This is a genomic window from Solitalea canadensis DSM 3403, from assembly GCF_000242635.2.
GTDB lineage: Bacteria > Bacteroidota > Bacteroidia > Sphingobacteriales > Sphingobacteriaceae > Solitalea > Solitalea canadensis.
On sequence record NC_017770.1, the window covers coordinates 1 to 115343 of the forward strand.

General features: G+C 39.4%; 76 protein-coding genes, 4 tRNA genes, 6 rRNA genes and 1 pseudogene (1 of these 87 running past the window's edge). 53 read left to right on the forward strand and 34 right to left on the reverse strand.

Annotated elements, in window-relative coordinates; translation table 11 throughout:
- Positions 1-241: 241 nt before the first annotated feature.
- Positions 242-1669, forward strand: coding sequence for a chromosomal replication initiator protein DnaA (gene dnaA / locus SOLCA_RS00005; RefSeq protein WP_014678399.1), 1428 nt, complete (start codon positions 242-244; stop codon positions 1667-1669).
- Between the two features lie 384 nt (positions 1670-2053).
- Here dnaA and SOLCA_RS00010 read toward each other — a convergent pair whose 3' ends face one another.
- The 3 genes from SOLCA_RS00010 to SOLCA_RS00020 form a co-directional block, all read right to left on the reverse strand.
- Positions 2054-2842: a TPM domain-containing protein gene (locus tag SOLCA_RS00010; RefSeq protein ID WP_052308693.1), complete on the reverse strand. Its 789-nt coding sequence runs from the start codon at positions 2840-2842 to the stop codon at positions 2054-2056.
- Positions 2835-3266: a TPM domain-containing protein gene (locus SOLCA_RS00015; RefSeq protein WP_014678401.1), complete on the reverse strand. Its 432-nt coding sequence runs from the start codon at positions 3264-3266 to the stop codon at positions 2835-2837. The genes SOLCA_RS00010 and SOLCA_RS00015 overlap by 8 nt, the downstream gene beginning before the upstream one ends.
- A gap of 68 nt (positions 3267-3334) precedes the next feature.
- Positions 3335-3919, reverse strand: a complete 585-nt coding sequence (locus SOLCA_RS00020; protein ID WP_014678402.1) for a LemA family protein — start codon at positions 3917-3919, stop codon at positions 3335-3337.
- Between the two features lie 110 nt (positions 3920-4029).
- Here SOLCA_RS00020 and SOLCA_RS00025 point away from each other — a divergent pair, with 110 nt between their 5' ends.
- The 9 genes from SOLCA_RS00025 (at position 4030) to rrf (SOLCA_RS00065) (ending at position 12714) form a co-directional block, all read left to right on the forward strand.
- Positions 4030-5574 carry an NAD(P)/FAD-dependent oxidoreductase gene (locus tag SOLCA_RS00025; protein WP_014678403.1) on the forward strand — a complete coding sequence of 515 codons (1545 nt, stop codon included), beginning with the start codon at positions 4030-4032 and terminating at the stop codon, positions 5572-5574.
- A gap of 59 nt (positions 5575-5633) precedes the next feature.
- Positions 5634-6122: a hypothetical protein gene (locus tag SOLCA_RS00030; RefSeq protein ID WP_014678404.1), complete on the forward strand. Its 489-nt coding sequence runs from the start codon at positions 5634-5636 to the stop codon at positions 6120-6122.
- Positions 6123-6602, forward strand: a complete 480-nt coding sequence (locus SOLCA_RS00035) for a DinB family protein (RefSeq protein WP_014678405.1) — start codon at positions 6123-6125, stop codon at positions 6600-6602. It begins immediately after the preceding gene.
- Between the two features lie 6 nt (positions 6603-6608).
- Positions 6609-6974, forward strand: coding sequence for a CoA-binding protein (locus SOLCA_RS00040; RefSeq protein WP_014678406.1), 366 nt, complete (start codon positions 6609-6611; stop codon positions 6972-6974).
- 725 nt (positions 6975-7699) lie between these two features.
- Positions 7700-9219, forward strand: a 16S ribosomal RNA gene (locus SOLCA_RS00045).
- Between the two features lie 140 nt (positions 9220-9359).
- Positions 9360-9434, forward strand: a tRNA-Ile gene (locus SOLCA_RS00050).
- A 12-nt stretch (positions 9435-9446) separates the two neighbouring features.
- Positions 9447-9523 (forward strand) — tRNA-Ala (locus tag SOLCA_RS00055).
- 133 nt (positions 9524-9656) lie between these two features.
- Positions 9657-12530 (forward strand): 23S ribosomal RNA (locus SOLCA_RS00060).
- A 72-nt stretch (positions 12531-12602) separates the two neighbouring features.
- Positions 12603-12714: ribosomal RNA gene (gene rrf / locus SOLCA_RS00065) — 5S ribosomal RNA — on the forward strand.
- Together the 16S, 23S and 5S rRNA genes with 2 tRNA genes alongside form the textbook arrangement of a ribosomal RNA operon.
- Before the next feature lie 43 nt (positions 12715-12757).
- On the opposite strand, the gene SOLCA_RS22980 is transcribed toward rrf (SOLCA_RS00065), so the two are convergent.
- Positions 12758-12934: a hypothetical protein gene (locus SOLCA_RS22980; protein WP_157604473.1), complete on the reverse strand. Its 177-nt coding sequence runs from the start codon at positions 12932-12934 to the stop codon at positions 12758-12760.
- 654 nt (positions 12935-13588) lie between these two features.
- Between SOLCA_RS22980 and SOLCA_RS00070 the strand changes: the two genes are divergently transcribed.
- Positions 13589-14566: an acyl-ACP desaturase gene (locus SOLCA_RS00070; RefSeq protein WP_014678407.1), complete on the forward strand. Its 978-nt coding sequence runs from the start codon at positions 13589-13591 to the stop codon at positions 14564-14566.
- A 52-nt stretch (positions 14567-14618) separates the two neighbouring features.
- Here SOLCA_RS00070 and SOLCA_RS00075 read toward each other — a convergent pair whose 3' ends face one another.
- Complete coding sequence (locus SOLCA_RS00075; protein ID WP_014678408.1) at positions 14619-16235, reverse strand: mechanosensitive ion channel family protein; 1617 nt, start codon at positions 16233-16235, stop codon at positions 14619-14621.
- A 438-nt stretch (positions 16236-16673) separates the two neighbouring features.
- Between SOLCA_RS00075 and SOLCA_RS00080 the strand changes: the two genes are divergently transcribed.
- The 3 genes from SOLCA_RS00080 to SOLCA_RS22020 all read left to right on the forward strand — a co-directional run bounded on the left by SOLCA_RS00080 (position 16674) and on the right by SOLCA_RS22020 (position 20204).
- Entirely contained in the window at positions 16674-18059 is a 1386-nt protein-coding gene (locus tag SOLCA_RS00080) for an ammonium transporter (RefSeq protein WP_014678409.1), read from the forward strand.
- 116 nt (positions 18060-18175) lie between these two features.
- On the forward strand, positions 18176-19267 hold the full coding sequence (locus SOLCA_RS00085; RefSeq protein WP_014678410.1) for an outer membrane beta-barrel protein: 1092 nt from the start codon (positions 18176-18178) through the stop codon (positions 19265-19267).
- Positions 19268-19427: 160 nt separating this feature from the next.
- A complete protein-coding gene (locus SOLCA_RS22020) occupies positions 19428-20204 on the forward strand; it encodes a GNAT family N-acetyltransferase (RefSeq protein WP_014678411.1) in 777 nt (258 codons plus the stop codon).
- Between the two features lie 48 nt (positions 20205-20252).
- Here SOLCA_RS22020 and SOLCA_RS00095 read toward each other — a convergent pair whose 3' ends face one another.
- A complete protein-coding gene (locus tag SOLCA_RS00095; protein WP_014678412.1) occupies positions 20253-21122 on the reverse strand; it encodes a pirin family protein in 870 nt (289 codons plus the stop codon).
- 139 nt (positions 21123-21261) lie between these two features.
- Entirely contained in the window at positions 21262-22941 is a 1680-nt protein-coding gene (gene ettA, locus SOLCA_RS00100; RefSeq protein WP_014678413.1) for an energy-dependent translational throttle protein EttA, read from the reverse strand.
- A 303-nt stretch (positions 22942-23244) separates the two neighbouring features.
- Between ettA and SOLCA_RS00105 the strand changes: the two genes are divergently transcribed.
- The gene (locus tag SOLCA_RS00105; RefSeq protein ID WP_014678414.1) at positions 23245-25782 is read left to right on the forward strand and encodes an ATP-dependent Clp protease ATP-binding subunit; all 2538 of its coding nucleotides are present in this window, start codon (positions 23245-23247) and stop codon (positions 25780-25782) included.
- Positions 25783-25985: 203 nt separating this feature from the next.
- Complete coding sequence (locus tag SOLCA_RS00110) at positions 25986-26498, forward strand: hypothetical protein (RefSeq protein ID WP_014678415.1); 513 nt, start codon at positions 25986-25988, stop codon at positions 26496-26498.
- A gap of 31 nt (positions 26499-26529) precedes the next feature.
- Here SOLCA_RS00110 and SOLCA_RS00115 read toward each other — a convergent pair whose 3' ends face one another.
- The gene (locus tag SOLCA_RS00115) at positions 26530-27117 is read right to left on the reverse strand and encodes a TlpA family protein disulfide reductase (RefSeq protein WP_157604474.1); all 588 of its coding nucleotides are present in this window, start codon (positions 27115-27117) and stop codon (positions 26530-26532) included.
- A 62-nt stretch (positions 27118-27179) separates the two neighbouring features.
- Here SOLCA_RS00115 and SOLCA_RS00120 point away from each other — a divergent pair, with 62 nt between their 5' ends.
- The gene (locus SOLCA_RS00120) at positions 27180-27830 is read left to right on the forward strand and encodes a DUF922 domain-containing protein (RefSeq protein ID WP_014678416.1); all 651 of its coding nucleotides are present in this window, start codon (positions 27180-27182) and stop codon (positions 27828-27830) included.
- Between the two features lie 66 nt (positions 27831-27896).
- Positions 27897-28541 (forward strand): DUF922 domain-containing protein, encoded by a 645-nt coding sequence (locus tag SOLCA_RS00125; protein ID WP_014678417.1) that lies wholly within the window; start codon positions 27897-27899, stop codon positions 28539-28541.
- Between the two features lie 65 nt (positions 28542-28606).
- Here SOLCA_RS00125 and SOLCA_RS00130 read toward each other — a convergent pair whose 3' ends face one another.
- Complete coding sequence (locus SOLCA_RS00130; RefSeq protein ID WP_014678418.1) at positions 28607-29425, reverse strand: enoyl-ACP reductase FabI; 819 nt, start codon at positions 29423-29425, stop codon at positions 28607-28609.
- 161 nt (positions 29426-29586) lie between these two features.
- On the opposite strand from SOLCA_RS00130, the gene SOLCA_RS00135 reads away from it, so the two are divergent.
- On the forward strand, positions 29587-30996 hold the full coding sequence (locus SOLCA_RS00135; protein WP_014678419.1) for a DUF4403 family protein: 1410 nt from the start codon (positions 29587-29589) through the stop codon (positions 30994-30996).
- 58 nt (positions 30997-31054) lie between these two features.
- Here SOLCA_RS00135 and fabV read toward each other — a convergent pair whose 3' ends face one another.
- The 6 genes from fabV to SOLCA_RS00165 form a co-directional block, all read right to left on the reverse strand.
- The gene (gene fabV, locus SOLCA_RS00140; protein ID WP_014678420.1) at positions 31055-32245 is read right to left on the reverse strand and encodes an enoyl-ACP reductase FabV; all 1191 of its coding nucleotides are present in this window, start codon (positions 32243-32245) and stop codon (positions 31055-31057) included.
- 56 nt (positions 32246-32301) lie between these two features.
- On the reverse strand, positions 32302-33969 hold the full coding sequence (gene recN / locus SOLCA_RS00145; RefSeq protein WP_014678421.1) for a DNA repair protein RecN: 1668 nt from the start codon (positions 33967-33969) through the stop codon (positions 32302-32304).
- A 46-nt stretch (positions 33970-34015) separates the two neighbouring features.
- Positions 34016-34918 carry a type IX secretion system protein PorD gene (gene porD, locus SOLCA_RS00150; RefSeq protein WP_014678422.1) on the reverse strand — a complete coding sequence of 301 codons (903 nt, stop codon included), beginning with the start codon at positions 34916-34918 and terminating at the stop codon, positions 34016-34018.
- On the reverse strand, positions 34911-36113 hold the full coding sequence (gene coaBC, locus SOLCA_RS00155) for a bifunctional phosphopantothenoylcysteine decarboxylase/phosphopantothenate--cysteine ligase CoaBC (RefSeq protein WP_014678423.1): 1203 nt from the start codon (positions 36111-36113) through the stop codon (positions 34911-34913). Before coaBC ends, porD begins: the two co-directional genes overlap by 8 nt.
- 117 nt (positions 36114-36230) lie before the next feature.
- Positions 36231-36551: a DNA-directed RNA polymerase subunit omega gene (locus tag SOLCA_RS00160; RefSeq protein ID WP_014678424.1), complete on the reverse strand. Its 321-nt coding sequence runs from the start codon at positions 36549-36551 to the stop codon at positions 36231-36233.
- Positions 36552-36566: 15 nt separating this feature from the next.
- Positions 36567-37469, reverse strand: a complete 903-nt coding sequence (locus SOLCA_RS00165) for an outer membrane protein assembly factor BamD (protein ID WP_014678425.1) — start codon at positions 37467-37469, stop codon at positions 36567-36569.
- 1146 nt (positions 37470-38615) lie between these two features.
- On the opposite strand from SOLCA_RS00165, the gene SOLCA_RS00175 reads away from it, so the two are divergent.
- From SOLCA_RS00175 to SOLCA_RS00205, 7 genes are all read left to right on the forward strand, one after another.
- A 16S ribosomal RNA gene (locus tag SOLCA_RS00175) occupies positions 38616-40135 on the forward strand.
- Between the two features lie 140 nt (positions 40136-40275).
- Positions 40276-40350, forward strand: a tRNA-Ile gene (locus SOLCA_RS00180).
- A 12-nt stretch (positions 40351-40362) separates the two neighbouring features.
- Positions 40363-40439 (forward strand) — tRNA-Ala (locus SOLCA_RS00185).
- Positions 40440-40572: 133 nt separating this feature from the next.
- Positions 40573-43446, forward strand: a 23S ribosomal RNA gene (locus SOLCA_RS00190).
- Between the two features lie 72 nt (positions 43447-43518).
- Positions 43519-43630, forward strand: a 5S ribosomal RNA gene (gene rrf / locus SOLCA_RS00195).
- Between the two features lie 149 nt (positions 43631-43779).
- Positions 43780-44145 carry an ISAon1 family transposase N-terminal region protein gene (locus tag SOLCA_RS23380; RefSeq protein ID WP_042479065.1) on the forward strand — a complete coding sequence of 122 codons (366 nt, stop codon included), beginning with the start codon at positions 43780-43782 and terminating at the stop codon, positions 44143-44145.
- Positions 44146-44173: 28 nt separating this feature from the next.
- Positions 44174-45109, forward strand: coding sequence for an ISAon1 family transposase (locus SOLCA_RS00205; protein ID WP_217166213.1), 936 nt, complete (start codon positions 44174-44176; stop codon positions 45107-45109).
- On the opposite strand, the gene SOLCA_RS22985 is transcribed toward SOLCA_RS00205, so the two are convergent.
- Positions 45093-45242, reverse strand: coding sequence for a hypothetical protein (locus tag SOLCA_RS22985; protein ID WP_157604475.1), 150 nt, complete (start codon positions 45240-45242; stop codon positions 45093-45095). The genes SOLCA_RS00205 and SOLCA_RS22985 overlap by 17 nt on opposite strands.
- Before the next feature lie 891 nt (positions 45243-46133).
- Between SOLCA_RS22985 and SOLCA_RS22990 the strand changes: the two genes are divergently transcribed.
- From SOLCA_RS22990 to SOLCA_RS00225, 6 genes are all read left to right on the forward strand, one after another.
- Positions 46134-46415 (forward strand): hypothetical protein, encoded by a 282-nt coding sequence (locus SOLCA_RS22990; protein ID WP_157604476.1) that lies wholly within the window; start codon positions 46134-46136, stop codon positions 46413-46415.
- Between the two features lie 98 nt (positions 46416-46513).
- Entirely contained in the window at positions 46514-47422 is a 909-nt protein-coding gene (locus SOLCA_RS00210; protein WP_042479070.1) for a pirin family protein, read from the forward strand.
- 27 nt (positions 47423-47449) lie between these two features.
- The gene (locus tag SOLCA_RS00215; RefSeq protein ID WP_014678428.1) at positions 47450-47758 is read left to right on the forward strand and encodes a GNAT family N-acetyltransferase; all 309 of its coding nucleotides are present in this window, start codon (positions 47450-47452) and stop codon (positions 47756-47758) included.
- Between the two features lie 257 nt (positions 47759-48015).
- Positions 48016-48348 carry an RNA polymerase sigma factor gene (locus SOLCA_RS00220; RefSeq protein WP_217166156.1) on the forward strand — a complete coding sequence of 111 codons (333 nt, stop codon included), beginning with the start codon at positions 48016-48018 and terminating at the stop codon, positions 48346-48348.
- 8 nt (positions 48349-48356) lie between these two features.
- The gene (locus SOLCA_RS23385; protein ID WP_281048059.1) at positions 48357-48524 is read left to right on the forward strand and encodes an RNA polymerase sigma factor; all 168 of its coding nucleotides are present in this window, start codon (positions 48357-48359) and stop codon (positions 48522-48524) included.
- 4 nt (positions 48525-48528) lie between these two features.
- Complete coding sequence (locus SOLCA_RS00225) at positions 48529-49146, forward strand: hypothetical protein (RefSeq protein WP_014678429.1); 618 nt, start codon at positions 48529-48531, stop codon at positions 49144-49146.
- Between the two features lie 95 nt (positions 49147-49241).
- Here the strand turns inward: SOLCA_RS00225 and SOLCA_RS00230 are convergent, their stop codons facing one another.
- A complete protein-coding gene (locus SOLCA_RS00230) occupies positions 49242-50372 on the reverse strand; it encodes a dipeptide epimerase (RefSeq protein WP_014678430.1) in 1131 nt (376 codons plus the stop codon).
- 4 nt (positions 50373-50376) lie between these two features.
- Positions 50377-51591: a C40 family peptidase gene (locus SOLCA_RS00235; protein WP_042480415.1), complete on the reverse strand. Its 1215-nt coding sequence runs from the start codon at positions 51589-51591 to the stop codon at positions 50377-50379.
- Between the two features lie 193 nt (positions 51592-51784).
- Between SOLCA_RS00235 and SOLCA_RS00240 the strand changes: the two genes are divergently transcribed.
- Entirely contained in the window at positions 51785-51949 is a 165-nt protein-coding gene (locus tag SOLCA_RS00240; protein ID WP_169313277.1) for a hypothetical protein, read from the forward strand.
- Positions 51950-51954: 5 nt separating this feature from the next.
- On the opposite strand, the gene SOLCA_RS00245 is transcribed toward SOLCA_RS00240, so the two are convergent.
- The 3 genes from SOLCA_RS00245 to SOLCA_RS00255 all read right to left on the reverse strand — a co-directional run bounded on the left by SOLCA_RS00245 (position 51955) and on the right by SOLCA_RS00255 (position 56427).
- A complete protein-coding gene (locus SOLCA_RS00245; RefSeq protein WP_014678433.1) occupies positions 51955-53766 on the reverse strand; it encodes a sensor histidine kinase in 1812 nt (603 codons plus the stop codon).
- An 86-nt stretch (positions 53767-53852) separates the two neighbouring features.
- Positions 53853-54455 (reverse strand): response regulator transcription factor, encoded by a 603-nt coding sequence (locus SOLCA_RS00250; RefSeq protein WP_014678434.1) that lies wholly within the window; start codon positions 54453-54455, stop codon positions 53853-53855.
- A 4-nt stretch (positions 54456-54459) separates the two neighbouring features.
- On the reverse strand, positions 54460-56427 hold the full coding sequence (locus SOLCA_RS00255) for a histidine kinase dimerization/phosphoacceptor domain -containing protein (protein ID WP_014678435.1): 1968 nt from the start codon (positions 56425-56427) through the stop codon (positions 54460-54462).
- 341 nt (positions 56428-56768) lie between these two features.
- On the opposite strand from SOLCA_RS00255, the gene SOLCA_RS22025 reads away from it, so the two are divergent.
- The 3 genes from SOLCA_RS22025 to SOLCA_RS00270 are packed head-to-tail and all read left to right on the forward strand — an operon-like array spanning position 56769 to position 69125.
- Complete coding sequence (locus SOLCA_RS22025; protein ID WP_014678436.1) at positions 56769-66110, forward strand: tandem-95 repeat protein; 9342 nt, start codon at positions 56769-56771, stop codon at positions 66108-66110.
- A 17-nt stretch (positions 66111-66127) separates the two neighbouring features.
- Positions 66128-67132: a PorP/SprF family type IX secretion system membrane protein gene (locus SOLCA_RS00265; RefSeq protein WP_014678437.1), complete on the forward strand. Its 1005-nt coding sequence runs from the start codon at positions 66128-66130 to the stop codon at positions 67130-67132.
- A 16-nt stretch (positions 67133-67148) separates the two neighbouring features.
- On the forward strand, positions 67149-69125 hold the full coding sequence (locus SOLCA_RS00270; protein WP_014678438.1) for an OmpA family protein: 1977 nt from the start codon (positions 67149-67151) through the stop codon (positions 69123-69125).
- Positions 69126-69375: 250 nt separating this feature from the next.
- Here the strand turns inward: SOLCA_RS00270 and SOLCA_RS00275 are convergent, their stop codons facing one another.
- From SOLCA_RS00275 to SOLCA_RS00295, 5 genes are all read right to left on the reverse strand, one after another.
- Entirely contained in the window at positions 69376-69804 is a 429-nt protein-coding gene (locus tag SOLCA_RS00275; protein ID WP_157604478.1) for a hypothetical protein, read from the reverse strand.
- A 22-nt stretch (positions 69805-69826) separates the two neighbouring features.
- The gene (locus SOLCA_RS00280; protein ID WP_014678440.1) at positions 69827-70918 is read right to left on the reverse strand and encodes an efflux RND transporter periplasmic adaptor subunit; all 1092 of its coding nucleotides are present in this window, start codon (positions 70916-70918) and stop codon (positions 69827-69829) included.
- A gap of 8 nt (positions 70919-70926) precedes the next feature.
- Positions 70927-74073, reverse strand: coding sequence for an efflux RND transporter permease subunit (locus SOLCA_RS00285; protein WP_014678441.1), 3147 nt, complete (start codon positions 74071-74073; stop codon positions 70927-70929).
- A gap of 5 nt (positions 74074-74078) precedes the next feature.
- Positions 74079-75470 carry a TolC family protein gene (locus SOLCA_RS00290; protein ID WP_014678442.1) on the reverse strand — a complete coding sequence of 464 codons (1392 nt, stop codon included), beginning with the start codon at positions 75468-75470 and terminating at the stop codon, positions 74079-74081.
- Between the two features lie 83 nt (positions 75471-75553).
- On the reverse strand, positions 75554-75964 hold the full coding sequence (locus SOLCA_RS00295) for an HYC_CC_PP family protein (RefSeq protein WP_014678443.1): 411 nt from the start codon (positions 75962-75964) through the stop codon (positions 75554-75556).
- 330 nt (positions 75965-76294) lie between these two features.
- Between SOLCA_RS00295 and SOLCA_RS00300 the strand changes: the two genes are divergently transcribed.
- The 8 genes from SOLCA_RS00300 (at position 76295) to SOLCA_RS00335 (ending at position 89697) form a co-directional block, all read left to right on the forward strand.
- The gene (locus SOLCA_RS00300) at positions 76295-77947 is read left to right on the forward strand and encodes a DUF6377 domain-containing protein (RefSeq protein WP_014678444.1); all 1653 of its coding nucleotides are present in this window, start codon (positions 76295-76297) and stop codon (positions 77945-77947) included.
- Positions 77948-78026: 79 nt separating this feature from the next.
- Entirely contained in the window at positions 78027-79187 is a 1161-nt protein-coding gene (dinB, locus tag SOLCA_RS00305) for a DNA polymerase IV (RefSeq protein ID WP_014678445.1), read from the forward strand.
- The gene (locus SOLCA_RS00310; protein ID WP_245536737.1) at positions 79162-82146 is read left to right on the forward strand and encodes a DNA polymerase III subunit alpha; all 2985 of its coding nucleotides are present in this window, start codon (positions 79162-79164) and stop codon (positions 82144-82146) included. Before dinB ends, SOLCA_RS00310 begins: the two co-directional genes overlap by 26 nt.
- Positions 82147-82533: 387 nt before the next feature.
- Positions 82534-84816, forward strand: coding sequence for a beta-glucosidase BglX (gene bglX / locus SOLCA_RS00315; protein WP_014678447.1), 2283 nt, complete (start codon positions 82534-82536; stop codon positions 84814-84816).
- Between the two features lie 25 nt (positions 84817-84841).
- The gene (locus SOLCA_RS00320) at positions 84842-87061 is read left to right on the forward strand and encodes a glycoside hydrolase family 3 C-terminal domain-containing protein (protein ID WP_014678448.1); all 2220 of its coding nucleotides are present in this window, start codon (positions 84842-84844) and stop codon (positions 87059-87061) included.
- 57 nt (positions 87062-87118) lie between these two features.
- Positions 87119-87769 carry a DUF1349 domain-containing protein gene (locus SOLCA_RS00325; protein ID WP_014678449.1) on the forward strand — a complete coding sequence of 217 codons (651 nt, stop codon included), beginning with the start codon at positions 87119-87121 and terminating at the stop codon, positions 87767-87769.
- Positions 87770-87814: 45 nt separating this feature from the next.
- Entirely contained in the window at positions 87815-88909 is a 1095-nt protein-coding gene (locus SOLCA_RS00330) for an acyltransferase family protein (protein WP_014678450.1), read from the forward strand.
- 149 nt (positions 88910-89058) lie between these two features.
- Positions 89059-89697, forward strand: a complete 639-nt coding sequence (locus SOLCA_RS00335; protein ID WP_014678451.1) for a peptidylprolyl isomerase — start codon at positions 89059-89061, stop codon at positions 89695-89697.
- A 2-nt stretch (positions 89698-89699) separates the two neighbouring features.
- Here the strand turns inward: SOLCA_RS00335 and SOLCA_RS00340 are convergent, their stop codons facing one another.
- Positions 89700-90161, reverse strand: a complete 462-nt coding sequence (locus tag SOLCA_RS00340) for an Lrp/AsnC family transcriptional regulator (RefSeq protein WP_014678452.1) — start codon at positions 90159-90161, stop codon at positions 89700-89702.
- Positions 90162-91013: 852 nt separating this feature from the next.
- On the opposite strand from SOLCA_RS00340, the gene SOLCA_RS22030 reads away from it, so the two are divergent.
- Positions 91014-96413 carry a family 10 glycosylhydrolase gene (locus SOLCA_RS22030; RefSeq protein WP_014678453.1) on the forward strand — a complete coding sequence of 1800 codons (5400 nt, stop codon included), beginning with the start codon at positions 91014-91016 and terminating at the stop codon, positions 96411-96413.
- 266 nt (positions 96414-96679) lie between these two features.
- Here the strand turns inward: SOLCA_RS22030 and SOLCA_RS22035 are convergent, their stop codons facing one another.
- A complete protein-coding gene (locus SOLCA_RS22035) occupies positions 96680-97660 on the reverse strand; it encodes a rhomboid family protein (RefSeq protein WP_014678454.1) in 981 nt (326 codons plus the stop codon).
- 428 nt (positions 97661-98088) lie between these two features.
- On the opposite strand from SOLCA_RS22035, the gene SOLCA_RS00355 reads away from it, so the two are divergent.
- The 8 genes and pseudogenes from SOLCA_RS00355 to SOLCA_RS00395 all read left to right on the forward strand — a co-directional run bounded on the left by SOLCA_RS00355 (position 98089) and on the right by SOLCA_RS00395 (position 106010).
- Entirely contained in the window at positions 98089-99174 is a 1086-nt protein-coding gene (locus SOLCA_RS00355; RefSeq protein ID WP_014678455.1) for an AI-2E family transporter, read from the forward strand.
- Positions 99175-99232: 58 nt separating this feature from the next.
- A complete protein-coding gene (locus SOLCA_RS00360; protein WP_014678456.1) occupies positions 99233-100582 on the forward strand; it encodes a TolC family protein in 1350 nt (449 codons plus the stop codon).
- Positions 100583-100588: 6 nt separating this feature from the next.
- Positions 100589-101653 carry an HlyD family secretion protein gene (locus tag SOLCA_RS00365; protein ID WP_014678457.1) on the forward strand — a complete coding sequence of 355 codons (1065 nt, stop codon included), beginning with the start codon at positions 100589-100591 and terminating at the stop codon, positions 101651-101653.
- Positions 101654-101657: 4 nt separating this feature from the next.
- Positions 101658-103223 (forward strand): MFS transporter, encoded by a 1566-nt coding sequence (locus SOLCA_RS00370; RefSeq protein WP_014678458.1) that lies wholly within the window; start codon positions 101658-101660, stop codon positions 103221-103223.
- A 524-nt stretch (positions 103224-103747) separates the two neighbouring features.
- Positions 103748-104110, forward strand: a pseudogene (locus tag SOLCA_RS00380) (alpha/beta hydrolase fold domain-containing protein); the annotation flags it as partial.
- 217 nt (positions 104111-104327) lie between these two features.
- Positions 104328-104816 (forward strand): RidA family protein, encoded by a 489-nt coding sequence (locus tag SOLCA_RS00385; RefSeq protein WP_014678460.1) that lies wholly within the window; start codon positions 104328-104330, stop codon positions 104814-104816.
- A 50-nt stretch (positions 104817-104866) separates the two neighbouring features.
- Positions 104867-105469: a Crp/Fnr family transcriptional regulator gene (locus SOLCA_RS00390; protein WP_014678461.1), complete on the forward strand. Its 603-nt coding sequence runs from the start codon at positions 104867-104869 to the stop codon at positions 105467-105469.
- 70 nt (positions 105470-105539) lie between these two features.
- Positions 105540-106010: a DoxX family protein gene (locus SOLCA_RS00395; protein WP_014678462.1), complete on the forward strand. Its 471-nt coding sequence runs from the start codon at positions 105540-105542 to the stop codon at positions 106008-106010.
- A 395-nt stretch (positions 106011-106405) separates the two neighbouring features.
- Here SOLCA_RS00395 and SOLCA_RS00400 read toward each other — a convergent pair whose 3' ends face one another.
- From SOLCA_RS00400 to SOLCA_RS00425, 6 genes are all read right to left on the reverse strand, one after another.
- The gene (locus tag SOLCA_RS00400) at positions 106406-107578 is read right to left on the reverse strand and encodes a TlpA disulfide reductase family protein (protein WP_014678463.1); all 1173 of its coding nucleotides are present in this window, start codon (positions 107576-107578) and stop codon (positions 106406-106408) included.
- Between the two features lie 12 nt (positions 107579-107590).
- Complete coding sequence (locus SOLCA_RS00405) at positions 107591-109003, reverse strand: RagB/SusD family nutrient uptake outer membrane protein (RefSeq protein ID WP_052308695.1); 1413 nt, start codon at positions 109001-109003, stop codon at positions 107591-107593.
- 43 nt (positions 109004-109046) lie between these two features.
- Positions 109047-112547 carry a SusC/RagA family TonB-linked outer membrane protein gene (locus tag SOLCA_RS00410; protein ID WP_157604479.1) on the reverse strand — a complete coding sequence of 1167 codons (3501 nt, stop codon included), beginning with the start codon at positions 112545-112547 and terminating at the stop codon, positions 109047-109049.
- Positions 112548-112809: 262 nt separating this feature from the next.
- Complete coding sequence (locus tag SOLCA_RS00415) at positions 112810-113952, reverse strand: FecR family protein (RefSeq protein ID WP_014678466.1); 1143 nt, start codon at positions 113950-113952, stop codon at positions 112810-112812.
- Between the two features lie 103 nt (positions 113953-114055).
- Positions 114056-114640, reverse strand: a complete 585-nt coding sequence (locus SOLCA_RS00420; RefSeq protein WP_014678467.1) for an RNA polymerase sigma factor — start codon at positions 114638-114640, stop codon at positions 114056-114058.
- Positions 114641-114982: 342 nt separating this feature from the next.
- Positions 114983-115343, reverse strand: partial view of a hypothetical protein gene (locus tag SOLCA_RS00425; protein WP_014678469.1) — the 3' portion only. It continues 170 nt past the right edge of the window; only the last 361 of its 531 coding nucleotides appear in the window; the start codon falls outside the window, past its right edge; its stop codon occupies positions 114983-114985.

The following is a 115343-nucleotide window of genomic DNA, read 5'->3' on the forward strand; positions in this document are numbered from 1 at the left end:
ACTTTACTTTAACTTCATATTTTAATTAACAAATAGAAAATATCAACATTCATTTCTGGGTTTTTAGTTAAAAAGCCACCAAAAACAGCCTTTTTGATATCAAAAAGGCTGTTTTTGTCTATTTTCAAAAAAACTTTTTTATCCACATTTTTTGTTCTATACTTGAAAAACGAAATGGGAAGTGTGCTCTGATTTCCCAGTCATTCAATATCAATCTTTTATACTGTTTTACCTAATGAATATGGATAGAACTTGTCATTCTGTGTGGGAGAACTGTCTCAAAATTATTAAGGACAACGTACCGGCCCAAAGTTTTAAAACCTGGTTCGAGCCAATAAAGGCTTTGAAATTGGATACTAACGTTCTCACCATACAAGTGCCTAGTGTTTTCTTCTACGAATGGTTAGAAGAACATTACGTTTCATTGTTACGTAAAACAATTAAACACCAGCTTGGTTCTGATGGCCGACTGGAATATAATATCGTGATGGATAAATCGTCGGGATCAAAAAATCCTTATACGGTTAATTATCCGACAAACAATAATGGTGAATTAAAGAACCAACCGGTTCCAATGCCTGTAAATATTAATGAATCGATCAAAAATCCTTTTGTTATCCCAGGCTTAAAGAAATTAAATATTGACCCTCAACTTAACGCAAAATATTCATTCGATAATTTTGTTGAAGGTGAGTGCAATCGATTGGCGCGTTCAGCTGGTTTTGCAGTAGCTCAAAAACCGGGAGGAACTTCTTTTAACCCTTTATTTATATACGGTGGAGCTGGTTTAGGAAAAACACACTTAGCACAGGCTATCGGTTCATCGGTTAAAACGATGTACCCAGATAAACTGGTGCTGTATGTGCAGGCTGAAAAATTTGGTCAACAGTTTGTTGATTCACTGAAGAATAATACAATCAATGATTTTGTTAACTTTTATCAATTGATTGATGTATTGGTTGTCGATGATGTTCAGTTTTTCTCTGGTAAAGAGAAAATGCAAGATATTTTCTTCACCATCTTTAATCACCTACATACAAGTGGTAAGCAAATTATCATGACTTGTGATAAAGCGCCTAAGGATTTAGTTGGGTTAGAAGAACGCTTACTTTCACGATTTAAATGGGGGTTATCAGCAGATTTACAAGTTCCGGATATCGAAACCCGTGTTTCAATTCTTCAAATGAAGATGAAGGCTGACGGTATTCAACTTCCTCAGGATGTAATCGAATACGTGGCTCACAACATTGATAATAATATTCGTGAGTTAGAAGGGGCCTTGATTTCGTTATTGGCACACTCAACATTGAACCGTAAGGAAATAGACCTTCCTTTAGCTAAGCAAATGCTTAAAAACTTTATTAAGCATTCTACCAAAGAAATTTCAATGGAGTATATTCAAAAATTTGTTTGTGAGTATTTTGAAATTCCATTGGAGATGGTGAAATCAAAAACCCGCAAGCGTGAGATTGTGCAGGCTCGTCAGATATCGATGTACCTCGCAAAAAACCACACCAAAGCGTCATTAAAAACAATCGGTCAGTTTTATGGAGGCCGTGATCACTCAACAGTTATTTATGCTTGCCAGACTGTAGAGGATTTGATTGACACAGATAAGAAATTTAAAAACTGGGTGCAAGACATTCAGAAAAAGCTCAAAATGAGCTAATAGCCAAAGATTATTACTTAATGAGTTTTATATGCAAAAGCCGTCCCGATGTTCGAGACGGCTTTGCTTTTAAATGCTCATTATGAAATAGCATAATCATAATAATCGGCTATAAACCAACAAGTCCATTAGAACTTGTTGAGTTCAAAATGATTACTATTTTCTAACAATCACTTTGATGATCAACTTCAATCTAACAGACTTGAAGGGAATCAAGAATAACATTTGAGTTTCTCCTTGGTTACTTGCCTCACCTACACCTCGGTTAAGCTTATGCTAATCCGGAATATTAAATTCCGTGGTGTTTTAGATATCTGATTCACATCAGATTTATAGTATAAATTTAATAAAATATTGATTATTAGTCAATTATTTTTTTGTTTTTTACCAGCTATCTCCGGCTCCACCTCCACCAAAATCTCCACCGCCAAAACCACCGAAGTCTCCTCCTCCGCCGTTAAAATCTCCCCAGTCATTGTCACTGCCTCTGTTTCCGCTATTACCAAGCATCGACATTAACATCCAGAACGGCAAGTCAGAATGACTGCCTCTGCCTGCAATATGCTGATAGCTTCTCCTGCGCAACAAAGAAAAAATAATAACAACACCAATAACCAAGAATATGATCCAGATGCCCGAACCTTTTCCCTGTTTCTTCGATATTACATCATTAGGGCCCACGGTATATTCTCCGGAAGCCAACTTTATTAGCGCATCCGTTCCGTCATCAATTCCTTTGAAGTAATTCCCGGCTTTAAACTCAGGTTTAACAATGGTAGAGGTAATCCGTTTGGCATAAGCATCCGGAATAGCACCCTCTAAACCATAACCAACAGCGATAAATACCTTTCGATCATTCATTGAAACAAGGAATACTACCCCGTTTCTTTTTTCTTTTTGTCCAACACCCCACTTTTGTCCTAACTTAATTGCATAATCAGAAGCTTCATAACCATTCAGAGATGGTATGATAACAACCGCGATTTGATTGGAAGTTGAGTCATTGTAAGCTTTTAGTTTTTGTTCCAGTTGCTCTTTTTGACTACCAGATAATGTATTGGTATAATCGTTCACAAGCCTTGGAGGATTAGGAGCATCCGGAATATCCTGACCTGATACTATTCCTGCAAGTAGAAGAAAGCTAAATAATAATAGAGATTTTAATTTATTCATTGCCGAAATAGATATCATCAGAAAGTTCATTGTTGTCTTTATCTGTTGGCGGGAAAAACTTTGCCAAAGCTTCACCTGCTTTGTTAATACCTTCAATAAGGCCTTGTGTAAGATGCCCTGATTTAAAATGCTGTAGCATGATATTTTTTGTTTCATGCCAAAAGCCATCTCCAACACGTGCATTAATTCCTGCATCGCCAATGATGGCAAACTTATGGTCTTCTGTTGCAATGTAGATCAGGACACCGTTTCGCTGACTGGTTTTGTGCATTTCAAGATGCTTAAAGTAGTAAGCTGCACGATCCAATACTTCTCCGGCACAATATTTTTCAGCACAAACGCGAATCTCTCCCGAAGTGATCGATTCAGCCCGTTTGATAGCTTCTTTTATAAGTTTTCGGTTATCTTCTTCTAGTAGAGGCATGTGAAAGGAATTTGGGAAATAAAAATTTGAGGATTTGCATAAGACAAATCCTCAAATTATAAATTAACTTAAAACTGTACAGTTGGTGCTTTTTCGCTGCCTGGAGTTGCTTGGAAGTAAGATTTTTCAGTAAACCCGAATATTCCGGCGAAAATGATGCTTGGAAAACTTTTTATTTGTTTATTATAGTTTCCTGTTACTTCATTGAACTTATTACGTTCAACGGCAATTCGGTTTTCGGTTCCTTCAAGCTGTGCCTGTAATTCCAAAAAGTTTTGATTGGCTTTCAGGTCCGGATATTTCTCTACTACAACCATCAAACGGCTTAAAGCAGAACTTAATCCATCCTGTGCCTGTTGAAACTTCTGAAATGTTTCAGGCGTCAACTTACTTGCATCAACATTTACAGCAGTTGCTTTTGAACGAGCTTCAATAACTTGGGTTAAAGTTTCTTTTTCAAAATTTGCATAACCCTTAACAGTGTTAACCAAGTTTGGAATCAGATCTGATCGACGTTGATAAACGTTTTCTACCTGTCCCCATTGTTGTTTAACATCTTGGTCAAGTGTAACCATTTTATTGTAACCGTTACATCCGCCCACTACAAAAATGATCACTAAAATGGCGATAACGCCTAAGACGATTTTTTTCATAAGAAATAGTAAAATTTTCCAATCAAATCTACAAAATTTATGCAAGGACGGTAATGCTGCTTAATTCTTTTAATTTTGTCCTGATTTCAGAATAACTATCTGACAAAACAATGATAAAAGAATTAGAACTGACAATTCTGCCGGATTTTATTGAGAACAATGAAAAGATCCGAACGCAGATCGCTGATGAATTAAGAATTTCTTCTAAAAGAATTTCGGGATTTGTAATCGAAAAACGATCGATTGATGCCCGATCGAAAATAACTGTATACCGTGTTAAGCTACATTGTTATATAGATGAGCCCACTCCTGCTCCTTTAGTTTACAACCACAATTATAAAAATATACAGGATGCTAAACCAGTAATTATTGTAGGAGCTGGTCCGGCAGGACTATTTGCTGCCCTTCGTTTAATTGAGTTGGGTTTAAAGCCAATTGTAATCGAACGTGGTAAAGATGTAAAAGCTCGTCGAAGGGATTTAGCAGCAATTAATAAAGAAGGGATAATTAATGCAGAAAGTAATTATTGTTTTGGAGAGGGTGGTGCCGGAACCTATTCTGATGGTAAGTTATATACACGTTCCACAAAAAGAGGAGATGTAAATAAAGTATTGGAGACTTTCGTGTCTCATGGAGCCTCTGATGATATCTTGGTAGATGCCCGTCCGCATATTGGTACGAATAAACTGCCTCATATTATTACCGCAATGCGCGAAAGTATATTAAATGCAGGAGGTGAAATACATTTTGATACTAAATTACTTGATATAGATATTGAATTTAATAAGGTATCTGGCATAACGACTAACAAAGGGAATTTCAAGGGTGATAATATCATATTGGCAACAGGGCATTCTGCTCGTGATATTTTTTACCTGCTTCATGAAAAGAACATCTTAATAGAAGCCAAACCTTTTGCATTAGGCGTTCGGATTGAGCATCCACAATCATTAATTGATAAAGCCCAATATCGATGTGACATTAGGCACGAAAATCTACCACCTGCTTATTATAGTTTGGTAGAACAGGTGAATGGCAGAGGTGCTTTCTCATTTTGTATGTGTCCAGGTGGAATTATAGCGCCATGTGCCACCGATCAAAATGAAATAGTTGTTAATGGTTGGTCTCCATCTAAACGTAATAATCCATATGCAAACTCTGGTACTGTGGTGCAAGTAAATCTAAGTGACATTAACAATGTCGAAAACGATCCTTTGGCCGCGTTACGTTTTCAGCAGGAAATAGAACAAAAAGCTTTTGGTGCAGGAGGAGGTTTCTTAAAAGCGCCTGCTCAACGTATGGTTGATTTTGTTAATAAAAAAATCTCTAAGGATTTACCTGAATGTTCCTATCTTCCAGGAATTGTAAGTTCAGATCTTTATAGTGTATTACCTGATTTTGTAGCTCAAAGTCTGAAAAATGCTTTACCGCTCTTTGATAAGAAAATGCGTGGCTATTTTACGAATGAAGCAGTGTTGGTAGGTGTCGAATCTCGCACGTCCTCACCCGTTCGTATACCCAGAGATAAGATCTCATTGGAGCATCCGCAAATAAAAGGTTTATATCCTTGTGCCGAAGGTGCTGGCTATGCTGGAGGTATAGTTTCTGCGGCGATAGACGGTATAAAATGTGCCGAAGCGATTGCAAGTCAATAGATTGGTGTGAAGAAGAAAACATCTTTAGCAGTAATTCGTTATCTTTAAAAATGATAGCTATGGAAAAACAAGTTAAATTGATAATTGCTTTACGCCAGGCTGCAGAAGAAATTAAATCCAACACTAAATATGAGTGGGGGCACATGGGAAGCTGCAACTGCGGGTTCCTGGCTCAAAAGCTTACAGGACTTAGCAGGGCTGAAATTCATAAAAATGCTATGGATAAGGTTGGCGACTGGACTGAACAATTGAATGACTATTGCCCGAATTCCGGTTATCCAATGGATAATTTGATTTTTGATTTATTGCAATATGGTCTTTCTATTGAAGAGTTGGCCTCACTAGAGCGTTTATCTGACCAACACGTAGTTGCAAGGGTTGACAAAAAGCATAAGCCATTGCGTTTTAATGTAGCTAGTGATGTATTTATATATATGAATGCTTGGGCTACACTGTTAGAAGAGGAATTCACAAAATCAGTAACGATCAACAGCCTCAAATCAATTTCGGAAATTAATACTCAACCACTAGCCTACATTGCTAAATAAATGTTTAGAAAGCAGACATTAATTGAAGAGTTAAATGCAGCTATAAGTGGAGATCCCTGGCACGGGTCTTCTCTTTACGATTTATTAAATAATATTACCTGGCAATCTGCAATTGCCCATCCCATTAAAAATGCTCATTCGATTGCTGAATTGGTTTTGCATATCATTGCATGGACAGAAGAGGTGACAAGTCGATTAAATGGTACTCCTCCCGGAATGCCACAAAGAGGAGACTGGCCCGACCCAGATGTTCAGGATGAAACAAATTGGCAGTTTATAATGGAACAATTGTTTAATGCGAATGAGGCTCTTGTTCAAAAACTGGAAACTATTCCTGAATCTTTTTTGTTAAATACGATAGGTTCCGATAGAGATGCTCCATTGGGAACAGGTATAACTTATGAAGCGATGCTTCATGGATTAGCCCAACACCATGCTTATCATGGCGGGCAGATTGCTCTTCTTTCAAAATTCTTTTAATAATATATGTCCTCAAAAAAAACGTTAGTTATAGGAGCTTCTCCTAATCCCGAAAGATATTCGTTTAAAGCAATTACTAGATTGGTACAGCACAATCATCCAGTTGTGGCAGTAGGCTTACGTGAAGGTGTTGTTGCTGGAATAAGTATTGAACCTCTCGGCGAAGTGTATTCAGATATTGATACAATCAGTTTATATGTAGGTCCTGCTCATCAATCCGTATATTATGACTATATATTAAGCACTCACCCCAGACGCTTAATATTTAACCCAGGAACAGAAAACCCGGAATTACAACATTTATTAGAGCAAGCCGGTATCGAATACGAAGAAGCCTGCACCTTGGTATTACTTTCTATAGGGCAATTCTAAGTATTAATAGAACATCATGCTCCTTTCAGCACTAATTCGCCTCATTCGCGGCCCTTCACCTCAAGGATCAGGGCTGTGGAATCGGTGGGATTAAACTTTTTAGTACAGTTTATCAGGCAGTTAGTAAAAGGTGGTAAAAATAGTTTAGAAATAGTTTGGCGGGCGGATGAATTTTTCTACTTTTGCACTCCCGAAACGGATGGTACGGGGCAAGGTTGAAAGGGTGTAAGGGGCGGAAGTTTCGCAAGAAACGGAGCCTGGACAAAGGGAAAGAGAGGGAGGAAAAAAAGTTAAAAAACTTTTTGGAGAAGTGAAAAAGAGTGTTACCTTTGCAGCCCGCTAGAGAGGGAGAGAAAACATTGAAAAGAGGGTAAAGGAGCTTGAAAAGGCAAAAAAAATAAAAAAAATATTTTTTTGAAAATTAAAAAAGATGTTTACCTTTGCAACCCCAAACAGACGGAAGGTCGGTTTGAAAACTGAAAAAAAGAAAGCGGGATAAAAGGAAAAGGTCGCAAGACTGGACAGGTTCGACTCCTGGGATATCCACGAAAGTTAACCAAAAGTGTTAACAACAAGTTCTTTGAAGAGATGAGAAATAGCGCAGCGCGAGCAGGTAGCAATACCTGGTCAAGCTAAGAATAACTGTCAATCCAAGAGACAATCCCGAAATTAAAAATCGGGACCTTTTCCGTAGCGATACGGAAATAGGAACAAACTTAAAGTATACAACGGAGAGTTTGATCCTGGCTCAGGATGAACGCTAGCGGCAGGCCTAATACATGCAAGTCGAACGAGATTAGAGACTTCGGTTTCTATGAAAGTGGCGCACGGGTGCGTAACACGTATGCAACCTACCTTCAATTGGGGGATAGCCTTCCGAAAGGGAGATTAATACCGCATAAGATATCAGAATGGCATCATTTAGATATTAAAACTTTGGTGATTGAAGATGGGCATGCGTTGCATTAGCTAGTTGGTAAGGTAACGGCTTACCAAGGCTACGATGCATAGGGGATCTGAGAGGATGGTCCCCCACACTGGTACTGAGATACGGACCAGACTCCTACGGGAGGCAGCAGTAAGGAATATTGGTCAATGGACGGAAGTCTGAACCAGCCATGCCGCGTGCAGGAAGACGGCCCTATGGGTTGTAAACTGCTTTTGTCGGGGAATAAACCTAGATACGTGTATTTAGTTGAAGGTACCCGAAGAATAAGGATCGGCTAACTCCGTGCCAGCAGCCGCGGTAATACGGAGGATCCAAGCGTTATCCGGATTTATTGGGTTTAAAGGGTGCGTAGGCGGTAAATTAAGTCAGAGGTGAAAGCCTGCAGCTCAACTGTAGAACTGCCTTTGATACTGGTTTACTTGAGTACAGATGAAGTGGGCGGAATGTGACAAGTAGCGGTGAAATGCATAGATATGTCACAGAACACCGATTGCGAAGGCAGCTCACTAAAGTGTAACTGACGCTGAGGCACGAAAGCGTGGGGATCAAACAGGATTAGATACCCTGGTAGTCCACGCCCTAAACGATGATTACTCGCTGTCGGCGATATACAGTCGGCGGCTAAGCGAAAGCGTTAAGTAATCCACCTGGGGAGTACGGTCGCAAGATTGAAACTCAAAGGAATTGACGGGGGCCCGCACAAGCGGAGGAGCATGTGGTTTAATTCGATGATACGCGAGGAACCTTACCCGGGCTTGAAAGTTAGTGAATGATTTAGAAATAGATCAGTCAGCAATGACACGAAACTAGGTGCTGCATGGCTGTCGTCAGCTCGTGCCGTGAGGTGTTGGGTTAAGTCCCGCAACGAGCGCAACCCCTATGATTAGTTGCCAGCATTAAGATGGGGACTCTAATCAGACTGCCTACGCAAGTAGAGAGGAAGGCGGGGACGACGTCAAGTCATCATGGCCCTTACGTCCGGGGCTACACACGTGCTACAATGGATGGTACAGAGGGCTGCGACCTAGTAATAGGAAGCCAATCTCAAAAAGCCATTCACAGTTCGGATTGAGGTCTGCAACTCGACCTCATGAAGTTGGATTCGCTAGTAATCGCGTATCAGCAATGACGCGGTGAATACGTTCCCGGGCCTTGTACACACCGCCCGTCAAGCCATGAAAGCCGGGGGTGCCTAAAGACTGTAGCCGCAAGGAGCGGTTTAGGGCAAAACTGGTAATTAGGGCTAAGTCGTAACAAGGTAGCCGTACCGGAAGGTGCGGCTGGAATACCTCCTTTCTAGAGAAGGATAGCAGTTAAAAAAATAGCTGCTGCGCTATGAAAATCTCATTTCAAAAATAATCACAAGAGAAAAACCCAAGTACCGGTAGGAAGGGTAGATTGATCAGCAAAGCCTACTGCCTACAGGAACAAGAAAGAGTCCCGTAGCTCAGTTTGGTTAGAGCACTACACTGATAATGTAGGGGTCAGCAGTTCAAGTCTGCTCGGGACTACAAAACGATCTTGGGGAATTAGCTCAGCTGGCTAGAGCACCTGCCTTGCACGCAGGGGGTCAACGGTTCGAATCCGTTATTCTCCACCAAGACCGTCATTCAAAGGAATGACAAACGGTCAAGAAGTTCTTTGACATATTGAAAGAAGTTACCTGTAAGAAGGTAAACGAGCAACAGATAGAATTAATTCTATAATGTAAGCATAAGACGCAAGTCTTAGTAAAGAAAGTTACTAAGGGCGCACGGGGGATGCCTTGGCTCTCAGAGGCGAAGAAGGACGTGATAAGCTGCGATAAGCATCGGGGATTGGCAAATACGAATTGATCCGGTGATTTCCGAATGGGGAAACCTGATTATCTGAAGGATAATCGTAAAAAACGCAAACGCGCTGAACTGAAACATCTAAGTAGGCGTAGGAAGAGAAAACAATAGTGATTTCGTAAGTAGTGGCGAGCGAACGCGAAAGAGCCCAAACCAGTAATGTTACGGCATTACTGGGGTTGTAGGACAGTGCTGTGGACTATAAGATTGAACTGGAATGCTTTGGGAAGAGCAACCATAGGACGTGACAGTCGTGTACAGGCAAGATCTTATTACCTAACTGTATCCTGAGTACCGCGAGGTCGGAGACGCCTTGTGGGAATCTGCCAGCACCATCTGGTAAGGCTAAATACTACTGAGAGACCGATAGTGAACAAGTACTGTGAAGGAAAGGTGAAAAGAACCCCGAACAGGGGAGTGCAATAGAACCTGAAACCGTGCGCTTACAAGCGGTCGGAGCATCGAAAGGTGTGACGGCGTGCCTTTTGCATAATGAGCCTACGAGTTACTTCTCACTGGCAAGGTTAAGTTATTAAGTAACGGAGCCGAAGCGAAAGCGAGTCTGAATAGGGCGCATAGTCAGTGGGAGTAGACGCGAAACCTTGTGATCTACCCTTGAGCAGGATGAAGTTGCAGTAACATGTAATGGAGGTCCGAACCGGTTTACGTTGAAAAGTATTCGGATGACTTGAGGGTAGGGGTGAAAGGCTAATCAAACTGGGAAATAGCTCGTACTCTCCGAAATGTTTTTAGGAACAGCCTGGCGGTTGAGTGTGCTAGAGGTAGAGCTACTAATTGGATGCGGGGGAGTCAAATCCTACCAAATCCAGATAAACTCCGAATGCTAGACACATATACGCTGGAGTGAGGCTTTGGGTGCTAAGGTCCAAGGCCGAGAGGGAAAGAACCCAGACCATCAGCTAAGGTCCCCAAATTTACACTAAGTTGAACTAACGGGGTCCGATTGCACAGACAGCTAGGATGTTGGCTTGGAAGCAGCCATTCATTTAAAGAGTGCGTAACAGCTCACTAGTCGAGCGATCGGGCATGGATAATAATCGGGCATCAAGTGTAATACCGAAGCTATGGATAATACTCTGTATTATGGTAGGAGAGCATTCTAACAACGGCGAAGGTGTACCGTAAGGTATGCTGGAGTGGTTAGAAAAGCAAATGTAGGCATAAGTAACGATAAAGCAGGCGAGAAACCTGCTCACCGAAAGACTAAGGTTTCCTGATCAACGCTAATCGGATCAGGGTTAGTCGGGGCCTAAGGTGTAGCCGAAAGGCGAAGCCGATGGACAATTGGTTAATATTCCAATACTATCTTGTATTGTGACGGGGAGACGCAGTGGTGAAAGATCCGCGAACTGACGGAATAGTTCGTTAAAGGGCGTAACTATAGGGCTGGTAGGCAAATCCGCCGGCTTTGGTGAAACCTGAAAGTACCGCAAGCCTACGGGTGCGTGGATAGTGATCCTAAAGGCTGCCGAGAAAATCCTCTAAACTTCAGATACAAGATACCCGTACCGTAAACCGACACAGGTAGTCGAGGAGAGAATCCTAAGGTGCTCGAGTGAATCATGGCTAAGGAACTCGGCAAAATGGCCCTGTAACTTCGGGAGAAGGGGCGCCCCTTAACGGGGGCCGCAGTGAAAAGGCCCAGGCGACTGTTTAACAAAAACACATGGCTTTGCAAAATCGCAAGATGAAGTATAAGGCCTGACACCTGCCCGGTGCTGGAAGGTTAAGAGGGGATGTTAGTCGCAAGGCGAAGCATTGAATCGAAGCCCCAGTAAACGGCGGCCGTAACTATAACGGTCCTAAGGTAGCGAAATTCCTTGTCGGGTAAGTTCCGACCTGCACGAATGGTGTAACGATCTGGGCGCTGTCTCAGCCATGAGCTCGGTGAAATTGTGGTATCGGTGAAGACGCCGGTTACCCGCAACGGGACGGAAAGACCCCATGCACCTTCACTACAACTTAACATTGATATCGGATACAGGATGTGTAGGATAGGTGGGAGACTGTGAGCCGGATTCGCTAGGATTCGGGGAGTCAACGTTGAAATACCACCCTTTCTGTATTTGGTGTCTAACCCTGCTGAAGCGGGGGACATTGTTTGGTGGGTAGTTTGACTGGGGTGGTCGCCTCCAAAAGAGTAACGGAGGCTTTCAAAGGTATGCTCAGTACGCTTGGTAACCGTACGTGGAGTGCAATAGCAAAAGCATGCTTGACTGTGAGGCCCACAAGCCGATCAGGTACGAAAGTAGGATATAGTGATCCGGTGGTTCTGCATGGAAGGGCCATCGCTCAAAGGATAAAAGGTACGCTGGGGATAACAGGCTGATCTCCCCCAAGAGCTCATATCGACGGGGAGGTTTGGCACCTCGATGTCGGCTCGTCACATCCTGGGGCTGGAGAAGGTCCCAAGGGTTCGGCTGTTCGCCGATTAAAGTGGCACGCGAGCTGGGTTCAGAACGTCGCGAGACAGTTCGGTCCCTATCTGTTGTGGGCGTAGGATATTTGAGTGGACCTGACCTTAGTACGAGAGGACCGGGTTGGACGAACCGCTAGTGAATCAGTTATGACGCCAGTTGTACAGCTGAGTAGCTACGTTCGGTCGAGATAAGCGCTGAAAGCATCTAAGTGCGAAACTCACCACAAGATGAGATATCCATACAGGATCGTGGAAGATGACCACGTTGATAGGCTACAGATGTAAAGGTGGTAACATCAAAGTCGAGTAGTACTAATCATCCGAAACTTTCTGCAAAGAAAGCCTCGTTTACTTTCTGCGGTAGTAACTTCTTTCAAAAATATGTCTAAAAGAGATTCAAAAGATATTCAGGTGCCTATATCGGCGGTGTCCACCTCTTCCCATTCCGAACAGAGAAGTTAAGCCCGCCAGAGCCGATGGTACTGCCGTAACAGGTGGGAGAGTAGGTCGGTGCCGATTTTTATACAAGCCCGTTGGTGAATAACCAATGGGCTTTGTTTGTTTACAGCCCAACCAATTGGTAGTAAACTACACGGTGGATCGGTTCCCTTTGGGTAGTTATTGGTTTTGTACCTAAAGGCACAACAAAGCTGAATAAATGACTATACCTACCGAGCTGTTGCACCTGATGGCGCAATGCCTGAATGGCTTTGTATTTCCCATTGCGAAACGATGTCATGCCATTAAGTACAAGGTAGTAACCTGTTCGGAAATGAACTGTCCAGCCATTCGCATTTAGTCAACAGATCCTTCGTGCCTCAGGATGACACACCGTTGGGCCCATTGTGCTAATTAAAATTTATGTAGAAGATTGCTCCAGCGGAGCAAACATCGGTAGCCATGACACATCCCAAAAACAATTGTGCTGTTAGGTACAAAACAGTAGCCGGTTCGGTAATGAACTGTCCAGCCATACGCATTTAGTCAACGGATCCTGTGTGCCTCAGGATGACACACGGTTGATCGATTGTGCTAGTTAAGTAGTTCCTTAGTTGATACTTTAACGTAAGGAAAGTTCCAGCGGAGCAAAACATCGGCAGCAATGACACGGAAGAAAAGCGATTATGCCCCTGTTGTTCAATTATGCTATTTAAGTGAACCATCTGCTTCTTTAAGTTGGAAAGTGCTATTCGATCTGGCTATTAAAACCAAACAAAATTAGGTTTCAGTGCCTGATTCTTATCAAAAATGAGGTTTTTATGCTTGCATACAGTTAAAATATTACACAGTTCTGGCATTCCTTTTTCTAATAAATGCTCAATACCAATATATTATTGTCTAACTTTAGGGCCTAAACTGTTTGCTTGGTACTTAATCTTTAAAATAATAATAGATGAATATATCGTTGTCGCGTTTTGAGGTAATGAAACATATTGAAAAATATATTCAGGAGGCTTATGATGAGTTTCTTACCCCAGTAGATAAAATTTGGCAACCTGCAGATTTACTGCCGGATGCCAGTTCTGAGAATTTCTTTGAGGAAGTAAAAGAATTACAAGATAGTGCACGTGAATTATCGTATGACCTTGTTGCTGTTTTGATCGGTGATACCATAACAGAGGAGGCATTACCTACTTATGAATCATGGTTGGCAGGAATTGAGCATGTGTCTCAGGACCGTAACGGCCCTTGGAGTAAATGGGTAAGGGCTTGGACTGCAGAAGAGAATAGACATGGTGATGTTTTAAATCGTTATTTATATTTATCAGGACGAGTTGATATGCGTAAAATGGAGATATCTACTCAATACCTGATTGCTGATGGATTTGACATTGGAACGGATAAAGATCCGTATCGTAATTTTATTTATACCAGTTTCCAGGAAACGGCAACTAATATTTCTCACCGTCGCGTTGCTCAGTTAGCAAAGAAAGAGGGAGATACATTGATGGCAAAACTATGTGGCCATGTTGCAGCAGATGAAGCTCGTCATGCAAAAGCGTATAAAGCATTTGTTGCTAGAATTTTAGAAGTTGATCCTAATGAAATGTTATTGGCTTTTGAAGATATGATGCGCAAAAAGATTGTAATGCCTGCTCACTTCTTAAGAGAAATGGGTCTTAAAATCGGTCAGACCTTCGGACACTTTACAGATGCGGCTCAACGTTTAGGTGTTTACACTGCTTTGGATTATACAGACATTCTTAAAGATCTGAATGTTGAATGGAAAATTGCAGATTTAAATGGATTAAATGAAGCAGGAGAGAAAGCTCGTGATTATTTAATGGCATTGCCAGACAGATTGAATCGTGTTGCAGAACGAATGAAAAACCCAACATTGGAATATAAGTTTTCATGGATTAATGCATAAACGATAAACAATAATATTATTAAGGCACTAAAACATAGTGCCTTTTTTTATGTCAAATTTTTCCTTCAATCGTAATGCCCGGTTTTTTATATCCTTCTGGTTTGTAGGAGTCCGGGATTTGTATAGAGTTTCCATCGCGAACAGCGAATACATGTGGAGACATAATTTCCAAACCTGCTTCGTTAAAAACATCCTGTAAGTTTTTGTGTAATTCAGAATAGGTAACGGCCATTTGTTGAGGGGCATTTGTATAAGCATTGATCTCATAACTAACATAAAAATCATTTAATGCCGTTTGTAATACAAATGGTTCAGGTGATTGGAGGATATTTGTCGTTTTTATCGCAGCATTAATCATCAATTTGTTAATTTGATGCCAAGGTGTATCGTATGTTAATGTAATGGTCGTATGCAAAATAAGACCTATATCTTTTGCTGATGAAGAATAATTTATTGAATAGTTAGATAAGATAGTGGAGTTTGGTACCGTGATATCTTCATTTTTGATTGTCCGGACTCTAGTAACCAATAAATTTTTTTCAATTACATCGCCCATTGCATCTCCTATTTTAACTCGATCTCCTATTTTGAAAGGTCTCATATAAGTTAATACCACCCCAGAAACTATATTGGCTATGGCAGAGGAAGAGCCAAGTGAAAATAAAACACCTAAAAAAACCGTAACTCCTTGAAATATTTTAGTGTCTGAGCCTGGCAGATATGGAAAGATCACTACAAACATAAATGCATACATTAAAAAACGAATAATGTTATAGGTAGGCATTGCCCAATCCGGATAGAATTGGTTAATTTTCAACGTTCCTGCCGCTATTTCTTCTGCAAAGAATCTTACTATTTTAATAAAGTACCTTGTAATGAGGTAAATTACTATTATGGTTAACAAGTTAGGTATGTATTTTATTAGGGCAGAAAGCACATTGCGTAGCGGAGTTAAAACATAACCTATTAATCGATCAGCAATAGGTTCTGTCCATGGAAAAATACTGAATAAGACAGGAAGTGCGAGATAGATTAAAATGATAATCAGTAATAGTCGTATTGCATTAAGAAATCCTGATATTAAAGGAAGAATACGTTTCGTATAGCTTACTGAAATTCCTTTTCTAATTCTTATGGTTTCTAATTTTTCTTCAAAAAGAGCTAACAATCGGTGTTTTAAGAACCTGAAGAGTTTATTTGTAAAGTAGATAAGTGCTCCTAAAATGAATATTACACCAAAAACTTCCAGTATCTGAACCCCCAAATTTGTTAGACTTCCCTGGAATGAAGAGTCATTAAAGGCTGATTTAAGGGTTTCGTAATACTGTGTAGCTAATTGAATTCTCTTACTTCCCACTTTTTGGGCGTCCGCATCACTTACCATTAATAATAATTGATTCTTATAGGTAATGCGAGAGATGTTGTTGCTTTCATCGAGTTTTAAAGAATCTGAGTTGAAATCAACTACATTACTTAGATTATTAATCCGCTCATTAATAATTGTTGCACGTTCACGAATACTAACACCTTCAAATCCATTATATATATAGAAGAGTGTATCTCCTTTTAATATTATTGGAGAGGCTGTACTATCAGCTTTTTGCGAGAATACAGATCCGGAAAATGTAAAAAATAATAATAGTAGGGTTGATATGAATTTTGTAGGCATAGTGATTCAATTATGTATTAAAATAATTAAATCCTAAGAGAAAATAGAGGAGATTTTTAAAGTTTGCTTTAAGATGACATGCTGGCTGGAGTTTTGTTTTTAAAAAAACTTTAGTTTTTACAATAATCATATTTTTTTTAGTTTGTTTTTCTTATTTGGTTTATATTTTTTATTGAGAAGTTTTAAAATAATTTAATTTTTATATCATTTTTACGATTTTTTCAAACTAATTAGAGTGATAATATAAATAGTGTAGATTTTACACTATTATCTATCCTAAAAATATAATATTTTCAAGCTATTTATATTTTTTATTGGGATAAATGGCTGTTTTTTAGTGCGTTTATTTTATTGTTATTTGTTTTTAAGAAATTTTATTTTGTATTTTAGTGTAAATACATGATAAAATTGTTTACAACTTGTTAAAATGATTAATTTATGAACACCTTTACATTGAATCGGTTAATTCCATTTGCAGTTTTAGCTCTAGCGGCTATAGTTGCAATGTTTATCCCCTCTCTTCCAAACTTTTCAGATACTTCCAAGTACAATGGAGCTGATATTGCTTGGGTTGCTGTTGGTGCTTCCCTAGTATTTTTAATGACTCCGGGCCTATCTTTCTTTTATGGGGGTATGGTAAATCGCAAGAATGTAATTAGTACGATGATTAAAAGCTTCGTTGCGACCGGAATTATTAGTTTACTATGGGTTGTTGTTGGATTCGGATTGTCTTTCGGTCCTTCGATTGGTGGGTTTATTGGGAACCCATCATCACATTTCTTTTTTAAAGATGTGAACAGCCCCGCACCATGGAGTTTAGCGCCAACTATTCCACTGTTACTATTTGCCCTGTTTCAGATGAAATTCGCAATTATTACACCTGCATTGGTAGTAGGTGCTGTCGCTGAAAGAATACGCTTTACTTCTTACCTTGTATTCATTGTCTTGTTCGGTCTACTGATTTATGCTCCGATTGCACATTGGACATGGCATCCAGATGGCTTATTATTTAAAATGGGAGTGTTGGATTTTGCAGGAGGAACGGTGGTACATATTTCTGCTGGATGTGCTGCATTAGCCGGTGCAATCGTTTTAAAGAAAAGAAAATCAAAGGAGGTACAACCTGCCAATATTCCATATGTAGTATTAGGAACGGGTTTACTATGGTTCGGCTGGTTTGGTTTTAATGCTGGTTCTGCGTTAGGAGCTAATGACCTTGCTGTTTCTGCTTTTGCTACTACCAACACAGCTTCAGCTGTTGCAGGTTTATCGTGGATGTTGTTTGATTATGCACGAGGTAAAAAACCAACCGTTTTAGGTTTTTGTATTGGAGCTGTTGTGGGTTTAGTTGCTATTACACCGGCTGCCGGATATGTGGCAATTCCTCAAAGCGCTTTCATTGGATTTATCGCTGCTATTATATCAAATGTGGCTGTTTATTGGAAAGAAAAATCTGGTATTGATGATACGTTAGATGTGTTCCCTTGTCATGGTTTGGGAGGTATGGTAGGTATGGTATTAACAGGTGTTTTCGCTACTAAAAATGTAAATCCTGCTGGAGGGATCGGACTTTGGTATGGTGAGTCTGCATTGTTTATTTCTCAGTTAAAAGGATTGGCTATCGTTGTTGCATATAGTTTTACGGTTTCATTAGTAATTTTTAAAGTGCTTGATCTTCTAAATCCAATCAGAGTTTCTCAAAAAGAAGAAGAACGAGGTTTAGATGAAACCCAGCATGGAGAAAAATACGTACAAGGTACGCTACTGGTTGATCATAATGGATCTCTGCTAGAAAAGGATCCTGTTGAGCCTCTTGCTATTTAAAAGAATGTTAAAACAGTTTTTGATGAAAAATAAATAAAATATGGTACGGTAAAGGAGAAACTATCTGACTCATAGTTCTTCCCTCCGTACCATTAACAAACAAAATTTGCAAAACAATGATACGAAATTTTTACGCTATTGCCATAGCTTGGGCTGGCATTGTTCCAGCAATGGCGCAAACTACCGCACCCGAAGACGAAGAAAAAAAGCCTTTTTTTAAATTTTCAGGTTCTGCAGATGTTTATATTAAATATGATATGCAGAAGAACCCATCAAATACCTATACAAGTTTTACGAATACTCATAATTCTTTTGAATTGGGTATGATTTCAGCGAGGGTAGAACATCAAGGAAAAAAAGTGAGTTTAGTTGGCGATATTGGATTTGGTTCAAGGGTTGAGCAATTTACTTATAACGACAGCAAAAGTAATGTGATGATCAAGCAGCTTTACTTAAGTTATGCGCCTGCCGACTGGGTTAAATTTTCAATGGGTAGCTGGGCTACACATATTGGTTATGAATTAGTTGATCCTTACCTGAATCGCAACTATAGTATGTCATATATGTTTTCATATGGGCCATTTTTTCATACCGGTTTAAAAGCTGAGTTTGCTTTTGGGCAGCACGGTTTTATGGTCGGTATTACGGATCCGGCGGATTTAAAATCTGCAATGGAGTTACAGGGGAAAAAATACAAGTATTTTATTGGACAGTATAGTTACGGAACCAAGGATGGTAACTTTAAATCCTACTTGAATGTATTTGCCGGCAAAAGGAATACTGATACTGCAAATGTATCACAGGTAGACCTGGTTTTAACTCAAAAGATTAATAATAAATTCTCTTTAGGAGCTAATGCCAGCTACAATAATTCTAATTATCCTCAAAGTATTGCAATTGATAAGTCAAAAAAATGGTGGGGTGCAGCTTTGTATGTTAATTATGATGCGCCAAAAACCTGGGGCCTTACCTGGAGAACCGAATATTTTGATGATAAAGAGAAACTGAATGTTTACCAATCATCATTATCGAATACAGGTGGAAATGTTTGGGCAAATACACTTACATGTAATCTAAAGGTGAGTTCATTAACAATTATGCCGGAAGTTAGGTATGAGATTGCAAGTCAAGATATTTATTTTGATCTGGATGGGAATAGTTTCAAGCATGACTTAAGCGTTCTATTGTCTGCTATCTATCAGTTTTAATAGTATTTTGATTTGACTCAATGGGATTAAACAATTAGGTCTAGTCCCATTTTTTTGTTATTCATTATGAGCATTCTAGTCTAATTTTATTTTGATCGAAGAACAACAATCTTGAAATTGGGTTTATATAGTCTGATTCAAATATTAAACAGCATCTATAATGAATATAATTACTATTGACCAAGAAGAGCAATACATAATTAATAACCTATATGAGTTCTGGAGTTTTGTCGGTAAACAATCCTGTAAAATTTTAACCAATCAAAATTATCAGGCAATAATGCTTAGTGATTCTGATTGGCCAAAGAAAATTTTTAGATTAGGAGATGGTAAGAATTTAGAGAGTGATGTGATTCAGGAAATTGTACAAGCAATAAAGCTGCATCAATTACCCAATGCAATAACATTAACAGAAACTATATCGACCAATTATAAAGAACAATTAAAAGTTGAAGGCTTTGTTAATGCTTTCAAGCAACAGGGAATGATTGTTAAGTTATCGGATTCTGTTATTTCAGAAAAAATAAGCGGGAATTATCAGTTTAAATTGGTTGAAACAAATAATGATGCAAATCTATTTGCATCTATAGCATCTCAGTCTTTCAAATACAAGGTAGATGGCGCAATTGTAGCAAGCCTTCTGAATAACAATGAGAAGGTAAAATTATTTATCGGGTATGATGAAAACGAACCTGCTTTTTGTGGCCTCATTTTTTACGATAGTGAGGGATATGCTGGCTTACACATGATTGGTACGTTGCCTCAATTTAGAGGAAGAGGTTTAGCAACTGTTATGACTAATCGATTATTGAAAGAATGTATGGAAGATCATAAACAGTTTTGTGTACTTCATGCATCGGCAGCAGGAGAGCCGATTTACACTAAATTAGGCTTTAAAAGGATAAAGGAAGTTATTACATATTCCCTGGGATTGTAAGAAATAAAACGCCCGTGACCTTGTTTATCAATGCCACGGGCGTTTTATTTAATCTTCTATCAATATTCCCATTTTTCCCATCCGATAATCTCGCATTGCTTCAAGTATTTCACTTTCACTATTCATCACAAAGGGACCTTGAGCAACCACTGGTTCATTTATAGGTGCGGCTGTCATTAGCAAAGCTCTTGTGTTTTCCAAAGCTTCAAATCCAATTCCATCGCCGTCATTGTTAAATTTTACTGCGTTTAAACCCTCAACTAATCCGAATCCATCGATCTTTAATCGACCATCTAGTAAATAAATAAAAGCATTATGAGAAGTTGGGAATTGTATATTTTGTTTCCCTCCTTTATGGGCAGTTATTACAAAGGCATTAACAGGAGTAAGAGTAGGAATGCCTCCTTTAATGTCATTTAAATTTCCGGCAACAACTTGTATCTCAATTTTCTCATCATCACTTTTAACGACAGGTGTTTCTTCTGGTGTAAGAGGTAAATACTGCGGCTGATCCATTTTATGAGCCTTAGGAGTATTTATCCAAAGCTGGATCAATTCCTGCTCCCCTCCAAGTTCCTGAATATTTTTTGGAGGACGTTCGCTATGCATAATCCCCATTCCGGCATTCATCCATTGAGTGCCCCCTTCATAAATAACACTATTATTACCCCTGCTGTCACGGTGATGCACACCTCCTTTGAATATAAAGGTAACTGGTGAAAAACCACGGTGTGGATGGGGTGAAACTCCTGCTTTTTCAGGTATTACGTATTTTGGAATACTTAGTTGAAGATGGTGCAATAATAAGAAAGGATCAATCCGCTCAATTTTCTGAGTCGGAAATACTTGCTTTACAGGTACTCCATCCATATCTATCGGAAATGCAGGTAATACCGCAGACACACTTCTGGTTTTCATAATATTCCTTTTGTTAATACATGTTAAAACACATAAATAATGCCAACCTGATAAGTTGTTACTTTTTGTCAGGGGATCAGGTAATAAAAAAACGCATCTGAACTTCAGATGCGTTTTTTACATTAATTTTAAGCAAAAGCTACGTTAAGCTCTTATACTTAATCCTGTGCGGAGTATCATTACCTAAGCGTTTTTTACGGTTTTCTTCATATTCGGTATAGTTACCTTCAAAGAAGTAAACCTGAGAATCGCCTTCAAAAGCCAAAATATGTGTACAGATACGGTCAAGGAACCAACGGTCATGGGAGATAATAACTGCACAGCCACCGAAGTTTTCCAATGCTTCTTCTAGTGAACGCAAAGTATTTACGTCGATATCATTGGTAGGCTCATCGAGTAATAACACATTGGCACCTTCTTTTAAGGTAATCGCCAAGTGTACACGGTTACGTTCACCACCTGATAAAACACCTACTTTTTTCTGTTGATCGGCTCCATTAAAGTTGAATTTTGAAACATAGGCTCGGCCGTTCATTGATTTGTTGCCTAAAAGGATGTTTTCAGTTCCTCCAGTGATGTTTTCAAAAACTGATTTCTCAGGATCCAAATCATCGTGCGATTGATCTACATAGCCTAACTTAACAGTTTCCCCAACTCTGAACGATCCTGCATCAGCCTGAGCTTGTGCTGTTATCAATCTGAATAATGTGGTTTTACCAGCACCGTTCGGCCCGATAATTCCGACAATACCCGCCGGTGGTAAACTAAAATTTAGGTTCTCAAATAAAATTCGGTCACCATACGCCTTAGTAACATTTTGCGCTTCAATTACAACATTCCCTAAACGTGGGCCCGGTGGAATGAATAATTCCAGCTTTTCTTCACGTTCTTTGGTTTCTTCGCTGGCTAATTTATCATAAGCAGATAAACGTGCTTTTGCTTTTGCATGTCTGGCTTTAGGAGCCATACGCACCCATTCCAATTCACGCTCCAATGTTTTCTGACGTTTACTTTCTGTTTTCTCTTCCTGAGCTAATCGTTTAGCTTTTTGATCTAACCACGATGAATAGTTTCCTTTCCAAGGAATACCTTCTCCTCTGTCAAGTTCCAAAATCCATCCGGCTACATTATCAAGGAAATAACGATCGTGGGTAACGGCAATTACAGTTCCTTTATATTGTTGTAAGTGTTGTTCTAACCAATCGATTGATTCTGCATCCAAGTGGTTGGTAGGCTCATCCAATAATAAAACATCTGGCTCTTGGATCAATAAACGACAAAGTGCCACTCGACGGCGTTCACCACCTGACAAAAAGGCAATTTTGGTATCTGGTTCCGGGCAACGAAGCGCATCCATAGCACGTTCTAATTTGTTGTCTAATTCCCAGGCACCTACCGCGTCAATTTTATCCTGAAGTTCGCCTTGTCTGTTCATGAGTTTATCCATTGCATCAGGATTTTCATAAACTTCAGGCAAACCAAATTTTTCGTTGATTTCTTCGTATTCTTTTAAGATATCCAAGATGGCCTGCGCACCTTCCTGAACAACCTCTTTTACTGTTTTTTCGTTATCTAACTCAGGCTCCTGAGCTAAATAGCCAACGGTATAACCTGGTGAAAAAACCACTTCGCCCTGATATGATTTATCAAGACCGGCAATGATTTTTAATAAGGATGATTTTCCTGAGCCGTTTAAACCGATTACACCGATTTTAGCACCATAGAAAAAAGAGAGGTAAATGTTCTTTAAAACTTGTTTTTGCGGAGGGTAGATCTTATTGACTCCCGCCATTGAAAATATGATCTTTTCGTCTGACATTATTGCTTGTTGTTAGGCTGGCAAATATCGGTATTAGGGCGGTGCTCTCAAAAAAATTATCATTGAAAGCAATCTTTCGTCACAATTTTGCGTAATTAGTATATACAGGTCCTTTGGCTTGATTGTTGATAACTTGATAAAATAATCGCTATAAATTATTTAATAGTTATTACATTAGTCTCAGGGCGGAGAATACTTCAGAATTTAACCGCGATACTAAACCACCAAACTTAGTATTGACTTGTATAAACAATTTAATACATTTAAGCGTTTTTAAGTAATATTCACTATATTCCTTATTATATGGAAGCAAAATTTTCACCGAGAGTCAAAGACGTCATTTCGTACAGCCGCGAGGAGGCATTACGATTAGGGCACGACTATATAGGCACTGAACATTTGCTTTTGGGACTTATCCGTGAGGGTGATGGCATTGCCATCAAGTTGCTGAAAGGGATGGGCATTGATACCTACAAGTTGCGTAAAACCATTGAAGACGCAGTAAAAGGTACTTCGGGTACCACAGTTAATCTGGGCAATATCCCATTGACAAAACAGGCGGAGAAAGTGTTGAAAATTACTTACTTAGAAGCCAAAATTTTTAAGAGTGAAGTAATCGGTACTGAACATCTGTTGTTGTCAATCTTAAGAGACGAAGATAATATCGCTTCTCAGGTGTTGAATCAGTTTAACGTAAACTACGAAGTATTTAAAGCTGAGCTTGAAGCTAATGTTAGTGGCATTAGAAGCGAGGCTCCTCAAAGTTCTTCTGATGAAGAGAACTATAGAGAAGAAGAAAGTTTCGGCAGTTCTAAGAAAACCGGCGATTCAAAATCTAAAACTCCTGTTTTGGATAATTTTGGTCGTGATTTAACAAAGGCTGCAGAAGAAGGTAAACTGGATCCGATTGTGGGCCGTGAAAAGGAAATCGAACGCGTTTCTCAAATCCTCTCACGTCGTAAGAAAAACAATCCGATTTTAATTGGTGAACCTGGAGTTGGTAAATCAGCAATTGCTGAAGGTTTAGCATTACGCATCGTTCAACGCAAAGTTTCACGCGTATTATTCAATAAGCGGGTGGTTACGCTTGACCTTGCTTCTTTAGTTGCAGGCACTAAGTACCGCGGCCAATTTGAAGAGCGTATGAAGGCAGTAATGAATGAATTGGAAAAATCTCCTGATGTAATCTTGTTTATTGATGAGATTCATACCATTGTTGGTGCAGGTGGCGCTTCCGGTTCACTGGATGCTTCAAATATGTTTAAACCAGCACTAGCACGTGGCGAAATTCAATGTATTGGGGCTACAACTTTAGATGAGTACCGCCAGTATATTGAAAAAGACGGAGCACTCGATCGTCGTTTCCAAAAAGTAATGGTAGAGCCAGCTACAGTTGATGAAACAATTGAAATCTTAAATCGAATCAAGGAAAAATATGAAGAACACCATGGTGTAAATTATACTCCTGAGGCGATTAATGCTTGTGTTAATCTTACTAACCGTTATATCACTGATCGTTTCTTACCAGACAAGGCAATTGATGCATTGGATGAAGCAGGATCACGTGTTCACCTTACTAATATTCATGTTCCGCAGAATATCATTGATATTGAGCAACGCATAGAAGAAATTAAGGTAGAGAAAAATCGTGTTGTTCGCAGCCAGAAATACGAAGAGGCTGCTAAACTTCGGGATACTGAAAAACACCTTTTGGAAGAGCTTGAAAGAGCGAAAACCGAATGGGAAGCTGAAACCAAAACCAAACGCTACGTTGTTAGTGAAGATAATGTAGCTGAAGTGGTTGCGATGATGACAGGTATTCCTGTTCAACGTGTTGGTCAAGCTGATAGCCAAAAACTACTTGGCATGAGTGATGAGCTTAAGGGTAAAATCATTGGTCAGGATGAAGCTATTAAAAAGTTAACGAAAGCAATTCAACGTACAAGAGCAGGATTAAAAGATCCTAAGAAACCAATTGGTTCATTTATCTTCCTCGGCCCAACCGGAGTTGGTAAAACAGAATTGGCGAAAGCTCTTGCAAGATTCATGTTTGATACGGATGATTCTTTGATTCAGATCGACATGAGCGAGTACATGGAAAAATTTGCTGTGTCTCGTTTAGTTGGAGCGCCTCCAGGCTACGTTGGTTACGAAGAAGGAGGTCAGTTAACCGAGAAAGTTCGTCGCAAACCTTATTCAGTTGTATTATTAGACGAGATTGAAAAAGCACATCCTGATGTATTTAATATCTTGTTACAAGTATTAGATGAAGGTGTGTTGACTGATAGCTTAGGTCGGAAAGTTGATTTCCGTAATACGGTAATCATCATGACTTCAAATATTGGTGCTCGTCAGTTGAAGGATTTCGGACAAGGCGTTGGTTTTACCACCGCAACTAAAGCAGCTAACGTCGAAAATCATTCACGCAATGTAATTGAAACTGCATTAAAACGTGCCTTCGCTCCTGAGTTCTTGAATCGTGTTGATGACGTGATTGTATTTAACTCGTTGAGTAAAGAAGATATCTTCAAGATCATTGATATTGAATTAAAGTCACTACTTGACAGAATTCTAAGTTTAGGATACACAGTTCAATTAACAGATGACGCTAAAGAATACATTGCTGAACGTGGCTTTGATCCAAATTTTGGCGCTCGTCCGTTGAATCGTGCAATCCAGAAACACTTAGAAGATCCGATTGCGGAAGAAATTCTTAAAGGAGAACTTCAGGATGGAGATGTTATGGAAGTTGGTGTTGATAAAGAAACCAATGAAATTAAGATCAATGTTCTAAAGGAAGCCCGTAAAAGGAAGAAAAAAGAAGAAGACAACTTAAGTTAAATAATTAACGCCTCCTAAACAGGAGGCGTTAATTTTTATATTTCATCTACTGTAAAAATAAGACTCTCGTTATCAGTGAGAAAAGTGTAAATATCTTATTGCTGAAAAATAAGATGCAACCATAATCCACCTCACATCATCTTATTAATAAAGATTTAACAGATATTTGCCGCTCTTTAATCTCTTTTACAAATAAGAATTTTATGAAAAGAATTACTCTCACCCTTAGTTTACTTTTATTCACATTAGGAGTAACAACATCTTGTCAGGACGTTACAGAAGTAACCGAAGTATATACAACACCGGCACGTAGCATTCTTTATAACGTTGCTGCCAATAGTTGGACTCCATATGGAGGAAATTCCGGATATACAACTTCGTTAAACGTTCCTGAAATAACCGGAAGCTTTAATGAATATGGAGGAATTCTGGTTTATATTGCTTTTGGAACAGCTGCTCCATTTGAGGCGCTTCCTAAAACACTTGATGGAATCTCGTACAATTTCACCACATTCACTGGTTCAATTGAATTAGATTTTCAAACCGTGTCAGGCGGTGCAATGACTCGTCCAGGTTTCTTGCAAGCTAAAGTTGTTTTAGTAGATGCCGAACAAATTGCTTTGTTAAAAGCAAAAGGAGTTGATTTGAAAAACTATAATGCAGTTATGAGTACTGTAAAACCGATAGAGAGAAGTATATCTGTCAAAGTCAATTAACTGAAATAATAATAAACGATTAGGAGCAGGCTTACTTCATTGAAAGTGAGCCTGTATTGTTTAAAACCTGTAAGATTTCCTGGTAAAAATCATCCGGCTTGCTCAGTCCACTTGCATTAAAATTTATTATTGTTCCATTCTTATCAACAATGAGATAGCGCGGAATACCTTGTCCAGCGTCTTTCTCTTTATTGATTTCCGACCAAATGTTTGTGTATAGATCGGCATCAGCTTCCAGATGATAACCCGTTAGTTTATTGTTTTCAATTGTTTCTTTCCATTTTAACTGTCTATCCACTCTGAATTTGTTGTTATATGAAATGTATAGAAAGACTACATCATTGGTGGATAAACGCTTCTTGAAACTTGTTGCAGTTTTTAATTGTTGAAGACAAGGACTACAGGTGACTGACCAAATGTCAACTACTATTACTTTGTTTTTAAATGGAGGAAGATTTACAATTTCTTTTATACTGCTTAATTTTTCGCTTTGAGAAATAAACTTAATTTGATCAGTATTTTGTAAACGGAGGCTTCTTGAAAGAAATATAGCTACAACACAAGCTAGTAAAATAGTGATCGGAAATAAAATCTTTAATACAGTGGAAATAAGCTTCATTATTTTGGTCGTTATTTTGCATTCCGGTACAAATACTTTGCCGTAACTCATTCACATTAATCATGTTGTTAGAAAAAAACGTTCGAAATATTCCATTTAAAGGCATTCTTTTCTTGATTATTATTGTTTTTGAACTCACAGGCTTCGATTTGCAACAGGTTAATGCTCAGGTGAATAAGATTAAAAAGGCAATAGATGTTAAACATTATACAATTACAGTTTCAAACCGGAAAGGTAATTCACAGGATACTGTTTACTATTCAAAACAGCATCAATTGACATGGGATGATTTTAGAGGAACACCAAGAGCTGAAAGTGCCTACTCGGCTGCTGCTTTTACAGGGTTTGGTTATAATGGAGAAGTAAAATATAGAGGCGATACGGCAATAATAAACATTGTTATGGATGTTTATTTTATTCAATCCTATTCATGGGTACGGGTTGATGCTAAGTCCGACTATGCATTAGCACATGAACAACTGCACTTTGATATAACATATTTAATAACCGAGCGTTTAAAAAAAAGATTACGTGAAATAGAGTTAGACTCCGATTTCGATAGCATTATTCAATATCAATATTTGCAATCCTATAGGGAAATGAACCGCTTGCAGGAGCGATATGATAACGAAACCCGACACGGAATTGTAGTATCAGAACAATTGCGATGGCAGACATTAGTGAAAAACTGGTTGGAAGAGATTCACCAGTAAAATAGCTTGATCCATTTGTGTATGCTAAGTTTTGTAATTAATCTTGAATACGATTAAAACCTTAATATGAACCAAATCTCACTTGCTGCATGCTTCTCAAAACATGTTTGCAAATCATTAGTAGTCTTAATTTTACTTAGTATTTCATTTGAATCGTCAGCACAGTTTGCATCTAATGACGGAATTACTCCTCGAGAGAAGTACATCCTTAAAATAAAAGAACGAAGAAATTCCTCCAGGTATTCTGATAGTATTTTTTATTCTCAGGGAAAAAAGTTGGTTTGGAGTGATTTTTCGGGAAGACCATCCAGTAACTCCGGGTTTGCTGCAATTACCAGAAGCGGATTTGGAATGCACTGGTCAGAGGATTTTGACGGATATACCACAATAATCAACTTAACAGTTCCTGTTTATTTTATTAAAAGTAAGTCGTGGGTGAAACAACATGCAAGGAAAGATTATGAACTGGCTCATGAACAGCTTCATTTTGATATCACCATGTTGATAGCTCAACGTTTTATTACCAGCCTTCAACAAATGGATTTGAATCACAATTACGCGGCAATTATACAACAGGAATACCGCAAGTTTTATAATCAGTTAAAGGTGATTCAAAATAATTATGATGCAGAAACCAATCATGGCCTTATAAAGAGTAAGCAAAAGGAATGGAAAGATTGGATAGAGGGGGAATTAGAACAATTTTTATAGAAAACATAAACACATAGGCTTCATTAATGAAGCCTATGTGTTTATGTTAAATCTTTAGGTATTCACTACTGCTCAACGCCTAATTTGGTCATAACTTCCATACTTACTCCAGTTGATGAATAACCACCATCATGGAAAAGGTTCTGCATGGTAACCATACGAGTAAGGTCGGAGAATAATGTGATACAATAATCAGCACATGAGGCGGCGTCAGCATTCCCTAAAGGAGCAATAGCATCTGCATAATCATAAAAATCGCCAAAACCTTTAATTCCTGAACCCGCCGTAGTTTTAGTAGGAGACTGCGATACGGTATTGATACGAACTTTTTTCTCTAATCCGTAATGGTATCCGAAACTACGGGCAATTGATTCTAACATTGCTTTAATATCAGCCATATCCGTGTAGAATGGATAAGTACGTTGAGCAGCCATATAAGTAAGTGCAACAACACTACCCCATTCGTTGATTGCGTCTAATTTTTTTGCAACACTAAGCATTTTATGTAATGACAAAGCCGAAACATCAATTCCTTTTTGGAAATAATCATAGTTGGATTCTGTATAAGGAATGTTCTTGCGAATATTTACACTCATTCCAATAGAATGAAGCACGAAATCAATCTTACCGCCTAAAACTTCCTGAGCTTGTGTAAAAAGATTAGTTAGTTCTTCTACGCTTGTTGCATCGGCAGGAATAATTTGAGAGTTGGTTTTTTTAGCTAATACGTTTATTTCTCCCATGCGCATGGCAATTGGAGCATTAGTTAAAACAAAAGTTGCACCTTCTTCATGTGCCTTTTCCGCAACTTTCCAAGCGATGGAGTTTTCATCTAAAGCGCCTGTAATAATGCCGCGTTTACCTTTTAATAAGTTATATGCCATTGATAAAAATTATTGATGGTTTGGGGCCAAAAATAGGTTTATTTTCTTGTAAAGTGTAACAGTGATTTTAATCGGAATAATTGCCTGCTTATTGGTTTTTTGTTTTAAGTGTGAGGTATTGTTTATAAGTTTGTGTCCGTATTATATCTCTTTAATTGTCTATGAATCTTAAATTTAATAATAGCATATTTTTTCTTTCACTTGCTATATTCTTTACGTCCTGTGCAACTGCAATTAAACCTATTAAACCAGTTGCAGATTACTCAAACACAAAGGTTATTTATACCAAAGAGCTTTCAACCATCCAGTTGCCGGTTGAAATGTCGCTTAAGGAAATTCAAACCCAGATTAACAAGCAACTAACAGGTTTGTTATATGAGGATAATTCATTTGAAAATAACAATAAGGATAATGTTATGTTGAAGGTCTGGAAGGTAGGGGATATTCAGTTTAACGGAAATGGCAATCAATTCAATATTATCCTGCCGATTAAAATTTGGGCAAATGTTGGTTGGGAAGTTGAGAAGTATGGAGTAAAGCTTTCCGATTTCAGGGAAGTACAGTTTGCTGCAAAAATTAACTTAACCTCCAAGTTGAATGTAAACAACTGGAAAATGTCGAGTACTACTGTAATCAATTCTATTGATTGGTTAGAATCACCCACCGTAAAAATAATGGGGAAAGATGTGCCTGTAACCTATTTGGCCAATCCGGCAATAAGTATGTTTAAGGATCGGATAGCTAAGATGGTAGATGCTCAAGTTGAAAAGAATGTCGACTTCAAACCTCAAATAGTGGATGCCTTAAAAAAGTTGACTACGCCAATGGAGGTGTCCAAAGAATATAATACCTGGATTAATTTTGAGCCACAATCGTTTTATGCTACACAGCCTAACGTTGCAAATAAACAATTGAAAATTGGGTTGGGACTTAAAACATACATTGAGACGGCCATCGGTCAAAAGCCGGAGGTTAAGACAACCAAGTTTGAACCCGAGATGTATAATGTTCCAAAAATAAACGATGACTTCAATATCAATGTTGTTTCATTTGTTACTTATCCGAATGCTGTTAAATTGCTGCAACAAAGTATTGGCGGAAAGGTTTTTGAGTTTCAGAATGGGAAAAAGAAAATCAAAGTGGAGCAAATCGATCTTTGGGGTAATAATGGAAAGCTAATAACTGCGTTGACGCTGTCAGGTTCATTAAATGCTACTGTATACCTTACAGGTGTGCCATTTTATGACCCTAAAACGCAGCAAATAAGTTTACAACAAGTAAGCTTTGAATTGGATACCAAGAATAAACTGGCAAAGGCTGCAGACTGGTTAGCACATGGTACGTTTACAAAAATGATTGAGAACCAGGCTAAATTTTCAATTGCCGATCAAATGAAAGAATCAATGCAAAAAGCGCAGTCATATCTAAACAACTATCAAATTTCAAAGGGAGTCTTTGTTAAAGGGAAGATCAATGATATCAGTCCGGATAAAACTTATTTAACAGAAAATGCAATTGTAGCAACCGTAGTGGCAAAAGGTAATATGGCCATAAAGATTGAGGGGATGTAAGATAAAAAAGGCTCATGTTATTCACATGAGCCTTTTTTTCTATAAAAGCTACCTCTGTTTAAACTAAACCTGGTATTTCTACCATTTCGTTTACATCAGCGTTATAATCAACATTAGCCACATCAAACCCAAATAAGTTTAGGAAATCTGTTTTGTATCCAGCTAAGTCACCAATTTCAGAAAGACTTTCTGTAGTCGCTTGTTTCCATAACTCTGCTACTTTAGCCTGAACGTCTGGACGCATTTCCCAGTCGTCAATACGAATTCTTCCTTTTTCGTCCGTTGGAATGGAGCTACCATTAAACAAACGCTGTTGAAACAGACGCTGAATTTGCTCAATACAACCTTCATGAATATTATCTTCCTTCATTACTTTATATAGTAATGAAATGTATAATGGAATAACCGGAATAGCTGAACTTGCTTGCGTAACTAATGCTTTGTTCACTGAAACAAAAGCATTACCGTTAATATCTTTTAACTTATCAGCAATCGTAAATGCAGTTGCTTCCAAATGATCTTTGGCTTTTCCGATAGTTCCTTTACGATAAACAGCTTCCGTAAGTTCCGGGCCAATATAGGAGTAGGCAACGGTAGTTGCACCTGGAGCAAGTACACCGGCCGATTTTAACTCATCAATCCACATTTCCCAGTCTTCACCGCCCATAACAGCAACTGTGTTTTCAATATCATCATCTGCACATGGCTGTATGGTAATATCGGATACTACACCAGTATGAAAGTCAACCGTTTTGTTGCTAAAAGGCTGTCCGATTGGTTTTAATACTGATCGGTGAGTAACTCCTGTTTTTGGATTAGTTCTTACAGGCGAAGCTAAACTGTAAATAATTAGATCAATCTGGCCTAAGTCGGCTTTAATTAATTCAATAGTTTTTTGTTTTATTTCGTCCGAAAAGGCGTCCCCATTAATGCTTTTTGCATATAAACCAGCTTTGTGAGCCTGATCTTCAAAAGCTGCGGTATTATACCATCCGGGTGATGCTGTTTTTCCTTCCTGCGGAGGTTTTTCAAAATAAACACCAACGGTTGCCGCATTAGAACCGAATGCAGCGGTAATTCTCGACGCTAAGCCGAAACCTGTAGATGCTCCGATTACTAATACTTTTTTCGACCCTTCGATCTGACCTTTGGATTTTACATAGTTGATTTGATTTATTATGTTTTGCTCACAGCCTATAGGATGTGCTGTTAAACAAATAAATCCTCTCATTTTTGGTTCAATTATCATGTCTTCGTGTAAGTTTTAAGATTCAGCGGAAATACACTAATTATTTCCCGCTATGATTAATTGGCTTGTAACAAAAGCTCCTTGGCATTAAGAATTGCACTTTCTCCAGGATTTTCACCACTTAGCATCATGGCAATTTCCTTAATGCGTTCATCCGTAGTTAGCTTTTTAATACTGGTAGATGTTTGCCCATCTCTATTCTCTTTGTAAACAAAGAAGTGTGACTGACCTTTGCATGCTATCTGTGGCAAGTGAGTAATAGTAATCACTTGCATGTTTTCTGCATATTTATGCATTACATTTCCAACTTTACGAGCAATTTCTCCCGACACTCCTGTATCAATTTCATCGAATACAATTGTTGGTAATGCATTGTATTTAGCAGAAAGACCTTTTATTGCCAGCATTAAACGCGATAGCTCTCCACCGGAAGCAACTTTGCTCAAGTCTTGTGGTTTGAAGCCTTGGTTTGCTGAAAACAAAAACTTGATTTGATCCAGACCTGTTACAGTTAACTGATCATCGTTAAGAATGGTGTTCTCCACTGCAAAAACTGCACTAGTTAATCCCAACTCTTTTAATAATTCAACTACCTGGCCTTCCACATCTGCAATTGCTTTACTACGTTGTGCAGATAATTTCTTAGCAACTGAAAGCAGAATGGAGTACTCTTCCTCAATTTTAGCGGAAAGAGTTGCAATTTCTTCATCCAGATCACTAAAGCTGTTAAGCTTTGTATTTAATGATTGTTGAAGATCAATTAGCTCAGCAATGGATGATAATCGATGTTTTTGCTGTAATCTGAAAATAAGATCAACGCGTGCATTCACTAATTCTAAACGCTCCGGATCTATACTGGTACGATCTGCCATTGTTTCAATCTCAGTCGCCACATCTTTCAGTTCAATCTGTGTACTGCGCAAACGATCAGCTATGGTAGCAATAGAAGTGTTATATTTTTCTAATGTCGAGATAACATGAATTGCATCTTTCAATTGAGAGAGTATTGGAGTTTCTCCTTCATTTAGAAGGTAAAAAGCCCCAGCTAAACTGCTTTTAATTTCTGATGCATGAGAAAGGAGTTGCTGTTCTTTTTCTAACTCTTCCTGTTCTCCATTAATTAATTTGGCCTCAGCTAATTCGTTAAATTGAAACTGCAAATAATCAATTTCAGCTTTACCCTCCTTACTCTGCGTAATTAGATCAGAAAGTTTTTGTTGCAGTTTTTTATAAGCGCGAAATCTTGTTTTATATGATTCAACTTCTTCCGTATGTTGAGCGAAACCATCAACAACCTGAAGCTGAAAATTCTGATTGTTTATTTGCAATGTCTGGTGTTGAGAGTGAATGTCAATCAGCTGTTCTCCTAATTCTTTTAATAAGGATAAATTAACCGGTGTATCATTTACGAATGCACGTGACCTTCCATCGACAGTAATTTCTCTTCTAACAATGGTATGATTACTATAGTCAATATCATTATCTCTGAAAAAGGCCTCTAAATTATACTTGCTGATATTGAAGGTTCCTTCAAGTACACATTTCTGATCTTCTTTAAAAAGTGATTTTGAGTCAGCACGCTCTCCTAAAATAAGACCGAGCGCACCCAAGATAATCGACTTTCCAGCCCCGGTTTCTCCCGTAATGATGGAAAGATGATCTGAAAACTCAATATCAAGTTTGTCAATAATTGCGTAATTACGTATGGAAAGGCGGTTTATCACAAAAGAGCTCCTCTGATTTTTAAATGGCTAAGGTAAAAAATGCTGTCTAATTTTTGGAACCTTGTTCATATTTCCCATAATTTGATGGGTCAACGTTTTTTAAAACAGCCAAAATCTTTGCTTTTTGTGTAGGATCTGCCTTTTGCAAAACTTGAGAAATCTCCTCATTCTTGGCTGTGAAGAACGTCAGGAATATAAAGGCTGTTGGTTTATCACGATAGGGACGTTCTAGTAATAGTAGAGAATTCAGTAAATCACTTCTACCCTTATCAATATTTGCATTGAAAGTATCTAAACCTTTTCTGTGGTAGATATAGCTCATATCTCTAACAGGTTTAAATATGCTATTTAGTAAGTTCTCGGCTAACCAATAACGATTTGTATTATTCTCATAAGCTTTCCAGCCTGGGAAAATAGAATTCTGAGCCTGATTTACAACGTTCTGTGCCTTTGTGAAATAAGGAGTTCCTCCTTCCGGTGTAAACGTATCATAATCAAGACCTACGATAATATTAGCATAAAAGGCCAGCAACATGGCAAGATTGCTATTCTCAGGTGAGTTTTCATTGTATTCCAATGTTTCCAACTCTGAGTAGGTGAACTTCCAATCTCTGTCCTGAATATTTAAAACCGGTGTATTATAAGACGTTCCAAATACAGGTCGTGAAGATTGAATCTGTGCACTAGCATCAAACTGTGAACTTCCGTCCCACTGATTAACAGTAATAATAATGCTTGCTTCTATACGTTCCTGGGGCTGAATATTATCGTTTGACCACTTTTTACCATTAATAAAATTGGTGATCTGCGTTTCAAGAGTCTGGAATATGCGAGTGTCTTGTGTTGAGACTTTTGCAAATACCACCGAAACCCGGCAATTAAGATCTTGTCCAAAGGAAGAAAGCGTTATTGAAACGCCTAAAATCGCCAAAAAAACCTTTTTAAGCATGTAATAAGGATAGAATTTTATTTACAATATCATGAGCAACTTCTGTTTTTGTTTTTAGCTCAAAAACTTCAGTATGACCTTTATTATCCAGGATCGTTATTTTATTGGTGTCACCCTGAAACCCGGCTCCATTATCATTCAACGAATTAAGAACAATAAAGTCCAAGTTCTTTTTTTCCAGCTTTCCTTTAGCATGCTCCAATTCATTGTTAGTTTCAAGTGCAAAACCGACCAATAACTGTTTCGGGCCTTTTATTTTTCCCAGCTCTGCTAAAATATCTCTGGTTTTAGTTAGCTCGATTGAGAACTCTTGTTCTGTTTTCTTGATCTTTTGCGTTGCAACTTCAACCGGAGTATAATCAGCAACTGCAGCGCTCATTATAGCTAGGTCAACCGACGGAAACACTTTTACACAGTTATCAAACATTTCTTTAGCAGAGGTTACAGCTATTACTTGAATATTCTTGTGGAGAGTCTTGAGATGAGTAGGGCCGCTAACCAATGTAACATGTGCTCCATGCTCTGCCAGCGTTTCTGCAAGTGCATAACCCATTTTGCCACTTGAATGATTGCCAATAAAACGTACAGGATCAATCGCTTCATAGGTTGGCCCGGCTGTAACTAATACATTTTTGCCATTTAATGGCTTTTGAGCAGTGATCACTGAGTTGATAAAATCAAAAATATCTTCAGGCTCGGCCATTCTTCCTTCGCCTATCAAACCACTGGCTAGTTCTCCATGCGTGGGTTTTATTAAAGTATTACCGTATGAAAGTAGTTTACCAATGTTTTTTTGTGTTGATGGATGTCTCCACATATCCAAATCCATTGCGGGTGCAAAGTAAACAGGACATTTAGCTGAAAGATAAACAGCGCTAAGAAGATTGTCACAAATGCCATTTGCAAATTTTGCTATTGAATTGGCACTGGCAGGAGCAATAACAAATGCATCTGCCCATAACCCCAATTCAACATGATTAGTCCATTCACCTTCTTTATTCTTAACAAACTCAATGTTTACAGGATTTTTGGATAGAGTTGATAATGTTAAAGGGGTAATGAAGTCACCAGCACTTTTAGTCATTATAACTTTAACATCAGCACCTGCCTTAATAAATAAGCGCACCAGTTCCGCCGATTTATACGAAGCGATACTGCCGCAAATACCAACTAATATTTTCTTAGACGATAGCATTCATCAAAAATGCGTCAAAAAAAGCATTCTTACAAAGAATATATGGAACGATTATAAGAGGAGGGTTAATACAATTAAACAAAGCAGGCTGCAAGATAATTGCAGCCTGTTTTAGTATTATTCTTTAGTAGGATTTCTAAAGTAAACTTTGTTTTCAAGAAATTCCTGAGTAGCAATAAGCGTTGGTTTTGGAAGACGCTCATAATGTTTAGAGATTTCAATTTGCTCTCTGTTTTCAAATACTTCCTCCAGATTGTCGTTAGAAGTTGCAAATTCAGATAACTTGTTACCCAACTCCTCTTTCAATGCCGATGCAATTTGATTAGCTCTTTTGGCAATGACTACAACACTTTCGTAAATGTTATCAGTTTCCTTATCAAGCATTCTCACGTCACGAGTAACGGTCGAATTTGGAACATTGCTTTTTAAATTAGACATACCGTATATTCTAAATTATTGATTATTTACTTGTTTATTTTCTTCTGCTTGCTGACGTTTAGTAATAGTTTCTAATTGTTTAAGCGAAGCATTATTGTATTGTTTTGCTTCTTTCATGAAACGACTTTCAGGGAATGTCTCAACAAAAGAATTATATGAATCTACTGTAATATTGTAGCGTTCTTCTTGTTTACTTTCAAAACTGTTTTTTGCGTATAAGTAGTTGCTCTTGATAACTAAGAATTCAATTTCCTCGCGGTAAGGGGTGTCTGGAAAATCTCTTAATGAATTTCTAAGCGAAATAACCGCTGATTTATAATCACCAATAGTTAAATACAATTTAGCATTTTGAAACGACTTAGTTTCTAGTTTATTTCTTAATGCATCAATCATTTTATTACATTCTGAAATCTTTTTGCTTTCAGGGTATAACTCTACAAACAATTGAATTGCCTCTAAGGCTTTGTAGGTATTACTTTGATCTAACGAATAGGCAGTAGGAGATTCTTCATATAAACATTTAGCCGCCATAAAGCGTGCTTCTTCAGCATATTTTCCTCCAGGGAATTCATCCGCTAATGTTTTGAATTGAAAACGGGCCTCCAACAGGTCTGCTCCAAGGTAGTAAGTACTATAAGCCATACCGTATGCAACATCTTCGGCTTTTGCAGTACCTCTATAAGGAATCAAAAGTGATTCGTACAAATCATGTGCACGTTGGAAGTAAGTAAAACTTCCCCCTTTTTTGTTTTTTATTAAATCACGACCTTTATTAAAGTACTCGACAGCTTTTTCGTACTTCTGGAGGTTATCTCCACTCTCTTTCAGTTTCTCGAAGTTACTCTTACAACCGCCCAGCAAAACAAGAGACACTGCTCCTAATATGTATAAACGCTTAATTGATTCAGTTTTGAACATCCTGCAAAGATAGATTTTAATTTTATTTATATCAATTGGTTAAATAAGTTATCCTAATGCTTTTTTCCATTAACTATTGGAGTTGCAATACATAAACGTTAACTCATGTTATTTCTTATTTGAAGCAGAAAAAATCCTTTTATACATAATGATAAGTTAAATATAGCTTGCTATATGGGCGGGATTATAATGTGTTATAATAATAAGGCTGCCATTAACACTGTATCATATACTATAAGGCCTGCTGGATATTTATTATATAACATAGTATACCTTATAATATAAGCATTCAGGATAACTCGGGCTATTCTGCTCAACTACTATATTATATATACAGTATGACAAAAAGGGAACCTTATAATTACACCCGTCAAAGTAGAGCTGATCTCTTGCAAGTGTTGTAGTATTATTGTTTTGATACGTTTTGAAATGTTTTTGCTCGAAAAAGCACTAAATGACCCAGGGGTGCTCTCCCTTCTCCTTGAGGAGCAGGGTGGGGGATGAGGTGGAATTAAACTTTTTAGTACAGTTTATCAGGCAGTTAGTAAAAGGTGGTAAAAATAGTTTAGAAATAGTTTGGCGGGCGGATGAATTTTTCTACTTTTGCACTCCCGAAACGGATGGTACGGGGCAAGGTTGAAAGGGTGTAAGGGGCGGAAGTTTCGCAAGAAACGGAGCCTGGACAAAGGGAAAGAGAGGGAGGAGAAAAAGTTAAAAAACTTTTTGGAGAAGTGAAAAAGAGTGTTACCTTTGCAGCCCGCTAGAGAGGGAGAGAAAACATTGAAAAGAGGGTAAAGGAGCTTGAAAAGGCAAAAAAAATAAAAAAAATATTTTTTTGAAAATTAAAAAAGATGTTTACCTTTGCAACCCCAAACAGACGGAAGGTCGGTTTGAAAACTGAAAAAAAGAAAGCGGGATAAAAGGAAAAGGTCGCAAGACTGGACAGGTTCGACTCCTGGGATATCCACGAAAGTTAACCAAAAGTGTTAACAACAAGTTCTTTGAAGAGATGAGAAATAGCGCAGCGCGAGCAGGTAGCAATACCTGGTCAAGCTAAGAATAACTGTCAATCCAAGAGACAATCCCGAAATTAAAAATCGGGACCTTTTCCGTAGCGATACGGAAATAGGAACAAACTTAAAGTATACAACGGAGAGTTTGATCCTGGCTCAGGATGAACGCTAGCGGCAGGCCTAATACATGCAAGTCGAACGAGATTAGAGACTTCGGTTTCTATGAAAGTGGCGCACGGGTGCGTAACACGTATGCAACCTACCTTCAATTGGGGGATAGCCTTCCGAAAGGGAGATTAATACCGCATAAGATATCAGAATGGCATCATTTAGATATTAAAACTTTGGTGATTGAAGATGGGCATGCGTTGCATTAGCTAGTTGGTAAGGTAACGGCTTACCAAGGCTACGATGCATAGGGGATCTGAGAGGATGGTCCCCCACACTGGTACTGAGATACGGACCAGACTCCTACGGGAGGCAGCAGTAAGGAATATTGGTCAATGGACGGAAGTCTGAACCAGCCATGCCGCGTGCAGGAAGACGGCCCTATGGGTTGTAAACTGCTTTTGTCGGGGAATAAACCTAGATACGTGTATTTAGTTGAAGGTACCCGAAGAATAAGGATCGGCTAACTCCGTGCCAGCAGCCGCGGTAATACGGAGGATCCAAGCGTTATCCGGATTTATTGGGTTTAAAGGGTGCGTAGGCGGTAAATTAAGTCAGAGGTGAAAGCCTGCAGCTCAACTGTAGAACTGCCTTTGATACTGGTTTACTTGAGTACAGATGAAGTGGGCGGAATGTGACAAGTAGCGGTGAAATGCATAGATATGTCACAGAACACCGATTGCGAAGGCAGCTCACTAAAGTGTAACTGACGCTGAGGCACGAAAGCGTGGGGATCAAACAGGATTAGATACCCTGGTAGTCCACGCCCTAAACGATGATTACTCGCTGTCGGCGATATACAGTCGGCGGCTAAGCGAAAGCGTTAAGTAATCCACCTGGGGAGTACGGTCGCAAGATTGAAACTCAAAGGAATTGACGGGGGCCCGCACAAGCGGAGGAGCATGTGGTTTAATTCGATGATACGCGAGGAACCTTACCCGGGCTTGAAAGTTAGTGAATGATTTAGAAATAGATCAGTCAGCAATGACACGAAACTAGGTGCTGCATGGCTGTCGTCAGCTCGTGCCGTGAGGTGTTGGGTTAAGTCCCGCAACGAGCGCAACCCCTATGATTAGTTGCCAGCATTAAGATGGGGACTCTAATCAGACTGCCTACGCAAGTAGAGAGGAAGGCGGGGACGACGTCAAGTCATCATGGCCCTTACGTCCGGGGCTACACACGTGCTACAATGGATGGTACAGAGGGCTGCGACCTAGTAATAGGAAGCCAATCTCAAAAAGCCATTCACAGTTCGGATTGAGGTCTGCAACTCGACCTCATGAAGTTGGATTCGCTAGTAATCGCGTATCAGCAATGACGCGGTGAATACGTTCCCGGGCCTTGTACACACCGCCCGTCAAGCCATGAAAGCCGGGGGTGCCTAAAGACTGTAGCCGCAAGGAGCGGTTTAGGGCAAAACTGGTAATTAGGGCTAAGTCGTAACAAGGTAGCCGTACCGGAAGGTGCGGCTGGAATACCTCCTTTCTAGAGAAGGATAGCAGTTAAAAAAATAGCTGCTGCGCTATGAAAATCTCATTTCAAAAATAATCACAAGAGAAAAACCCAAGTACCGGTAGGAAGGGTAGATTGATCAGCAAAGCCTACTGCCTACAGGAACAAGAAAGAGTCCCGTAGCTCAGTTTGGTTAGAGCACTACACTGATAATGTAGGGGTCAGCAGTTCAAGTCTGCTCGGGACTACAAAACGATCTTGGGGAATTAGCTCAGCTGGCTAGAGCACCTGCCTTGCACGCAGGGGGTCAACGGTTCGAATCCGTTATTCTCCACCAAGACCGTCATTCAAAGGAATGACAAACGGTCAAGAAGTTCTTTGACATATTGAAAGAAGTTACCTGTAAGAAGGTAAACGAGCAACAGATAGAATTAATTCTATAATGTAAGCATAAGACGCAAGTCTTAGTAAAGAAAGTTACTAAGGGCGCACGGGGGATGCCTTGGCTCTCAGAGGCGAAGAAGGACGTGATAAGCTGCGATAAGCATCGGGGATTGGCAAATACGAATTGATCCGGTGATTTCCGAATGGGGAAACCTGATTATCTGAAGGATAATCGTAAAAAACGCAAACGCGCTGAACTGAAACATCTAAGTAGGCGTAGGAAGAGAAAACAATAGTGATTTCGTAAGTAGTGGCGAGCGAACGCGAAAGAGCCCAAACCAGTAATGTTACGGCATTACTGGGGTTGTAGGACAGTGCTGTGGACTATAAGATTGAACTGGAATGCTTTGGGAAGAGCAACCATAGGACGTGACAGTCGTGTACAGGCAAGATCTTATTACCTAACTGTATCCTGAGTACCGCGAGGTCGGAGACGCCTTGTGGGAATCTGCCAGCACCATCTGGTAAGGCTAAATACTACTGAGAGACCGATAGTGAACAAGTACTGTGAAGGAAAGGTGAAAAGAACCCCGAACAGGGGAGTGCAATAGAACCTGAAACCGTGCGCTTACAAGCGGTCGGAGCATCGAAAGGTGTGACGGCGTGCCTTTTGCATAATGAGCCTACGAGTTACTTCTCACTGGCAAGGTTAAGTTATTAAGTAACGGAGCCGAAGCGAAAGCGAGTCTGAATAGGGCGCATAGTCAGTGGGAGTAGACGCGAAACCTTGTGATCTACCCTTGAGCAGGATGAAGTTGCAGTAACATGTAATGGAGGTCCGAACCGGTTTACGTTGAAAAGTATTCGGATGACTTGAGGGTAGGGGTGAAAGGCTAATCAAACTGGGAAATAGCTCGTACTCTCCGAAATGTTTTTAGGAACAGCCTGGCGGTTGAGTGTGCTAGAGGTAGAGCTACTAATTGGATGCGGGGGAGTCAAATCCTACCAAATCCAGATAAACTCCGAATGCTAGACACATATACGCTGGAGTGAGGCTTTGGGTGCTAAGGTCCAAGGCCGAGAGGGAAAGAACCCAGACCATCAGCTAAGGTCCCCAAATTTACACTAAGTTGAACTAACGGGGTCCGATTGCACAGACAGCTAGGATGTTGGCTTGGAAGCAGCCATTCATTTAAAGAGTGCGTAACAGCTCACTAGTCGAGCGATCGGGCATGGATAATAATCGGGCATCAAGTGTAATACCGAAGCTATGGATAATACTCTGTATTATGGTAGGAGAGCATTCTAACAACGGCGAAGGTGTACCGTAAGGTATGCTGGAGTGGTTAGAAAAGCAAATGTAGGCATAAGTAACGATAAAGCAGGCGAGAAACCTGCTCACCGAAAGACTAAGGTTTCCTGATCAACGCTAATCGGATCAGGGTTAGTCGGGGCCTAAGGTGTAGCCGAAAGGCGAAGCCGATGGACAATTGGTTAATATTCCAATACTATCTTGTATTGTGACGGGGAGACGCAGTGGTGAAAGATCCGCGAACTGACGGAATAGTTCGTTAAAGGGCGTAACTATAGGGCTGGTAGGCAAATCCGCCGGCTTTGGTGAAACCTGAAAGTACCGCAAGCCTACGGGTGCGTGGATAGTGATCCTAAAGGCTGCCGAGAAAATCCTCTAAACTTCAGATACAAGATACCCGTACCGTAAACCGACACAGGTAGTCGAGGAGAGAATCCTAAGGTGCTCGAGTGAATCATGGCTAAGGAACTCGGCAAAATGGCCCTGTAACTTCGGGAGAAGGGGCGCCCCTTAACGGGGGCCGCAGTGAAAAGGCCCAGGCGACTGTTTAACAAAAACACATGGCTTTGCAAAATCGCAAGATGAAGTATAAGGCCTGACACCTGCCCGGTGCTGGAAGGTTAAGAGGGGATGTTAGTCGCAAGGCGAAGCATTGAATCGAAGCCCCAGTAAACGGCGGCCGTAACTATAACGGTCCTAAGGTAGCGAAATTCCTTGTCGGGTAAGTTCCGACCTGCACGAATGGTGTAACGATCTGGGCGCTGTCTCAGCCATGAGCTCGGTGAAATTGTGGTATCGGTGAAGACGCCGGTTACCCGCAACGGGACGGAAAGACCCCATGCACCTTCACTACAACTTAACATTGATATCGGATACAGGATGTGTAGGATAGGTGGGAGACTGTGAGCCGGATTCGCTAGGATTCGGGGAGTCAACGTTGAAATACCACCCTTTCTGTATTTGGTGTCTAACCCTGCTGAAGCGGGGGACATTGTTTGGTGGGTAGTTTGACTGGGGTGGTCGCCTCCAAAAGAGTAACGGAGGCTTTCAAAGGTATGCTCAGTACGCTTGGTAACCGTACGTGGAGTGCAATAGCAAAAGCATGCTTGACTGTGAGGCCCACAAGCCGATCAGGTACGAAAGTAGGATATAGTGATCCGGTGGTTCTGCATGGAAGGGCCATCGCTCAAAGGATAAAAGGTACGCTGGGGATAACAGGCTGATCTCCCCCAAGAGCTCATATCGACGGGGAGGTTTGGCACCTCGATGTCGGCTCGTCACATCCTGGGGCTGGAGAAGGTCCCAAGGGTTCGGCTGTTCGCCGATTAAAGTGGCACGCGAGCTGGGTTCAGAACGTCGCGAGACAGTTCGGTCCCTATCTGTTGTGGGCGTAGGATATTTGAGTGGACCTGACCTTAGTACGAGAGGACCGGGTTGGACGAACCGCTAGTGAATCAGTTATGACGCCAGTTGTACAGCTGAGTAGCTACGTTCGGTCGAGATAAGCGCTGAAAGCATCTAAGTGCGAAACTCACCACAAGATGAGATATCCATACAGGATCGTGGAAGATGACCACGTTGATAGGCTACAGATGTAAAGGTGGTAACATCAAAGTCGAGTAGTACTAATCATCCGAAACTTTCTGCAAAGAAAGCCTCGTTTACTTTCTGCGGTAGTAACTTCTTTCAAAAATATGTCTAAAAGAGATTCAAAAGATATTCAGGTGCCTATATCGGCGGTGTCCACCTCTTCCCATTCCGAACAGAGAAGTTAAGCCCGCCAGAGCCGATGGTACTGCCGTAACAGGTGGGAGAGTAGGTCGGTGCCGATTTTTATACAAGCCCGTTGGTGAATAACCAATGGGCTTTGTTTGTTTACAGCCCAACCCCTCGGTTGTATCCTACGAACGGATGCTGGAACAGGAACAAAAGTTGTGGAGTTTAGGCTAAAAGCTGATTTTTGTGGATCAAAAAAAGAATAATGCACGATTCCTTTCAAGCCCTTCTTCACTTGGTTATTCCCGAAGGTGTTTCAGATTATTTCAAACTGGTTGACCATAAAACGCAGGCCAACTCCATTCATATTTACCTGGAAGAACTCAATAGTATTCCCCTGGAGTACCAGTCCAACCGGCTTCAATCCAAAGGTTTTTTCGATGAAGTGATTTTACAGGATTTTCCCCTCCGTGGCCGGGAGGTGTTCTTGCACGTGAAGCGTCGCCGATGGCTGAATTTAGATAGCAACAAAGTGGTTTTCCGTAACTGGGAGGTGGTGGCCAAGGGAACGCGAATCACCCAGGATTTTGCCGCTTTTTTAAAAGCTATCAGCCGATACCAAGGCACATAGCCTGCAAACGATCGGTTCATTTTACGGCATTAGCGGTAAAAAACTGCAACGCTATTATCGGGATAAGCTTAGTGACTACTCCCTTTGGGAACATAAAGAGAATGCTCGCAAGGGACTTGTTTTTGAACAGAATATGGGACCTTTTCTATCGATTGATGAAACCTCGCTGTCTCACGGAGAACTCTATACGGTGGTGACCAACAAACAGGCAAAAGGGAAGGCAGGAACTTTAGTGGCCATTATGGAAGGCACTAAATCGGAAACGATCATCCCTTTGTTGCAAAAGCTATCGCCGAAACAACGCAATAAGGTACAGGAAATAACCCTAGACCTGGCGGGCAACATGAGTCTGATTGCCAAGAAGTGTTTTCCCAATGCCACCCGGGTGATCGATCGGTTTCATGTGCAGCAGTTGGCCACAGAAGCCTTGCAGGAGATAAGAATTAAATACCGCTGGCAAGCAATCGATGCAGAAAATCAAGCAATAGAAGATGCTAAAACAGCCCAAGTAACCTACTGCCCTCCGGTTCTCTCCAATGGAGAAACGCTCAAGCAACTGTTGGCCAGAAGCAGGTACCTCTTGTATAAAAAAGAGGATAACTGGACTGTCGAACAGGCCCAGAGGGCCGACCTGTTATTTGAACGATACCCCGATCTAAGAAAAGCCTATGAACTCACTCAAAAACTATCTTGGATCTTTAGTACTACCACAGATAAATTATATGCTTTTGCAAGATTGGCCAAATGGAACGAACTGGTGGAACAATCGGGATTCAAGTCGTTTAATACCCTCTCCAGAACAATTATTAATCACCACCAACACATACTCAACTACTTCGACAACAAAAGTGCCAATGCTTCGGCCGAATCGTTCAATGCCAAGATCAAAGCGTTCAGAGCTCAATACAGAGGGGTGGGAAATGTGAATTTTTTCCTTTTCAGGCTGGCTAAATTATATGCTTAGTCCACAGATTTTGGACCTGATCCCGGATGCTCCAGCGGAGCAAAAGATCGGTAGCAATAATGGTACGTCCAAAAAGCGATTGTGCCGTTAGGTACAAAACAGTAGCCTGTTCGGTATTGAATCGTCTAGCCATTCGCATTTAGTCAACAGACCCTTCGTGCCTCAGGATGACACATGGTTGATCAGTTTCCTTTTTGTATTTATTCTCCTGCCTCTTTTCTGAATACATAATTGGTGTTGTACCTAAAGGCACAATAATGCTGAATAAATGACTATACCTATCGAGCTGTTGCACCTAATGGCGCAATGCCTGAATGGCTTTGTATTTCCCATTGCGAAACGATGTCATGCCATTAGGTACAAGGTAGTAACCTGTTCGGAAATGAACTGTACAGCCATTCGCATTTAGTCAACAGCTCCTTCGTGCCTCAGGATGACACGCGGTTGGTTCCATTGTGCTGGTTAATAGCTAGGTAGAACATCAGCCTTTAACGAAAGGATGCTCCAGCGGAGCAAAACATCGGTAGCAATAACACCGTCCAAAAAGAAGTTGTGCCGTTAGGTACAAAACAACAACCGGTTTGGTAATGAATCGTCAAGATATTCGAATTCAACCAACAGCTCTTTCCCCTCCGAATGACACACGGTTGATTGATTTCCTTTTTGTATTTATTCTCCTGCTACTTTTCTGAATAGGTAATTGGTGTTGTACCTAAAGGCACAACGATGCGGAATAAATGACTATAGCTACCGAGCTGTTGCACCTAACGGCGCAATGCCTGTATGACTTTGTATTGCACATTCCGAAACAATGTAATGCCGTTAGATACAAAACAGCCGGCTCGGTATTGAATCGTCCAGGCATTCGCATTTAGTCAACAGATCCTTCGTGCCTCAGGATGACACGCAGTTGTTCAGTTTCCTTTTGTGTTTATTCTCCTGTCACTTTTCTGAATACGTAACTTGGTTTTGTACCTAAAAACACAACGAAAGATTGCTCCAGCGGAGCAAAACATCGGTAGCAATGACACGGAAGAAAAGAAGTTGTGCCGTTAGGTACAAAACAGTAGCCGGTTCGGTGATGGATTGCCCAGAACAGTCGCATGCAACCAAAAGATCCTTCGTGCCTCAGGATGACACACAGTTGGTTGCATTGTGCTATTTCATATTTAAGTATAACATCAGCCTTAACGAAAGGATGCTCCAACGGAGCAAAAGATCGGTAGCACTGACACATCCCAAAAACAATTGTGCCGTTAGGTACAAAACAGTAGCCGGTTCGGTAATGAATCGTCAAGGCATTTGAATTTGATGGTACACTATCATTGCATTCAACTAATTAATTTTCATTATTAGTTTTTTCTGCCTTTTAGTTTGAGTAATTTCATGGCTAAGATTCTTTTTATGTCAAACGTTGGGTTAATTATTGAGGAGAGGCCTGCTGATATAGGCAATTTTTTAGTGGGTCGGTTATTACCTTTCAGAGGAAAGCGTATGGTAGGTCCATATATATTTATTGATCATATGGGGCCTGTTTCATTAAGTGAAGGTGAAAATATGGATGTGGCTCCGCATCCTCATATCGGCCTATCTACTCTTACTTACCTTTTTGAGGGAAGTATAATGCATAGAGATAGTTTAGGTACAGAAATGGAGATACATCCGGGAGCGGTTAACTGGATGACAGCCGGAAAAGGAATTGTACACTCTGAAAGAACACCTCAACGGTTTCGTGATTTAAAGAAAACCATTCATGGATTACAAATATGGGTTGCATTACCTAAAGAGATGGAGGATTCGGAGCCAACTTTTCATCATGTTGATCAAATTGATTTACCTTATTGGAAGGATGGAGATGTTAGTTTTAGACTTATAGCTGGTGAAGCATTTGGAAGGAAATCTGCAGTACCAACCTATAGCAAACAGTTTTTCTTAGAGATACATAGTTCTTCACAACAAAAGTTAACCATTGGTCATGAATTGTTCGGAGAGGCTGGAATGTATATTTTGGAGGGTAGTATTGAGAGCGATGGTTATGTTTATGAGCCAAAGCAAATCTTGGTAGCAAAAGAAGCTACACTTTGTGAGTTTACCATTAATGCCAATACAACTGTGTACATTTTTGGTGGTGAACCATTTCCAGAAGAACGTTTCATTTATTGGAATTTCGTTGCCACAAGTAATGAACGAATTGAACGAGCAAAAGAAAAATGGCTAAATCAAGAATTTGATCCGGTTCCGGGAGAAACAGATTTTGTTCCTCTTCCTAAAGATAAGGTTAGACCAGCATCAACATCAGAACGCAAAGAATAGATCGTTTTCAGCTTTAAAACTTAATTTATGGATACTGAAGCTTTTGAAGTAATAAATAATGAGCGTAATCAACAATTTGAAATTTGGCTAAATGGTGACGTTTCAACGCTGACCTATAGATTTTACAAAAAAGATATTGCTTTTCTTCACACTAAAGTTGCAGAATCCATGGAAGGAAAAGGTGTTGGGTCAGCACTCGCCCGTTACGCTTTTGCTTATGCATTAGAACATAAGCTGCCCGTAATGGTTTATTGCCCTTTTGTTTCCGGATTTATAAAAAAGCATCCTGAGTTCAACAAACAATTAGACCCTACCTATCATAAAACTGCTTCCTAATAAATCTAAAAAAATACATTTATGCCATTATCCAACATTTTGGCAATCAAAAAGATTTTCTTTTCTTGCTAGACGAAAGATATATGAACTTGTAGGGAAAGTTTTATTCCATTGTTTACCTATCTTAACCATACTCCGAAAAATATTTCTTGTAACATGTGATTTTTTTAACCTTCATGCGAATAATTAGGTAAATATGAAATTGGGCACTATAAACTGAGGTATAGTCTCAAAATCGTGTACGGAAAATAAAACGTATGAATTCAAAAGAAAAGACTGAACTCTTCCTTTCGATAATTCAAGCTAATAAAGGAATTATTTACAAAGTAGCTAACACTTATTGTAAGGACATGGAAGATAGAAAGGATCTTGTTCAGGAAATCAGTATACAGTTATGGAAATCATTTGATAATTATTCAAGTCAGTATAAATATTCAACCTGGATGTATCGGATTGCGCTGAATGTTGCTATCTCATTTTACAGGAAGGAAAATCGACGAAGAGATGCCTCTAATCCACTATCCGAAGGAATTCTTGACTTTGCTGACTCAGCCGTTGAAGTTGAATTGGAAGAAGTATTGGCTTTTTAAAACAGTTTATTGCTGAATTGAGGGATTTGGATAAAGCCTTGATGTTGCTTTATCTGGAAGAAAAAAGTCAAAAAGAAATTGCTGACATTATAGGTATTTCCGAAACAAATGTGGCCACTAAAGTTGGCCGGATAAAAAAGATATTAAAGCAGCAGTTTTCAACCTTAACAGTTTAATATAATGGAAGACAGAGAAATTATTAATAGTTGGATATCTTACAACAAGAAGTTGGAAGAAAGCCTGCAGCTTAACCGGAAAAATGCAGAAGATATTACGAAAATCAAGATTGGATCATTATTAGGATCGATGAAACCGATTAAGGTATTTACGATACTGACAGGCATCATTTGGGTTTGTTTTGTAGACCTGTTGATCGTCAATCTATTTGCAGTGGCAAGTCCTTTTTTCCTGATTTCAGCGATAATTCAGGTCGTGTTAACAAAATTAGCGATCGGGATCTATCTCTATCAGTTAGTTTTAATTCATCAGATTGATATCACCAAACCAATCTTGGAAACGCAGGATAAACTGGCTCATTTAAGGACATCGACTTTGTGGGTAACTCGTTTTCTTTTTCTGCAACTTCCGGTATGGACAACCTTTTACTGGTCGGCAAATACATTTGAAAATGGAAATACAGGACTGGTTGTTTTGCAAATTATAATCAGCTTATTGTTTGTTATTCCGGTTGTTTGGCTTTTTGTCAACATAAAATATGAAAACAAAAGCAAGAAATGGTTTAGGTTGATGTTTGAAGGAAAAGAATGGACACCTGTAAGAAGTCGATGGAATTATTAGAGCAGGTAGAAGAATATAAGAAAGGGGAGACAGTATTAAGTCCTCTGTCATAAGTAATATCCGGGCCTATCATTCGATAAGCCCGGATACTTTAATTAGATCTTTGCAATACCAATTCCCGGTTTATCAATCAGGGTTATTTTTCCTTTAACCACTTCCATCCCTTTATATACATCATTCTTAATTAATAATGAACCATCCAAATCGGCCCAATCCATCATTGGAGCCAGTTGAGCTGCCGCTGAGATAGCGCATGAAGTCTCGGTCATACAGCCGATCATTACTTTCATATCCAGGGCACGTGCAAGCGTTAACATTTTATGCGCTTCACGCATACCAGTACATTTCATCAGCTTAATGTTAATTCCGTTATAAACACCATGAGCCTTCATAACATCTGGTAGTCTCTGAACCGATTCATCTCCAATTATTGGAATCGGACTTCGTTCGGTAACCCACGCAATTTCATCACGCATTTCTTTCGGCATGGGCTGTTCAAGGAATACAGCACCTTGTTCCTTTAACCAATAAGCCATGTCTAATGTGTATTGTTTATCCTTCCATCCTTGGTTGGCATCTACTGTTAATGGCTTATTCGTTTGTTCGCGAATAGTTTGAACCATCATTTTATCACTTTCAACCTTACCGAGTTTTACTTTTATAATGTTAAAAGGAGAAGTTTCCTTTACCTTTTCGCGCACTACTTCCTGTGTATCAATACCGATGGTAAAAGTAGTATCAGGTGTTTTTGTAGCATCAAACCCCCATATTTTATACCAGGGTTGCCCCATTATTTTTCCAAGTAGATCATGAAGAGCAATATCAACAGCCGCTTTAGCTGCCTTGTTTCCTGCCTCAATATTATCTACATAGGTTAAAATATCATCCAATTGAAAAGGGTCATTAAATTGGGTTAAATCAACCTTTGCTAAGAACTTCATTACCGTGTCATGAGATTCACCCAGGTAAGGCGGCATTGAAGCCTCTCCATAGCCAGTAAAACCATCGTATTCGATTTCGGTAAGAACAACAGGAGTAGTTTTACGGGTATTAACCGCAACAGTGAATGCATGTTTCAGTTCAAGGGTATACGGTCTGAAACTAAGTTTCATTTTAGCCTTTTTACCCCCTTTTCCTATGGCAAAGACATTGGTGCTTCCTAAAGTTAAAGCAGTTCCGGTTAAAATGCCTGCTGATTTTATAAAATCTCTTCTTTTAATGCTCATCTTACTAGCGATTGTAATATGGATGTTCCTGTATTTTGGTTACTTCTTTAGTGCCAATTTGTGACAATACTCTTCTTACAGCTACCAGTGTTTTGGTTTGCCATTCGGCATAATTTACTGCCTCTTTCTTTAAACTGTTAATTCTTACCATTCCGGAAGAATGAATAAATTCACCATTTCCGATGTACATTCCTACATGTGTTATCGGAGCATTCAGGTTACCATCGGGTTTACTGGAAAAAAACAATAAATCACCATTTTGCATATTGGAAATGCCTTTTTCAATATTTACAGATCCGTTTTCATAAATATCAACCTTTTCACCTGCGAAAACCTGTTGTGAAGCGTCGCGCGGAAGAATAATTCCGTTAAGGAAAAATGACGTTTTAATAAAACCGCTGCAATCAACTCCTTTAATAGACGTTCCTCCCCACAGATAAGGAGTTCCCAAAAGTGTTTTGGCAGTAGTAATAATGTTTTCAGCCGATGGATTGCGAGATTGCAACCAATTTTTTAATGGAATAGCTTCTTTCTTCTCTACGTAAGCTGTTCGGTTATCTGGATATGTTACTTTATAAAATCCCTTTTCTTCGCCCTCAAGTTTTACAATAGCTCCTTTTGCCAAGTCAGCCACAATACTTGACTCCTTTTTAGGTTGTTGATACGCATGACCAAAATATTCGGTGTAAAGGATTTTATCTGCTGATTGCCATTGCTTGAACTCGGTCTCATCCATTAGTCCAACCCCCATCGCTTCTGTCCAGGAAATATAGCCATCAGGAGTTCTAACCAAAAGCCAACCATCTTTCTTCATCAGCACATCAACTGGAGTGCCTAAGGTCATTTGGGTTGCCATTTCTGCTGATTGTTTAGGCTCAAAACGATTATTACAAACAGATAAATTAGCAACACCGAAAACTTTATTGGCTAGTTTTACTGAAGGCAATAGTTCAATATTGTCTGTGTAATTTACATTGGACTCTTGAAGGGTGGCCAGAAGTTTATTTTTAGCTTCTTGATCAGTAGTTGCACCCATAAGATTGATTGTTCCCTGATCTGTACTAGCTGTTACTTTAAAGACAGCAGTCCGTCTGTCAGGGACATATTGCTGCTTAATAGCAGCAATTTTAGTTTCTACGGTAGTAAGCATAGTACTATCAGATTGCGAGAAAGCAGAGAAACCGGGCATAAAAAGGATGCTTAGGAATAAACTTTTCATCATACTTATTTTAATAAGGGCTAAAAAATAATCCTCATCACTAATAATCAATTTCTTAATAGCCTAAAAACAAATATTAGAAAAAATAATAGTAAATGCATGTTTATGCATTATTTTATTTTGCAATTGCAAGAATGTGCATTGCTTTGGGAAAGTGTTTATAATGAATGACTTTGAAATTATTAATGGTCCTATGGAAACATTGGATCTGGTATCTTTAGGTGATGTTTATAGTGAAAAAAAAGATGGAGATGGCAACCTAAGCAATACACAATCAACAGCATATAGTTCCCTAAATGAAGGTAGAGACCGATCATCTGGTTTAAGTTGCGATATAGGAATTATAGTTTTAGAATAAACCTTTTAGTTATCATCTAACAGTGATGTTAATATCTCAGGGTTTCGTTTATTTGCTTGGTTTGCAATAGGCAGGGTAAAATAAAACCGGCTTCCTTGCAACCAGGTGCTTTCTGCCCAGATTTTTCCATAATTTTTCTCCACAAAATCCTTACAAATTAACAAACCCAGTCCGGTGCCTTGCTCATTGTTGGTCCCGGGCATTGAAAATGAATTGGGACAAAATAATTTGGAAAGCAAATCAGCGCGAATTCCTGTACCGGAATCCTCTACACAAACCTCCACTTGTTTTTCATCGGTTTTTCTTGCTCGTACTACTATTATATTTTCAGGATTGCTAAATTTTAAGGCATTATCCAATAAGTTACGAATAATTAATCGGGTCATTTCTTTGTCGGCGTAAACTGTTGTTTCCGGTTCTAATTTACATTCAATCGTAACTTTCTTCTCCTCCGACCTTGCCGAAAGAAATGCTATTTCCTTCAGAACTTTTTGATGAAGATCCAATACCTCAGGGTCGGTATGTTCACCCTCCATTTGCGTTTTCGACCAAAACAACAAGTTATCCAAAACATTGGATGTCTGGTTTACACTTTTCGCAAGTTCGGGCAATAGCATATTTAATTCATCGTCACTTATCATTCCTTTAATGGTCATATTCAGTATATCTCCAAGTTGTCTGACCGGTGTGCGAAGGTCGTGCGAAATGATGGTGAATACACGATTTTTTAACTGGTTTAATCCTGATAATTGCTCCGATTGTTCCATCAATTTAAAAGCATCATTCTTCAGGATAGTAATATCCCTGAAAATTAATACCACACCACTATAAATGGTGTCTCGCTGAAACAAAGAAGTAATTGATACATCAAAGAAAGATCGTTTATTGTTATTACCAAGCTGAATTTCAACCGAACAGTTTGATCGTTCACTTACCAACTTTATGAGTGTTTCATTAGCCGGTATCAGATCCGACAATTTTACACCGATAATTGTGGGAGAAGGGCTGAGGTCGAGAAACCTAAGTATATTTTTATTGTAATCAATTACCCGATCTTGTTGATCAAGGATTAACAATCCATCGTGCATCGCTCCGATTACTTTTTCACGGGCAATTGGAATAATATCAAATAGTCTATACTTGAGCAATCCAATGCTGATTAAAAAACCTGTGGCAATAAATGCGTAAGGAGTTAAGTCTATATGAGCATTAGGTCTAATTCCCAAGAGGTATAATAAGTTTACGATCCATGGTATAAATGCTCCTAATAATATGCTGCTGTTTTGTTTTTTATAAATTGAATCGGCACGTTTAAACCGATTAATCAGCAGAAAACATCCCCAGGCTAACAAAAAGTAGAAGTAAACTGTAAAGCATTTGTACCAAATACCAGGTTTTATGTTTAATAATGGAAATGAGTGATTTTTATCTATACTAACAGAAGCATAATGCAAATGATGCAAACTATTGGTCCAAACAAGCGAGATGGTAATAAGGGGAATTAGGAATATAAGTAAAGAAGTATGCCATTTTAGCCATTGTTCTTTACCAATAAAATTAATTATGAATATGATCCAACTTGCAGGAAGAAGAGCAATGCCGATATATTCAAGGTTAATCCAGAAAAGCATATCAGGCAATGTTTGGCAAGATAATTCCATTCCATAGGTAACAGCCCACAGTCCAATAAAAAACATTAACAATGAAAACCAGCGTACGGTTCCACCTAAACGTTTAAAAATTAAATAGGAGATGAAAAAAGTGGCAAGGCCCGATGAGATTAATACAACAGAATAGCTATTAAATTGCAGTTCCATAAACGGTTTGGTTGGGGCGTTAAGGCGACTACGAAGGTAATAAAAATAACAAAGTCTGTTACCTTCTTAAAATTCAGTATTTCATATTATTTAAGAGATTCACTATTCTTAATGGCCCATTTTAAAATAGCATTGTTTTCTTCTTCTAGTTGCAGTTTTGTACAAATATTATGACGATGGTTTTTTACTGTATATGGACTTATAAATAGTGTTTCAGCTATTTCTTTTGTCGTTTTCTTTTGAGCGATCAATCGTAAAATATCGTACTCAATTTTTGTTAGTAGGTTTTGAGGATTTTGTCGGGTAATACCCACCGATTCATTATCCATATTTTTCAATTGAACGATTTGTATGGCTGCAAAAAGCTGTGCTTCATCAATAGGCTTAATAATATAGTTGGCCGGTTTAATGCGTGCGGCTTTTTCAATAATTTCTTTGGCCTGGTAAGAAGTAATGAAGATGGTATCGAATCCAAAGTTCTTCTGAAACTGAGCTATCAAATCTACCCCGTCTGTTGCATCGTTCAGGTTAATGTCACATAAAATCAGGTGAGGTAAAAACTCACCGATTATGCTTGTTGCTTCGTCAATGTTTACGGCAATATTTGTCTGGCAATCAAATTTATCGTGCAACTGCTGCTGGATGTAGCGTGCAATAATAATTTCATCTTCAATAATTAATATTCTCATTGGGTTATATAGGTATTATGAATGAATAATGAAGTCCTGCCTCACTTTTAGTTGCCAACGTTCCTTTTAATTGTCTTATAAGGTCTTTTATCAACAGAACACCGTGAGAATAATTGGTGGTTGGTTCAACTGCTTGCTGTTGTAGTCCTTTCCCATTATCTGTATAGGAAAAGAACAATGTTTTATTTTCTACAAAAATCTGAATTTGAATAATAGGGTTTACAGAGGATGCGGTAAAGGCATGTTTAAAAGAATTGGTAATAAGCTCTGACAGAATGAGTCCGAAAGGAATAGCAATATTTCCACTGATACGTATCGGATGTGGAATATGGATTTTTTTCTCCACAATTTTTTGAGAGTCGAAGATAGAGTTGGAATGTTGAACCATATCCATCACAAATTCTTCCAAATTAATAGATAAGGTTGAATCACCGTAGGTGTATAGTTTTTCATTGACCAATGACATAGCCTTTATCCTGCCTAGGTTATTCTTTAAAAGGTCTTTAGCATTTACGTCTTTTACAATGGGTAACTGCAGATTAATCAAACTGTACAAAAGCTGAAGGTTGTTTTTTACCCGGTGTTGTAATTCCTGCATGAGCGTTTCAATAATTTTGTTCCTTTCCGCTAATTCAGACTGGCGTGTAGCTAGTTCTGTATTTGACAGTTCAAGCTGAATAGTTCTATCCAAAACCATTTTATCCAGCAACTGATTTTGATCGAGTTGAAGCAGGTTTAGTCGTTGTAAAACCTCATTTTTATCAATTTCAAATTGCCTTAATTCTTCTTTAAGACCTAAAGAAAATATGATCACGATAACAAGGGAGGCATTACCTACATAAGAAACGTAGCGGATAGAGCTTTCATTCAATACAAATATCAGTGAGGATGTAATGATAGATGTTAGGAGGTGCAAAATGAAACCATAAGCTAAAAACCGTTGACCACGGGTTAAGCGAGGAAAACACCTGATCACTCCCCACAAGATAAAGCAATGAGAAACCACTATAAAAGGCAAATTGATCTGATTCATCAATTTGTAGTTATTGTCTTTATAGGTAACAATAAAATCGATGATTGAAACCGTTAGCAGACAGATAATTACTCCAATGAATAGCCTATACACTAGTTTGTCGACTGTTCTTAAATTCCAAAAGTCAACAAATAGAAAAGCGATTCCAAATAGGCCAATATTAATAAATTGAACATTGAACAACCAGCCTGTTGCCGGTGAAAACGGCATCGCCCAATCAATAAAATAACCATTCATACTTATGCCATACAAACCACAACCTGTTATATAGATCATCAGCCATAAGTAGGGACGATAGCGACTCAATATCCAGGAAAATAAAATATAGATAAAGAAGAATGCAACTGACCCATTTAGGAACATGTTGATCATGTTAATTCGGTTAAGCTTCTTTAGGAATTCATACTGGTTTTGAATAGTAAAGTTGAGCTTGGGTTGATAATGTTTTATATGATGGATCTTGAATAGTAGGGTGTATGTATGTCCTTCTTGCAGATTAAGTGTAAAATATTCACGACCATCAGCCTCATCAATATAATCGATTGGTCTGAAAGTCCCCGACTTTTTACTTTCCAACAATTTACCTGACTCATATACATAAAGATCAACAAAACTTAAGTTCGAGAATGCAATAATGCTTTCTAAAGATGTTAATGCTTCATTTTTAATAGTAGCTTTTACCCAATAAATGCTTATCGCAGATACCGGTTTAAGTTTCGAACTCTTGGTAAAGAGCTCAGGATGACTAAGAATAGAGTCCGGAAGATAGCCTAGTCCTTTCGCATCTTCATATACTTCTATATGCGGATTAAGCCTAATGCCTCTTTTAAAAGAAGAATCAGTATTTACTTTAACCACATTTTCCCCAAATCCTTTTGTTGGAAAGTAGAGCGTAAGTACTGCAGTAAAACACAGCCAAAATAATATACGAACTTTCATGGGCGCAAATATGCATAATGTAATCAATCGGTAAATACTCTTTCCGTAGTAAACTAAAAAATAGACCCTGGGGTCTATTGGGGGGACAAAGGGGGCTATCTATCTTTGTAGCCGAGGTCAATCACAGAATTATATTAAATAATCTACTGTCAGGAATACGTGAATAAGGAAAACAAGTGAATTGACCAAATAGTTATGGGTCATTATTAATTTGTCACAAGCGGGTAGTTAACCCTGTAACCAGTTTACATTAATAGAATATAACCAGAGCTACACATACAGTGTGGCATGGGCTGTTATTGTACTTATTGTCTGAAATAAATTGAACAACATAATATTATATGAATAAACTCTACAAGTATTTTAAGCGAAGGGCAATTATAGCAGTGACCTCACTGTTTGCATTGCTTCCAACTTTGATACATGCCGAAGGGAGTAAGGACTTACATCCATACAGCCTAACCTCTACGGGGTATCGGGCATTGCTTGCAAGTTCTACGATTGCACCTTCGAATTATAGAAGTATTGTTAATCAGGGACGAATGTTTGTGTATGCCAAAGCCGGCGAGAAAATCTACCTCGGCTCAAGTGCGCAAGGTATGGGAGCCGGAACTATAAAGTTAACCGCCCCTAACGGGACATTATACAATACTTCGAATTCAACGACAATAGGTCGTATTAGCGATCGCTTTCAGGAATTAAAAGGTCCTTCTCAATTAACAGCGGGAGGCTATAATGCATTTGTTCAAACCGTATTAGCGGCAGAAGAAGGTATTTGGATTATAGACTTTATTGCACCTGTTGATGTAGACCCCTCACCAACTTCTGTAGCGAGCCATAGTTTAAAAGCAGCTGAAGATTCTAATCCGGCTGTTCCCTCTTGGTCCTCGACCAACCAATCGAGTACCAAACCATTTATTATTGCTTGGGATGTTACAGTAGCAAACGGAACTACAGCTATTCCCGGACGATTATTTATGAATGTATTTACTGCTTCTATGGGGGGAGCAAGTAATGAATACAGAGGTAAATTAAAAGTATTAACGAATGATGGGTTTCAGTTTGATGTGGAAGGAAACGGAATGACGCCTTATTTATTTGCATTCTTCTCAAATAATAAAGGCTTACGTAATCTGACTACTAAAGACCCTGTTTATAAAAGTGCCAATAACACTGATATTAAGAATAGTGATGCGGCCGCTACTCTGTATGATTTTCATACTCCTACAGCATTAGACGATGCCGCAAATATTACTCACAAGCTTTTTTACAATACACCCGATGCATCGATGCCTGCCTTTGCAAAAATTACGGGCAGTGTCGTTGATGTTTGGTTAAATCCGGTTCTTAATATAGCTAAAGCAAGTAATGTAAAACTTACAGGTATTGAGGGTTCTCCCTACATGGGAACACCACCTCTGAATGGAGGCTTAATTAAGTTTGATGCAACACGTAACAGTAACTTCAGGATAGAAATTGATGTCAATAATGATGGAGACGCAAATGACGCTGTAGACCGGATTATTTTTGGTTCTGCTGTTGCAGGGAGCAATAGTATCGTTTGGGATGGAAAAAATGGTCAAGGCGTTGCCGTTGCCAATGGTACAGATATTCGCATAAGTATTGTTCTCTTTTCAGGAGAAGTACACTTTCCTTTGATTGATGCTGAAAACAATCCAAACGGTATTAAGATTACGAGAACTAATACAGGTGACAACAGTAAGATCATCTATTGGAATGACCTTGCATTAGGTGGTTTGGATAAAAGTGCTGAACCCGGAGTGGATAGTAATACTGGGGCACATAGTTGGAACAGTAGTTTTGGTGATGTAAGGACGATTGATACTTGGGCATATAAATACGATGTACCAGCCGTTTCTCCGGTTACAAAGATTGTTTTAAAACAGGCCGATTTAGAAGTAGTAAGTGTTACTAGAACCGGTGGTACATCAACATGTGCAAACGTTAATGTAACCTATACAGTTGTTGCAAGAAACAATGGTCCGGATCATACAACAGGGGCCAAATTTTTCTTTACAGTCCCGGCAGAGCTAACTGGCTTAACTGCAGGAACTCCAACATTTACAGGAACCGGAGCATTCACAGCTTCAAATCCTACCGACTCAACTTACGAGGCAACTCTTGATCTGAATAATGGAAGTTCATTTAGCATCACTTTTTCCGGAACAGTAAGTGCTCGACCGGCTAGCGGCACATTAACGGTAAAAGCAAGTATGTTGCGTCAACCGGATGTTACCGACCCTGATGCAACGGACCCAAGTGCGGATGTTCCAACCGATCCTGACGCCGAATGTAATTATGGTACGGTTGGTTGTAATAACATTAAAACTAGTGATTATACCATTTTAGCTACTCCGAATGCAGGAACCGATCAAGCGGTATCTTGTCAATCTACATTTTCATTAACTGCAGCGGGAAGTGGTCAAACATGGTCATTTGTTTCAGGTCCGGCAACTGCTTCAATCGGAGCATCGAGTGGGGCAGTAACAGGAATGACTAAGAAAGGTACCTATCGATTCAAATTAGCTAATGGTTCATGTGATGATCTGGTAGATATTGTACGTAATAATTGCGCTCCAACATCTGCTAATATTACCAAGACGATTTTAGAAGATAGACCATATACTTTTGCCAATACAGATTTCAGTTTTACAGATGTTGATGGAGACCTATTGTCTTCGATCCGCATTGATGCTTCACCTGGTATTGGTACATTGAAACTAAATGGTATTAATGTTACTGTAGGGCAAATTATCCCGTTAGCAGATATTTCCAAATTGGTTTACACACCAGTTACAGATGGAAACGGTAGCCCCTACACTACGTTTACATTCAGCGTAAATGACGGGACTGTATTTAGTACTGCCTCATTAACTGTAACTATCAATGTAACACCCGTAAATGATGCACCCGTAGCAATAAACGATGCTTATTCAGTTAATGAAGATGCCGTTTTAACCATTGCCGCTAAAGGAGTGTTAACGAATGATACCGATGTTGAGAATAATACCTTAACAGTCGTGTTGGTTTCAGGTCCAGCTCATGGAACCTTAACCTTAAATGCAGACGGTTCATTTACCTATACCCCAACTGCTAACTTTAGTGGAAGCGACAGCTTTACCTATAAAGCCAATGATGGCAGCTCGGATAGTAATGTAGCAACAGTTGTAATCACTGTTAACTCAGTTAACGATGCACCGGTAGCCAATAACGATGCTAAAACCACCAACGAAGATGTGGCTGTTAACGGAACGGTTACCGCAACAGATGTGGACGGCGATGCATTGACCTTTACCAAAGGTTCTAACCCAACTAATGGATCGGTAGTTGTAAACGCTGACGGAACTTATACTTATACCCCAAACACGAACTTTAACGGAACCGATAGTTTCACGGTAAAAGCAAGTGATGGTAAGGGTGGCGAGTCTACAGCCACAGTAACCATTACGGTTACTCCGGTAAATGACAGTCCAGTTGCCAATAACGATGCTAAAACCACCAACGAAGATGTAGCCGTAAGTGGAACGGTTCCCGCTACAGATGTGGATGGTGATGCATTAACCTTTACCAAAGGTTCTAACCCAACCAACGGAACAGTAACGGTAAATCCGGACGGAGCCTATACTTATACCCCAAACACGAACTTTAACGGAACCGATAGTTTCACGGTAAAAGCAAGTGATGGAAAAGGTGGCGAGTCAACTGCCACAGTAACCATTACGGTTACTCCGGTAAATGATGCACCCGTAGCAGTAAACGATGCTTACTCAGTTAATGAAGATGCTGTTTTAACCATTGCCGCTAAAGGCGTGTTAACGAATGATACCGATGTTGAGAATAATACCTTAACAGCCGTGTTGGTTTCAGGTCCGACTCATGGAACCTTAACCTTAAATGCAGACGGTTCATTTACCTATACTCCAACAGCTAATTATAGCGGAAGTGATAGCTTTACGTATAAGGCTAATGATGGTAGCTCAGATAGTAATGTTGCTACGGTTACACTTACTGTAACACCGGTGAATGATGCACCAGTAGCAGTAAACGATGTTTACTCTGTTAATGAAGATGTGGTATTGACCATTGCAGCCAAAGGCGTGTTAACGAATGATACCGATGTGGAAAATAATACCTTAACAGCCGTGTTGGTTTCTGGTCCGGCTCACGGAACCTTAACCTTAAATGCAGACGGTTCATTTACCTATACCCCAACTGCTAACTTTAACGGAATCGACAGCTTTACCTATAAAGCCAATGATGGCAGCTCGGATAGTAATGTAGCAACAGTTGTAATCACTGTTAACTCAGTTAACGATGCACCGGTAGCCAATAACGATGCTAAAGCCACTAATGAAGATGTAGCCGTTAACGGAACAGTTACTGCAACAGACGTGGATGGTGATGCCTTAACCTTTACCAAAGGTTCTAACCCAACTAATGGATCGGTAGTTGTAAATGCTGACGGAACTTATACTTATACCCCAAACACGAACTTTAACGGAACCGATAGTTTCACGGTAAAAGCAAGTGATGGTAAGGGTGGCGAGTCTACAGCCACAGTAACCATTACGGTTACTCCGGTAAATGACAGTCCAGTTGCCAATAACGATGCAAAAACCACTAGTGAAGATGTAGCCGTAAGTGGAACGGTTACCGCTACAGATGTGGATGGTGATGCATTAACCTTTACCAAAGGTTCTAACCCAACCAACGGAACAGTAACGGTAAATCCGGACGGAGCCTATACTTATACCCCAAACACGAACTTTAACGGAACCGATAGTTTCACGGTAAAAGCAAGTGATGGAAAAGGTGGCGAGTCAACTGCCACAGTAACCATTACGGTTACTCCGGTAAATGATGCACCCGTAGCAGTAAACGATGCTTACTCAGTTAATGAAGATGCTGTTTTAACCATTGCCGCTAAAGGCGTGTTAACGAATGATACCGATGTTGAGAATAATACCTTAACAGCCGTGTTGGTTTCAGGTCCGACTCATGGAACCTTAACCTTAAATGCAGACGGTTCATTTACCTATACTCCAACAGCTAATTATAGCGGAAGTGATAGCTTTACGTATAAGGCTAATGATGGTAGCTCAGATAGTAATGTTGCTACGGTTACACTTACTGTAACACCGGTGAATGATGCACCAGTAGCAGTAAACGATGTTTACTCTGTTAATGAAGATGTGGTATTGACCATTGCAGCCAAAGGCGTGTTAACGAATGATACCGATGTGGAAAATAATACCTTAACAGCCGTGTTGGTTTCTGGTCCGGCTCACGGAACCTTAACCTTAAATGCAGACGGTTCATTTACCTATACCCCAACTGCTAACTTTAACGGAATCGACAGCTTTACCTATAAAGCCAATGATGGCAGCTCGGATAGTAATGTAGCAACAGTTGCAATCACTGTTAATTCAGTTAACGATGCACCAGTTGCCAATAACGATGCAAAAACCACTAGTGAAGATGTAGCCGTAAGTGGAACGGTTACCGCTACAGATGTGGATGGTGATGCATTAACCTTTACCAAAGGTTCTAACCCAACCAACGGAACAGTAACGGTAAATCCGGACGGAGCCTATACTTATACCCCAAACACGAACTTTAACGGAACCGATAGTTTCACGGTAAAAGCAAGTGATGGAAAAGGTGGCGAGTCAACTGCCACAGTAACCATTACGGTTACTCCGGTAAATGATGCACCCGTAGCAGTAAACGATGCTTACTCAGTTAATGAAGATGCTGTTTTAACCATTGCCGCTAAAGGCGTGTTAACGAATGATACCGATGTAGAAAATGATGCCTTGACAGCAGTTTTGGTTGCAGGTCCGACTCACGGAACCTTAACCTTAAATGCAGACGGTTCATTTACCTATACACCAACTGCTAACTTTAGTGGAAGCGACAGCTTTACCTATAAAGCCAATGATGGCAGCTCGGATAGTAATGTAGCAACAGTTGCAATTACTGTTAATTCAGTTAACGATGCACCAGTAGCCAATAACGATGCTAAAACCACCAACGAAGATGTAGCTGTTAACGGAACCGTTACCGCAACAGACGTGGATGGTGATGCATTGACCTTTACCAAAGGTTCTAACCCAACTAATGGATCGGTAGTTGTAAATGCTGACGGAACCTATACTTATACGCCAAGCGCGAACTTTAACGGAACCGATAGTTTCACGGTAAAAGCTAGCGATGGAAAAGGTGGCGAGTCTACAGCCACAATGACCATTACGGTTACTCCGGTGAACGATGCACCAGTAGCCAATAATGATGCTAAAACCACCAACGAAGATGTAACTGTTAACGGAACCGTTACAGCAACAGATGTGGACGGTGATGCATTAACCTTTACCAAAGGTTCTAACCCAACCAACGGATCGGTAGTTGTAAACGCTGACGGAACTTATACTTATACGCCAAACGCAAACTTCAACGGAACCGATAGTTTCACGGTAAAAGCAAGCGACGGAAAAGGTGGTGAGTCAACTGCCACAGTAACCATTACGGTTACTCCGGTAAATGATGCGCCGGTTGCAGTTAATGACAGCTATTCAGTTAATGAAGATGTGGTATTGACCATTGCAGCCAAAGGCGTGTTAACGAATGATACCGATGTAGAAAATAATACCTTAACAGCCGTGTTGGTTTCTGGTCCGACTCACGGAACCTTAACCTTAAATGCAGACGGTTCATTTACCTATACACCAACTGCTAACTTTAGTGGAAGCGACAGCTTTACCTATAAAGCCAATGATGGCAGCTCGGATAGTAATGTAGCAACAGTTGCAATTACTGTTAATTCAGTTAACGATGCACCGGTAGCCAATAACGATGCTAAAACCACCAACGAAGATGTAGCTGTTAACGGAACGGTTACCGCAACAGACGTGGATGGTGATGCCTTAACCTTTACCAAGGGTTCTAACCCAACTAATGGATCGGTAGTTGTAAATGCTGACGGAACCTATACTTATATGCCAAACGCAAACTTCAACGGAACCGATAGTTTCACGGTAAAAGCCAGCGACGGAAAAGGTGGTGAGTCAACTGCCACAGTAACCATTACGGTTACTCCGGTGAAAGATGCACCAGTAGCCAATAACGATGCCAAAACCACCAGTGAAGATGTGGCTGTTAACGGAACGGTTACCGCAACAGATGTGGACGGTGATACATTAACCTTTACCAAAGGTTCTAACCCAACCAATGGAACAGTTACTGTAAACGCGGACGGAACCTACACTTATACGCCAAACGCAAACTTCAACGGAACCGATAGTTTCACGGTAAAAGCAAGCGACGGAAAAGGTGGTGAGTCGACTGCCACGGTAACCATTACGGTTACTCCGGTAAATGATGCACCTATAGTTACTACAAATCCTGTAACAACAGAGGAGAATAAACTAGTAAGCGGTAAAGTAACTTCAACAGATGTTGACGGAGATACTTTAATAGCAGAAAAAGGTACTGATCCAACTAATGGTACAGTAGTAGTAAATCCTGACGGAACTTACACTTACACTCCGAAGCCAGGCTTTAACGGCAAAGATTCTTTTGAAATCGTTGTGAAAGATGGTAAGGGAGGAGAAACCAAAGTTGTTGTTGACGTAACAGTAACTCCTGTAAACGATGCTCCTGTGGCTAGTAATGATAGTAAAACCACTAACGAGGATACTCCTGTAAATGGAAAAGTTGCTGCAACGGATCCTGATGGAGATACCTTGATCTTCACAAAAGGCAATAATCCTTCAAACGGAACTGTAGTAGTAAATCCTGACGGAACTTATACTTACACCCCTAATACTGATTTCAATGGTAAAGATTCATTTGAGATCGTAATTAAGGACGGAAAAGGTGGTGAAACTACGGTTGTAATTGAAGTAACTGTTAATCCGGTGAATGATGCTCCTGTAGCAAGCAATGACAGCAAAACCACTAATGAGGATACTCCTGTAAACGGCAAGGTTACTGCAACTGATGCTGAAGGAGATGCATTAACCTTTACAAAAGGCTCTAATCCTACTAACGGAAGTGTCGTTGTAAACATTGACGGAACTTATACTTATACACCTAATGCAGATTTCAATGGAAAGGATTCATTTGACTTCATTATTAAAGATGGTAAAGGTGGGGAAACCAAGGTAGTAATTGATGTTACAGTTACTCCGGTGAATGATGCGCCTATAGTTACCGTTGATCCTGTATCAACAGATGAGAATAAACCTGTAACTGGTAAAGTAACTGCTAAGGATGCTGATGGCGATGCGCCTACAGCTGAAAAAGGTACCGATCCTACAAACGGAACAGTGGTTGTAAATCCTGATGGGACTTATACCTACACCCCGAAACCGGGCTTTAATGGCAAAGATTCATTTGAGATTGTTGTTAAAGATGGTAAAGGTGGTGAAACTAAGGTTATTGTTGATGTAACTGTTAGTCCTGTAAATGATGCTCCGGTTGCAAGTAATGATAACAAAACCACTAATGAGGACACTCCGGTAAGCGGAAAAATTACTGCTACGGATGCTGATGGTGATGCAATGACCTTTATCAAAGGTTCAAATCCATCAAACGGAACGGTGGTAGTAAATGCTGATGGTACTTACACTTACACTCCAAATGCTGACTTTAATGGAACAGATAGTTTCACTGTGAAAGTAAGCGATGGAAAAGGTGGTGAAACTACAGCAACAATTACGATCACTGTTAAAGCAGTAAACGATGCTCCTGTAGTAACTGCAGGTCCTGTTACAACAACCGAAAATACACCTGTAAGTGGTAAAGTAACTTCTACAGATGCAGATGGGGATCCATTAACAGCAGAGAAGGGAACTGACCCTGCTAATGGAACGGTTGTAGTAAATCCTGACGGAACTTACACTTACACTCCGAAACCTGGCTTTAATGGAAAGGATTCATTTGAAATCGTAGTTAAAGACGGTAAAGGTGGAGAAACCAAAGTTGTTGTCGACGTAACAGTTGATCCTGCAAATAACACCGCTGATTTAATGATTGAAAAGAGAATTGTTAAGTCAACAAGCGACTTGAAAGTGGGTGACTGGGTGCAGTATGAAATTGTAGTAACCAGTAAAGGTCCTGCAAAAGCAACGAATGTAAAAGTAGCCGATAAACTGATGACTCTCCTAGGTAAACCTGAAGATGTTAAGTCAGACATAGGTAACGTTACTTATTCAGATGCTGCTCATGGCATTGATTGGGTAATTGGTATAATGGATGCAAATACAAAAGCGACCCTGACATTCAAATCGCAAATTGTTAAGGCAGGTAAATTAACTAACTCGGCGACTGTTTCATCTGATGTTAAAGATGATAATACCGTAAATAATACAGGTACAACTCCTGTAGATGTGGTGGATAATAAACCGGTGTTTGTTCCTAATGCATTTACTCCGAATGGTGATGGTAAAAATGAACGCTTCACTATTCCTGGAATTGAGCAATATCCTGGAAGTACGCTCCATATTTTCAATCGTTGGGGTAATGAGGTGTTTTACTCTGGTAGTTACGACAATGAATGGGTCGGACAAGGTTTAAGTGAAGGAACTTATTTCTATATCCTGACGATCAATAAACTTGAAGGTAAGACCATTCAAAAAGGCTGGGTCTTATTAAAACGCTAAATCAAAGTTAACAACAGATGAAAAGAATATATAAAGTGGTAGCAACAGTATTATTGGCGATTTCTGCCAATAGCACCTTTGCTCAACAAAATGTACAATTCAGCCAGTATGTTTTTAACGGGTTGGCTGTAAACCCTGCCTACGCTGGATACAAAGAAGAGTGGACTGCTCAGGTGTTATATCGTACCCAATGGGTTAATTTACCGGGCGCTCCTAAAACAGGTACTTTGTCGATTGACGGACTTACCGATTTCAATCGCAAGAATATGGGCCTAGGTTTCCAGGTAACAACGGATCAGCTTGGCCCTCAGAAAACATTTTCTGCTTATGCAAATTACTCTTACCGTTTACGGTTAGATGAGTATGATACCAAACGTCTATGCTTCGGTTTAGGTTTAGGAATCTCCCAATACTCATTGACAGGTGATGATTTAACCTACATAGATCTTGATGATCAAGGGATTCCGGTTGGTACTCAATCTACAATGTCTCCGGATTTGCGCTTTGGGGTTTATTACTACTCGCCTAATTTTTATGCAGGAGCGTCAGTAATGGATCTGTTTGCAGATTATATGGCAACCAAACTTCAGGGTGTTGATGCTACTTTTCCTGTTATTAAGAAAACGAGGCACTATTATGTAACTGCAGGAGGTTTAATCCAGCTAAATGAAAAGATCAGTTGGAAACCATCATTCCTTGTTAAGGATGATTTCAATGGACCGACCAACCTGGATCTTACTTCATTTTTGGCGTACGATAATAAAGTATGGTTAGGTGCATCATGGAGAACGGGAATTAAATTATGGGGTCAGGATCACCTGAAGTCGAACCTCCGAATGGCCGATGCTTATTCAATATTAGCTCAGTTTTATGTAAGCGACCGTTTCAGAGTAGGTTATGCATATGACCATTCACTGAATGATTTAAGTAGTTATGAGGATGGTTCACATGAGATCTCTTTATCATTTAGTATTCCATCAAGGAAAAGAGCAGAGAAGGTGTTAAGTCCAAGATATTTTTAAAGGCCCGTAAGTTATTATGAAAACAAGAAGTTTTTTACAAATTATGCTCTTCGGGTTTGCTTCTTTTCCTATCCTGGCTTTTTCGCAAGAACAACCTGGACTAAAACAAAAAGGAGATCAATTTTATAACCAGTATAATTATTCTAAAGCAGTTGTTCTTTATGAACAAATTGCTAAGAATAAGAAAAACGATAAACAATCGGTAGCCCGTTTAGCAGATAGCTACAGGTTAATGAATAATTACGATGCAGCCGAAAAATGGTATGAACAATTGTACCAGTCAAGGCAGCTTAAAAACAGCGAAGTGCTGAATTATGCAGAAGTACTTCGGAATGTTGGTAAGTTCGATCAGGCTAAAAGTGTACTGCGTGAATACGAGCAAACATATGGAACATCGCCTACTGTAAAGGCAATGATCAAAGGCTGTGATTCGGCCATGATATGGATGCAAACTCCGTCTTTGATCAAGGTTAAAAATGAGGGCTTTTTAAATACAGACAGAAGTGAGTGGGGAGCATTTTCATTTAATGATAAAGTGCTCTATACAGCTGAAAGAATTGGAAAGAAGGATGCTACTTACGGGTGGACCGGGCAGCCATATCTTGGATTATATGAGGCTGATGCCACCCTTCGACTGACCCAAAGTGAACTTGAAACAAAATTTAACAATACGGAATATCATTCTGGTCCGGTTGTGTTCAGTTCCAAAGGTGATACAGCCTATGTTACGAGAACTTTTGTCGGAGAAAAGGCAGCTAAAGAAAAGGTAAAGAATAAAATAAACCTGATTCGTCGTCTTGAGTTATGGTATACTGTAAAAAAAGACGGAGCCTGGGGTGAATTAATTCCTTTTCATTACAATAATGCACAGCAATATTCAACCGGACATGCGGCATTGAGCAAAGATGGTAATATCCTGTATTTTGTAAGCGATATGCCTGGTTCTACCGGTAAATCAGATATCTGGTTTTGTATAAAAGATCAGAGTGGTGAATGGTCAAAACCGGTTAATTGCGGCGCAGAGATTAATACTCTTGAAGAAGAGTTATTTCTGACCATTGGCAAAAAAGGAGAACTTTATTTCTCATCAAATGGATTAGCAGGTATGGGAGGCTTAGATATCTATAAAGCGATCGGACAAAAAGAAAACTGGTCGAGCGTTGTTAACATGCATTATCCGGTTAACTCTATGGTAGATGATTTTATGTTCACTGCTTCTACTGATACTACCGGATTCTTTTCGTCCAACAGAAAAGAAGGTAAGGGAGGAGATGATATTTATGTCTATACTATTGTGATTCCACCACCACCTCCGGCGCCAAAACCTGAACCTGTTATCGTGGTGGAGGAGCCTAAAGAAGGAAATGCGCTTCATGTGTTTGTTATAAATAAGCAAACAGGATTACCGGTTGCAAATGCGACCTTAAACCTTATGAATAACAAGGGTAAGGAAAAAGTGGTAGTTGAAACCGATGGAACAGGATTGTTTAGTTTTGCCCTGAGTGATGAACCAATTTATGAGGTAAAAGCTGAAAAAAATGGCTTTTTGAGCGATCATAAAAATGGCATCAAGAACAAGACGATTCAAAAAGCAGGAGCCAAAGTTGTTCTTCAATTAGATTCTATCATATTAAATAAAGCAATCAAGCTGGATAATATTTACTATGATTCGGGAAAATGGAATTTACGTGCAAAATCAAAAACAGAACTTAACAAGCTGATCGAGATTTTGAAAGAAAACCCAACGATCAAGATAGAGTTGAGTTCACATACCGATTCACGTGGCTCAGATCAGTCCAATCTGATACTGTCTCAGAAAAGAGCAAAATCAGCAGTTGATTATATAATCTCAAAAGGAATTGCCAAGAGTCGCATTATTGCGAAAGGATATGGTGAAACCAAATTATTGAATAAATGTACGAACGGTGTAAAATGTTCCGACAAGGATCATCAGGTCAATCGTCGTACAGAGTTTGCTATCCTAAGTTTTTAATGAGTTGAAAAACGGCCCTGAATAAGGGCCGTTTTTGGTTTTAAGATAACCCCTAAAGTCATTCTCATATATGTGTCATGCTGAGGAACGAAGCATCTGTTCCTTTTAAGCATTGGAACTAACAGATCCTTCCTCCGTCAGGATGACAAGTTATGTTAGTTTTTTTGGAAACAGATTTACTAACTTAATAAGGAGTTAGGGGGTATTTCACTATGCTCTGTCATTTTCTAAGCTCCCCATTAGGGACGTTCTATATTTTTAGCTCATTTTGCTTCAAAAACTGAACATAATTCTGCTCGTTTTCAAAATAGGCAACATCTCCACCTTCATTTAAAAGTACGATGTAAGCTTTCGCTTTATCAACGAGTTTGGTGGTATGCGGGTCAACCGCTTTTCTTACTGACTCGTCGGTAGGTATACGTTCCTCACATGCTTTGCAACACCCATAGTACGCTAAACCATTAACAATAACTTTTAATTGTTTCTTTCCCATGTAAGTATTGTTAACCATGCATACTTCATCGTTTGGCACACGGTCACCTTTTTTAAATGACCGGGTAGCTTTTAGTGTTTTATGAGTAATGCTGTCTGTATTAACAACGGAATTACTACTTTCTTGATCATTGGTTGCACAGCCTGTAAGAAGTACCGCAGCTATTGCTGCGATACTTAAATTCATTGTTAATTTCATAACTGATCTATTATTTTTTAATCGATGTACCATCTTCAATTTCTTCAGATCCTTTTACCAGTATCTGTTCTCCTTCCATAAGTTCGCCGAAAACTTCTACTTTATCCGCCATCATACGCCCCCTGGTAACCGGAACTTTTTTCGTTTTTCCATTTTCGACACGGATAATATACATCCCCATGTTAGCATCAAGCAATGCAGTTTTTGGGACGAAAAATGTCGGTTCAGTGTTTTTTAATGGAATAGTGGCCTCAGCTACCATTAAAGGTTTTAAGGTGTTATTCATGTTGATAAAATCAGCCTCAATTTTTTCTGAACGAAGTTTGCTGTCCAAAGCACCGGTTTTTCGGGTAATTTTGGCCATATACATTTTTTGAGGAATAGACCTCACTCTGAATTTAACGGTGTCACCTAAATGGAGGTAAGGTGTATTAGCTTCAGGTACGGATAAACTAAGGCGCAGTTTATTAACATTTTGAATAACCAGCAATGGCTTATCGGCACCCTTACCCATCGGACTTACATAAGCACCTAAGTCTACATTTCTATCCGTAATAACTCCACTAAATGGCGCTCTGATAGTCAGGTAATTTTGGATAGACTGTAACTCCAGGTATACTGATTTTGCTGAAGCTAACTGTGCTTCGTCTGCCAGCTTTTTTGCTGTTATTTGGTCCAAAGCGTCCTTAGCTACAGCGCCTTCTGTTTCATTGGCTTTAAACATACGGTCATAATTAGATTTGGTAGCCCTGTAGATCGCTTCCTGTGCCATCCACTTCGATTTTGCACTTGCTAATTGTGATTGAATTTCTGGAGCCTCTAAAACAATCAATACTTGTCCGGCAGTAACCGTACTTCCTATATCGACATTAATCTTTTGGACATAGCTGTTAACCTTCGCATATAATTCAGTTTCCTGATCGGCCTCCAACGTGCCCGCCAGCTTTAATTTAACCAGCGGATTATCTTTTTTGAGTTCGATCGTTTCAAAATTGTTCATCATCGGCTTTGCCTCTTGATTATTTTTTGCCGACGGTTTATCATTACTGCAGGCACTACTAATAAATGTTGCTGCCAGTAGTACATATAATGTTCTATTCATGTGTTTGCTTAATTAGTGGTTTCGAAATAAATACTGTCTTTGTCTTCAGGGTCTAATGAAGGTGACTGTGTAGTTGTTTTACCCTGTATCCATGTAAATACTAGCGGTAGTAAGATTAAAACAGAGAAAGTGGATGCTGTTAATCCTCCAATTACAGCTCGGCCTAAAGGAGAAACCTGATCGCCACCTTCTCCATGACCAATTGCCATTGGAAGCATACCTGCTACCATTGCGAGCGTGGTCATAATAATCGGGCGTATGCGTAGGGAAACTGCTTGTAGTGCTGATAAGTTAGCACTGCCGTTTTCAAGCCTTAGTTTTTCTGCATTTGCAATTAATAATACCGCATTTGCAATCGATACCCCTACAGACATAATAATGCCCATATACGATTGAAGATTTAAAGTCGATCCTGTAATTTTCAGCAGAATCAACGAGCCTAAAACCACAAAAGGAACTGTTGTAAGGATGACTAACGCTACCCTGAATGATTGGAAGTTGGCAGTAAGCATCAGGAATATAACCACAACGGCTAGTAATAGGCCATTGGTCAGGCTTTTCATCGTATCATCTAACACGGGCGACATGCCTGCTACCATGATATTAATCCCCTTTGGCAATTCTCCCAATGAGGCAATTGCTTCTTCAACATCTTTTTTGGCTTGTTCAAGGTCTTTCTTGTGTACATTGGCCGTAACGGTTGTATAGGCCATGGTTCCCAGGTTGTAACTTTCGCCAAGTGTAGTTGTTGGAGTGATAGTGGCAACATCTCCCAAAACCGGACGGTCGGCATTTTTTGCCAGTGGGATATTGGCTAATTCCTCCTTGGTATTCAGGATGTTTTGTGGGGTCTGAATCTGCACGTCGTATGCAATACCCATCATTCCTTCTACCCACATATTTTTGCTGGTGTAACGGGAAGATGCCGTAGATGCAATTAAAGACCGTGAAATATCTTGTGCGTCAATCCCTAGTTGAGCCGCTCTTTCTCTGTCAATAGTAATATTAAGAGCCGGGTAATTAAGCGATTGTGGAATTTGCTGATCGCGTAAGTAATCAATTTCCTTAAGCTTAGCCAAAAGCTTGTTGGCATACATTACGTTCATTTTTTTCTTCATTCCCGAAAAGCGAACCTCTATCGGCGTGTTGCTCCCCTGGCTTAGAATCTTCTCCGTAAGTTCTATTGGTTCAAATGAAAAATGAAGGTCAGGCATTTTGGTTTTCATATGCTGACGAATAATGTCTTTTAGGTCATCAGTATTTCCATCGAAATCTTTCAGTGCCACTTGCATTAGCGCTTCATGAGGTCCGGCATTGTATAAATAGATGGGACTTACGGCAAATGAAGACGGATGTTGTCCGATAAACACCGAAGAAATGGCAATATGATCCTTACCGATTACCTGTTCCAACTCCCTTAAAACTTGTTTGATTTTTTCTTCGGTTTTCTCAATGCGTGTTCCTTCCGGCGCTTTAATACGAACCTGGAACTGGCTCGAGTTTACATTCGGCAGTACATCTTTTCCGGTAATTGCAAACATATAAGCTAATGCAATTCCGGTCAGCGCAAAACTGGCTATTACAATAGGTTTTTTATTCGGTTGTAATCGGCCAATAAATGATCCAAAACGTTTTTTGAATAGATCAAACCTGTCCTCTTTTTCATGCTCATGATGGGGTTGAATTTTCATCAACCAGTTGGCCATAACAGGAACAAACGTTTGTGACAGTAAGAAAGAGAAGATCATGGCAAATCCAATAGCCAAGGCTAATGGCATAAATAATGCTCCGGGAATGCCTGTCATCATAAAGGCCGGAGCAAAAACGGCAAGAATACAGAGCAAGATCAGTAATTTAGGGAATGCTATCTCTTTACAAGCATCCCAAATAGCTTTTGCTTTGGATTTGCCCATCGCAAAATGCTGGTGAATATTTTCAATCGTTACCGTACTTTCATCGACCAGAATACCTATAGCCAATGCTAATCCTGATAACGACATAATGTTGATCGACTGACCGAACAGTTTTAAGAATAATACGCCGGAAATGATGGAAATTGGAATGGTAAGCACAACAATTAACGCGGCCCGTCTGTCTTTCAAAAATAACAACACCATCAAGCCTGTTAACAAAGCACCAAATATTCCTTCAATAATGAGGCTCTTTAGTGCATTTATAACATAAACAGATTGGTCAAATTCATAAGAAATCGTTACATCATCCGGTAAATTATTCTGAATAGTAGGAATGGCTTTTTTCAGATTTTTAACCACATCCCAGGTCGATGCATTGCCTGCTTTGGCAATATTGATATAAACTGAACGTTTACCATCTATCAATGCATAACCAGTGGTAATATCGGCTCCGTCTTTTACTGTCGCAACATCACGGATGTATATGTTTTCAACGCCGTCTTTGAAAATCGGGATGTTTCCGAAATCATCAACCGCTTTTATCGTGTTGTTGGTTGGTGTGAGGTAATTAATATCGCCTATATACACATTACCCGAAGGTGCAGTAATATTGTTTCGGCTAATCGCTTCTACAATCTGATCGGGTGAAAGCTGGTGAGTGCGCAGTTTATTCGGATCAATATTAATCTCCACTGTACGCGGACTTCCCCCAAACGGCGGCGCTGTTGTTAATCCCGGAATTGCAATTAAGAATGGACGAGCCGTAAAGTTGGCAATATCCTGTAGCTGATTATTGGTTTTGGTATTACTTCTGAACACCAATTGGCCAACAGGTTGTGAGGAGGCATCGAACCGGATAATGAATGGAGGAGGAGCACCCGGAGGTAAGAACACCTGGGAACGATTGGATAACGCACTAGTTTGAGCGATTGCCTGTCCCATTTCGGTTCCTTCATAAAAGTTCACCTTCATCAAGGTTAGCCCCTGGGTGTTTTTCGTTTCAATGCTTTTGATGCCATTGGTAAAAAGCATCATGTTTACATACATCTTGGTGAAATAACCTTCCATTTGCTGTGGTGTATAGCCATTGAAAGAGTGGGCTACATACACCACCGGAAGATTCATTTCAGGTAGAATATCAACTTTAATTTCTTTTGACGCTTTTATCCCAAAGAATAAAAGTCCAAGCACCAGTACCATAATGGAAATGGGCTTTCTTAATGCTAAGCGTATTAAATTCATTGCTTTTATTTATTAGGGATAGCGTTTAAAATAACTGTTAGGTCGCCTTGGGCAGCCGCTTTTAAAAGCAAGGCTTGCCATACATTATTCTGGGCAATTTCATGGTCTATCTCAGCCCTGTTTAACAAATAATGCGATTGAGTAAGATCAACAATGGTGGTTAAACCATTAGTATAAAGCGCCATGTGCTGACGATACGCATCTGATGCTGCTTTTACCTGTATGTTGCTTTCATCCAAATCTTTAACAGCATTCGCATATTTGGCCGATGCAAGTAATGCTTGTGCAGATAAGTCTTCTTTTAACAAGTCATAATTGTTTTGTAAGGCAGAGGTCTGGAATTTTTGCTCTTTAGCCTTTGTTGAATAGCGGAATGCATTAGTAATATTCCAGCTAAGGGTAAGTCCGATCAGGTAATTTCCTCGACTAATTTGGGCGCCTTTCCAATAGGAATTTGAGTAGGCATTATTATCCTGCACATAATTCCATTCGAAGCCCGATCCACGTCCTTGCAATACTCCAAATGCCATTAAGCTGGGCAGCTTATTAGTTTTAACGTATTTTTCATTGGACTGACTCTGTTCGATTTTACTTTTTTGATAGAGTAAATAAGGGTGCTTGTCTGCTTCAGTTTGATGATCGGATAAAACCAAAGGTGTTTTAGTTGTAAAAACACTGTCGAGGACATACGTCTGGAAAGAATCTCCCAACAATACTGCGAGATTCTTGGAATAATCCAATTCCTTATCGTAAGCCTTAATTTGAGCAGATTGAGCATTCGAAACTTCTGCTTTGGCAAGTGAAGCATCTACTTCAGGAATTAAACCACTTTGAGCCCGACTTACTGTTGTCGACAAAAACACCTTAGCGCGTTCCATATTTTTCTCCTGTACGAACTTGATTCGCTGGCTTGCCAGAAGATTTAAGTAAGCCGCGGTAACTTTTATCTTATGTTGAAATAATTCCTGATCGAGATCTCTTGTTGCGGTTTGATACTCGGATTCAGCAACAGCTACTTGATTTTTAATTCGCCCGAAGGAAAACAGGTTCCAGTTAACATTGGCAAGATAAAGGGAACCGAATGCAGCATTCCAATTTTGTTCTGCCAGCGGCATTGAAGTTGAGGCAGCGCCTAAACCTCCATAGCTGTATAATGGTCCGTTTTGCGCATTGATAGTTCCATAATTCTGTTGTGCCTGAAAAGTAATATCCGGTACATCCTGATATTTTTGAAACTGAATATTTTCTTCAGCGGCTTTTGCCATAGCCTCTTTTGCTTTTATGGTCTGATAGTTCTGAACAGAACGGTCGAGTGCATTTGACAATGGCAAAACTTGAGCAAGCGCAATTTGGCTTAACCCCAATAGGCCAGTCAACGCAATGAATTTTAATTTCATCGTTACATGGTATTTAGAAAATTGACATAAGAAGTTGGCCCTATTTGATCAAATACGGCACATACATAAAAGGTGTCAATCGACTAAATCCTATAAACGCAATGTAAAATGTAGAGAGGGTTGCCCGGAACAGGCGTATCAGAAGGGGTATAACAGGCAGTGTTTTGATCAGCAATTACTTCGCTGTCAAAAACAGTCCCTATTAGTTGATTGGGAATCGCAAAGCCCCAAACTTTGAATTTTATATCAAGCGGAGCCGTCTTTTTTACCTCTGCGCTAAGCTTTACCAGCTGTTTCTCATGTTTGCAGCAGTTTTTCTTCTTCTGTTTCTGATTATACTTTGCTACACAAACAGGGCAGGGTGAATCCGGATTAACATGGTTAAAGATGTTAGCCTCTTGTCGTACTCCCTTACAAAAATGCACACTTGTGGTAAAGCCGGTCGACAATACCAGGTGCAGGAAGCTGAGTAATATGACAAAAAAACGATTCATCGGTCGCAAAGATAATCGATCCCTGTTATCTTGTTTATAACATTCCTGTTATTTAAACTGAATAATAACAGCGCTTAATACCTGTTATTGGAGTTGTAGTGAAAATTAGTTTTTCAAATTATCACTGAAGAAAAAACAATAAAATTGAACTAGTCAGATAATTAGGTGATTGTAATATATGTTCATTTGCTTGGGAAATGTATCTATTTAGTTAAACTCTGTACAGGTTATTAATAATAGTCATAAATTCTACATTTTTGCGACGACGGTTTTCAAGACGGATAATAGTAGGTTCGGGCCGAGAAAAATCGAATAAAAACTGAGGGTAGGATGAAAAACACGTTATTGTTAATTCTGGTGCTATTTGCTGCAATTGCAAGTAAGGCTCAATCTAAAGATGATCCGGTTTTAGAGGAGCTTAACAATGCTGTTAATAACAAGCAGCAATATGTGCATGAAAAAGAATTAAGAATTACGAGTTTAAAAAAAGTGAGATCAGGTGCTACTTCCTTATTGCAAGAATACCAGATCAATAAAAGCCTGCATGATGAGTATAAAAAGTTCAAATTAGACTCAGCTATCCGATATGTAACCCGAAACGTTGAAATTGCCGGATTATTAAAGCGAAACGATTTAAGTGATGCAGCTAAGATTCAGCTGGCTACCTTATTCTCCTTTACCGGAAAATATCGGGAATCTGAACAAATTCTTGGTGGCATTAATAAACAACATCTTCCTAAAGAACAGCTTACGCCATACTTTGAGGCTTATTTTCGATTCTTTGAACATTATGCCACCAACAGCAACAGTTATTGGGAAACCTATATTCGTAAGATTAGGAATTACCGTGATTCACTGACTGCAGTTTCTGATCCCTCATCTCTTAGCTATAAGATCCATTCGGAGGAAAAGAATATTGAGAACGGACAATTAGATAGTTCTGAGAAAAAACTGCTTGAACTGTTGCAGGTAACCAAGCACGATAATCCTGACTATGCAATGGTCGCTTATCTGTTAGGTAATATTTATCAGTTAAAGCAAAATGATGTGCTGGCGAAAAAATACTTCGCAATTTCTGCTACGGCTGATATCAGGAATGCGGTAAAAGATCAGGCTTCTATTCAGGTACTTTCCCAGATCTATTATAAAGAAGGTAATATTGATGAAGCTTATAAACTGGTAAAATCGGCTATTGAAGATGCCGTTTTTTGTAATGTACAATTTCGGACAACCCAATTGTCTGCCTTTTATACCATTATCAATACAGCCTATCTTGATAAAGAGGCCGAACGCAAAAGTCAGCTGAAGGTTTATCTTTTCTCCATTAGTGTTTTGTCGGTATTTCTGCTTATGGCAATAGCTTACGTTTATAAGCAGATGAAGAAAGTTTCGCGAATTAAGGAGGAACTCTTTGCTACCAATGAAAAATTAGCCCAACTGAATAAGGAAATTACCTGTGCTAATGAGCAGTTGAATGAGCGGAATGCCGAGCTTTCGGAGTCTAACCATATTAAGGAAGAATACATTGCTCATTTTTTTGATCTATGCTCAACTTATATCAATAAGCTGGAAGGTTATCGAAAAGAATTGAATAAGAAAGTAAGCGACAAAAAACTGGAAGAGTTGTTCAAAATGCTGAAATCAACTACTGTTGTTGATAATGAATTGGAGGAGCTTTACAGTAATTTCGATACTATTTTTCTAAATCTGTATCCAACCTTTGTTAAAGATTTTAATTCATTACTGATTGCTGATGAACAAGTAATTCTGAAACAGGGAGAACTGCTGAATACCGAGTTACGCATTTTTGCACTAATACGTCTTGGTATTACCGACAGTGTAAAGATCGCAGCGTTCTTACGCTATTCATTAAGTACTATCTATAATTACCGCACTAAAGCCCGCAACAAAGCGATTGTTTCCCGTGATGAATTTGAAAAAATGGTGATGCGCATAGGTTCCATTCCCGCAAAGGTGAATTAGGAAGAAGAAAATTAATATCTTTTAATTACTAATTAATTTAGTTTAATTGCTAAATTTGTTGGTAAATTAAAGTATTAAAATGCCTTCGAATCGTCATATCGTCCATTTGGATCTGGATACATTTTTTGTTTCCGTTGAACGATTGAAGAACAATGCGTTCAACGGGAAACCCCTTTTGATCGGTGGCTCCTCAGATCGTGGAGTTGTCGCTTCCTGTAGTTATGAAGCCCGACAGTTTGGTGTGAGTTCGGCTATGCCGATGAGGATGGCCCGGTTGCTTTGTCCGGATGCCATTGTTGTAAGAGGTGATATGGAGGAATATTCACGCCATTCCAATATCGTTACAGAAATAATCAAATCCAGGGCACCTATAGTAGAGAAAGCTTCCATTGATGAACACTACCTGGACCTCACAGGTATGGATAAGTTTTTTGGCTGTCAGAAATGGACGCATGAGTTACGTGATTATGTCATTAAAAATACGGGGCTGCCAATTTCTATGGGTTTGTCTGTAAACAAAACGGTGGCAAAAGTTGCGACCGGTGAAGCCAAGCCAAATGGAGAAAAAAATATTGAACAGGTTGAGGTAAGACCTTTTCTGAATCCTCTTTCAATAAAGAAAATACCTGGAGTAGGAGCCAAAACATATGTACAGCTTCGTAATATGGGAGTGGAAACTATTTACACGCTTTCCCAGATTCCTCCCGATTTAATGCACAAGGTTTTAGGTGAAAATGGTATTTCGCTCTGGCAAAAAGCCAACGGCATTGATGAAACTCCTGTTATTCCTTTCTCGGAACGCAAATCGATAAGCACTGAGTCCACCTTTGATAAGGATACAACGAATATTGAATACTTAAATCAATTGCTTACCAAGATGGTAATGGAACTGGCGTTTCAACTTCGAAAAGAATGTCGGTTGACCTCATGCGTAACGGTTAAACTTCGTTATTCAAACTTCGATACAGAAACAAAACAGCTTCGAATTCCCTATACGGCATTAGATAAAACGTTGATCGATATTGCTAAGTCCTTGTTTCAAACACTTTACTCCCGCCGCATGCTTATCAGGCTGATTGGCGTCCGGTTTTCTCATTTGGTTTCCGGGTTTGAACAAATAGATCTTTTTGCCGAATCGATTGAACAATATAATTTATGCCAGGCTATGGATAAGATCAGGCGACGGTTTGGGGAGAAATCGATCACTGTAGCCGGTGCAGCTAACTTTATTAAGGAGTGAACATAAAACAGGAGGTGAAATGTATCTTAACTGTCATAGCTCCTATAGTCTAAGGTATGGAGTACTATCTGTCGAGCGTCTTATTGAGCTGGCAAAACTTCATAAAGTAGAATGCTTGTCGCTAACTGATATTAATAACTCTACCGGAGCCTGGGAATTTGGTAAATTATGCAGGGATGCCGGAATTAAACCGGTAATAGGGATCGAATTTCATCATGAAGGCCGTCTGCTTTATATTGGTATAGCGAAGAATATGGAAGGTTTCCGTGAACTGAATGAATTTCTGACGACTTATAACTTATCAAAAAAAACACTTCCTGTTCGTCCCGTTGATTTTCCTAACGCTTATGTGATCTACCCATGGAACAATCAAACGTTTCGGGAATTAAGTGAAAATGAATTTATTGGAATAAGGGCCACCGATGTGAATAAGCTCTTTGGGAAACAGTTGCTGCCTGTAAAACATAAACTTTTGGCACTTCATCCGGTTACTTTTGAAAATAAAAGCGGGCGTTTTTTGCATGCGCATTTACGTGCTATAGATTTCAATACACTGTTGTCAAAGCTTGATCGTGATGATGTTGCGGCTGCCGATGAGTGCTTTGTATCCCTTGATGAACTAAGAAAAACATTTGATGGCTATCCTTTTCTGCTAAAGAATACGGAACTGCTCTTAAACAGCTGTTCGATCGATTTTGATTTTGAAGAATCAAAGAATCGTAAAACATTTACCGGAAATAACTATGAGGACAAGGAATTGCTGCGGAAGCTTGCTTTTGAGGGGCTGGAGTATCGTTATGGCAAGCATAATAAGGTTGCTGGTGAACGAATCTTGCATGAACTTTCGATCATTGATAATATGGGGTTTGCTTCTTACTATTTAATTACCCATGATATCATCAGTTACACGATTTCAAGAGGTTTTTATCATGTAGGGAGAGGCTCCGGCGCTAATAGTATTGTTGCCTATTGCTTGAAAATTACGGATGTAGATCCCGTTGATCTCGATCTGTATTTTGAACGTTTTTTAAATCCGAAACGTTCATCTCCTCCCGATTTTGACATTGATTATTCCTGGGATGAACGGGATGCAGTGCACGATTATATTTTTAAGAAGTACGGTCGTGATCATACAGCATTATTGGGCACCATGTCCACTTTTAAAAGTAATTCGATTATCCGGGAGCTTGGCAAAGTATACGGTTTGCCTAAAGAAGAGATCGATGAACTGGCAGATTTTCCCGAAAAGGTAGGAAACCGAAATGACCTGACTCGTAAAATCCTCTCCTTAGGAAGCTTAATGACCAACATGCCCAATCAGCGTTCTATACATGCTGGGGGAGTGTTAATTTCGGAAAAGCCGTTGACTTATTATACCGCTTTGGATTTGCCTCCGAAAGGATTACCTACCGTACAATGGGATATGTATGCAGCAGAAGACATTGGTTTTGAGAAATTCGATATTTTAAGTCAGCGAGGTATTGGGCACATTAAAGAGTCGGTAGATATTGTACAACAGAATTGTGGGGTGAAGGTTGATATTCATAACATTTCTTTGATTAAAGAGGATAAGAAAGTAAAAGAGCAGCTTAAATCAGGCGATAGTATTGGTTGTTTTTACATTGAAAGTCCGGCTATGCGTGGACTCTTAAAAAAACTTACCTGCGACAATTACCTCACGTTGGTGGCTGCAAGTTCAATTATTCGTCCCGGAGTAGCTAAATCCGGAATGATGCGACAATACATTCAACGTTTTCATCAACCAGACCAGATTGAATACCTGCATCCGATCATGAAAGAACAATTGTCGGAAACTTTTGGCGTGATGGTTTACCAGGAAGATGTATTAAAGATTTGTCATCATTATGCAGGTTTGGATCTGGCAGATGCAGATGTACTACGCAGAGCAATGAGCGGTAAGTATCGTTCGAGGAAAGAGTTAGAACGTATTATTCAACGGTTTTTCGAGAACAGTAAAGAACTAGGCCGGCCCGAAGACATTACAAAAGAAGTTTGGCGACAGGTGGAGTCATTTGCCGGATATAGTTTCTCAAAAGCACACTCTGCCTCTTTTGCTGTTGAAAGTTTTCAAAGCCTGTACCTGAAAACATATTATCCGAAGGAGTTCATGGTAGCCGTAATCAATAACTTTGGTGGGTTTTATCGTACATGGGTGTATGTGCATGAAGCGCGGCGTGCGGGTTGTACTATTTTGCTGCCTTGTGTAAACCGAAGCGAAACACATACCACTATCAGCGGCTCAGATGTTTACCTTGGGTTTGTTCACGTGGGTAATCTGGAAGAAAAAATGGCAAAGCTGATTCCTCAGGAACGGAAAAAGAACGGAGCATACAGTTCTCTGGAGGAGCTTATTGAACGAACTGGAATTACTCTTCAACAGGCTATACTCCTGATCCGGGTGGACGCATTTCGATTTACGGGCAAAAGCAAAAAACAGTTGCTGTGGGAGGTGTATGGTTATTTAGGATATAAACATGAAAAACAAGATGTGCAAAAATTGTTTCTACCCGAAGCAAAGGAGTTCCGCTTGCCCGAACTGATTAACACAACACTTGAAAATACATTTGATGAAATAGAGCTGTTGGGTTTTCCTGTTACTCAGTCGCATTTCGACCTATTACAAACCCGGCAAAGAGGTGATGTGATGGCTAAAGACCTGATCAGTCATGTTGGAGAGATTGTTAGAATGATTGGGAATTTTGTCGCACAGAAATCAGTAAAAACGGTTAAAGGGCATATGATGTATTTTGGAACCTTTTTTGACGTGAAGGGAGATTTCTTTGACACTGTACATTTTCCTGATTCGGCAAAAGAGTATCCATTCAGGGGAGGAGGGTGTTACTTAATGCAAGGTAAAGTAGTGGAAGAGTTTGGTTTTGCAAGTCTCGAAATAATTAAATTCTATAAGTTGCCTACAGTGAAAGACCCACGGTATTAGCGCTCCTCCGAATAGGTTGTTTTTATAAGAGAGAGGAATTGAAGTACTCTACAATCAATTTTAACAGGTTGAAAATGAAGCCTTATGGGTTCTTAAATTACTACTTTTTTGGGTTGCTAAATACATGTTAATTACTTGTTAGTCAATTTTTTAACTGTCTTAAATCGCTACTTTTTTTATTCCGGAAAGTTTACGCCTGTTTTATTTACCTAGTTTTATCCTCGGCTTAACACTAAAAGCCTTTAGTGAATAACCAATTTATTTTAAGCCCAATACAAAATCTTACAAGGTGGAAAACCAAATGCTATTGAAAGATAGCTGCGTTGGTGCTACGATTTACATAACAATTTGTAATGGGTATTCCGATTACAAAGCAGTGTTTTTATTATGAATAAATTTTTGACAGCAATTATTGTTTGTGCAACAGCATTTAGCGTGCAGGCACAGCAAGTTAAAGATCCGAAAATGGTGTCATTCATCGACAAACTAATGAGTCAGATGACACTAGAGGAGAAAATCGGACAGTTGAACCTGCCGAGTGAAGGAGATATCATCACCGGGTTGGCTAAGAACAGTAACATCGCCGAAAAGATCAAAAAAGGTCAGGTGGGCGGAATGTTTAACATCAAAGGAGCCGACAAAATCAGAGAAATTCAGCGAATTGCGGTGGAGCAAAGCCGCATGAAAATACCAATGTTGTTTGGTATGGATGTGATCCATGGTTACGAAACAGTATTTCCAATTCCTTTAGGCATTGCTTGTACCTGGGATATGAATGCAATTGAGGAATCTGCTCGCATAGCGGCATCAGAAGCAAGTGCAGACGGTATCAGCTGGACATTCAGCCCAATGGTTGATATCGCAAGGGATCCTCGCTGGGGTCGTGTTTCTGAAGGAAGTGGTGAAGATCCGTACTTAGGCGGACAGATTGCCAAAGCGATGGTTCGTGGTTACCAGGGAAAAGGCAATTCATTTTCAGCAAATACCAATATTCTTGCCTGTGTAAAACACTTCGCCTTGTACGGTGCAGGTGAGGCAGGAAGAGATTATAATACGGTTGATATGAGCCGTATTCGTATGTATAATGAATATTTATATCCTTATCAGGCAGCAGTTGAGGCCGGAGTTGGTAGTTTGATGGCTTCATTTAACGTGGTTGATAATGTTCCTGCTCATGGTAATAAATGGCTTTTAACAGATGTACTAAGAAAACAGTGGAAGTTTGACGGATTTACAGTAGCCGATTACGGAGGAGTCAGTGAAATGGTTAATCACGGAGTGGGTGATATGCAGTCCGTTTCTGCTCAGGCGTTGAACGCCGGTTTGGATATGGATATGGTGAGCGAAGGATTCCTGTCTACCCTGAAAAAATCATTGGAAGAAGGGAAAGTAAGCATCGATCAAATCAATACCGCTTGTCGACGTGTGTTAGAAGCAAAATATAAACTTGGGTTGTTTGCGAATCCATATAAATATTGTGACCTGTCTCGTGCTAAAAAAGATATTTATACACAAGCTAATAGAGCGGTTGCCCGCAAAACTGCATCTGAGAGTTTTGTCCTGTTAAAGAACGAAGGAAATCTGTTGCCATTAGCTAAAAAACAAACCATTGCAGTTATTGGTCCGTTAGCAAATACCCGCTCAAACATGGTTGGAACCTGGAGCGTTGCAGCTAAGCTTGATGTTCCTGCTACAGTTGTGGAAGGTTTAAAATCTGTGGGCGGCAAAGATGCTTCAATTCTGTACGCTAAAGGTTGTAACCTGACAAGCGATCCGGTATTGGAGGCTAATTCGACATTATTCGGACGTTCACTGAATCGTGATAACAGAACAGAAGAAGAGCTAAGAGAAGAAGCAATGAAGATCGCAGCGCAGTCTGACGTTATCGTTGCAGCTATGGGCGAGTCTTCAGAAATGAGTGGCGAATCAAGCAGCCGTACAGATATTGGTATTCCTGATGTACAAAAACGATTATTAAAAGAATTATTGAAAACAGGAAAGCCAGTTGTATTGGTATTGTTTGCCGGTCGTCCAATGACTTTGGTTTGGGAACATGAAAATATCCCTGCAATTATCAACGTATGGTTTGGTGGCAGTGAAGCTGCTTATGCTATCGGAGATGTGTTATTTGGAAATGTAAACCCAGGCGGTAAGCTAGTGTCAACATTCCCTCGTAATGTAGCCCAAATCCCTTTATTCTATAATCATCTGAATACAGGTCGTCCGGCTGCTGATAAAGGTTTTGAAAAATTCAGAAGTAACTACATGGATGAGAAAAATGCCTCTCTTTATCCTTTTGGTTATGGTTTAAGTTATACTCAGTTTACCTATAGCGATATTAAATTAAGTTCAGCTACTATGAATGGTACCGGCGAAATCACAGCATCCGTAACAGTTACGAATAGCGGTAAAAGAGACGGAGCCGAGGTAGTTCAGCTTTACATCAGAGATTTGGTTGGCAGTATTTCAAGACCTGTAAAAGAATTAAAAGGTTTTGAGAAAATTCAACTGAAAGCCGGAGAGTCGAAAACTGTCAGCTTTAAAATCACTCCTGAATTGTTGAAATTCTATAACTCAGACCTGGAGCATGTTTTTGAACCGGGAGAGTTTGACCTGATGATCGGCGGTAACAGCCAGGATGTTAAAACAACAAAATTCACATTGCAATAAGCTATCACTTTAATAAAGATCAATTATGTTTAAAAGTATTCTAAAGGCTGCGGTTATCGTGTTATGCAGTTCGTTTAGTGTATACGGACAGGCCCAATTGCCTGTTTACCTTGATGACACGAAGCCTATTAAAGACCGTGTGGAGGATGCCCTTTCACGGATGACATTGGAAGAGAAGATTGGAATGGTTCACGCACAGTCCAAATTTAGTTCAGCCGGAGTTCCGCGCTTAGGAATTCCTGATATCTGGATGACCGATGGTCCGCATGGTATTCGTCCGGAAGTATTATGGGATGAATGGTCCCAGGCCGGTTGGACAAACGATTCTTGTATTGCATTTCCGGCACTAACCTGTTTGGCTGCAACGTGGAATAAAGAAATGTCATCGTTGTATGGAAAATCAATAGGAGAAGAAGCCCGTTATCGTAATAAAACCGTTTTATTGGGGCCTGGTGTAAATATTTACCGTACACCATTAAACGGAAGAAACTTCGAATATATGGGTGAAGATCCGTTTTTGTCGGCTAAAATGGTGGTTCCTTATATCAAAGGCGTTCAGCAAAACGGAGTGGCTACCTGTGTAAAACACTATGCATTAAATAACCAGGAAACCGAACGTCATTCAATTAATGTAAATGTTGATGATCGTGCATTGTATGAGATCTATCTTCCGGCTTTCAAAGCTGCTATACAGGAAGGCGATACCTGGGCAATTATGGGTTCTTATAATAAATATAAGGGTCAGCAATGCTGCCATAACCAATATTTGTTAAATGATATTTTGCGCAAGGAGTGGGGGTTCCAGGGAGTTGTTGTGGCCGACTGGGGTGGCGTGCATGATACGCAACAGGCCATTACCAATGGTTTAGATATGGAATTTGGTACCTGGACAGATGGTTTATCATGGGGAACAAGTAATGCCTATGATAATTATTATCTGGCTAAACCATATTTGGCAATGATTAAATCAGGTAAAGTTGGTACCAAAGAACTGGATGAGAAAGTGCGTCGCATTTTGCGCTTATCATTCCTTACCAATATGAATAAGAATCGTCCTTTTGGTTCATTCGGAACGGAAGAGCATGCATTAGCCGGACGTAAGATTGCGGAAGAAGGTATTGTGCTATTACAGAATAAGAATAATATTCTTCCAATCAATCTGAATAAAACCAAACGCATTGCAGTAATAGGTGAGAACGCAATTAAAATGATGACTGTTGGAGGTGGTAGTTCTTCATTAAAAGCAAAATATGAAGTGTCTCCGCTTGATGGCTTGAAAAGAAGAATTGGCTCACAGGCAGAGGTTGTTTACGCACGTGGTTATGTGGGTGATGCTGATGGCAGCTATAATGGTGTTGTGTCAGGCCAAAACCTGAAAGATAATCGCTCAGCTGAGGAGTTAATGGCTGAAGCAATTAAAGTTGCTAAAACTGCCGATGTAGTGGTTTTTGTTGGAGGCTTAAATAAAAGTGATTTCCAGGATTCAGAAGGAAACGACCGTAAAGGTTTGGGCCTTCCTTATAACCAGGATAAACTGATCACTGAATTATTGAAGGCTAATAAAAATCTTGTTTACGTTAACATTTCAGGAAATGCAGTGGCAATGCCTTGGGTAAATGAGGTTCCGGGAATTGTACAAGGATGGTTCCTTGGTACTGAAGCCGGCAATGCACTGGCTGCGGTATTAGTTGGTGATGTAAACCCTTCAGGTAAATTAACATTTACTTTCCCTGTTAAGTTGAGCGACAATGCTGCTCATGCAATGGGTGACTTCCCTGGTAAAGACGGAGAGGTTACTTATAAAGAAGGAATTTTTGTTGGCTACCGCTGGCACGATAAACAGAAGATTAAACCTTTATTCAGCTTTGGTCACGGCTTAAGTTATACCACTTTTGAGTACGGAAAAGTAACTGCTGATAAAAAGGAACTCACAGCTGATGATAAAATCACGTTTACTGTAAATGTTAAAAATACGGGTACACGAGAAGGTTCAGAAGTTGTACAGCTTTACATTAGCGATCTTAAATCGTCATTGCCTCGTCCGGTAAAAGAACTTAAAGGTTTCGAGAAAGTTTCATTAAAACCTGGTGAAACCAAAACAGTTACAATTACTGTCGACAAAGCAGCTTTAAGCTTCTTTGATGATAAAAAACATGAATGGGTTGCTGAACCAGGTGATTTTGAAGCCTTGATCGGCGCTTCATCAGCTAACATTAAAACCAAAACAGCATTCAAACTGAGGTAAATAGTTAAGTTATGTAGGGGCCCCAATTATGGGGCTTTTACATTTAAACCAAGTATTATGAAGAAACTAATTGTTGTAATTAGCTGCCTTTTCTCATTGCAATCTGCTTTTGCTCAAAGCCTGGATAAAATGCAATGGTTTAATGAACCCGAAAAATGGGAAATTAAAAACAATGCATTGTCAATGTTTGTAACGCCTCAAAGTGATTACTGGCGGATTTCGCATTATGGATTTACTGTTGATGATGCCCCATTCTATTACGCCACCTATGGTGGAGAGTTTGAAGCTAAAGTGAAATTAACCGGCGATTATAAAGTAAGATTTGATCAAATGGGATTAATGATTCGAACAGATCATGAAAACTGGATTAAAACAGGTGTTGAGTTTGTGGATAATAAGCTTAATGTAAGTACAGTGGTAACACACGGTAAAAGTGACTGGAGTGTTGTACAGCTTGATAAAGTGCCTCCATTCATATGGATTAAAGTTATCAGGCGCTTAGATGCCGTTGAAATTTATTATTCTTTTGATGATAAATCTTATATTATGTCGCGAAATGCACCACTTGAGGCTAACCGCCCGGTAATGGTAGGTCTGATGGCCGCCTGTCCGGATGGAAAAGGATTCAATGCTAAATTTGAAAACTTTACCGTTAAACATCTTCCTGATCAGCGTCGGTTAGAGTGGCTAAAGAATAACGCAGAATAAATGCAACACTAAACAATTATAAACATCTAAAAAACCAATTTAAAAGTGAAACCTCATTTCCCAATTCTCGATGGGCTTCGTGGCACCGCAGCACTTGTGGTTGTTATCTTCCACTTATTTGAAGCCAAGATCATTGATTATTCTATTCATCCCGTTCATCATGGCTACCTGGCCGTTGACTTCTTTTTCCTGTTATCAGGTTTTGTTGTGGGTTATGCCTACGACGACCGTTGGGGCCGAATGACCGTGAAAGATTTTTTCAAAATCAGGTTGATCCGTTTGCACCCGCTGGTAATTTTAAGTGTGGTCATCGGTGCGTTAGGCGTTTGGTTAAATCCGTATAGCGACGGGTTTGATAAAATCGGAATGATCAAGTTGATCGGAATTATGTTGTTAAGTTTAACATTGATTCCTTCTCCGGATGTACGTGGATGGGGCGAAACCCATTCATTAAATGGTCCCTGCTGGTCGCTGCTCCAGGAATACATTGCAAATATTCTGTATGCATTGATAGGAAGACGCTTGAATAAAGTGGGATTATGGATTGTTGTAATCATCAGCGGAGCTGTTCTTACGGCAGTAGCCACTTCACGCGGTGATGTAGCAACAGGTTGGGGTTTCGATAATTTTTGGATCGGAGTGGTGCGGATGATGTTCCCGTTTTTTGCGGGTTTATTATTGTTCCGCATGGGTAAACTGATAAAAATCAAACATGCATATATTGTATGTTCAGTGCTGTTAGTAGTGCTGATGTGTTTACCTTACTTTAAGTTTAATGGCTTGTATGAGGCAGCTTGTATCATCATTGCTTTCCCGATAATTGTTGCAGCAGGTGCCGGAGGACAGATAGACGGGAAATGGGCCAAATTATGTAAGTTTTCAGGGGATATTTCGTATCCGATCTATATTCTGCATTATCCGTTCATCTATATTTATATATCGTGGGTTAACGGCGCACAAAAACCTTCTTTAGAGCAAATGGTGTATGTAGGAATTGCCTTATTTGCATTCTTTATTTTATTGGCATACGTAGCATTAAAACTATATGACGAGCCTGTAAGAAACTGGCTTAAACAAAAGTTTTTATCAAATAGTACACAAACCTCTCCTCAGCTAACTTTGGAGGAAACACATTCTTAAATATTAGCAGTCTGATGATAACTTTGGAAAGGGCTTTTGTGCAAACAGGAGCTCTTTTTCTTTGCATTGATGGATGTTCGCCTCAAAGGAAATAGATCTTGTTAACATTTAATGTTATTTTATACTTTTACGATTATACAAACTCCGTTATGAAAAAAACTATACTGCTTTTACTATTCATAGGTACTTTACTTAGTGTTAAAGCACAATCTGTTACTGTACGGTTTAGTACTAATATGGGTAATATAGATGTGATGCTTTATGACGAAACCCCCAAACACAGAGATATGTTTGTGAAGGCAGTTAAAAAGGGTTGGTATAAAAATGCTCAGTTTAATCGGGTGATAGCAAACTTTGTGAGCCAGGGAGGCGAACTTGACGACACTATTCTAAACAGGGAAAAACAGCATCCAGAGCTCGGCGTAAAACGATTCCCTGCTGAAATAAAAGCCTCATTATTCCATAAAAAGGGAGCTTTGGGAGCAGGTAGAGATGATAATCATGAAAAAGCGTCTTATTTTACCCAGATTTATTTTGTAGCAGGCAAAAAGAGAAGTGATGAAGAATTGGATGCGATTGAGAAAAAACGAAACAGAAAAATTCCTGCAGATCAACGTGAAGTTTACAAAACTATAGGAGGCACCCCGCACCTCGATGGTGATTACACCGTTTTCGGCGAAATTGTTAGTGGACTTGAAGTTGCTGATGCCATAAATGCTGTGCCGACTGATAAAAATGATGTACCCTTAAAATCAGTCGTTTTTAATTTAAGTATCATCCGAAAATAATATTATAACGGATAAGCAGTATCGCTCTTAGCTTCTGAAAGAACGAAGAAACTTTGTACCGTATTAATATTGGGAAGTGCTGCTAGTTTATTCCGATAAAAATCATGATAAGTATCCATGTCGTGGGTCGCGATGCGTAGGATAAAGTCAAACGAGCCACTCATTTGTAAGCATTCCATCACTTCCGGAAACTTAATCACTTCTAGTTCAAACTGATTTAAGGTATCAACCGTATGATCATTTAATAAAACATGCGTAAAGGCAATAAGCTTTCTGTTGATCTTTTTTCGGTCTAAAATGGCTACAATTCGCTTAATCACTCCCTTTTCATTCAATCTTCTTATCCGTTCATGAACGGTCGCAATTGACTTACGCAACTGAAAAGCAATCTCTTTATTGGTTAATGAAGCATCTTTTTGAAGAAGCTTCAGGATCTCAAGATCAATACTATCTAAATCATTCATCTGGGTGCTGGTTGATCGGACTGAAAAAAGTCAATTTTAAAGTTCAAAGATAAGATAAACTGAAAAATAAGATAATTTTCCCTAGATTTTCCGAAAAATTTCCGGATAAATTCAAAAGTATTGACATTTGTGATGGATATATGAACCTTTGTTTTAAGATTGTTCATTATGGTATTGGATTGCAACTGGGAATGCAGCTCAATTAAAACACCATAATGAACACATTGATAAACCTTATCAAGATCTTCTTTATATAACCTAAATCAAGTTTCATTTGTCGGGTTCCGGTGTTTGCCTGGAACCCGTTTTTTTGATAATGACATTCTCTGTTTAGTTTCACTCCAAACGGAGTTAACTTTTCAAATCTTTTAATTCTTTAATGCAAGACCTCTCCTAAGTCTTGAAAAGCATCGCAAACTATAAGTTAATTCAAATGACCGGTTTTGAAGTGAATACTCCATTGGAGTAACAGATCGGTAGCTCCGAGATTGTAAAGCAGTTGTTACGCCGTTAGGTGCAACAACTGGTAAAGCTATACAAATTCAATCCTCATGTACCTTTCTTGATCTTTCTAAATATGCCGTATTTTGCGCGAAGTTTTCTGTCCGCTCAAAAACAAAGAACTATAAAGTCCCATAAAACGTGATTTTTGGATTATTTAATGTAATATTATTGTTACGTGCATGTTTGTGCGTGATTTTTAAATATCATTAAGTAATTAATGTGTTACACTTTAAAGGTGATTGTGACCCATTAATAAAAAAATCTACCTCTCTGTTTTGTCGGTTTGCCTCTTCAAGCATCGCTATTTGCCTCTCCATTAAAACAGTCAACTTCTAAACTTTTATATCAATGAAAAATGCAACAAGGCTTGCTCTTTTCGGGTTTGGTTTATGCCTGAGTGTTTTTAGCGGAGAATCCGCTTACGGGCAAAAAAAGCCGTTAAAGAGTCCACAAACCGACAGTGAGTTGCTGCAGCTGGCTGATCGGATGGTCACAACCACTATCAAAAAAAAATCAAATGCAGCCGGAGATGAATTTTTACAGCGTGATTTAACCGGTTATCTTAAAAAAACAGTTTTTGCTCAAAAAGGGGATGTAAAAACCGGTGCCGATTACGGTCACGATCACAAAGAAGAACTTCTGGAAGAGTACCTCAACCGTCCTCAACCTTCGGTAAAAACAATGACGAAGTATTTTAAGGATGCTGCCAAAGAGTTTAATGTACCGCAAGAATTATTGATGGCCATTGGACAGGTACAAAGTAACTGGGCGCAAATCAGTGAATCAATGTATGGTTCATGGGGCGTAATGGGTTTGGTAGAGAATCAATTTACCAAACAAATAACGGAAGCTTCAGCTATTTTAAAAGTTACTCCTCAGCAAATTAAAGACGATGCTAAAACCAACATCCGCGCTGCGGCAGCGTTGTTGGCGAGTTACCAGAAAAAAGAGGCAGTAACCATTGAAGATTGGTTTGAGCCAACCAAAGAGCTCACTGGTTTGCAAAATCCTGTTTATAAAGAGAAGCTTGCACTTCGTTTCTTCGATTTAATGTCGACAGGATCAAAGTCGGTTACCTTGTGGTCCGAAATTGTTGATGTTCCTTCGGTAAAGGTTAACATGAAACAATTGAAAGGAGTGGAGCAAGAATTTCCAAAGCAAAAAGGAAGTGATGATAGTTATGTAAGTGCCAAACGTATATATACCACAATGGCCGCAGCTGCTGCTCCTCCAACCGATTATGCACAGGCTGTATCCGATTTTACCACCTGTAATTATAACAGTCGTAACGGAGCTCCTATCGAATATTATTTCGTTCATTATGTGGCTACAGGAACTTATGAAGGTGCAATTGATTGGTTTAAAAACTGTTCTTCGCAAGTTAGTGCCCATTATGTGATCCGAAATTCGGACGGTGAAGTAACGCAGGTAGTGGCCGAAGCTAATCGCTCATGGTCACAAGGTGTTGGTTATTATAACGACAGAGGTATCGGTACGGAGCATGAAGTATTGGCGACCAATCTGGCTATGTGGTACAGCGATCCAATGCTAACCGCTGCCGGACAATTGGCTAATGATGTTTGTACACGCAGAAATATTCCTAAGGTTAGGGCTGTAGCGGCTCCGGGTATCAATGGGCATAATGATGTTAAATCTACATCATGCCCAAATATGACAGCCGAAGTATGGAACCTGTTTTTGAACAAGGTTAGCCTTGCCGCCGGCGGAACCAATCCGGCACGACCAACCCTGTATACATTGACTAATCCGGGAACCGGTTCTGGTGTAAAAGCAACCTGGAAAGCCAATACAGAAAGTAACCTTGTTGGATATCGTTTGTACTATGCTACTGACGATGCATTGACAACCTGGGCGCTTGCTGCAGATGAGAATACATTAGGCGCAGCCGCTACACAGGTTACCCTGAATAGTTCAACAGATTTTATTGTTCCACCGACTGGGAACGTTTACCACTTTAAATTAGTTGCAGTGGGAACCGATGCTCAGTCACAAAAAATTGAAAGTCTTGAAAGTGACATTTACTCCAGATCATCAGCTATTACCGGCCCGTCAGTTTTAATCGTTGACGGTTTCGACAGAACTAACGGTTCCTATACTTCTGCTGCCCATTCTTTTGCAACGGGTTATTTTAAAGCGTTGAGAGATTCCCGTCAGTTAAAGATTAATACCGTTGCAAATGAAAAAGTGGAAGACGGTACTGTACTGCTATCGGATTATCAATTAGTAGTTTGGTTTGTAGGAGATGAATCAACCGTTAACGAAACATTTTCAACAACAGAACAAACCAAAGTGCAAACCTATTTAACCAATGGAGGAAAGCTGATTGTAAGTGGTTCTGAAATTGCCTGGGATTTGGATTCCAATGGTTCAACTGCCGATAAAGCATTTATCAATAATTACCTGAAAGCAAAATATGTGGGTGACGGGGCTTCGAACTATACACCGGCTACAGGAGTGAGTGGTACTGCTTTCGCCGGATTATCCATTCCATTTGGTATTACTTACCCTGAAGATTTTCCTGATAATATTTCTACTAACGGAGGTTCTGCTTACGTATTGAACTATGCCGTAGCAAGCACTAGAGGTGGAGTAGCTTATAAAGGAACTTTCGGAGCTGGCACATTGCAAGGAGGTGTGGTATGTGTTACCTTCCCATTAGAAACCGCATCACAAGCAAATCAAACAAGTTTTGCAGATAAAGCGTTAACTTATTTTGGTATTGGGGCAACTGCTCCTGTGGCTGTTAACGATGCCGGACAAAGCAGTAAAAATACGGCTCTTGTCGTAGATGTATTGGTTAATGATCAGAGCAATGGAAATGCATTTGACCTTGCTTCAGTTACTGTAGTTACAGCTCCGGCTCATGGTACTGCCACCGTGAATAATTCAACCGGTAAAATAACGTATACACCTGCAACCGATTATTTAGGCAGCGATTCATTCGTTTACAATGTAAAAGATGTATTAGGCGTAAGCTCAAATAACGCAACCACAAGTATTGCTGTTGTTGAACCTACTTTGTGCAGCAATAGTGGTCCGGAGGTTAACAGCTCTTACCCTAAGCGTGATCTACGTGGCTGTTGGATTTCAACTGTGTCAAATATCGATTGGCCTTCTTCGCCAACAGCGGCTCCAGCTGTACAACAGCAAGAGTTGAAAGTAATGTTAGATTCATTGGCTTCGGCAGGAGTTAATACGGTATTCTTTCAAATCAGACCTGAAAGTGATGCGTTGTATGCTTCTACAATTGAACCTTGGAGTTATTACTTAACAGGTCAACAAGGTTTAGCTCCTTCGCCAATGTGGGATCCGTTGAGTTTTATTATTAATGAAGCTCATGCCAGAGGTCTTGAACTGCATGCATGGATAAATCCATACCGCGCAAAACAGGGCACACCAACTTTAGCTTCAACACATGTGGCATCAGTGCATCCGGAATGGACATTTGTAGCCGAATCAAAAACATTCTTGAATCCGGGTATTCCGCAAGTGCGTGATTATTTGCTGAGTGTTATCACCGATATCGTAACGCGTTATAATATTGATGGTATCCATTTCGATGATTATTTCTACCCTTATTCGGGTATGACTAATCAGGATGCCACAACTTATTCTACTTATAATCCTACCAGCTTAAGTCTGGCTGATTGGAGACGTGATAATGTGAATAAGATGGTAGCTATGGTGTATGATAAGATTCAGGAAGTAAACGCTCAGCAAAATAAAAATATCCGCTTCGGTATTAGTCCGTTCGGAATCTGGAAAAGCGGTGTGCCTTCAGGAATCACCGGATTGTCATCTTACAATGATATTTACTGTGACCCGATTGCATGGTTACAGGCAGGTAAGGTAGATTATCTTGCCCCTCAGTTATATTGGGGCTTTGGAGGCGGACAAGATTACTCGGCTTTAGTAGCATGGTGGGATGATCAGGCCGCACTTTACGGTCGTCACCTGTATCCGGGCTTGGCGCTTTACAGGTTAACTGATTCTAACTGGCCGGCAAGTACGATACAAAGCCAGGTAAATGAAAACCGTATCAGTAATAACATGGCTGCTCTTGGCCAGATTTTCTTTACGGCTAATGACCTTATTGGAAATGATAAGAGCATTAAAACATTATTAAAGCAAAATCAATATAAATACAAATCGATCCCACCGTCTATGAGCTGGAAAGATGGTGTTTGTCCATCAAACCCTTCTAACCTTCATTATCAAAATAATAAGCTGATCTGGAATAAAGCGTTAGCAGCAAGTGATGGCGATAAACCCACTAAATATGTGATCTATCGTTTTGGCAGTACAGGCGAAATAACTACGAATGCACAAGACGGAACTAAAATCGTAGGAGTAACAGCCGACACGGCCTTTACTGTAACAGCCGGTATGTTAAGCGGCGTAGAAAACTACTTTGTGGTTAGTTCTATCGATAAAAATAACAATGAAAGTGTATTCAGCTCGCCTGTAAATGTTACCGGAACGCTGGCGTATTGTAACTCGAAAGGGCTTAACAGTACCTATGAGTGGATTTCAAAAGTAACTATTGGAGCATTTGTTCATTCAAGCGGAAACGATGCCGGTTATGGTGATTTTACCACACAACAAATAAACCTTGCTAAAGGAAGTACCTATAGCATTAGTTTACAGCCTGCTTATTCATCGACCATTTACAATGAATATTGGAAAATTTGGATCGATTTCAATAAAGATGGTGATTTTCTGGATGCAGGTGAGTTAGTGTTTAACCCGGGTGGCGTTAATAAAAATACGGTTACCGGTTCTATTACTATTCCGGCTTCTGCGTTGGATGGTAAAACCAGAATGAGGGTTTCAATGAATGGTACTTCTGCTGATTATACCACAGAGCCTTGTACCAACTTTGCTTATGGAGAGGTTCAGGATTATACCATCAATTTAACACCGGAAGGTTCATGTGTTGCTCCGTCAATAACTGAGAAAATTATTGATGATGCAACTGCCACCTTCACGGGAACTTGGAGTACAGGAACCAGTGCTGGTTATTATGGAACGGGTTATAAACATGATAGTGGCACCGGACAAGGAACGAAAACGGCTAAGTTTACGCCTACAGTACAAGAAACAGGTTCTTACGAAGTTTATACGTATTACGTGGCTGGAACAAACCGCGCTACTAATGTTCCTATCGATATTAATCATTTGCAAGGAACAACAACTGTAACCTTAAATCAGCAGGTAAATGGTAGTACATGGGTTTCATTAGGTACGTTTGATTTTGATGCAAGTGCTAATAGTAACGTAGTGATCAAGAATAACGGAACTAATGGAGTGGTGATAGCTGATGCCTTCCGTTGGGTTTATAAAGGTTGTCCGGCTGGTGCTCAACCACTGGCAATGATGGTGCAGCCTGAAGAATTGAAAGTGGTGGAAAGCAGTGGATTTACCAGCACTACTCAAAATGAAACCGTTAGAGAAGTTGCTCTGGAAGAGTTTGTGAACAGTGTGATTGCTTATCCGAACCCATTCTCGTATGAGTTAAATCTTGAAATTGTGTCTGATCAGAAAGGGGTGATTGAGTTATCTGTTATCAATGCAAATGGTAAACGAGTAGCTCAATTGAACAAAGATGTAGAAGTTGGTAAAACCGGACTCATTTTAAATGGAGCACAGTGGGATAAAGGTCTTTATTTCATTTTAGTACACATGCCAAATGGAAAAACCATTCAGGCTAATGTGATTAAGGAATAATAAGAGGGGACATTTTTACCAAGAAAACTTGATGGGGAGTTTTTAGGCGCCGGTAAATTACCGGCGCTTTTTATTGGTTTTGATAGATAGCCTTGATGGTGAGAATTTTTATATAGTACATTCTTCTTTTGAATATTATCCCGGATTGACTATTTGGCATTCAATTGGTGTCAATGGGCGACGGGAAGGTAATTTTTAAAAAATTTAGCTATCAACCGATAAAATAAGTGACTGCGAAGCGGTGCAATGCTCAGGAGACAAGGTTGTTACTTGCCCCAAAGAGCAATTTCGTCGTTTATCTTCGCCAGATTTATCTTCGCCGATTCGTTATTCTTATCGATCGTTAAAATTTGCTGATAGATCTTTTTTGCTTCAGCATAGTTTTGCTTTTCGAAAAGCAAGGCAGCTTTTTCCTCGAGCTCGTGTATTTCCAGCTGCTGAATGTTTGTTTTTGCAAATGCATTGTTTTTATCACGCTTTATAATCTCCTTGTATATCAACATGGCTTTGTCCAATTGTTGATGATTATGAAGATCATAAGCCTGGTAAGAAAGAAGTGCTGTTGAAAACGGATTCCAAAAGATTGATGAGCCTAAAATAGCAATAGCAGCTATTCCCACGGACCATTGCTTTGAACTGTTGAATCCTGCAAGATAAGCCATCAACATGCCCCATAATAGCCCACCTGCGTGTGCCGCATTGGCGACTGGAAGAATGTTGGTTTTAGTTAATAAAATACCAACAAGGAGCCAAACGAAAAACAGATTTACAATCTTCTTATCAAGGTAATTTTCATAGGCAATAGTAGTTTTGCTCCGGATGAAAATAAAGCCAAATAATGCATATCCAACACCCGATAATCCTATTCCCGTTGTGCTCGAAAAAGAAAGTTGAGCCAATGAACTAACCAACGCAGAAGAAAGAATTAATAGGATGAAATTGACTTTTTTACTTTCAAACTCCACCTTTTTCCCAAGTATCCATATCCAATAAAGGTTTAGTCCGATATGCCAAAATTCGATATGCAGAAAATTGGAAGAAATAAGGCCCCAATAATTACCCTTGAAAATATCAAAATTGGATGGAGCTCCCCATTTGTATAAGGCTTCCCATGTATTTGGATCTTCTTCGAGGTTGATCCCAACATAAAGGACAATGCTGATTAAACAGCAAATTAGAGTAAAAACCGGTATGTATTTTTTAAAGGATTGATCAGATGATTGTTCAATTGCTTGTGATTCAGACATAAATGGTTTTGAAGTCTTTTTATTAGTTAAAAGTTTCTGTAAGCAGAATTCGGCGAAGATAAAACAAAGAAATTTAACTAAATGGCAAGTTTTCAAACATTGCCCTAAGCCTGAATAATTATTAAATCAAATTCAATTATTTCTTTGACTGGAGTAATATTTTGCGCTGTAGGGGAAAGAAAAATCTAATTGAGTTAAAAATAGCCATCAATCTATTATTTTTTGTATATTAATACATATTCTGCTTGTGGTAAATTAACTAATAGGCAGAAAGCAATCCTTACAAGACGGTTACTATCTGATCATCCGGCGAAATCACCTCATTAAAACCTTTCTAGGCAATTCTTTACTTCATACATGCGGTTTAAATAGTTTTTAATTGTATGCAGACAATTTAACTAGTTAATAATCAATAAAATCTGGGAGCTATGAACTCTGAACATGAAAATAATGTTTTAATAGAAAGGAGAACCATCGACCTTTTTATAAAGCTGCTGCTGATATTAACGCTCATTAGTTGGAGTGGATTGATTATTCTACCTTTTACCATTCCTTTGCTATGGGCCGTAATTCTTGCTATTACAGTTTACCCAATGTATAGGCGCTTGCTTAAAGTGTTAAATGGGAAAAAAGGACTAACGGGCACCATAGTAGTACTGTTACTTCTTTGCATTCTGCTTTTGCCCACTATACTGATGATATCTTCCATCGTTGATGAAGCTAAGGAATTAAAAACTTCATTTGAAAATAACACCTTTAAGATACCTCCACCTAATGAGAAAGTGGCAGATTGGCCTTTGGTAGGAGACAAAGTGTACAAAGAGTGGAGTTTGGCATCCAAGAATTTAGATTCTGCCATGGTCACTCATCGAGATGAAGTAATGGAATGGGGACAAAAAATAGTGAATTCAGTAAAGAGTGTATTTTCTAACATCCTGATGTTTGCCTTTTCAATAATCATCTCCGGAATATTTTTGGTTTTTAGTGATGAATGTCAGCGAGCGGCGGGGGTACTTTCTAATAGGCTGGTGGCTAACCGGGGTGAGGAGTTCAGCAAATTGGTGGTTCAAACGGTCCGGAATGTCTCCAAGGGAATATTGGGTGTAGCATTTATACAATTCATCATAATGGGGATTTGTTTTGTGCTGGCAGGAGTTCCTTTTGCTGGAATTTGGGCATTGCTAGTGTTCCTACTAGCTCTTGTTCAGCTACCTGGAGCAATTGTGGCAATACCTGTAATCATTTATTTGTACTCTGTTAGAGAGCCGTTGCCAGCAACAATATGGGGAATTATTATTCTTATTTGCGGACTAAGTGACAACGTGCTTAAACCGTTGTTAATGGGCAAAGGTGCACCGGTTCCAATGGTAGTAATTTTTCTGGGTGCCATTGGTGGATTTATGTTATCAGGGTTTGTGGGTTTATTTACTGGGGCTATTGTTCTTTCATTAGGGTATAAACTGGCAGGAATATGGGTAAATAATTACGTTGCTCCTCCTGCTAAGAATGAATAAGAAAAATGATAAATAGGGAGAGATTTAACGGTCGGTATTCTTAAATGATGTGTCAGCAATGAGAAAACTAAAATCTACCCGAGATATTATTTTTCTATTTATTGCGTCATTAATAATGGGCGGAATTCAAACTGTAGCTGCACAAAAAAGAGCCGGATTAACGGTTAGGGAAATCAGCCTTGATGAACTAATCGGACTTGCAACACAAAATAACCTTGATTTAAAAATGTCTCAAAAAGACAGTGCCATTGCTGTCGAGAATATTAAAGCCACAAAAATATTAAAAGCACCCTATGTGAATGTGGGTGGCAACTACAACTTTGTTGGTAATCCAGTTTTGTATCGAGGTTTTTATTCTAATGATACCATCATTGATTATTACCATCATCAGGCGAGTTGGAATGTGGCAGCCGGTCTGCCTGTTTACTTGGGAGGAAGGATCAAAACACAGATCGCACAAAGCGAAACATTCAGCAGTATTCAGAACGAACTATTGTTAATGACGGAAAACAAGCTAAAGTTATCGATCATTACCCAGTTTTATTTACTTTATAAATTGTACCGCGAAGTTGAAATCATTGAGGAGAACATCAAAAATGTAAAAATCAATATTAAGCAACTGGAGTCGAGGGTTGCAAATGGACAAAATCTAGTGAGCGATCTTCTCCGTACGCAATTGCAATTATCAAACTTCGAGATCGAAGTTTTTAAGGCATGGAACAGCATTGATTTGCAAAGCAATTATTTATGCATTTTGTCTGGCTTGCCAACCAATACACGCATACAACCGCGGTCAGTCGTTTTAGCGATTCCTGCAGATAGTATCCGATACGATCAATGCTTGCAGGATGCCTTTTTAAATCGGAATGAAATTAAACAATCGCTATTACAAAAGAACTTGTCGGAATTAACACTAAAAGTTACGCAGAGTGCAGCAAAACCTGCCATTTCGGCCAGTGCAATTTACAGTTCCGAATTTCCTGTTCCCGGCACGTTTCCCCCTCAACCGGATATTTTAAACTATTGGGCGGTGGGCATAGGTCTAAGTTATGATTTGTCATCGATCTATAATTTAAAACATCGAATAAAAGCCGATAAAATTCAGATCCAAAAAGAAGATGATAACATTAGTAATGTCAGAAATCTGATCGAACAGGATGTAAAAAACTCTTATGTTAATTTTATCGAAAGCAAGACCAACATCGTTGCTTACCGACAAAATGTAGAACGGGCTGAATTGAACTACCGGATTGTAAAAAGTAAATACGATAATGAGTTTGCCCTGATCATCGATATGATTGACGCCGAACTACAGGTTAATGATTCAAAATTGTCATTAAATAAGGCCATTATAGAAGCGATCATTCAATATTATTCGCTGTTGTATTCAATGGGTAAACTGAATTAAACGGTTATGGCAGAAGAAAAATATAACGACACAGCTGAAAAGAAACAGGAGAAAAAGAAAAACTTGTTTATTGAAGTTATTGCCATCCTGTTTTTAATAGCAGGAGTAGGCTGGATGTTGTCGATATTTTTCGACTTCAGTAGTAAAATTAAAACCAACAATGCACAGGTTGATGCAGATATTGCTGCAGTAACATCTCGTGTGGCGGGTACTATTAAGTCCATAAAATTTACTGAATATGGAAGCGTTCGTGCCGGCGATACGATTGTTTTGCTGGATGATGAAGAGTTTTTGATTAAAGTGGCCCAAGCCGAAGCCGATTTGGAGATTGCCAGAGCTAATCTGGTGGCTATGCAACAGGGAGTAACTATATCAAAGTCAACAGAGAATGCAACACAAGCACGTTTGCAAGGTAATGTGGCTAATCTCGAAAGGGCGGAGAAAAATTATAAGCGTTTCACGAATATGTACAGGGATTCGGCGGTTACACTTAATCAGTTCGATCAGGTAACGGCTCAACTAAAATCAGAACAAGCCGGCCTTAAAGCCATGCAAAGTGATGTGGCCACCAGCAGATCAGTTACCAAACAAAATCAGCTTAACATTGAATCGGCCAAAGCAACACTGAAGCGCAAAGAGGCTGATCTTGCTGCGGCGCGACTGCAATTGTCTTATACCAAAATCTTAGCCCCGTTAAATGGTATTATCGGAGAACGTACCATTCATTTAGGCGAGTTGGTTAACGTGAACCAGGTATTGGCCGAAGTTGTCATTCAAAACAAAAAATGGGTTATAGCCAATTTTAAAGAGACTCAAATGGAAGAGGTTAAAGTAGGTCAGCCTGTTGATATTATGGTGGATGCTTTAGGAGGAAAATCGTTTAAAGGTAAGGTTAGTGAGCTTTCTCCGGCAACAGGTGCTAAATTTTCGATGGTTGCTCCTGATAATTCAACCGGGAATTTTGTGAAAATAACCCAGCGAATACCTGTTCGAATTGAGTTTACAGACACTCCCGAAAAACTTACCGGAATAAAACCCGGCATGAATGTTAGTGTGGAAATCAAAAAATGATTAAATGCGGTGGCGAAAAGCAGAGTTGCTAAAAGTAACGGGATTGTACTTGTTGATCATTCCTTTTCTGAATGCACTCAACGCAACAGGCTATGTGAATTCACAATTGCAAGGCCATTTTGGAGCCTCATCGGTTGAGTTTATGTACATGAACTTTGTCCCCTTGTTTGTAATAGTGGCGGGTTTACCATTAGCACTTGAACTATCTAAAAAGTTTCCGTTAAAGTCCATGATGCTTTTAATAACCATTATTTCCATACTAATGAATACCTGCTCCGCATATGCTCCTGATGTTTTCTGGTTTATCTTTTTTCGGTCGATACTTGCTTTTTTTACCATTTTCGGAATAGTAGCGGCCATTATTCCCATCGTTCTTTATTACAATCCTACACTTAATATGGCCGTTATGTACGGCATTATTCAGTTTATCATACAGGGAAGCAGTAATTTGTATAAGTTTTTAGGGGCACATTTCTCCGGTATTTACGATTGGCGTACGTCATTGCTGATGCTTAATATCAACTTTTTTCTATGCATTCTCTTAACCTTCGTTTTTATCAGGAAAGACATTGTGCTAGGCAAGCAACCCTTTCGGTTCGATTTTACCGGATGGATTTTGTTGATCCTATTTCTGATTCCGATCCTGTTTTTAACCGCCGAAGGGCAAAACAGGGAGTGGTTTTCCGATTCAAAAATTAGGATGGCAGCAGCAACGCTGATGATCATGACAGGTATTTATATTTTTTATGCATTAAATAAGGTAAATCCGATTATTGATTTTAAAGTGTACGCCTACAAAAATGTAGTGTTAGGAACCCTGTTTTTCTTTCTTATTGGTGTGGCTAACGGCACCGGGAGTGTGGTAATGGGATACATGGCCGGTATACTTGGTTTTGATGAATTTTACATAGCGCACACACACCTGTATATCCTGGTGGGCTTGGTAATTTCTATTCCTATCTGCACCTACATGATGTATCATAAAGTTTATCTGAATGTGGCGGCGATATTGGGTTTCCTCGCTTTTAGTCTTTATCATTTATTGATGTATTTCAGGTTTTATCCCGGTATCGGCGAACAGGATTTTATATTGCCCTTTATTATGAAAGGAATTGGTATTGGCTTTTTGTACCTGTTAAGTGCTTTGTATATCTCTGAAAATGTACCAAAACCATTAAGTACATCAAGAATGATGAGTGGCATAATAGCCCGGATTGTATTTGCGACAATTTTAGGAGGGGCTGTTTTAAGCACTATTATAGCTAATACAACTACACTGCACAAAACGGGAATCGGCCAGCAAATAACAACCGGGAATGATGCTGCTGCACAGAAACACAAAAACACTAAAAACTATTACCTATCTGAAGGATCCAAGCCAACTGAAGCGGATAAAATGGCTGATAATCCATTGCAATCAGAAATTACCAAGCCAGCTACAATGCTTACCTATAAGGATATCTACCTGGTAATGGCAGTGATGAGTTTCCTCCCAATACTGCTGATCTTATTGCTGAGAATAGGAAGGCGCCCTTTGCAACGGATTGAGGTGGAGCCATTGCCGTTGTAAGTCGTGGGATATTTTTTATAGCGGTAAGAAACACACCCCTACCCCCTCTTAAAGTGGGATTTCTCGGCTTAACGCATCAACGTAGTTGATTAGGTTCCCCTCTTGAGAGGGGTTGGGGGTGTGTTCTAAGTTTTGTTACCCTAATAGAAATTTATCTAATGTTATTAGCCAGACAAAGTCCTTCGTGTTATATTCACTCTAAAGTGATGCTACACTGAAACAAGTTGGAGCAAGTTTCAAAGCTTGAGGAGCACAGTTTAACTCTTTTTCTTAATTATTAGTATTATTCCTATAATCACTACAGGGAACCAAAGGATGAAGGAATACATTCCAATTTTACTTAAGAAAGGACTTAGTGGCTTTCCCTGATAAGTAAACATGGAAACCCCTGCAACAAACATAAGTAAGCCTAAAACAGTTAGTATAATCCCAATTTTTTTATTAATTGTCATGGTGATAATTTAATGTGTCTATACTGTTAGTTACCAAAATAAAGAAATAATAAAGTATTTAGACTATTACTTTCAACATGGGCCGATTTAACAGGAAAGAATGAATCGCTAGTGTATAATGCGGCGTCTGATCCAATCCTTACGAAAGCAATGATAGAAGAATACACTTCCCTGTATATTCATGATTCTCCAATTTTTGCTGCCAACCCGATTGCATTAATGAATGGCGCATTTCCTCCAACAATAATTCTTGTAGGCTCTGATGAAATTCTATTAGATGATAGCAGGGCCGTTTACGATAAAATTTTTGCCCGTCAGCCTCAAACAAAATTAAGTCAGTATGAAAAACACGATCATGTGTGGATGTTGGTAGATATCAATAGTGCAGGTGCCCAAAATGGGATAGAGGAGATAAGGAAGTTTATTGAAAAGTGAGGGATTTATTTATAGTACTCCTAACCTCTAAAGGGGAACTCCTTATTTAATGAAATAAAAATCACACTTCGTGTATTACCTTAATCCGTTATGTAGAGAAGTTCCCCTTTAGGGGTTAGGGGTTATCCAAAATGAAAGGAAGGAAGTTCCATTTCTTGCACTTTAACCAAAATCACTTTATTTTAGACATTGAACATCCTCCAAAAACATAAAAACAATGAAACGATATAAAATTGGCAGAACAGCTGTTGCACTAATCCTGCTTTTGTTATCACTTACTTCTTTCTCTCAAACTGATGCTTCAATCGTGGAATTTAAAAATCCTTCATCGGTTGTCAACCCTAAAGGATATTCACAAGCCGCAGTCATTGATCTTGGAAATTGTCAAATGATCATTCTTTCCGGACAAGTACCTCTTGATAAGAATGGAAACCTTGTAGGAAAGAATGACATGGAAAAACAAACTGAACAGGTTTTTGTCAATATCAAAAATATACTGACAGATTTGGGAGGAACAATGGATAACATAGTCAAATTGGGAATATATGTGAAAGATGTTTCGCAGATTCAAAGTCTTAGGAATGTAAGAGATCGGTTTATTAATACGCAGACACCCCCAGCCAGCACATTGGTAGAGATTACTAAATTATTCAGGGAAGACATCCTGATAGAAATTGAAGCAACAGCGATAATACCTAAAAAATAGTTCATTGAAGGTTAATAATCTACACCCATAAAATCTCTAACGTTATTATTGTGAGCACATCAGCCTTAGGAATGAATATTGATCCTATACTTCAAAATATTGCGAAACATATTAAACTCGACCGAGAAGAAACTGATTTTTTTGTGTCGCTACTGCACTATAAAACGCTAAAACGAAAAGAGTTTTTATTAAGGCAAGGTGATATTTGTAAAGCCGAAAGCTTTATTGTTAAGGGTTGCTTAAGAACGTACACACTTGATAGCGATGGATTCGAGCATATCATCTCATTTGGCATTGAAGATTGGTGGAAGGGTGATCTTTACAGCTTCCTGACGCAAACCCCTTCTTCCTATTTTATTGATGCATTGGAAGACACTGTGGTTTTGCAAATCAGCAAAGAGAATTTGGATCTTTTGTATGAACGAGTTCCAAAATTCGAACGTTTCTTTAGGCTTCTTTTTCAAAACGCTTTTATAGCACAACAAAACCGAATTAACCAAAACCTTTCCTATCCGGCCGAACAACGCTATGTCGATTTTATAAAAAGGTATCCTCAATTAGAGCAACGCATTTCTCAAAAACAAGTTGCTGCCTATTTGGGTATTACTCCTGTTTTTTTAAGTATGCTGCGGAGAAAATTGGTGAAAAAGTAATTTGTTAAACTACTTTAATTTTTATCGGCATCAGGCTTCATTCTTTTGCATTAGTTAATAATGAAGCAAAATGAAATACCTAATTTTTAAAACCAATAATGACTGGACTGGTTTGATAACCCGTTTAACAGTTGGATTAATAATGTTGCCGCACGGTGCACAAAAAGTATTTGGATGGTTTAACGGACCTGGCTATACAAATGAAATGAGCTTTTTCACAGAAACGTTAAACCTGCCCTGGTTAATAGCCTTTCTGGTTATCGCCATTGAATTTGCCGGATCAGTTTCGCTTATCATTGGTTTTGCATCCCGTATCTGGAGTATTGCAATGATCATTTTATTTATCGGAATTATCTGCACGGCACATCTTGAACATGGCTTTTTTATGAATTGGTTCGGCAACCAAAAAGGAGAAGGATACGAATATCATTTGTTAATCATCGGACTTTCCCTAACCACAATTATCAATGGAAGTGGTAAATACTCAGTGGATGAAAAGTTAGCTGAAGTGTGCGCAAAAAGGGAAGGATTGTTAGCCTGATAATTCAACTAGAAACGAGATTAGGGCAATGTTATTAAGTTAATAGATCTGTTTCTCCCCTCTCAAAAAAACTATCATAAGCTTGTCATCCTGACGTAGGAAGTATCTGTAAGTTCTAATGCTTAAAAGGAACAGATGCTTCGTTCCTCAGCATGACACACATGAAAAAACTTAACTTAATGACATTAGGGTAGAGTATTTCTCTACCTATTTTACTATCAGGATGAAAGTTTGCATCACAATCGTCAATACCTAAGTCTCTGTAAGAAAAAAGGCGCCGGATACTAAAATCCGACGCCTCACTGATTTAGGTTATGAAAGAAAAGATCGTTTACAGTTGTTCAGTTGAAGGACAGGCACTTTCCCAGTAGGTGCCTGTCGTATTCAAAAAGTAATTAATTAGCTTTTACTTTGGCAAGGAGCTCATCAAGGGACAAACCTTCTCCAACTACAACACCTTTTGCATCAAGCAAAAACATGGTTGGAATTGCTCTTACTTTCCAGGCGTTTGCAGTAGTGCCTTTATCTAAGAAACTAGGCCAAGGCAGTTGCTCTTCTTTTTGAGCTTTTTGCCAGTCGGCTTCTTTCTTGTCAATTGAAATACTTACGATCTGGAAACCTTTACCGTTCAGTTCTTCGTAAGCTTTTTTCAGATGTGGAATAGACTTTCTGCAAGGAACACACCATGATGCCCAGAAATCAACCAATACATATTTATTGCCTTTTAGCAATGAAGCCATATCTGTATTACCTTCCCCTTTTAAATCAAGCAGAGGAGCTTTTTTTCCTTTGAAACCTTCCGGGTCAATCTGTTCCTTAAGTATTTTTCCGTAGTAGCTAGCTTTCGCCTGCGGAGAAAACATAGCATACAGAGGCTTTTCGTTTGGAGTAAAGTAACTATACATGTCCAATGCCAAAAATGGTCCCCACCAGGTTTCTTTGTTATCACTGATTATTTTGGAAATCGTTTTTCCTGCCACTGCAAAGAAAATACTGTCACTAGTCAGCACCTGTTTGTAAGCTTCAGTTGCTCTCAATTGTTTTACAAGTACAGTATCTTTATTCTTAAAGGCCTCATTTATCTTTTCCGAAATCTCCCGCCCGGCTTCATTATTGGAAGAATAAAGAGAATCCAGTCCACGGTGAGGGGCCTTTTTTTGCCAGTATTGGGTATGTGCAGCACTCCCTTTCACCACAACATTTGCGAAATTATAATACTTGGTCCCATTATTTTCTGAGACGCTTGTAGTGCCGGTAATTGTAATAGCTCCATCCTGAGCCATTAAAGAATATCCTCCGTAACCATCAGAGGGACGTATAATAAAGAGACGAGGTCCTGCTAATGAACCTTTAAATTCAAAGTTTCCGTTAGTAATAATAGCTTGAGCAATCGGTTTTTCGTCTTTGTGAGTTGCTCCTGGAATCAGTTCCATTTTAGTTCCATCCGCTAATCCATTTATGGTTCCGGTAATTGTAAATGGTTTAGACTGAGCGATTACATTAGTTATATACATGCACAGGAATAATGCAATCCAGGTGCTTTTTAGGTTTAATTTCATGATTTTCATGTGTTAAATAGATTATTTACTTACGTTTTGTTGAATACTGCCATTTCCATGGTTTTTAATTGCACCCTGTGGGAATGGCATGGTCCACATGTGTGAAGCAGGAGAAAGCGATAAGTTTTTACCGTTTTCGGTTTTACTTAGTGTTTGGGCATAATCTTCTTCCTTATTCAATCGACGTCTGTCGGCAAAAGGAGTGATACTAAGTATTAACTCATTTCCTTTGGTACGGTTAATTAGTCTGATGGCGTCCTGTTTGGTTGCCGCAGTCAGATCAGCATAAACGGTTGGAAGTATTCTTTTTTTGCGAACAGTATTCAGGATATTCATAGCACCGGTAACATCTCCCTGACGAGCCAGACATTCTGCTTTAATGAGATAAACTTCTGTTGTTGTTAATCCGCCATAGTTGAAAAAACCGTTTGTAATACTTTTATAATACGTATCAGCGCCAACTGTTCTTATTTTCCAACGTGAAGCAAATTTGGCGTCACCCGGTTCAAAGCGTGTTGCCCGGTCGGTTCTGATATTACTTTCATTACTACGGTAAATGCTAACACCGTGTCTGAAATTGTAATTTTCAACATAGTCATAGCCCATTGGTGAAGGAGCATTGGTGTAAACATTAACTTGCTCTATCTGTGTTTTATACTGCGTGTAAAACTGTGTCCAGTCATAAAGCTTATCGTTTTGTTTTAATGCTTCATTAGCAGCTGAAAGGGCTTTGTCAAAATGTCCCATTTGTAAATGGATACGGGCCGAAAGTGCGTACGCTGCTCCAAGGTTAGCATGTAATATGGTAGCTCCGGCTGGCCTTAGATTTGGTATTGCCTCTTCAATGTCCTTTAACATAAAGTCATACAGCTCCTTAATACTAACCTGCACATAGGGAGCATCAATATCTGCACTCGTAATTAATGGTACAGAAAGCTTACTGGCCGCCGAGACTTCCTCGTATGTATCTGCATAATAATTAGCCAGCACAAAATAATTTGTAGCCCTAAGTATTTTAGCCTGAGCAATTAACTGTGCTTTGTCTGCTTCACTGGCTTCTGTTGCCTCTGCAGCATGTTCAATAATCAGGTTACTGGTAGAAATGGCTGCGTAACCGTTGTAATAAGTACCTTCATCACTATGATTAAAGGCAATACGGTCTGCATTTTCGTCCCAGTTATAATTTGCACTATATAGCTGATAGTAACTTAAGTTTGAGGCTGATTCAAATTTGTCATTCAATAATAGTATTGCCTGGGTAACATTAGTACGCTGATTGCCATACTCATCGCGCAACAGGGCATCAAAATCAGCTAGCGTAGTAGGGATTTTCTGACCTTTAGGAACAACGCTCAAAAAGTCATTGCAACTGCTCAATCCCGCGGTTATTGCCAGTAAAGCAATCGATATGGTGGTTAATAGATTCTTCTTCATCTTTTGATTCATTTTAATGTTATCAACGGATCATTCATTTCCATTAAAAGTTTAGGTAAATGCCCCATACATAATTCGGTGAGCGAAAACCCTCTAAAAGATATTTTGCTGTTTTGTTGGTAGCAATTGTAAAGAGGTTTTCAGCATTGAACTGGATACGTGCATTTTGCATCCCTGCTTTCTTGATAAATTTTTGCGGAAGATTATAAGCCAGTGAAATATTGCGTAAACGGATATTTGAAGCATCCAGCACATTAATGTCTGAATTCTTATAGATCTCATAGCTTTCACTGCTATAATTCGGGTCTTCGGCAAAAACGGCTCTTGGAACATTTGTCGTTGCCTCATCACCCGGATTTTTCCACCTGTTAATAATGTCTTTATTAACTGCACCTATTTGCGATACATAGCTGAAAAGGGCACTGTTATAGTTATTATTTAACATAGGCAGGAAAGAGTTTCTGATCTTATGTCCACCCTCGAAGGTCAGCAAAAATGAAAAAGCGAAGTTTTTATATTCAACCAGGTTGTTAAATGAACCCGAATAGGTCGGAATGGTAGAACCACTATAAACAATGGATGCCAAAGAGCCCGGAGAATAAAGCATTTTATTTCCATTCTCATCATACACCTGTGGTAATCCCTCTTCATTTAGTCCTGCCCAACGATAACTGTAAATCGCATTATAAGGATTGCCAATTCGTGGATAAGCTTCAGGGTAATCAAGCTGAAGGAAATAAACCGGCGCCTCCACATTTACATACGTAACCTCATTTTTATTGTGTGCATACTGAACGGTAGCGTTCCATCTGATGCTACTATTACGAATCACATCGGCTGATAATGAAGCTTCAATTCCGTGGTTAACCATTTCACCATTATTAATTGAGTAGGTTGAATAACCAAAACCTTCAGTAGGTACACCCATGGTATTAGCCAATAAGTTTTTCCCTTCCTTGTAATAATAGTCGATCGATCCACTCAGTCGGTTCTGTAAAAGAGCATAATCAATCCCCACATTAGTAGTAGCCGTTTTTTCCCATGAAAGCAATGGATTTGGGCGTGCGGAAATTGATCCTTGCATACCTCCAACAGTATTGTTAGCGCTATAGTAGGCAGTCATATAAGGAGCCGCATCTTTAGCAATATTGCCACTTGTTCCGTAAGAAGCCCGAAGCTTTAGCAGATCGACCCATTTTACATTAAAAAAGGCTTCTCTGTAGATGTTCCAGCCTGCACCAACCGACCATAATGGTTTATTCTGGTATTTTGAATTGGTGCCCCAAAGGTTGGAGCGATCCCAACGGATACTACCGGTTGCTAAATATTTGTCGTCATAGGAATAACCCGCGTTTGAATACAAAGACACAAAACGGTTAATGGCTTCACGTTGACTGGCAACATCTGCTGCCGAAAAGTATTGTCCACCCAATATGGCCCCTTGAACATTGGCCAGTTGCTTGGCGTTGATCAAATCATACGACAAAACCGATGGATCATAGTTGTAAAGGTTTTCTGAGTCGTACTCCAGTTTAGTATTCCTGATCTCCGTACCTAAAATCGCAGTAAGGTTATGTTTTTGACCAAATGTTTTGTCTACGTTAAACTGCTGACGGAAATTATAGGATGAACTATGTTGATTTTCATTATAGAAAATATTTCCATACGGCAGGTTGAAAGCAAATCCCTGATCTGCAGTATATCCGGCAAAGCCATTTACACGATTCCGAACGTAGTAAGAGTTCTTGTCAAAAATTTGATTAAAACGGTCGTTAGCAAACTCATATTGGAAGGTTGGACTAAAAGATAACCATTTAGTAATATCTGCTTTTAATTTAATGTATGAGCGATTACTATAGTTTTGAGCTTCTCCCAAATTCATTTGCTGCTCATCAAGTGCATTGATATCCATGCTGTAAAGGTTGTAATCATTGATCAGCGACATCGTATTAGCGCTTAATCTGGACGAGGCAAGCGAGTTGAAATGACTGCCGTCAGCATTAACAAGGCGGTCATAAGGGAGAAACGTATATCCGGGAGAAAGCGTAGAATAATCCTGTCTATTGGTTTTACCGTAATCAAAGTAATTACTTAGTTCGAGCGTAAACCATTTGTTTACATACGTGGTGTTTTTAATATTTAACCCCAGCGTTTGATTATCAGAATACTTGTCTTCCAGCTTGTTGTTACGATAGGTAACAGAAGAATATAGGGAGTTTTTATCGGTAGCATTCTCAATATTAAGGTTATACTGCTGATAAAAAGGATTACGCTTGCTGTAATTTTTAACGTCATCATAATATTGATAACCGCCTGCTGCCAACTGATTCAGTTTTGAGTCCAGATCGTTTTGAGAAAGACTACCAGAATAATAACGTAATAAAGCGTTGATACCCTGACTAGGATACGCAGCATTTTCTAATAAAGAACTAGCATAGGCCGATGCTCCTGCTCCTTGTAAGTTCGGGTTGCTCGCGGCCCACTCTTTTTCAAGGCTTACGATATCAGCCGCATTGGTCAGATTGTCTGTGTACAAACGATACGGCGACACGGTGAACGTGCTGGAGAACGAAATCTGAGGCTTTCCTTTTTTACCTTTTTTAGTAATGATCACCACCACACCGTTTGCAGCCCTTGCTCCATAGATCGATGCTGCAGCAGCGTCCTTAAGTACAGTTATGCTTTCAATATCTTCAAGGTTTAAGCCCGGGATACTTTCGGTAAGACTACCGGTAGTACTATAGCGGGTGTTTTCTACCGGAAACCCATCCACAACATATAAAGGATTGGTTACACCGTTCATAGAGGTGGTTCCCCTGATCACCCCATTATTATATCCGGGAATCCGGCCTTCCAATAACGAGTTTAAATTGCTTAATCTTTGTTGTTGCAACTCCTTAGCTTGTACACTTGAAAATGCTCCGGTAACACGCTCCTTTGATAGCGTTTGGTAACCAGTGGACACCGAAACTTCTTTTAATTCATTGGGTTCAAGCGCCAGGTAAATAGTATTCAGCTCTTTTGCTGCTTTTACTTCCCTCGTTCTGTACCCAAGAAAAGAAATGACCAACACGGCATTTTCCTCCACATTGCGTAAGTAAAACTCTCCGTTTTCATTAGCTGAAGTTTGGATAGAGGTTCCTTTTACCTTTATGCTTGCTCCGGGCAAGGGAAGCCCTTTTTCATCAGCAACTTTTCCTTTTACCTCTATAGCGGTTAGTTGAGTCGTTAAATTTACTACCGATGAGGTTTCCTTCTTTTTTACCAGAACCGTGTTATTGCTAATGCTGAATTCAAAAGGTTGATTTCTGAAGATTTGCTCCAATACCTCTTTTAATTCGGTATTCTTAACCTGTAAGGTGACTTTATTGGCACTTTTTAAGATTGAATTGGTGACAACAAAGTCATACCCGGTCTGATCACTGATCTGATCAAAAATAGTTACTAGTTCAGCGTTCTTTGCTGTTAAAGTAACCTTTTGTGCATAAGTGGTTGCACTAACTTGCATTATCGCTGCGAGCAAAAGCAAAAATGTTAGCTTCATAACTCTCCATGTTTTGAGCCATGCATCTGGTATGCAGAGCATTTGGGTGCATTTTTTGTACATTTGTTCAGTTTAGGTTGATGCTGTTTGCCTTGTATTTTCGAGATCGCGGCATCCAGCGGTTAGTTGATCGATTAACCATATCCATCCTAATTGCCAGTTCGATGGCAGTCGAACTGGTTTTATTTTGATTTCTTCACTTCAATTGGATTAGTGATAGTACGGTTAACTGTTACTTTTAAAATGGTTAAACGGAATAGTATTATTTCATCACAGTGATCCTCCTTCCTTCAATTTTGAATTTTACAGCGTTAGAATAGCTTAGCATCGCTAACACTTCATTGATATTTTTATACCTGGAGATCGTTCCACTGAACCGCTCGTCAGATATTTTACCCTCATAGTTCACTTCAACATCATACCATCGGCTAAGCAGCGGCATTATTTCATCGATGCGATCGTCATTGAAACGGAAGTAGCCATTTTTCCAGGCCATTGTCTCCTTAATATTTGCTGTAACAATGTCAACGGTATTATTAGTGAGAATGGACTGTTGTCCGGGTATGAGTAAATGGGCGTTTCCATTTGCGCTAACTTTTACCGATCCTTCGAGAAGGGTAGTTTTTGCTGCCTTTTCATCAGGATAAGTGTTAACGTTAAAATGTGTACCCAATACCTCGACTTCCTGACTACCCGACTGAACTATAAATGGATGCTTTTTGTCTTTTGCTACTTCAAAATAGGCTTCACCACTTAGTTCAACTTTTCTATTGGCTAATCCGGTAAAGGAAGCAGGGAATTTTAAGCTACTTGCAGCATTTAATGTTACCACAGTACCATCCGGTAATGTAATTTGATGCTGACCTCCACGTGGGGTTTCTATGGTGTTAATTAACGCTGATGCATTTATATCTGTGGAATTACTAAACTTATAAGTCAGCTGACCATCAGCAGTCTTGGTTATGACAATACCTGATTCGTTAGCAAGAGTTCCTTTAGAAGCATCAGTCAAAGAGATTTTTTGTCCGTTGGAAAGTGTTAGAATTGCTTTGTTCGAACCCGGAGCAATTTTATTGGCATTAGCTAACTCGGTATTTTCAGATGCTCTTTTGGCTAAATAAGAATTTATACCGATGGAAATTAATAATACAATCGATGCCGCCGCTGCAATTTTGGCCCAAAGCGGGAACAACTTCTTTACAGATTTATTCTCCTGTAAACCTGCGCGGTCTAATACCCCATCCCAGATCTCCTCTTTTAACGAAACAAAATCAGCTTCATCATCAGAAAGTTGTTGCTTAGCTAACTCCTGATGATACCACCGTTCCAACATGATCTGTTCTTGCGGACTGGCTAATCCTTTATTGTATTTTTCGAAAAGTTTTTCTACCTCCTGTTTGTTCATATGTGTATGTCTTTTAGTGTAAGACAGTTGAACAAGGGGGTATGGGGTAGATGAATTAAGAAAAAATTAACGATTTATTTACGAACTAAGGAAAATGGCCGTTTTAGCGCAGGAATAAAAGAAAAGCAACGCCAACCTGAATAGCCTGTACCTTTGGTTTCAGGATACGTAGTGCGTTTTGCACTTGTTTGCGCACTGTTTGGTCAGAAATATTTAGTTTTTCAGCAATTTCTTTGTGGGTAAGGTTTGCCTTTCTGCTTAGCTCGAAAATCTCCCGCATTTTTGGGGGTAGATTTTGAATTTCAGATTCGATTGCATTAATAAGATCCTTCTCATCCAGCCGCTCCATTGTTTCTGTGCCTGCTTCCGAAATGAACTGAGCCACAGAAGCTAGGTAATCATTTTTAACTTTATTACGCTGAATAAGATTAAACACACGGTTTCGAGCAGACAAGTATAAATAGCCGGATAATTTAGTTTGCTCATCGATGTCGGCTGCTTTCAGCCAGAGGGAGCTGAACATATCCTGCAAAAGGTCTTTGGATTCTTCTTGGCTACGCAGCATTTTATAGACATGCGAATACATAGATGCCCAATAACGATTGTATATCTCTGTAAACGCAGCCTGATCTCCTTCCTTTAAAAAGAGGATAAGTTCCTTATCATCATACTTTCCGTAGCCGCTCATAAAACGAAACTAAAAAAAAATTTCAAATCAAAAACAATGCATTGTATTGACGCTGAACAAAAAACGAATTAAAACGGCCGGATACAAATTGAAAATGAACTCATTTTCCAGTCCCCAAAGGGTTAAATCACATAATTCTGCTAATAAAATAAAGATGAATTTGGCTGATGAAAAGCAGAGGTATTGGAATGTTACATGCTCTGTGAAGTTAAGCGGAGCGAAGGTTATGTCCAGTATAAAACAATGTAATCGATAGCTCATTAGTTGACGTAACAAAAAGCACTTAAAATGATTTCCTGATAGAACTGAAATCATTTTAAGTGCTTTTTATTTACCCTGATGTTACTGGTTGTATTTAACTATTTTAGTGAGTGCATCTTTATCACCGCCATTTATATAGTTTGCAATTTCTTTCATTGTTCCATTCTCTACCTCGACCGAAATTAAACGTTGGCTATCGGCTAAACTCACCAGCCATATTCTTCTGTTATCTTGACTAATATGTATGGCAGATGTAATGTTGTAGTCAAAATATTGACTTTTTACCTGGGTTCTTACATTTTTAGGCAAGTTTTTCTCAAATCCATAGGTGAGGTGATACACTAATGTTCCGTTTGGGGTAAACACGGCTTGGTTGCGCAGATCATCCATAATGAACTTGGCGACAAAACACTTATCAGCTTCTACCCATTTTACATCACTT

What these genes read in the sequence shown, in the direction of transcription:
- dnaA (WP_014678399.1), top strand. Translation starts at nt 242, where the DNA reads ATGGATAGAACTTGTCATTCTGTGTGGGAGAACTGTCTCAAAATTATT.
- SOLCA_RS00010 (WP_052308693.1), bottom strand. Translation starts at nt 2,842, where the DNA reads ATGAATAAATTAAAATCTCTATTATTATTTAGCTTTCTTCTACTTGCA.
- SOLCA_RS00015 (WP_014678401.1), bottom strand. Translation starts at nt 3,266, where the DNA reads ATGCCTCTACTAGAAGAAGATAACCGAAAACTTATAAAAGAAGCTATC.
- SOLCA_RS00020 (WP_014678402.1), bottom strand. Translation starts at nt 3,919, where the DNA reads ATGAAAAAAATCGTCTTAGGCGTTATCGCCATTTTAGTGATCATTTTT.
- SOLCA_RS00025 (WP_014678403.1), top strand. Translation starts at nt 4,030, where the DNA reads ATGATAAAAGAATTAGAACTGACAATTCTGCCGGATTTTATTGAGAAC.
- SOLCA_RS00030 (WP_014678404.1), top strand. Translation starts at nt 5,634, where the DNA reads ATGGAAAAACAAGTTAAATTGATAATTGCTTTACGCCAGGCTGCAGAA.
- SOLCA_RS00035 (WP_014678405.1), top strand. Translation starts at nt 6,123, where the DNA reads ATGTTTAGAAAGCAGACATTAATTGAAGAGTTAAATGCAGCTATAAGT.
- SOLCA_RS00040 (WP_014678406.1), top strand. Translation starts at nt 6,609, where the DNA reads ATGTCCTCAAAAAAAACGTTAGTTATAGGAGCTTCTCCTAATCCCGAA.
- SOLCA_RS22980 (WP_157604473.1), bottom strand. Translation starts at nt 12,934, where the DNA reads ATGACATCGTTTCGCAATGGGAAATACAAAGCCATTCAGGCATTGCGC.
- SOLCA_RS00070 (WP_014678407.1), top strand. Translation starts at nt 13,589, where the DNA reads ATGAATATATCGTTGTCGCGTTTTGAGGTAATGAAACATATTGAAAAA.
- SOLCA_RS00075 (WP_014678408.1), bottom strand. Translation starts at nt 16,235, where the DNA reads ATGCCTACAAAATTCATATCAACCCTACTATTATTATTTTTTACATTT.
- SOLCA_RS00080 (WP_014678409.1), top strand. Translation starts at nt 16,674, where the DNA reads ATGAACACCTTTACATTGAATCGGTTAATTCCATTTGCAGTTTTAGCT.
- SOLCA_RS00085 (WP_014678410.1), top strand. Translation starts at nt 18,176, where the DNA reads ATGATACGAAATTTTTACGCTATTGCCATAGCTTGGGCTGGCATTGTT.
- SOLCA_RS22020 (WP_014678411.1), top strand. Translation starts at nt 19,428, where the DNA reads ATGAATATAATTACTATTGACCAAGAAGAGCAATACATAATTAATAAC.
- SOLCA_RS00095 (WP_014678412.1), bottom strand. Translation starts at nt 21,122, where the DNA reads ATGAAAACCAGAAGTGTGTCTGCGGTATTACCTGCATTTCCGATAGAT.
- ettA (WP_014678413.1), bottom strand. Translation starts at nt 22,941, where the DNA reads ATGTCAGACGAAAAGATCATATTTTCAATGGCGGGAGTCAATAAGATC.
- SOLCA_RS00105 (WP_014678414.1), top strand. Translation starts at nt 23,245, where the DNA reads ATGGAAGCAAAATTTTCACCGAGAGTCAAAGACGTCATTTCGTACAGC.
- SOLCA_RS00110 (WP_014678415.1), top strand. Translation starts at nt 25,986, where the DNA reads ATGAAAAGAATTACTCTCACCCTTAGTTTACTTTTATTCACATTAGGA.
- SOLCA_RS00115 (WP_157604474.1), bottom strand. Translation starts at nt 27,117, where the DNA reads ATGAAGCTTATTTCCACTGTATTAAAGATTTTATTTCCGATCACTATT.
- SOLCA_RS00120 (WP_014678416.1), top strand. Translation starts at nt 27,180, where the DNA reads ATGTTGTTAGAAAAAAACGTTCGAAATATTCCATTTAAAGGCATTCTT.
- SOLCA_RS00125 (WP_014678417.1), top strand. Translation starts at nt 27,897, where the DNA reads ATGAACCAAATCTCACTTGCTGCATGCTTCTCAAAACATGTTTGCAAA.
- SOLCA_RS00130 (WP_014678418.1), bottom strand. Translation starts at nt 29,425, where the DNA reads ATGGCATATAACTTATTAAAAGGTAAACGCGGCATTATTACAGGCGCT.
- SOLCA_RS00135 (WP_014678419.1), top strand. Translation starts at nt 29,587, where the DNA reads ATGAATCTTAAATTTAATAATAGCATATTTTTTCTTTCACTTGCTATA.
- fabV (WP_014678420.1), bottom strand. Translation starts at nt 32,245, where the DNA reads ATGATAATTGAACCAAAAATGAGAGGATTTATTTGTTTAACAGCACAT.
- porD (WP_014678422.1), bottom strand. Translation starts at nt 34,918, where the DNA reads ATGCTTAAAAAGGTTTTTTTGGCGATTTTAGGCGTTTCAATAACGCTT.
- coaBC (WP_014678423.1), bottom strand. Translation starts at nt 36,113, where the DNA reads ATGCTATCGTCTAAGAAAATATTAGTTGGTATTTGCGGCAGTATCGCT.
- SOLCA_RS00160 (WP_014678424.1), bottom strand. Translation starts at nt 36,551, where the DNA reads ATGTCTAATTTAAAAAGCAATGTTCCAAATTCGACCGTTACTCGTGAC.
- SOLCA_RS00165 (WP_014678425.1), bottom strand. Translation starts at nt 37,469, where the DNA reads ATGTTCAAAACTGAATCAATTAAGCGTTTATACATATTAGGAGCAGTG.
- SOLCA_RS23380 (WP_042479065.1), top strand. Translation starts at nt 43,780, where the DNA reads ATGCACGATTCCTTTCAAGCCCTTCTTCACTTGGTTATTCCCGAAGGT.
- SOLCA_RS22985 (WP_157604475.1), bottom strand. Translation starts at nt 45,242, where the DNA reads ATGGCTAGACGATTCAATACCGAACAGGCTACTGTTTTGTACCTAACG.
- SOLCA_RS22990 (WP_157604476.1), top strand. Translation starts at nt 46,134, where the DNA reads ATGACACGGAAGAAAAGAAGTTGTGCCGTTAGGTACAAAACAGTAGCC.
- SOLCA_RS00210 (WP_042479070.1), top strand. Translation starts at nt 46,514, where the DNA reads ATGTCAAACGTTGGGTTAATTATTGAGGAGAGGCCTGCTGATATAGGC.
- SOLCA_RS00215 (WP_014678428.1), top strand. Translation starts at nt 47,450, where the DNA reads ATGGATACTGAAGCTTTTGAAGTAATAAATAATGAGCGTAATCAACAA.
- SOLCA_RS00220 (WP_217166156.1), top strand. Translation starts at nt 48,016, where the DNA reads ATGAATTCAAAAGAAAAGACTGAACTCTTCCTTTCGATAATTCAAGCT.
- SOLCA_RS00225 (WP_014678429.1), top strand. Translation starts at nt 48,529, where the DNA reads ATGGAAGACAGAGAAATTATTAATAGTTGGATATCTTACAACAAGAAG.
- SOLCA_RS00230 (WP_014678430.1), bottom strand. Translation starts at nt 50,372, where the DNA reads ATGAGCATTAAAAGAAGAGATTTTATAAAATCAGCAGGCATTTTAACC.
- SOLCA_RS00235 (WP_042480415.1), bottom strand. Translation starts at nt 51,591, where the DNA reads ATGAAAAGTTTATTCCTAAGCATCCTTTTTATGCCCGGTTTCTCTGCT.
- SOLCA_RS00240 (WP_169313277.1), top strand. Translation starts at nt 51,785, where the DNA reads ATGGAAACATTGGATCTGGTATCTTTAGGTGATGTTTATAGTGAAAAA.
- SOLCA_RS00245 (WP_014678433.1), bottom strand. Translation starts at nt 53,766, where the DNA reads ATGGAACTGCAATTTAATAGCTATTCTGTTGTATTAATCTCATCGGGC.
- SOLCA_RS00250 (WP_014678434.1), bottom strand. Translation starts at nt 54,455, where the DNA reads ATGAGAATATTAATTATTGAAGATGAAATTATTATTGCACGCTACATC.
- SOLCA_RS00255 (WP_014678435.1), bottom strand. Translation starts at nt 56,427, where the DNA reads ATGAAAGTTCGTATATTATTTTGGCTGTGTTTTACTGCAGTACTTACG.
- SOLCA_RS22025 (WP_014678436.1), top strand. Translation starts at nt 56,769, where the DNA reads ATGAATAAACTCTACAAGTATTTTAAGCGAAGGGCAATTATAGCAGTG.
- SOLCA_RS00265 (WP_014678437.1), top strand. Translation starts at nt 66,128, where the DNA reads ATGAAAAGAATATATAAAGTGGTAGCAACAGTATTATTGGCGATTTCT.
- SOLCA_RS00270 (WP_014678438.1), top strand. Translation starts at nt 67,149, where the DNA reads ATGAAAACAAGAAGTTTTTTACAAATTATGCTCTTCGGGTTTGCTTCT.
- SOLCA_RS00275 (WP_157604478.1), bottom strand. Translation starts at nt 69,804, where the DNA reads ATGAATTTAAGTATCGCAGCAATAGCTGCGGTACTTCTTACAGGCTGT.
- SOLCA_RS00280 (WP_014678440.1), bottom strand. Translation starts at nt 70,918, where the DNA reads ATGAATAGAACATTATATGTACTACTGGCAGCAACATTTATTAGTAGT.
- SOLCA_RS00285 (WP_014678441.1), bottom strand. Translation starts at nt 74,073, where the DNA reads ATGAATTTAATACGCTTAGCATTAAGAAAGCCCATTTCCATTATGGTA.
- SOLCA_RS00290 (WP_014678442.1), bottom strand. Translation starts at nt 75,470, where the DNA reads ATGAAATTAAAATTCATTGCGTTGACTGGCCTATTGGGGTTAAGCCAA.
- SOLCA_RS00295 (WP_014678443.1), bottom strand. Translation starts at nt 75,964, where the DNA reads ATGAATCGTTTTTTTGTCATATTACTCAGCTTCCTGCACCTGGTATTG.
- SOLCA_RS00300 (WP_014678444.1), top strand. Translation starts at nt 76,295, where the DNA reads ATGAAAAACACGTTATTGTTAATTCTGGTGCTATTTGCTGCAATTGCA.
- dinB (WP_014678445.1), top strand. Translation starts at nt 78,027, where the DNA reads ATGCCTTCGAATCGTCATATCGTCCATTTGGATCTGGATACATTTTTT.
- bglX (WP_014678447.1), top strand. Translation starts at nt 82,534, where the DNA reads ATGAATAAATTTTTGACAGCAATTATTGTTTGTGCAACAGCATTTAGC.
- SOLCA_RS00320 (WP_014678448.1), top strand. Translation starts at nt 84,842, where the DNA reads ATGTTTAAAAGTATTCTAAAGGCTGCGGTTATCGTGTTATGCAGTTCG.
- SOLCA_RS00325 (WP_014678449.1), top strand. Translation starts at nt 87,119, where the DNA reads ATGAAGAAACTAATTGTTGTAATTAGCTGCCTTTTCTCATTGCAATCT.
- SOLCA_RS00335 (WP_014678451.1), top strand. Translation starts at nt 89,059, where the DNA reads ATGAAAAAAACTATACTGCTTTTACTATTCATAGGTACTTTACTTAGT.
- SOLCA_RS00340 (WP_014678452.1), bottom strand. Translation starts at nt 90,161, where the DNA reads ATGAATGATTTAGATAGTATTGATCTTGAGATCCTGAAGCTTCTTCAA.
- SOLCA_RS22030 (WP_014678453.1), top strand. Translation starts at nt 91,014, where the DNA reads ATGAAAAATGCAACAAGGCTTGCTCTTTTCGGGTTTGGTTTATGCCTG.
- SOLCA_RS22035 (WP_014678454.1), bottom strand. Translation starts at nt 97,660, where the DNA reads ATGTCTGAATCACAAGCAATTGAACAATCATCTGATCAATCCTTTAAA.
- SOLCA_RS00355 (WP_014678455.1), top strand. Translation starts at nt 98,089, where the DNA reads ATGAACTCTGAACATGAAAATAATGTTTTAATAGAAAGGAGAACCATC.
- SOLCA_RS00360 (WP_014678456.1), top strand. Translation starts at nt 99,233, where the DNA reads ATGAGAAAACTAAAATCTACCCGAGATATTATTTTTCTATTTATTGCG.
- SOLCA_RS00365 (WP_014678457.1), top strand. Translation starts at nt 100,589, where the DNA reads ATGGCAGAAGAAAAATATAACGACACAGCTGAAAAGAAACAGGAGAAA.
- SOLCA_RS00370 (WP_014678458.1), top strand. Translation starts at nt 101,658, where the DNA reads ATGCGGTGGCGAAAAGCAGAGTTGCTAAAAGTAACGGGATTGTACTTG.
- SOLCA_RS00385 (WP_014678460.1), top strand. Translation starts at nt 104,328, where the DNA reads ATGAAACGATATAAAATTGGCAGAACAGCTGTTGCACTAATCCTGCTT.
- SOLCA_RS00395 (WP_014678462.1), top strand. Translation starts at nt 105,540, where the DNA reads ATGAAATACCTAATTTTTAAAACCAATAATGACTGGACTGGTTTGATA.
- SOLCA_RS00400 (WP_014678463.1), bottom strand. Translation starts at nt 107,578, where the DNA reads ATGAAAATCATGAAATTAAACCTAAAAAGCACCTGGATTGCATTATTC.
- SOLCA_RS00405 (WP_052308695.1), bottom strand. Translation starts at nt 109,003, where the DNA reads ATGAAGAAGAATCTATTAACCACCATATCGATTGCTTTACTGGCAATA.
- SOLCA_RS00410 (WP_157604479.1), bottom strand. Translation starts at nt 112,547, where the DNA reads ATGAAGCTAACATTTTTGCTTTTGCTCGCAGCGATAATGCAAGTTAGT.
- SOLCA_RS00415 (WP_014678466.1), bottom strand. Translation starts at nt 113,952, where the DNA reads ATGAACAAACAGGAGGTAGAAAAACTTTTCGAAAAATACAATAAAGGA.
- SOLCA_RS00420 (WP_014678467.1), bottom strand. Translation starts at nt 114,640, where the DNA reads ATGAGCGGCTACGGAAAGTATGATGATAAGGAACTTATCCTCTTTTTA.